Source organism: Serratia myotis, assembly GCF_027474885.1.
In the GTDB taxonomy this organism is placed as follows: domain Bacteria; phylum Pseudomonadota; class Gammaproteobacteria; order Enterobacterales; family Enterobacteriaceae; genus Serratia; species Serratia proteamaculans.
In genome coordinates this window covers 1-115,343 of sequence record NZ_CP099707.1, presented here as the reverse complement: position 1 = coordinate 115,343, position 115,343 = coordinate 1, and the positions used below count along the sequence as shown (strand labels likewise).

Below are 115,343 nucleotides of genomic sequence, written 5' to 3'. Positions count from 1 at the left end.
TTATCTTCTCGTACGACGAGATCCATTTTGACTTCGTGGTCGGCAAGGCTGCCTGAATTGCAGACGAAAAAAAACCTGCTTTAAAAAAGCAGGTTTTTCGAATGTGGTCGGCGAGAGAGGATTACTGCATCTGCGATGCTGCCCCGCGGGCCGTTGCTAAAGCAACGTTGTCTCGCTGCGCTCGGTTCAAACCTCCTTCGGAGGTGCTCATCCTATAAACTACGGACGAAAAAAAACCTGCTTTAAAAAAGCAGGTTTTTCGAATGTGGTCGGCGAGAGAGGATTCGAACCTCCGACCCACTGGTCCCAAACCAGTTGCGCTACCAAGCTGCGCTACTCGCCGATGCGGGCGCATGTTACTGCTGACGATAATACGCGTCAATCACTTTCTCGTCCCGACACATCAAGTGGTGATAAAATCGGCATAAAGCGCGCTGTAGCAGCCTGCAGCGCGCTTTTTCATTATGCCTTAGCCGTTTTCAGCGCCGGAGATTGGGCGCGTAAGAACGGCAACAGGAACAGCGCAGACAAACAGGCGGCGATGGAAATCACCACGAAGAAACCGTTCCAGTGCCAAATTTCCATAATCCGCGCAATTGGGTAGCCGGACAACGCGGCACCCAGGTAAGCAAACAGGCCGACAAAGCCGGTCGCCGCCCCGGCAGCATCCTTGTGCGAACATTCCGCCGCCGCCATGCCGATCAGCATCTGCGGACCAAAGATAAAGAAGCCGATAGCAAAGAAGCAGGCGGCCTGCAGCAGGAAGGTGACGCCCGGCATGATCCACAGCGCCGCAACCGACAGGAAGATACCGATGGCGAAGATCAGGTTCATTGGCCCACGGTTACCGCGGAACAGCTTGTCAGAGCCCCAACCGGCCACCAGCGAGCCGATAAAACCACCCACTTCGAACAGGGAAATCGCCGAGTTGGCGGTCATCAGCGAATAGCCTTTCTCCTGGGTCAGGTACAGGTTGCCCCAGTCATTGATGGCCGTACGCACGATGTACACCAGCACATAGGACACCGCCAGCAACCAGATATACTTGTTGGTCAACACGTAACGCTTGATGATTTCGCGGTTGGTCAGCCCCTGACCTTCCGATTCCTGCACCAGTTCCATGGCGTCGTTACGCCATTTTCCCACGCTAGGCAGCCCCATGGTGGACGGCTTGTCACGCAGGCGCCAGCACATCAGCAGGCCCATCACCACGCCGATAATGCCCGGAATAATCATGCCGTAGCGCCAGCTGAAGTGCAGTGAGATAAAGCCGACCAGCAGGGGGATCAGCGCACCGCCAAAGTTATGCGAGGTGTTCCAGATCGCCCACCAGCCGCCGCGCTCGGAGCGCGAATACCAGCTGGTGAGGATTTTTGAACAAGGTGGCCAGCCCCAGCCCTGGAAGAAGGCGTTGAGGATCCACAGCGTCCCCAGCATCAACAGCGAAGAGCTGAGGCCGAAGAAGATATTGAGTATGCCGGTCATGATCAGGCCCAACCCCATAAAATAGCGCGGGTTGGAACGATCGCTGATCATGCCTGAGATAAACTTCGAGCAGCCGTAAGTGATATAGAACAGCGTGCCGAGGATGCCAACGTCGGACATCGTCAGGCCAAGGTCGCTCAGCATCGCCGGCATAATGAAGTTGAAGCTTTTGCGCGTGAAGTAAAACGCGGCATAGCCGATGTACATCGTCCACATCAGCTGGATGCGCCAGTATTTATAGCTGGCATCGATCTGTTTTTGATCGGTAACCGGCGGCACATCGTCGCGGCTTTTAAGGAAAGACCACATGTGAAACCTCAGAGAATATGAAAAGTGCCGCTATCATGCTGCGCGCGCGCGAAAATGACTTACGCCGGATTCCCGACGCGGCTAGGAGTATTTCCTAGTTTGGCCCTTCCGCCGGTGAAACTGTGGGTAAGATCACATTCAAACAGGTACCATTCTCCGACGTCAGCCGCAGGCGGCCGCCCAGTGCGCTGATGCGTTCCTGCATGCCGCGCAGACCATAACCCGGCTCATGATTGGCCAGATCGATACCGACGCCGTTATCGCGAATGGTCAGCAGCACTTGCGGCAGCCGTCCTTTACGCTGGCGAAGACGCGCATCCAGCTCAATCCGGCTGGCAGCAGCGTGACGACAAACATTGGTCACCCCTTCCTGACACACCCGATACAGGGTGATTTTCAGCGTCTCATCCAGCAGTTCATCCGGCACCTGCCACTGCATCACGCTCACCAGCGACGCATCCTGTGGCAAGGATTCACGCAGCATCGCTGCCACCGCCGCCGAAAGTGGCAAATTATTGAGCGCGGCCGGCCACAGTTGGGTCAGCACATCGTGCACGCCGTCATATACTCGCAGCGCCAGCGTATCTATCGCCTCTGCGCAGCCCATCACCTGCGGCTGCGGTGCCAACCGCTTGATAATACTGGCCTGGGTACGGATCACGGTGATGGTTTGACCGACCTCGTCGTGCAGCTCCCGCGCCACTTCCCGCCGGGTCTGCTCTTCTGCCGTGACCAGCGCGCGCGCCAGTTGGCGATTTTCCGTCAACCGCAGCCGCAGTTGCTGGTTCAGTTCGCGCTGGCGTTGAATACCCGCGCCGAGCAGCAGGCCGGTCAGGCTCTGGGCCAGCAACGACAACAGCAAATCGCGGTGTGATTCGGGCTGTGGCGGTTCGTTGGCCACCAGCACCACGCCATTGAGCAACGTCGCCAGCAGCGCACCCTGCCAGCCGTAGCGATAAGACATAAAGACGATCGGGATGGCCAGACAGAAGGGCGCAAAGCGGCGCAGCTCGGCAGCATTAACCTGCTGTTGCAGCCAGATACTGAGAGCAAACAGCAGCAAATAGCTGGCCAGATGGCGCAACCGCAGCGTCACCGGCTTATGGATCAGACCCGGTTCGAGCGGGACCCAGATCTGCCGCGCCAGGTAGTGCCACAGCAGCAGACAGGTCGGGGCAATGGTAAAGCCGCCCGCCAGCCCGAGCAGCAGCGCTCGGGCCCCCTCACCGTTCACCAGTTGCCACACCAGCGCTTGCAGCAACGCGGCCACTGCCACCACCGCGCCCTGCATCAAGGGCCATTGCCATTCGCTGTCGCTTTCCTGATGCCGCAGCAACCAGGGGGAAGCCACCAGGCTGAGCAATACCGTCAACACCAGCACCACCACCGAAGCCCACAGCGCTGGGCCGTAACCGAACTGATCTGCCAGCACCACCATCAGCAGCAGATCGGCCAGCAGGATACCCGGCCAGAAGCGATAAGGGCTTTGCAGCAGAATCCCCATACGCAGGCCAAACGGGAACAGCAACAGCGCCTGCCACGGCGGGTCGATCAGCGCGGTGCCAATGCCCCACAGGCAAAATGCGCTGGTCGCATAGATAAAAAACAGCGCCAGTTGGGTGATCAGGCGTTGCATCACAGGTTCAGCATCCGCTTCGCCAGTTCAACGTTGTTATTGATACCCAGCTTGGCAAACAGATTGGCACGATGCACGTGTACCGTTTTGGGTGACAGTCCCAGCGCAGCGGCAATCTCCCGCACCTCCTGCCCTTGCGCCAGCAACAGCGCGATTTCGCGTTCGCGACGAGTCAGGGGGTCCACCTTCACCCGCGCCAACTGCTGGGCGATTTCAGGCATCAGGTACACGCCACCGCTGGCGACGGTACGTACCGCGGTGATCAAATCTTCCGGCTTGCAGCGTTTGGATAAAAACCCGCAGGCACCGCGTTCCAGTGCCAGCTCCACCAGCGCCGGGTTGTCATGCATCGACAGCATCACCACCCGAATACCGGAGGGAATATCCGCCAGTAAATCCAGCCCGCTGCCGTCCGGCATCGAAATATCACAGATGCAGATTTCCGCCTCCAGACCGGGCAGGCCGGCGCGAGCCTGAGCTGCGCTGCTGAACTCGCCGACCACCTGAATATCCGGCTCCAGCGACAGCAGTTGCACAAAGCCCGATCGCACAATGTCATGATCGTCAATAAACGCCACGCGCAAGGTCATGGAAATCTCCGGTCCGAGGGGGAAAGTGCGCAAGTATACCGCAAGCCTGAGCCGGATTAGTTGATGAAGGGAAGGTATTAACGGATTTTACCGGGCGCAGCGCGCCCGGTATGGGAGGGTTACAGCTCGCTGGGTGACGCTTTTTCCTGCGGAATATTACACCAGTTGTTTTTGGCCTCGATGCCGCCGTTCGGCGAGGTATAGCCGAGGCAACCGAGAATAGTATCGAACAACTCAACATGACGGTGGGTTTTGCCAACCCGCTGTTGCGCCTGCAATTGCTCAAACGCACCGCGATGCTGTGGGTCTTCCAGGAACTTGTCGGACGCCCATACCATCATTGGCACGCGGAACTGCTCCACTGGCGCCATTTCACGCGGCGTGCCATGCAGGTGTGAATTCTCGCCTATCGATTCACCGTGATCGGAAGAATAGAACACAATCGCCTTCTTCTCGCGCACCTGGTCAATCACATTGGCAATAAAGCTGTCGGTATACAGCACCGAGTTATCGAAGGCGTTAACCAACTGATCCTTGGAGCAGAAATCATCAACACCGATACACTCCGGCTGATAGCGTGCGTAGCTGCGCGGATAACGCTGTGAGTAAAGGTAATGCGAGCCTTTGGTGTGCAGGATCACCAGATGCTTGCCCTTGGGATAGCGGGCCAGCGACTCCTTCATTTCATCCACCAACAGCATATCGTCAACCGGTTTGCCGTCGTTGCGTTTCTCGGAAGCGATCATCTCGCGGAACGAATAGTTGTTCACTTCGGTATTGTTATAGAACCAGACCTCACTCTGCATGGCGAACAGCTCGGAGGTGAAGCCCAAATCTTTCATCACCGCAAACACGTTTTGCTCTTTCAGCGTACGTTGCGGATTGTCTGCCGTGCCGCCTTCCCGCACGAACATACAACGCAGCGAGAGTTTGGTGGCGGTATCACAAGACGTGCCGCGGAACGCCACCAGGTTCTTCTCTTTGGACAAACGTGGCGTGGTGTCACGGTCGTAGCCGAGAATACCCATGTGATCCCAGCGTGTGGTTTCACCAATGATAAACACCACGTAGGTGTCATCAATATCGGCCGGTGCCACATAGGTAAAGTTCTTGGCCGGGTCGAACAAATTGGCCTGATCCTGACTTTCGTCGTAACGGGTATAGGCAAACAGCCCCAGCGCCGACAGCCAGTTGGATGGCAAATAGGAATGCGCCACTACGCCGCCGTAGCTTGGCAAGTCCACATTGGTGATTTTCTCCTGCGCGCTTTGCTCGTTATCCAGCATACGCAGCGGCAACCAGACCAACGCAACCACCGCCACCAGCACCACCAGGGGTTTGATCCGGTGTCCGGGCGTTTTCAGCTGTTCGATCAGGGTATAACGCAGGTTGTTTTTCCAGATGCACAGCAGCGGCAATGCGCTGAGCACCACCATCCACAGCACAAAGTGCATGCCGACCACTTCTTTCGACAGGTCAACATCGGTGGTCATCACCGACACCACGATGCCGTAGCCGATCACCACGTTGAAAAACGTCATGTAATAGCTGGCAGCCACGGAAATCAGCACCAATAGCGAGGCAATGATGCGGTAGAACAGCCGGCCGCCGAGCGATACCAGCCGCATAATAAAGAAGGTGAACAGAACGATAGCGACAACCTCAGTTACCGCTGCAATAACCTTAATCCCCTGAATGCCGTGCGAAAATGAATCAAAGCGACGATAGAAAACGGAAAGGTTCAAAAAGATGCCGATATAGATCGCTAACAATAACGATAAATTCTGCTGTGATAGCGATTTAACTTTGTTCATGTAACGCGGTGGCTCCGGGGGCTTTAACAGTTCTGAAGTCAGTCAGACATTTATTGCGGCCGCAGGTTCAGCCGATCGGCAATAAGCGCTATTTTGGGGGTAATAATCAAGAGAATTCTCAAAAAATAAGCATTTTTGTCATTTTTTGTGCAAAAAGCAGGGACGGGGCAGGATGAGAAATGGAGGGGTAACCCTCCATTTTTTCCGTGGCGTTAGCGAAAACCTTACTTAACGTTAAGCGTTACATCAATATTGCCGCGGGTGGCGTTGGAATAAGGGCAGACCACGTGGGCTTTTTTCACCAGATCTTCCGCCACACTGCGCTCTATGCCCGGCAAGGTGATATCCAACTGCACTTCGATACCGAAGCCGTTGGGGATTTCGCCAATACCCACGGTGCCGTCAATTTTGGCTTCGGCCGGGATCTTCACCTTTTCTTTCGCGGCGACAAACTTCAGTGCGCCGAGGAAGCAGGCCGAATAACCGGCAGCAAACAACTGTTCCGGGTTGGTGACTTCACCGCCCGCGCCGCCCATTTCTTTCGGCACGCCCAGTTTGACATCCAACACACCGTCAGATGAGGTCGCACGGCCATCGCGGCCACCGGTTGCGGTGGCATGAGCACAGTAAACAACTTTTTCAATCGACATACATCATTCCTTCTTTCTGGTTGGAGGCTAGACGGCGGTTCTTGCAGGCAAAACGCCGTCATTGGTATATCTTTCGCGATTAAATCGCACACTATATATTTGATACTTACTTCCAGTGTAGTCCATCAAGGCCGATCCTGCGTCTGGCACCGGCCGTCAGAGCTGGTTGATCAGCTTGCCGCGCAGCTTTTCCAGTTGCTGCTTGATATTGACGATTTCATCGAGGCTGCAATCGGTAGCGCACATGACGGCTTCCGGTACCGACTGGGCTTTTTCACGCAGCGCGCGACCGGCGTCGGTTAACGCAATAATCACCTGCCGCTCATCGGTGGTGGCACGGTAACGCACCAGCAGCCCGGCGATTTCCAGCCGTTTCAGCAGCGGTGTCAGGGTGGCGGAATCAAGAAACAGCCGCTCGCCAATATCTGTAACCCTGATTTCATCCCGTTCCCACAGCACCAGCATCACCAGGTATTGCGGATAGGTGAGTTCAAGCCGGCTCAGCAATTTACGGTACACCTTGTTCAGCGCCAGGTTGGCGGAGTACAGGGCAAAACACAGTTGCTGGTCGAGCAGCAGCAGGTTTTTCGTCTCGGGTTGTTCGGTGTTTTCGGTTTTCATGTTCTGAATATAGATAGTGCACGATGTAATCGCAAACTATTTTTTAGCATTTGCCCCGTAAACCCTCGCCCCCTCGGGCGGGGATATAAGGGGAGCTAATCAGGTATTTTCTGCGATGGTACATAGGTTTTCAGTGTTTCGATTGTTGCGCTGCGGTGAGATAAAAACTCGTCCAGAATGGACAACTCATTTGCTGACCCAATGGTGACGGCGAAGATAACCGGTCAACTTATAGTGATGCACATTTTCTGGTCAAAGGCTTCCTAAGGTCATACAGTACAAGCTGATTATCGGTGAGCGTCCATGATGAAAAGAGCCACTAAAGTACGCCTGTACCCGACGACCGAACAGGAAGCATTCTTGAATGCTCAGTTCGGCGCGGTGCGTTTTGCGTACAACAAAGCTCTGCATATCAGCCGCCACAGGTACCAGCGGCATGGTGTATCGGTCAGTGTTAAGCGAGACCTGAAACCATTACTGGCGGTAGGAAAAAGATCCCGTCGTTACCATTGGCTGAAAGACTATGATTCACTGGCGTTACAGCAGGCGGTGATTAATCTTGATACCGCTTTTGGACACTTTTTCAGGCAACGTGCTCGCTTCCCCACCTTTAAGCGCAAGCATGGCAAACAATCCAGCTATCACCCCAACGGCAAAGTATTAACCGACGCGATCCAGTTGCCAAAAATGACACCGATGAAAGCGGTCATTCATCGCGATATTATCGGGAGGGTATCCAGTATCACCGTCAGTCGTGGCGCGACAGGAAAATATTATGCTTCAATACTCTGTGACGATGGACTGGCTGCGCCAGCCAAACCCACACTGATAACTCGTGTAACCGGTTGTGATTTGGGTCTGACCCATTACCTCATTCAGTCTAATGGCGAAAAAACAGCCAATCCACGGCCTCTGGTACGCGCCAGCCGTAATCTGCGGCGCAAACAAAAATCGCTATCCCGGAAAATAAAAGGCAGTGCAAACCGGGCAAAAGCGCGTTTACGGGTGGCTAAATGTCACGAGCATGTGGCGAATTCCCGTGCTGACTTCCAGCATAAATTGTCTCGTACACTGGTTGACGAAAACCAAGCGGTCATTGTTGAGACACTGAAAGCAGCAAACATGATGAAAAATCACCGGCTGGCGCGGCACATTGCGGATGCGTCGTGGACTGGGTTCGTGATGAAACTGGAATACAAAGCGGAGCAGGCCGGCAAACATCTGGTGAAAAGTGATCAATGGTTTGCCAGCTCTAAAACCTGCCATTGTTGCGGTTATAAAATGGCAGAAATGCCGCTGAATAAACGTATCTGGCCATGCCCGGCCTGTGGTGTTGAACATGACCGCGATATTAACGCGGCCATCAACATCCAGCGCAAGGGCATAACGGATTTACAGGCGGCGGGACTCGTCGTTTCTGCCCATGGAGGCCAGCGTAAATCTGTCATATCGACAGTAGCGGCCTGAGAAGTGGGAAGCCTCACCGTTTACGGCGGGGAGCAGTCACCCAATATGCTACCTTGTGTAAAGCAGGGGATGCCGCAGCGAGGTGCTGTGTGGAGGGAAAGGATATGACAGACACACTGACAGAACGCGCGCGCCGCTACGCCACCAAGGCGCATGCGGCCATCGATCAGCGCCGCAAATACACCAATGATCCCTACATTGTTCACCCGCAGGCGGTGATGGAAATCGTCAGCAGCGTGCCGCACAGCGAAGAAATGCTGGCCGCCGCCTGGTTGCACGACACGGTAGAGGATACGCCTACCACCCTTGGCGATATCGAAAGCCACTTTGGGCCACAGGTCGCAGCCCTGGTAGCAATGCTGACCAACGTCAGCGGCAGCGGCGACGGCAACCGCTTCGAGCGTAAAAATCGCGATCGACACCACAGCGCCCAGGCTTCACCGCAAGCCAAGACCATTAAACTGGCGGACCTGATCGACAACACCCGCTCACTGCTGGACTATGACAGTCATTTCGCCCGAACCTATCTGATCGAAAAACAGCGGCTGCTGGAAGTGTTGACCGAAGGTGACCCGACGCTGTGGCAACAGGCGCATCACATCGTCGAAAAAGGCCTGGAAAGGCTGCAGTTGCCGCCGCATAACGTCCCGGCAAGCTGGTTCGAACATGCGCGCCAGCGTTACCGGGAAAGCGATGCGGCGTAGTCATCAGAAAGTCACCACCGTTTTCAGCGCCGTCACCCAGGCGTCCTGAGTTTCGTTGACGCCCGCCGGATGGTGCCAATATTGTATGCCCGGCTGCAGTTGCAGCCACGGGGTGACGTTGAAGCGGTAATAGAGTTCTGCCGTCACCGAATGCCCCGGCACCGGGTGATAGTTGGGATCGTTATACCCGGTAGCGTTGTTGACTTGATTCAGGTAGCGCTGATTATCCCGGTAATGGTTGCTCAGCTTGACCATGGACACCCCCAGACCCAGCCAGTCGTCTGGCCGTGCGTCAAACAGCCCGCGATAGCGGATACCGGTCGAAGTGGAGTAATGCATATAGTTGGAGCGCTGATCTGCCAGCCCCAGGCTGTAGAACAGGCTCAGACCGCGATTGGCGTCATCCGGGTGGCGCGTGACCTGTTGGTTAAAACCGCTATACAGGAACCAGGTGCGATCGTGGCTGCGGTAGCCGTTCGGATCGCTCGCCCCCGGGCCACCGGAAACCCCCTCATACAAATCCTGCTGGTCGGCATTGGTAAACAGCACGCCAATATTGTAAACCCCCGGCAACTGATTGACCGCGTTGGTCTTCAGTTCCAACTCCATCGGTAACAGCATGCCTTTACTGCCCTTGGTCGACCCACTCCAGGCATGACTGCGGCTTGGTGCCTGCGGGTTTTGCTCCATCACGCCGGTCTTGAAGGTCAGCCCGTCAGTCAGTTTATATTGCAGGGTGGTGCCCCAGTAGTGGACGTTCCAGTTATACCAGGTCAATGAGTTGGCAGACTTGCCGCCGCACAGCGTCAGCGTCTGGAAATCGCAGGGAATAATCTGGTCGAAGTCCTGCACCTTGTTCATCATGCCGATACGCCATTGCAGCCGACGATCAAGGAAGCTGCGGCTAAAGGTCAGCCAGCCCAGTCGGGTGATCGACTGGCCACCATAGCTTTCCTGCGACAGGTCGGTCGGATTAACACGCGGGTCCTGCAAGCGATCGCGCGTCAGGTTGTTATCATGATTACGGTTAACGATATTGCCTTCAAGCGCCGCATCCGGGATACCGGTCAGCGCCTGCAAGTCCTGGCTGAAGGTCAGCGAGAACTGATCGATATAGGACAGCTGCTTATCGTGGTTATAGCCACCGCCAGCGTTATAGGAAATCTGGCTGAGATAACCCAGATTATAGTGAAAGCCATGATCTTCCAGGATCGGTCTGATCCCCAGCATATCGCCCAACAGCCCTGGCTGCGGCGGTTCAAACCCGAGCGCGACGCCTTGCCATTTGGCGGTGGGTGCTTCCACGTCCTTGGCGCTTTGCAAAGTTTCCGCCTGCGCGCCGCTGCAGGTCAGCAAGAGCGCGGCGAGTGTCATAGAGTGAGGTAATGGATATTTCATTATTATATTTCTCCGCCTGTTACGCTGACTGCGGGCAACAGCATTCCCTGGGCGAGAATTTCCCATAATTGGCAGCAGTAGATAAAGGTAATAACCCGGCGGTTGCCACCGGGTGGGCTGATATAGCTTAAGCTTTGTTTTTCAGACTGTTACCGTTGCTCTGGATCACATCGCGATACCAGTAGAAACTCTTTTTACGGCGGCGCTCCAGGCTCCCGTTGCCGGCATCGTCGCGGTCGACATAAATAAAGCCGTAACGCTTGGACATCTCGGCCTTAGAGGCGCTGACCAGGTCTATCGGGCCCCAACTGGTGTAACCCATCACCTCCACGCCATCGTCAATCGCCTCCGCCACCTGCACCAGATGGTCGTTGAGATAATTGATGCGGTAGTCGTCATTGATGCTGCCGTCGGCCTCGACACGGTCCTTGGCTCCCAGGCCGTTTTCCACAATAAACAGCGGCTTCTGGTAGCGGTCGTACAGCACATTGAGCAGATAACGCAGGCCAACCGGGTCGATCTGCCAACCCCACTCCGAACTGGCCAAATGCGGGTTCGGCACCATATTGAGAATGTTGGTCCGGGCAGTGTTGTTCTGGGCCTCGTCGGTGGTGACACAGCCGCTCATGTAATAGCTGAAGGAGATAAAATCGATGGTCTCGCGCAATGCCTGTTGATCTTCGGCGGTGATCTCGACCTGAATGCCGTTTTCACGGAAGTAACGTCGCATATACGCCGGGTAGCCGCCGCGCGCCTGTACGTCGCCAAAGAACAACCAGTCGCGGTTCTGGCGCTGGGTTTCCAGCACGTCTTCCGGCTTGCAGCTCAGCGGATAGAGAATACCGCCCAGCAGCATATTGCCGATTTTGCCGCCCGGCACAATCTCATGACAGGCTTTTACCGCCCTGGCGCTGGCCACCAGCTGATGGTGGATCGCCTGATAAATCTCGCTTTTGCTGCTGTCTTCCGCCAGACCGACGCCGGTAAAGGGTGCATGCAGCGACATATTGATCTCGTTAAAGGTCAGCCAGTGCTGCACCTTGTGCTTATAGCGTTCGAACACCGTGCGCGCGTAGTGCTCGAAAAAGCCGATGGTCTTGCGGTTGCCCCAGCCGCCGTATTGCTTCACCAGCCCGTAGGGCATTTCATAATGCGACAAAGTGACCAACGGCTGAATGCCGTACCTGGCCATTTCGTCGAACAGCCGATCATAGAACGCCAGCCCGGCTTCGTTCGGAGCCTCCTCATCGCCCTGCGGGAAAATACGCGTCCAGGCGATGGAGGTACGCAGGCACTTGAAGCCCATTTCAGCGAACAACGCGATGTCCTGCGGATAACGATGATAAAAGTCGATCGCCACATCCTTGATGCCGCTGTCGCCGTCAACCCGTGGCGTAATCGCGCCGAAGATGCCCTGCGGCTGCAAATCAGAGGTCGACAGCCCTTTGCCATCGGTCTGATAAGCCCCTTCCACCTGATTGGCCGCCACTGCGCCGCCCCACAGAAAATGGTCTGGAAATTTGCTGCTCATCGCTTTCTCCTCGGTTAACCTAATAAAGTCAGCAGCGGTGCCTGTTCCTGCACCCTGCCCTGGCCGCTGGTCAGCACGTCGACGTAGTCATCGCTGTTGCTGATGATGATCGGCGTGGTGGTATCAAAGCCGGCGGCGCGGATCGCCACCTGGTCAAACTCAATCAGCAGATCGCCCGGGTTAACCCGATCGCCCTCTTGCACATGGGCAGTAAAATGCAGCCCATCAAGCTTGACGGTATCTATGCCGACGTGAATTAAAATCTCTGCGCCCTCATCCGACTCAATACCGATGGCGTGTTTGGTTTTAAACAGCGAGGCCACACGCCCGGCAACCGGCGCGACCACCCGCCCTTGCAGCGGCACTATCGCCACTCCCTTGCCCAGCAACCCGCTGGCGAAGGTGGCGTCGTTAACCTGCTCCAGCGACATCACTTCGCCGGCAATCGGGCTGACGACAAACTGTTTACGGTTAAGCGGTGCGACAGGTGCCGGTTCCACGGCGGCCTCAACGGGCGCCACACCGAACAGGTAACTGGCCACCGCCGCGAAACAAAATGACAGCAAGGTGCCGACAATCGCGCCCCACACCGTGGCATCGAAGCCGCTGGCAGGAATAATCTGCGCAAAGGTAAAGATGTTCACCAGACCAAAGGAATAGGTGGCGGTATGGAAATAGCCGATCACCGCGCCTCCCAGCGCACCACCGATGCAGCCGAAAATAAACGGCCGTTTATTCGGTAGGGTCACGCCGTAAACCGCCGGTTCGGTGATACCAAACACCCCGGCACCGATGGCGGACCCGGCCAGAGCCCGCAGTTTGGCATCGCGGGTACGCAGCATGACGCCCAACGTGGCGCCCACCTGCCCCATCACCGCCGGCAGCAGCAACGGCACCATGGTGTCGCGGCCGAGCACGCTCAGGTTATTGATCATCAAGGGCACCAGTCCCCAATGCAGACCGAAGATCACACACACCTGCCACATCGCCCCCATAAAGGCACCGGCAATAATCGGGTTAAATCCGTAGATGGTCTGAAAACCGTTGGCCAGTAAATGGCTGAGCCAGGTGGCTGCCGGGCCGATCAACAGGAAGGTCAAGGGCACGGTGACCACCAGGCACAGCAGCGGCGTAATAAAATTGCGCAGCGCGCTGTGGATCACCCGATTAAACAGCGGCTCCAGCCGGCACGAGATCCAGGCGGCAAAAATAATCGGGATCACCGACGAGCTGTAATTGATAAAGGTCAGCGGAATGCCGAAGAAATACTCGCGCACCGCGTCTGGCTGCTGTGCCGCTTCAAATGCCGCCATCATCAGCGGGTGGGTCAGAGCCCCACCAATCGCCATGGTAATGAACGGATTACCGCCAAACTTTTTCCCGGCGGTGTAGCCAAGCATGATCGGCAGGAAATAGAACAGCGCGTCACTGGTAGCAAACAGCATTTTAAAGCTGCCGGCACTCTCCAGCAGCCAGCCGCAGGCCAGGCTCAACGCCAGAAAACCTTTCAGGATCCCCGAAGCGGCCATCACCCCCAGCAGCGGCGTAAAAATGCCGGACACCACGTCAATAAAGCGACTGAACAGGTTTTCCTTTTTGCCGTCATCCTCCGCCACCGCGCCATCGCCCAGCCCACCAACCTGATTGACCGCGTTGTAGACCTCCGCCACGTGGTTACCCACTACCACCTGAAACTGCCCGCCGCTTTCCACTACCATGATCACACCGGGATTTTTTTTCAGTGCCGCGGCATCGGCACGCTGGCTGTCACATAGCTTGAAACGCAGGCGGGTGGCGCAGTGCACCAGACTTCTCACATTGTCGCGGCCACCGACGCCGGCCAAGATCTCACTGGCTAATTGTTCATATTTCATAGTGTTACCCTTAGAATCTACGTTCTGCCAACCTCAGTGCCGCGATGGCCAATCGTCGTCACGAAATTCAGCGCAAAAAAAAACCTAAACCTCATGGCCTCTGCTCCCACCAGGGGGACAGAAGCACGAGGTTTAGGTTTTGCCTGCCGGAGCAGTGACAACCCTAAATCGGCTGAGCTAAGACGTTAACACTGTGCTTTTCAGTGGGGCAAGGCTTTGCCCCGGCAAATTACCGAACTGTGATCCGGCGGGCAAAACGGCATCAGTGAGCGAAATAATGCATGCCGCCGTCTACCGGGATCACCGCTCCGGTGATATAGCGCGCCTGCGGGGAACAAAGAAACGCGGCCAGATAGGCCATATCCTCCGGCTCACCAAAGTAGCCAATCGGGATATTCTGTTTGATAAACGCCTGGCGCGCGGCCTCGGTCGGGTGCAGTTTTTCACGCACCTGTTCGCTATTAATCCGCCCGGGTTGCAGCGTATTGACGGTAATCCCTTGCGCCGCCACTTCGCCTGCCAACCCCTTGGCCCACAGATGCAATGCCCCTTTGGCGGCAGTGGCCGCGTTCAGGCTACGCGGCTCCATCGAGCCGCTGATGTTAATCACGCGCCCCCAGCCCTGCGCCTGCATGCGGGGCAGCAATGCATGGGTTATCCGACGCGCCGGGGTAAAGTTCAGGGCAAACGCCTCTTCCCAACCCGCGTCGCCTTCGCTGAGTGAAGTCGGGCGGGCACCCCCAACCGCATTAATCACAATATCAATGGTCCCGAACTGCTGTATCGCCAGCGCCAGCATGCTGTCGAGCGCCTGTGTCTGGGTGATATCTGCCGCGATGACATAGGGCCGTATGCCACCGGCTTGCTCAACCTCATCCGCCAGGGTCTGCAAACGGTCTTCGCGGCGCGCCGTCGCCACCACAATCACCCCCTGTGCCGCCAATACCCGAACCATGCCTGCGCCAATCCCTTCGCTGGCACCCGTCACCAACGCGATACGCCCCTGCAGATGCAAATTCATAAGATATCCTAATTGAATAATTCAACCTGGTTACAAAGATAACGTCATTGAATCACGTCCCAGTCTGTGTGAATATTCCATAAATTCGCGGAAAGACTGTGCAGGAATTCACTGATGTTCGATTGGCAGGATTTAAAACACTTCGTGGTGCTGGCACGCACCGGTTCATTGTCGGCAGCGGCGCGGGAGCTGGGCTGCGATCACGCCACGGTAGGCCGACGGGTGGCGGCGCTGGAGAAGGCGCTCGGCCTGGGACTGATCCTGCGTCTGCCACGCAGTACACCGCTGACGCAGGACGGCAGAATGATTGCCGGGCTGGCGGCCGACATCGAAAATCAAAGCCACGCCATTACCCGCCATGCGCGCAGCGCCGGTGAGACGCCGCAAACTCAGGTGCGTATCAGCGCGCCGCCGTCGATTGCCGCACGGGTTATCGCCCCACAAATTGCGCAATTTCATCATATTTTTCCGCACATTACGCTGATACTCTCCGGCGAATCGGCGATCGCCGAGCTGGATCGCGGTGAGGCCGAAGTCGCGGTGCGTATGGTGCGCCCGCAACAACCGGATCTGCTGGTGCAACGTATCGGCATGATGCGCTACGGGCTGTACGCCACGCCGCAGCACGCCGCCCTGCCGGAGTCGGCGCGGGCCTTTATCGGCTACGACCACCACTACCAAAACCAACCGCATCAGCAGTGGCTACAACAGCTGTTGCAGGGCCGTCCGGTGGTATTTCAGGCCAGCGATCTGTTCTCGCTCCAGGAAGCGGCACGATCGGGACTAGGAGCAGTGGTATTACCGACGTTTGTCGCCGATAGCGACCCAGATATGGTGACACTGCCGACTTCAATCGCTGCACCGACCCGCGAACTGTGGCTGGTCACTTACCCGGATTTGGCACGCTCAACGGCCGTGCGCGCGGTGATGACTTTTCTGACTGATCTCATCGGAGAAAAATGCCCACTGACGCGCTGAAACATAAGTCATGCTAATTTGATACTGGACAAATCTTACGCGGCGGATTATTACTGGTCACGACATAATGGACTTTAGGGACTGGCTAAGATCATGACTTTGCGTACTGAATTTGGACGAATTCTGATTACCGGCGCGGGTGGCCGGGTGGCGACGGCATTCCGTCAATCGGTGGGAAATCGCTATCAGCTACGGTTGGCGGAAAAAAACCTCGATCTGCTGACCGATCTGCTGCCTGGTGATGAGGTGATCAGCTTTGATATCGCCGATATTGAAGCCTGCCGTGCGGCCTGCGCCAATATTGACACCGTGCTGCATCTGGCGGCCGATCCCTCGCCCGATGCGGACTTTTGCCATTCGTTGATGGATAACAACATCCTCGGTACCTTCAATATTTTCCGGGCGGCAAAAGACGCCGGCTGCAAACGGGTAGTCTTCGCCAGCAGTGCGCAGGCAGTGGAAGGCTATGCGCTGGATTACCAGATTCGGCCACAGGACGCGCCCAAACCGAAAAATATGTACGGCGTCAGCAAGGCCTTTGGCGAAGGTATCGCCGCCTATTTCGCCCATCAGGAAGGGCTTTCCGCCCTGTCGGTACGCATCGCCAACTTCACCACGCTGGAACCCGGCGAGCAGCTCAGCGCCCGTGACATGAGCGCTTTTCTCAGCCACCGTGACGCCGCCGATCTGTTGGAACGTTGCCTGCGCATTGAAGGCGTGCACCATGCAGTGGTGCACGGCGTGTCCAATAACCGCTATAAGCGACTGTCGCTGGAGGAAACCAGTCGCCTGCTTGGTTACTACCCGCAGGACGACGCGTTTAGCATCCTGGGTTTCGCTTAAAGTTTGCTATCTATGCGCTGCAACAGGTAGGGGAAAAACGGGTTGGAGGCAATGCGCATCAGCGAATCGAGATCGACCACCAGCACGGAACGTTCGCCGCGCGCAGCAAGGGTGCCCAGGCTAATACCGAACTCATCACGCTGCGCCGGAAACCGACCATACAGCGAATCACTCACCGGGAACGGCAGCGCCACGTGCGAAAGCGAATAAATATCCGCCGGGTAAGTCATGCCCAGCGGTTGCTCGCTTGGCGTGGTAGCCCCGGCCGGTGTCACACTGGCGATCGCCTCGCTGCTTTCCGGTGAGGCGTTGGCGATCACCGTGGTCTGATAACGACGCGGAGGCGCAGGCAACAGTTGGCTGACCGCCGCCGCCGCGTTTGGCCGCAACAGCGGACCGAAGTTCACCGTACGATTGACGTCAAACAGCACCAGTTCGCTGCCGTTCGCCGGCAGTTCGTTATATAACGCGCGGATCACCGCCCGGGTACTGACGGTGGAATCCATTACCGACTGGAAAGTCAGCACCGGCGCTAATTTATCCAGCTTGCCGTCACGCGCCGCGCGGGCGATTTGCTGTTGCAGACCATTGCTGAGCAGATAGGACTGGCGTGCCCCATTTACCGGGAACGAATTGTATTTAAAAGGATTAAACTCCGGCAGCACCCCAAGCCAGGCAGCTTTGGCAAACGCCGGGAACACCGCCGGCCAACCGGCAATACCGGCGAAGCGGGCAAAGCTGGTGACGCCGATCATCGGTGAGATCAGGATCAATCGCTGCGGCGCCGCCAATTGTGGATCATCCAATGCATCCAGCGCGTACTTCATCGCCAGCGCTCCGCCGTTGGAAAAGCCCACAATATGCAGCGGCTTGTCGCCCCCGGCCTGGCTGCGCGCCTCACGTATTGCTAACCGCGTCGCCGCCAACCAGTCTTGCCATTCAATATCGGTCAGGGCGCCCGGTACCGTACCGTGTGCCGGCAGGCGAATGCCGACCGCCACATAACCCTGCTGCCGGTAATTCTCGGCAATGTGCCGCAGGCTGTAAGGGGAGTCGGTCAGGCCGTGCAACAGCACCACGGCACCGCGCGGCTCCCCCTGCGGCAGCAGTTCGTAGGAACGGTTCCAGTCGCGGGCAAAGTGCTCCGGATACACCGGACTGCCATCGAAGTAGCGGTTAAGTGGGATGCGTTCGCTGGCGGAAAGTTTGTCCGTGACGTTGGTCTTCACCTCATCAAACACCCGGCTCTCTGCGGCCAGATAGCCCTGCCAGTCGGTCTTGTCCATTTCGGCAGCCGACAGTTCGTGTGGCACAAAGGTATGCCACGGCTCCAGTGCCGGACCGCTCTGAGTATCATAAATGCGCACCGCAAACAGCGTGAGCAACACGGTGACAGCCACAATCGTCAGCCGTTTGGTCCATTTAATTATCGCCCTGGAAGGCATGCCCACTCCTGAATTCACGGTGATCCCAGCTGCGATTATAGAAGTTAAATGCCCGCAGGGCAGCCCGACGATCGCCGGCCGTAACCCACCGATTTTTAGAACCTGCTCACAGAACCCGCATTTCCCAGCCATTTTTGCGGATAAAAATTGATCTGCCGACGGAATGTTTGTAGGTTTTCTGTAACGATACACTAAAACGTTACAGTGAAAGACCAGAGACAAAGTATCGTACCCGTTCCCCCTGTCCCTACAGCTTTGCCACGCAGGGGAAATCATCTTCACCACCAGCATCGCAGGCTGTCTGCGATCGGGAGCCAGGCTGATGAAATCACTGACATGCCGCTTAACGCCGCGCCTGTTTATCACGCTGTTATTTATGCTGTTTATCTTGCCACTGCGCGCCAATGCGGCCGAAGTTAACCTGCGGGTCTATTCATCGCTGCCCGATGATGAATATTCCGCGCACGCCATCTGGTTTAACCGCTTCAAACAGAATCTGGACCAGCGCCTGCCGGGCAAAATCGCCCTCAACTATTTCCCCAACGGCATGCTGGGCAAAGAGGCCGATGCCGTCCAGCAGGTGCGTATTGGCGCGATCGACATGATGATCTCCGGCACCTCCATCTGGGGCACGCTAGTACCGGAAATCGGCGTGCTGGATCTGGGTTATCTGTTTAACGATAACCCGCAATTGGGTCGGGCGCTGGATGGCCAGGCGGGCCAACTGCTGAGCGCCATGCTGGCCAAACAAAGCAATATCAAGGTACTGGGCTACGGCTTCAGCCTGGGCGCGCGCAACATTTACAGTAAAAAGCCGCTGCAGTCGCCGCACGACCTCAACCGAATGAAAGTACGCGTGCTGCCGGCACCCAATTTTATCGCCACGCTGAAAAGCATGGGTGCCACGGCGATCCCGATGCCCGGCGGTGAAGTCTATTCCGCGCTGCAAATGGGGGTGATCGACGGCGTGGAACATGACGCTGCCACGGTCTACACCAGCAAGTATTACGAGATCGCCAAATACGCCACGCTGACCCGCCATATCTATAACCCGATTGTCGCCACCATCAGCCAGGCGGCGTTCCAACGCATCCCGCAGCCACTGCAAGCCGAGGTGTTGGCGGCAGCCAGCGAAGCCACGGTTTATGAACGCAAAATCGCGGCGGAAAAAGAAACTCAGGCGATGGAAAAACTGAAAGCCGCCGGCGTGACCTTTACCGAAACCGACCGCGACTATTTCCGTCAGCAAACGTTGCCACTTCAGGCGGCGTTTAGCGGGAAATATCCACAGGCCAAAGCGGTGCTGGATGCCATTCATGCCACAGCGCAGCCGTAACGCCCCTCTGGCGGAGGATTTGCTATGACCCTTCCTGTAACCCTTGAAATGAGTGTGAAAAAAGTGGCCATCCTGACGCAGTTAAGCCGCGCCCTGACCCGTTTTACCGCCTGGGGTGGCGCACTGGCGCTGCTGATCAACGTGGTGGTGGTGTTCGCCTCGGTGATTTGGCGCTACGCGCTGCACAGCCCGATCGAATGGGCGGAAGAAGTGGCGCGAGCGCTGATGGTGACGCTGGTGTTCTTCGGCGTCGCCACCTCCACCGGGCGCGGTCGGCACATCGGCGTCGATCTGTTCCTGCGCTGGGTGCCCGCGGTAGCTCGGCCCTACGTAGTGCATGCCAGCCGTTGGGTGCTGGTCCTGGTGGCTTTGGGGCTGACGATCTCCAGCTTCAGCCTGGTGGGTATTTCACTGCCGCAGACCACCGAACACGGCCTGCCGCAGGCGATCTTTGTGGTGCCGGTGTTTATCGGCGCGGCGGTGATGCTGGTCAGCGCGCTCGATCACGCCTGCCAGGCACCGTTGAAAGTGGTGTTAATCAGCGCCGCCGCCGTCGCTCTTCTGGGCGGAGCGGGCTACCTCAGCCTGCATATCCCGCTGGGATTCAGCTCACTGCCCGCCGTGCTGATGCTGGCCTGCTTTATTCTGGGCATCATCTCCGGCGTGCCGATCGCCTTTACCCTCGGCATGTCGGCGATGGTGTTCTTCCTCAGCGATCCGTCGCTGCCGTTCGTATTCTTTGCCCAGCAGATCACTGCCGGCGTCGACCATTTCGTGCTGCTGGCTATCCCGTTCTTTCTGCTGGCCGGTGCGGTAATGGAGGTCAACGGCATGTCATCGCGGTTGGTTGAGCTGATCGTCCGTGGCATGGGGCGTTATCGCGGTGGCCTGCACATGACCACCATTGTATCGATGGCGTTTTTCTCCGGAATTTCCGGTTCCAAGCTGGCGGACGTCGCCACAGTCGGCGGCGTGCTGATGCCTGCAGTAAGGCGAGCGCGCCAACCGGCGGCAGAGTCGGCTGGGGTGTTCGCCGCCTCGGCCATCATGGCGGAAACCATTCCTCCCTGCGTCAACCTGATCGTGATGGGCTTTATCGCCAACATATCCATTGGCGCACTGTTCATCGCCGGACTGATCCCAGCGCTGTGCCTGCTGATATTGCTGCTGATTGCCGCCGTGATTTTCGGCAAACGCATCAACGTCGATGACGCCTACCCGGTGCGCATGCCGACCCGCCAACTGCTGATCGGGGCTGCCGTCGGGCTGGTGATGATTTTGATGATCGGCAAGGGCGTGGTGGCCGGGATCGCCACCTCCACCGAGATTTCCGCCTTCGCAGTGGTTTACGCCATCGTAGTCGGTCGGCTGGCCTTTGGGGAACTGACCCTGAAAGCCACCCTGAAGCTGTTTGTCGATACTGCCGCGCTGTCCGGCATGCTGCTGTTTATCGTTGCCTGCGCCACCAGTTTGTCCTTCGCCCTGACCATCGAGATGATCCCCCAGCAATGCGCACAGCTGCTGGTCGCCATCGGCGCGGACTACGGCCCGTGGCTGTTCCTGCTGCTGTCGATTGTCATCCTGATTATCTTCGGTGCGGTGCTGGAGGGCGCTCCGGCGCTGATTATATTTGCCCCGATCCTGGTGCCCATCGCTACCCAACTTGGCTTTAACCCGCTGCACTACGCCATTGTGATGATTCTGGCGATGGGTTTCGGACTGTTTTCCCCACCCATCGGCCTGGGTCTGTACACCACCTGCGCCATTTGCGGTGTGCCGATGCAGGACGTGATTAAGCCGATGGCCAAATACCTGCTGATCATACTGCTCGGCATCATCGTTATCGCGCTGTTCCCGGCGCTCACTACCTGGCTGCCCACGCAGCTGGGTTACTGATTTTCTCAAGCAAGGAGTCACACCATGTTCTCTGATTTAACCAACAAACGCGTGTTGATCACCGGTTCCACCGCCGGTATTGGTCTGGCGACCGCTGCCCTGTTCGCCCAACACGGCGCCAAAGTGGGAATAAACGGCATGCGCAGCGAACCACCGGCAGAAATTGCCACCTTTCCCGGTGAATGCGCGTTCTTCTCGGCCGACTTATCGCGCTCTGCTGGCTGCGAAGCGCTGGTCGATAACTTTGTCGCCCGCTTCGGTGGCATCGACATTCTGATCAATAACGCCGGTGGGCTAGGCGGACGTAACGGCCTGGAAGCGATAGACGACGAATTCTTTGACCGGGTGATGGATCTGAACTGCCGCTCGGCGCTGATGGTCACCAAATTCGCCATCCCGCACCTGCGCGCTTCGGCACGCGAGAGCGGCGCTACCGCCAGTGTGATCAGCACCGGTTCCATCGCCGCACGTGAAGGCGGCGGTATCGGTGCCGGTCTGTATGCCAGCGCCAAGGCCTGGCTGCACAACATTCACCGCAACTGGGTGAAGGAGTTCACCCAGGACAATATCCGTTTCAATATCGTCTCACCGGGCAGTATCGACACCGCCTTCCATCATGGCAAAAGCGAAGAAGTGCTGGGCAAGATGTGCGCCTCGATCCCGATGGGCCGCTTTGGCCGCAGCGAAGAAGTGGCGCCCACTTACCTGTTCCTGGCATCGCATAACTGCAGCGGCTATATCACCGGACAGATAATCGACGTCAACGGCGGACAGATCGCGCCCTAAGGGCCTGTGACTCACTTTCGAGCGCGTGATAAAGTCGCGGTAATGGGTTAATGCAAAACGGGAATGTGATGGCGAATATACGTGATGTGGCACGTCATGCCGGGGTTTCGGTCAGTACGGTTTCCAACGTGCTGAACGGCCGGGTCGATCAGATGCGCAAGGATACGCTGGCCCGTATTGAGCAGGCGATGGCGGCGTTGCAGTACCAACCGAACCGGGCGGCGCAGCAGCTCAAAACCGGACAGGTCAAAATGCTCGGCCTGCTGGTGCCCTCGATCGTCAACCCCAGCTTCGCTGCACTGGTGCGCGAAATTGAGCTGGCGGCCAAGCAAAACTACGGCTATCAGGTGCTGCTGGGTGATACCCATCGCCAGCAGGAAGAAGAGATCCGTTTTCTCGACGATCTGCTGGCATTAGGCATCCGTGGCGTGGTGGTCGCCTCCACCTTTTACGATCGCCCCCATTTCCGTGACGCCCTGAAACGCGGCCTGGTAATGATTAACTACGATGAACGTACCCTGACGGCACCGGGTGAGACGGCACTGCCGATCGACAGCGTGTCGATGGACAATAGCGCCGCCGGCAGCATGGCGGCCCAGCATCTGATCGCCCAGGGCTGCCGCCGTATCGCTTTCGCCACCGCCTCCGGCATGACCAGCAGCCGCGCCAACAAGATTGCCGGTTACCGGCAGGCACTGGAGGCTGCCGGGCTGCCGGTCAGGGTGATCGAAGGTAAAGCGCAGTTCGCCTACGGCGATGCCGAAATGGCCGAACTGGGGAAAACGCTGGCCGAACAAGTCTGCCAGAGTGAACCACGGCCGGACGGTGTGGTAGCGCTGAACGATATGCTGGCCATCGGCATGATTTCTGCCTTGCAGCGATTGGGGGTGCGGGTACCGGAGGATATTTCGGTGGTCGGCATCGATAACATGTTTCTGTCCGAACTGTTCAACCCGGCGCTCAGCTCTGTGGCACCCCCGCTGCGCGAGATGGCAGTGAAAATTGTCGATCGGTTGATCGGCCGGTTGGAAAACCCGGAACTGCCAGTTGAGGAGTTTTTATTTGCCCCCAGCCTGGTACGCCGCCAGTCGGTGATTAACTCGTAGCCCCGGCGGGGCCGCCGGTCCCGCTCTCTTTCACACTGAATACCTGGCTGTGCTAACGCGCGGCGGGGTTTCGCTGCGCCCAAAACCGCAGCAGGAGAATAAAATGAATCATGAATCTTGTGTTTACTGCCATCCGACCGATGAGATCGTGCTGTGGCAAAACTCACAGTGCCGGGCAATTTTTATCGCCGACAGCCCATTCCCCGGCTGGTGTCGTGTGGTGTGGCATGAACACATCGCCGAGTTAAGCGACCTGCGTGACGACCAACGCAACAGCATCATGGCGGTGGTGGCACAGGTTGAGGCGCAGTTGCGCCAACTACTGACGCCGGCGAAGATCAACATCGCCAGCCTGGGCACCGCGCTGCCACATTTGCATTGGCATATCGTCCCGCGTTACCTCGACGACTCGCACTTCCCTGAGCCGGTCTGGAGCCAGGCGTTGCGGGCGCCAACGGCGAAAACATTGCCGGATAATTTTATCGAGCTGATGCGGGAACGGTTGGCGTTAACTTTGGGGGAATAACAGGATGCCGGGCGATGCCCGGCATTTTTATTGCATTACGGCTTTTCGGAGATTTTGCGCAGATATTCGTTATTTTTAAACGCAATAATGATCATTTCAAAGCAAACGCGGGTGAACACGCCGCCAATAATGATCGCGAACAGGCCACGGAAAAACTCACCGTAGAACATCGCCCCAATCCCGCCAACAACAATGCTCAGCAGGCAAAGCCAGTAGACACCGGTGATGATTTTCGGTGTCAGCATCGCATCAAAAAAGAAAATGTTTTTCATTGTAAATCCTTCCTTAGGCCAGTATTTAATTATCCCAGAGGCCCCGCATCGGTGCGGTAGGCCTTTTGTCACGCCGGTTATGATAGCGAGTAACGCGGCGAAAAGCGCACAGAAATCAGCAAGCCATTACATAAGGGTTGAGGATGTTTAACAACGTAGCTCACAAAACACTCGGCGGTTTGGCAGCGTTGCTGCTGTTCAGCCAAAGTGCACTGGCTCAGGAAACGCTGATCTTTGTGCGACACGGGGAAAAACCAGCCAACAGCAGCGGGCAGCTGACCTGCAAAGGGTTGAACCGCGCGCTGGCGCTGCCAGACGTACTGCTGAGCCGCTACGGCAAGCCGGACTTTATCTTTGCCGCGGGGCCGAAAGAAAACAAAGCCGGCAGTTCACTGCGGGCGCTGTCGACCATTATGCCCACCGCCGTGCGTGTCGGGCTACCGATCGGCATTCAGTTCCACGCCGATGACATCGCCGGGTTGCAACAGGAGTTGCTCAGCGATAAATACCAAAACTCACGCATTTTCATCGCCTGGGAACACAAGAATCTCGATAAGGCGGTGAAGAACATCGTGGCCGCACGCGGAGGCGACGCCAATTCAGTACCCAGCTGGCCGGGTAGCGATTTCGACAGCGTCTTCGTGGTCACGCTGGATCAAGGCAAGGTGTCATTCAGGCAGGAAAGCGAAGGGTTAACCGCGTTGGCGGAGACCTGTCCTTCTGCCAGATAAAGCCAAACTGCCTTCGGCTGGTTCGGTGAGATGACATAAAGGAGTCTCACCGGGCCTGACTCATTTTATCTGGCTGCTGACGACGTCATAAGCCCCAACTCAACACCCAACCGAATAGCCTGCCGGGCGTTACTGACGCCAAGTTTAACCACAATATTTCTCATATGAAACTTCACCGTACTCGGGGAAATACTGGCGATGGCGGCAATCTCGCCATAGGTTTTCCCCATACTGGCCCAATACAGCACTTCACTCTCCCGTGGGGTAAAAATGGGTTTTTCCGTATCCGTATGATGCTTCCGCCGGCTGGAAGAGACGGAGCCTGCGAGACGATACATTTGTTCATTGATATCGATCAGCAACATTTGCATGGCTCCGCGATCGGATGAGATCCGCTTTTCCAGATCCTCTTCTCCACTGCCGCCGAGGATGACCGATAACAACGCCAAGCTATTCATAGAGTCGTGCAACACAAAGGTGAAGCCGTTAACAATGTTGTAGCGCCTGGAAAGGCAAAAAATCTTATCTGACATCAGGGTGATATTTTCGTCCCAGACAAAGGGCGAGCTGCGCTTGAACGCGGTCAGCACCACCGGGTCAGTGAGCTGGAAATTGTTGGTGCGGTAGAGATCTACCCATTCTTCAGGATAGCTGGAAATAATAAGTACATCTGACGGATCTTTTTTTCTAATCACCGTGTAGGCGAATTCAGGGCTACCGAGTGAGGACAACTTTCGGTCGATATGTCCCCTGAGCGTTTCCGTTATTGTTTGATTTTCACTGAAGGAAGAAAACATACGGGCTCCGTGGCAGTCTGACTTGGTCCATTTAGTGAGAAAACCTGCACTTATGTAGAGGTACGAGCTGCACTTAAGTTCAGGTTATGAATCAGGCACTCTGTCTTATAATGAACCGCGTTAGGCGAAGAGTAAAAAACTGCTCTGCAAGATCAGGTAGGTCACTCAGCCAACACCAGGGAAACTTTCCGGTCAGACAGAATAGACAAAAAGTCACTGCTGGCCGGGATCCTCACCTTAACCCTGCTAATTTACTCTTTCAAACTCATCTTTTCCAGGGCCGCAGGCCGTCTACCCGACCTTATTGGGTTGCTTTCTATGCCAGACAACCGACGTCTATTGTCACCGATAACTTCGTTGTTCAGGGGTTAGGGAATGACTGTACGTTGGGCCTGTTTTGTATTTTCCATTTCAATGTTCTATTAATAGAACAACTCTCCACTTAATAATAAAGAATTTAAATTATTCAAAAAATGATATAAAAATATAATACCATCACACTGACAATATAAATTTATTATATATTGAAGTAATCCACGGCGAAGAACATGTAAACTTAAATAATAGACACCTGAATTTACTAATAACAAACTAATGCTTTGTATTTGGCTTGTGGGATTGCATATATACGAGAACCTGTAAATATCTTTCTTAGCGGGGCTAAGGGTAGCACCGCACTGATTAAGGAAAGATCATCATGGCTAAATCCCCTATCGGTACTACAGCCTCTACCGGGCATAAGTGCCCTGAAAGCGGCGTCTGGACAGTTGTAGGTACACCATCAACCACCGCTCCTATTGCTAAAGGCAATACCATGCCCCCCTATAATAACCAGGCTGTCACCTGGCGATTAACGCAATATGCCTAAGTTGTAAGTCACTAAGCCGCCTCCTCAGGAAGCGGCTTTTTTATACTGAGTTAGTGATCCAAATACAGATAGTGCATCCAACTGGTCATTCGTAACAGTACCTTGCGCATTACCGCCACATGGGTAAAGTGATCGGAGTAAACTGCCACCTGAGAAAAAATGCCGTCAGGCAATTCGTCAACTTCACTGTTAGGCGCCAGCTCAATCACGGCCAGAACACCATCGCTGCCAGGCGTCATGCTCAGCGATTGCAGCGTTCCCTGCGCCTGATATGAACCACCGGGCACCACCGGAAGAATTCTTATCAATTTGCCTGGGAAGACCTGGCCGGGAAACGCATTAAACACCACTTCGGCCTCATCACCGGCTTTCAAGCGCAGCAACGAGTTTTGTCGGAACTGCGCGATAATCTGGCGTTTTTGCTCAGGAATAAACACCATGACCGGGCGCAATGGCAACGCCGCGGCATAGGTACCTGGGCGGATCAGCACCTGGGTGATGTAACCGTTGCTTGGGGCACGGATCACCGTTTGATCAAGATTATATTTGGCCTCGGCTAACTGCGCCCTGAGGCTCACGATTTGAGATTGCTCCCCGTTAATCACGCTGTCTAACTGACTTTTTATCTGTGCTTGTTCAGCCACCGAGCCTTTTACCAGCGCATCCTGTGCCAAATAGTTCTGTCGTGCATTATCAATATCACTTTCCGAAAATGGATTGACCTTGGCCTGACTGCCCCTGACATAACGTTGGTAGTCTTTATATAACCGATCGCGTTCCGCGCTAACCCGAGAAGTGTTGGCAATAGCTTCATCGAGCTGCCCTTTGAGCACCTGAGTATTATTAATCGCGGTGACCAGGTCGGCCTGAAGTCTATTAACTCTTGCCTGGTAGCGCACAGGGTCTAATTTAAACAGCACTTCACCTTTTTTAATTAATACGTTTTGTTTATCGGTTACTTCGCTAACGATACCTGTCACCTGCGGAGTAATAGGGATAGAGATCACCGCTTTCTGCGCCAGGTAAGTATAGGGGTGGTTGTAATTCATTAGCAGAATTAACGCCCCGATTAAAAAAACTCCGCCCAGTGCAGCGGTAGGCACGGTCCATTTATTGACCGGGATTTTGAAAATTTTAAAAATAGACCAGGCAAAAGCGACATACGTCAGGATAATGAGCAGATCCATGGTGGCTACTCCGAAGGCGGCATTTTATTATCACCCAGTTTCAACTCCAGCTCCGCCACACGTTGTTGCAACTGTGCGAACGATGCCTCCTGACCTTGCATACCCCAACCACGCTCGGGGCGGTATAACGTAGCCCATATCCATAAAAACGGCCAGATAACATGCAGAGTAAATAAACTCACCCAGCCCGCGACATGGATAGCATCGGCATGCGGATGGTTACGTGCCTTTGCAATGAGATAGGGGATATCATGAAGAATAATAATCCCATAGAAAATAATAAGGAAAACCAGAATAAGGACACCCAGCGCAAAGTAATTAAGAAACATAACCGCCTCTAATTTACGGATCCAGTGTTCAATGGTAAAGATAGACGCGTTTTTAGCTCTTTGTGCTAAAACTGGTGAAGTTTATTTTCACCAAAAATTTATTATCTGCCATTAGTTAGAATGAAAGCAGTTCTGCACTGATTTGGGGGGATTTATGGAATTTACAGAAACTGTCAGGATGAAATTTGGCGGAAGATCACAGGAGTCGAACCTGCCCAGGACCGCTGGCGGCCCCAACCGGATTTGAAGTCCGGCCGCCCCACCGGGGACGAGGATCTTCCTTCGGGAATCGGAAGCAAGGGGCTGATTATAGCGCAGTTTACCCTCAGTGCTAAGAGGGAAATAGCACTAGCCCCCGGCAATGCGCCGGAGGCTGGCAGGGTTTAAGGCTTCAGCAAGTCCTTCACGTCCAGCAGGATAAACTCGTTGTCATCCGCCACGTTCGGCTGACGACTGGAGGAGAACGGGAAGTTATTATCATTGCCGACAATGATATGGCTACCGTCCACCACATCCACGTTTTCAATGGTAAAGAACGGGAAGGTCAGCACGCCGTTGTTCAGCGGTTTGTGCGCCAGTTTGTTCGGATCCTGAATGTTCATCAGGTCAATATAGGCCAACTTGTCGACCGGTTTACCGACGTTATTGTCGGAGAAGGCAATTTTATATACCCGTTTGAACTTCGCCACCTGGTTGAAGCAGTTGTCGGTCGGTGCGCCCGCCGCACAGGCTTTGTCCTGCGTGCCTTCGCCGTTATCACGCTCAATCACCAGCCCGTGGGTGGCGTCGATCATATTGAAATCACCGATGGCGTTCTGATTGTCTTCCAGCACATATTGCCAACTGCGACCGGTCCAGGCCTGCTGCTTCACGTCGAATTCCAGCACCCGCAGGTAGCGTTTGCCGTCGAGGTTCTCAAACTTTTCACCGTCCCACAGTGCGCCCTCCAGCAACGGGTACAGTTTGCTGCCGTCCGGTGACGCCGCCATGCCCTCAAAGCCCTTGGAACGTGCCACCTGGAAGTTCTGTTTGCCGTCCGGCGCACCCGGCAGGGTCAGCGTTGGGTTATCCGGCGACTTCACTACCTTGCCGTCCACCTTAGTGTCAAACACCGCCAGCACCTTGCCGTTCAGATCGGCCTTGATCAGATAAGGCCCGAACTCGTCGCCAATCCACAGGGCATTGTCGGCGAACTGGAAGCTTTCCGGGTCAAAATCACTGCCGGTCAGGTAACGTTTATCGGTGCTCTCATTGATGATATGGAAGGGCACATTTTTGTCGGGATCGTGCAGGAATACCGTTTTCAGTGGCGTCACCGTGCCGTTGCCGAAGTCGATTTTGTAGTGATTGAGGTACAGCATGGCGTCCGGCGAATTGGCCTTGCTGCCGAAGCCGTTGTCGGTCAGCACCCAGTAGGTGCCGTCGGGCATATGCTTGATGCCGGAATGGCCCTGAAGCGGCTGGCCGTTGATCGGCAGGCCGATACCGGTCATGCGATCGGCGGATTTGCCCGCCACGCTGCCCAGTTCGGTCACGCGTTTGCCGCTGGTGTATTTACCGCTTTGCTGCAAATCGGCGGGAGCATCCTGTGGGGCTGCAACGTTGGATTTCACCGCCAGTAACGCGTGTCCGGCCAAGGTCGCTGGCACCGGTTGAGCTTCTGCCCACAGGTTACTGCTCAGCGCCATACAGCCGGCCAACAGCGCCAGGCGGGTTTTGGTGATGTGCATGTCTTGGTTCCCTTTTTGTTGTTATCGCCCAGAAGTAAAAGCAACGTCACTATAGGGAGCCGCAATGACAGAAATATTATTCGGCGAAGACCTGCTGGTAGCTGTGCGGGTGGAAGCGCCAGGTGATGGCGATCAGCACCACCACCAGCAGCGCATGGATTTGCCAATCCAGCACAAAACTGCCGCTGTAATCACGCAGCAGACCGGAAATGTACGGCGTGGTACCCGCCAGCAGGAAACCGATACCCTGCATAAAGGCCACCAGCCGCCCCGCCGCCGCCGGGTGTGGGATATGATCGAGCGCCAGCACCAGACACAACGGGAAGGCACCGCCCAGCCCCAAACCCGAGAGCAACACCCACAGCCAGGGTAGCGTCTGCGGCAGATAGATCAGGCCAATGAAACCAACCAACTGCATGGCCAGTGCCAGCAATAACAGCGGGCGACGATCCGCCGATCGGGCCAGCGCCGGCAACAGCAACGCCCCTACCACCTGGCCGAAGGTCATCAGCGCCAACAGCGATCCGCTGGCCTGCGGCTGCCAGCCGAGCTGCATATAATAGGGTGGCAGCCAGGCGATCAGGCTGGTGTAGCCACCGTTGATCAAACCAAAATAGGCACCGAGCAACCAGGCACGACGGCTGAACCACAGGCTCGGCCCGCTGGAAGTCCCCGTCGGCGTCAGGCGAGCCAGGCCACGGCTGACCGGCCACCAGGCGATTAACGCCACCAGCGCCGGTACCGCCCACCAGGCCAGGGCACTATGCCAGTCATGCCCGACACTCATCAGCCAGGGGGTAATCGCCGCCCCCAGGCCGCCACCGCCCATCAGTGCCGCCGACCACAGCCCGGCCACCAGCGCCATCTGCTTGAGAAAGTGATGTTTGATAATGCCGGGCATCACCGCCTGGATCACCCCAATCCCCAGCCCACCCAGTACCGCACTCAGCATTAATTGCGTGCTGCCCGGTGCCAGCTCACGCCAGGCGGCACCCACACCAATCGCCAGCAGGCTCAACACCACGCCAGTGCGTTCGCTGAACAGGCGGTTAATCGCCCCACCCGCCAGCGCCATCAGCCCCATCATCAGTACCGGCAAGGTAGTCAGTAGGGCTGCGCCGCCAAAACTCAGTCCGGTAGCCTGCCGCAGCGTCGGTAACAACGGGCCGATCGAGGTCAGCAATGGCCGCATATTCAGGCCAATCAGCACCAGCGCCCACAGCAGGGGGTTGAACCAGCGGCGTAACAAGGAGGGAACAACAAAATGATTTAACACGGTCTATTCCTGAACTTCCGGGATGAAGAGTGCGGAGTCACAGAGTGGCCGCCGCAGCGTTGCCTTACTCTAGGCATCCCCGCTAGTATTGGGAAATTAAATAATAAAATAGCCAACAGTGGGAAAATGAATCGTTATCCGATGTTCAATCCGCAGTTACTGCTCAGCTTCGTCGCGGTGTGTGACAGCAACAGCTTCACCCGCGCCGCAGAACGGGTGTTTCTGTCACAATCTACCGTCAGCCAACAGGTACGCCGGTTGGAGGAGATGCTGGGCAAACCGCTGTTTGAACGGTCTTCCCATCAGGTGTTGCTGACCGAGGAAGGCGTCAAGCTGTTGAGCTATGCGCGACGCATCATCGCGCTGAATGAAGAGGCGCACGATGCCTTGACCGGCATCTGGCGAGACGGTGTACTGCGGCTGGGGATGCCGGAGGATTTCGCCGCGCCCACCACCGAACTGCTGGCGGAGTTCAGCCGCGCAAACCCGCATCTGCGGTTGGATGTCACCAGCGGCCTGAGTGCCGATCTGCACAGCGCCTATGCCCGCGAAGAGCTGGATCTGATCCTGGTTAAGCAACGTCGCAGCCAGCCACCGCGTGCCGCCAGGCCGGAGCCTCTGCTGTGGCTGGACAGTCTGGCCTTCCCGGCTATCGAACAATCGCCGGTGCCGCTGGCAGTGTTCCCACTCAATGGGTTATACCGCGACTCCCTGTGTCAGGCGCTGGATAACCTCGGCAAACGCTGGCGCATCGGTTACAGCAGCGCCAGTCTGGCCGCGCTTACCGCCGCGTCCGCCGCTGGGCTGGGTGTCACCCTGTTGCCAGCCGGCTGCCGTTTGCCCTGCCACCGGGTACTGGGCATCGCCGAAGGATTACCGCCGATCGACAACATTGAACTGGCGCTGTATTACCGCGATGGTGCCCCCGCCGCTACCCCGGCGCTGGCCGAACGGCTAAAGGCGTTTTGTGGGTTGGTGTGAGAAGGTTATTCCAAAAACTGCGGATGTTTGAGCTGCAGCCAATCGTTAGCCGCCAGCCAAAGTATTTCTGCCTGTTCCAGGCAGGCATGCACCGCCGCATCCGTCACCAAATCACCTGAATAATCAGCGATATTGCGTTGTTTTCGTAAAGCATCCAAACAGATCATTGCTTCACGCGAAATACCCAGGGTCAGCGGCAATGATTGGATCATGAGTTGATGATGACCGGGTTTATGGGTCGAGGTCCGAAAACCCTCTGCCTGCAGGGCTGCATTCGCGATTTGCATGACCGCTTTATACGCCGTGTCAAAACGCGTTTCATTGCTGAGCAGAGTGATACTGGCGTCATGCCGATTACGCGCAGCAGCGGAGAGTAATTTTCTGATTGCGCCTGCGTCAGGTCGTATCGCCTCCAGGCCAAGGCCTATCAAATTGTCTAACGTCATCCTTGTCTCCCAAAATCCCTAGCTGGGGCTTACTCATAATGTCCTGAATAAAGGCGGAGTTTTCCGCCAAAGCCGCCCGCCACTCTGCCGGCGAGTACAGTTTGGGGTTAATTTCCCTGCCCAATTCCTGCTGCAACGGGTAAAACGCGTTAATCACCTCAGAGAAAGACAAGTTGCCGACGATCAGGACGTCTATATCACTGTCAGCCTTGGCCTTACCACTGGCAATCGAACCAAAAATAAAGGCCAGTTCAAGCTCGGCGTTAAGTTCGACCAACGCCTGGCGCAAACGCTCGGCCACCCCGGAGGTTTTGCGGAAAATAGCCGCCAGTTCAGGAAAAATCAGGCAATCGGGGTTAGCCCGATAACAGATTTGGTTTCCCTGTTGCTGCCTGAGCAAGATGCCGCTCTGCGCCAGCTTGTTCAACTCTTTATGTAGGGTACCGGCCTGAGTTGCGGTACGGCGCGCAATTTCGCGGACATGAAATGCTTGTTCTGGTTGTGTTAACAACAGGCTTAGCACTTTTCGCCGATATTCACTGAATAAGAGATCAAGCAGGGAACCGCACATGATGTTTCTCTTTGTAGCCATATTGGCTACAAATGTAGCCATATTGGCTACATTAAACAAGCAGCCTAATAGCTCACCTCACCATAACGCTGGCGATAGTCTTTGGGCGTCATGTCATAGCCTTTCTTGAACACCGAATAAAAATACTGCAGCGACGGGTAGCCACACATCTGTGAGATCTCGTTGATGGTCAGTGAGGTAGCCGTCAGCAGGTTACGGGCGCGATCCAACTTTTCCTGATGGATCACATGGTGGATAGTTTCGCCGGTTTCATCCCTGAAGCGTTTTTCCAGATTGGAGCGCGACATGCCGATCGCGTCCAGCACCTGCTCGACCTTGATGCCCTTGCAGGCGTGATGGCGAATGTAATGCATCGCCTGGATCACCGCCGGGTCGCGCAGCGAGCGGAAATCGGTAGAGCGACGTTCAATCACCTTCACCGGCGGCACCAGAATGCGCTGCAGCGGCAGTTCACGACGATCAAGCAGTTGGTGCAGTAACTTGGCGGCGCGATAACCCATTTGACGGGTGCCCTGCGCCACCGAAGACAGTGCCACCCGCGACAGGTAGCGCGTCAGTTCTTCATTGTCGATGCCGATCACGCACAGCTTCTCTGGCACCGCGATATCCAGATGTTCACACACCTGCAGCAAATGGCGCGCTCGCGCATCGGTCACGGCGATAATGCCGGTCTGCTGCGGCAGGGTCTGCACCCAGTCTGCCAGCCGGTTCTGCGCGTATTGCCAGTTCTCCGGCGCGGTGGCCATTCCCTGATACACCACGCCCTGATACTGCTCCAGCGCCACCCGCTGACGGAAGGCATGCTCACGTTCCTGTGCCCAGCGTTTACCGCCTTCGCTGGGCAAGCCGTAGAAGGCAAAACGGTTAATGCCTTTTTCTTTCAGATGAGTAAATGCCGCCTCCACCAGTGCCTGATTGTCGGTGGCAATGTAGTGCACCGGCGGGTAGTCCTCATCGCGATGATAAGAACCACCCACCCCGACGATCGGCACCCTGACGTTGTGCAGCAACCGTTCGATTTCACCGTCGTCGAAATCGGCGATCACCCCATCGCCCAGCCAGTCCTTGATGTTGTCGATACGGCAGCGGAAATCCTCTTCGATAAAGATGTCCCAGTCACATTGTGAAGCCTGTAAATACTCGCCAACGCCTTCTACCACCTGGCGGTCGTACACTTTATTGGCATTGAACAGCAAGGTAATGCGAAAGCGCTTCTCGAACATGGGCATCCCCGGTAACCCCCAGTGACTGTAAGGGGCGAATAAATTCGCCCCGATTAAGGCGGGCGCAGCATGCAGCGCCCCTACAATGTCTGGGGATAGGCGAGTGAGTCGCCTGGCTGCAACCTGAAAGCTACAGGGTATTATCTGCGAGAGCAGCAGGCATCACCTCATAACTGTGAGCTCAGACGCTATTCTTATGCCCGGCGCTTGGTGGCGGAGTCCATCCATACCGCCAGCAGCAAAATGGCGCCCTTAACGATGTACTGCCAGAAGGTCGGCACGTCCAGCATGCTCATGCCGTTATCCAGCGATGCCATGATGAACGCGCCCATCACCGCGCCGGCCACGCTGCCGATGCCCCCGGCCAGGCTGGTGCCGCCAATTACACAGGCGGCGATGGCGTCCAGCTCGGCGATATTGCCCGCCGAAGGTGAACCGGCACCGAGGCGTGAACTGAGGATCAGACCGGCAATGGCCACCATCAGGCCGTTGATGGCAAACACCGCCAGCTTGGTGCGTTCGACGTTGACACCCGACAGCCGCGCCGCGTCAATATTGCCGCCGATGGCGTAGATCCGACGGCCAAAGGCGGTGCGGGTGGCCATAAATATCCCCGCCAGCATCAGTGCGGTGAGGATCAACACCGGCGTCGGCACCCCACGGTAATCGTTGAGTAAATAGATGGCGCCGAGTACCAGCAGTGCCAAAATACTTTGCCGGGTGACATCACCGGTCGGTGTGGCCACGGGCAAACCGAGCTGGGCACGCCGACTGCGCCGCCGCCACTGCCAGGCAACAAACAGCATCAGCCCAACCGCACCGATGCCAAAACCCAGACCGTTCGGCAAATAGCTCTGGCCAATTTGCGACATCGCGCCGCTGGTCGGTGCCACGGTAGTACCATTGGTAATGCCGATCAGAATGCCGCGAAAGGCCAACATCCCCGCCAGGGTAACGATAAACGACGGAACCTTGCGATAAGCCACCCACCAACCGTTCCAGGCCCCCAACAGCAGACCGGCCAGCAACGTCACCACGATGGTCAGCGGCAATGGCCAGCCAAGCCAAACGTCGAAAATCGCCGCCGCCCCACCTAACAACCCCATCATTGAACCGACCGACAGGTCGATTTCTGCCGACACAATCACGAACACCATACCGACCGCCAGAATGCCGGTGATCGCCGTCTGGCGCAGCAGGTTGGAAATATTACGCGCGCTGAGATAAGCCCCCTCGGTGGTAAAGGTAAAGAACAGCATAATGACGACTATCGCCGCCAACATCACAAACACCTGCAAATTGATGGACTTCAGTTTCACTATGGGTCTTTTCTCCACCATTGCCGGCACGATCGCTTCAGACTGCGTGTTTTTCGACATCTGTTTCACTCCTCAATGCGGCTTCCATCACCTGTTCCTGGGTCAGACCCTGGTTGATCAACGACGCCTTGATGCGTCCCTGGTGCATCACCAGGACGCGATCGCTTAATCCCAGCACTTCCGGCAGTTCCGAAGACACCACGATCACCGAAATGCCCTGCTGTACCAGTTGATTGATTAACTTATAGATTTCATGTTTGGCACCGATGTCGATACCGCGCGTCGGCTCATCCAATATCAGAATTTTCGGCTTCAGCAGCAGGCACTTGGCGAGAATAGCCTTCTGTTGATTACCGCCGCTCAGCCGGGCAATCGCCAGTTCAGGCGAGGAGGTTTTTACCTTAAGCTGTGCCAGCGACTGGCGAATGGTCGCCTGTTCCAAAGCATCATCGATCACCGTCAGCGCACCGCTAAAATCACTCAATGCCGCCAACGTCATATTGGCCCCCACGCCCATCACCGGTACGATGCCATCACGCTTGCGGTCTTCCGGCACCATGGCGATGCCATACCGCATTGCCTGGCGGCAATTGTTAATAGCGGCCGGCTGGCCATTGAGGGTAATGCTTCCCTGCCACCGGCCAGCGTAGACGCCGAACAGGCACTGCATGGTTTCGGTCCGCCCGGAGCCAACCAACCCGGCCACACCGAGTATTTCGCCGCGTCGCAGACTGAAAGAAACATCGTCCACCCGCCGAACATGGCGATTCACCGGGTGCCAGGCGGTCAGGTTATCCACCTGCAGGATCACCTCACCGATATCATGCTGTTGCTGCGGATACAGCTCGGTTAACTCACGCCCGACCATCATGGCGATAATATCGTCCTCGCTCATTTCCGCCGCCGGGTGGGTGCCGATGTGCTTGCCGTCGCGGATCACGCAGATCAGATCCGAGATCGCCTTCACCTCATTCAGCTTGTGCGAAATGTAAATACAGGCGATGCCGTGATCGCGCAGATCCCCAATGATCGCCAGCAGCGTAGCGGTTTCACTTTCGGTCAACGACGCCGTCGGCTCATCCAGCACCAGCAGCCGCACCTGCTTGTTCAGCGCCTTGGCAATCTCCACCAACTGCTGCTGGCCCAACCCCAGTTCGCCGATAGGGGTGTTGGGATCCACCTCCAGCTTGACCTGCGCCAGCATCCGTCGGCAGCGCAGGTACATGGCGTCGTAATCCATTACGCCGTATCGACACCATTCATTGCCGAGAAACATGTTTTCCAGCACCGTCATCTGCTTCACCAGCGCCAGCTCCTGATGGATGATGGCGATGCCTTTCTGCTCGGTGTCGCGAATGTTTTTTGCCGCTAATAAATCATCAGAGAAATAAATATCGCCCTGATAATTGCCGTGCGGATATATTCCGCACAGCACTTTCATCAGGGTGGATTTTCCCGAACCATTTTCACCACACAGCGATAATACCTGTCCGGCCTCTAATTTCAGGCTGACATTATCCACCGCCTTGACCACCCCGAATTGCATGGTGATATTTTTCATTTCTAATAGGCTGGGCATTATTCCCTCCGCATTACCGGCTGTCGGAATTAATTAATGTCGGCTTTTTTGTGGAAGCCGTCGGCAACAATGGTGCTGTCGATATTCGATTTATCCACCGGAATAGGGGTTAATAACCAGGATGGCACATCTTTGCTGCCGTTATTTAACGTGGCGTTGGCCTTCGGCTGTTCACCCTTGCCCAGTTGCACCGCGATGCCCGCCGCCTCGTCGGCCAGCTTGCTGATCGGCTTATACACCGTCATGGTCTGAGTACCGGCGACAATACGCTTCACCGCCGCCAAATCGGCATCCTGACCGGAGATGGCTACCTTGCCCGCCAGGCCCTGAGCGGCCAGCGCCTGGATCGCACCACCGGCGGTGGCATCGTTGGAAGCCACTACCGCATCAATCTTGTTATTGTTGGCAGTCAGCGCATTTTCCATGATTTTTAATGCGTTTTCCGGCAACCATCCGTCGACCCACTGATCGCCCACTACCTTGATTTTCCCGCCGTCGATCAGCGGTTGCAGCACCTTCATCTGCCCCTGGCGGAACAGCTTGGCGTTGTTATCCACCGGCGAGCCGCCCATCAGGAAATAATTGCCCTGCGGCACCCGTTGCACCAGGCTTTGCGCCTGCAACTCACCGACCTTTTCATTATCAAAGGAGATGTAAAAATCGATATCAGCGTTATTAATCATGCGATCGTAAGCCAGCACTTTAATGCCTTCCCGCTTGGCTTCGCTGATCACGTTGCTCAACACCTTGCCGTTGTAGGGAATAATCACCAGCACGTCGACGCCGCGGTTGATCATGTTTTCAATCTGCGCCATCTGGGTTTCTTCATTGCCGTTGGCCGACTGAACAAACACGTCTGCCCCCAGTGACTTGGCTTTACTGACAAAGATATCGCGATCTTTTTGCCAGCGCTCCAGGCGCAGGTCGTCGATCGCCATGCCAATTTTGACTTCTTTGCTGAACGCCGGTTGGCTGGCCAGCGCCAGCAGTGCGCAGACCGAAAGGAACACAGGTTTGAATTTCATCTTATATACCTTTTTTATTTAACGGGTAGGGGCAATAATTGAAACAGACTGGCGATACAACTTAGAGCGGATTGTTATCGGTTATTTAATATTCAGCAATTGCTGATTTTTACCGGCCAATTATGATTTTTGGTTTAATGTTGTTTTTATGATGGCGGTCATGCTTTCAGGCTGAAAAGCAGCAGGTCGACAAATAAAAATGAATTAAGCCTTAAATAAACTACGGTTAATAACCGATTATGAGATCTGTCGCACATTTAATAATTCTGTGAATTTAAGTGTGAAATAACGTAATTGAGCAACCTGTCGCAAACTCCGAAGATAAAGGCATCCCGTAAACCGGGCATTGCTACCCAGGAGTCGATAATGCAATCTTATTTTGATCAGCTTGAGCAAGTGCGCTACGAAGGCCCCACCAGTAATAACCCGCTGGCCTTTCATCATTACAATCCGGATGAACTGGTGCTCGGCAAGCGTATGGCGGAGCACCTGCGTTTTGCCGCCTGCTACTGGCATACTTTCTGCTGGAACGGCGCGGACATGTTCGGCGTCGGATCTTTCGATCGTCCCTGGCAGCAACCGGGCGATGCGCTGGCGCTGGCCAAACGCAAAGCCGACGTGGCGTTCGAGTTCTTCCACAAGCTGAACGTCCCCTACTACTGCTTCCATGACGTCGACGTTTCGCCGGAAGGCGCTTCGCTGAAAGAGTATCTGCACAACTTTGCGGTCATGACCGACGTACTGGAGGAAAAACAGCACGGCAGCGGCGTAAAACTGCTGTGGGGCACCGCCAACTGCTTTACCCACCCGCGTTACGGCGCCGGTGCCGCCACCAACCCGGATCCGGAAGTGTTCAGTTGGGCTGCCACTCAGGTGTTTACCGCCATGAATGCCACTCAACGCCTGGGGGGTGAGAACTACGTGCTGTGGGGCGGGCGCGAAGGCTATGAAACCTTGCTGAACACCGACCTGCGCCAGGAGCGTGAGCAAATTGGCCGCTTTATGCAGATGGTGGTGGAGCACAAACATAAAACCGGTTTCCAGGGCACCTTGCTGATTGAGCCCAAACCCCAGGAGCCGACCAAGCATCAATACGACTACGATGTCGCCACCGTTTACGGCTTCCTCAAGCAGTTCGGCCTGGAGAAAGAGATCAAGGTGAATATCGAAGCCAACCACGCCACGCTGGCGGGTCACTCGTTCCACCATGAGATCGCCACCGCCATTGCGCTCGGCATCTTTGGTTCCGTCGATGCCAACCGGGGCGACCCGCAGTTGGGTTGGGACACCGACCAGTTCCCGATCAGCGTAGAAGAGAACGCGCTGGTGATGTTCGAAATTCTCAAGGCCGGGGGCTTTACCACCGGCGGGCTGAACTTTGATGCCAAGGTGCGCCGTCAAAGCACCGACAAATACGACCTGTTCTATGGCCATATTGGTGCCATGGACACCATGGCGCTGGCGCTGAAGGTCGCAGCGAAAATGGTGACTGACGGTCAGTTACACCAGCAGGTATCCAAACGCTATGCCGGCTGGAATGGTGAATTGGGCCAGCAAATTTTGCAGGGCAAACTGTCGCTCGAAGCCCTGGCGCAGTACGCTGAAGGACATGCACTGGCGCCACAGCACGTCAGCGGCCGCCAGGAGCAGCTTGAAAACCTGATGAACCGCTACCTGTTCGGCTAACTGACCCCGCGCGGCGCTCCGCCGCGCATTTAAGGATCCTTAACCATGTATATCGGCATCGACCTCGGCACCTCCGGCGTAAAAGTCATTTTGCTCAGTGAGCAGGGCCAACTGCTTGCCAGCCACGGTGAGTCGCTGCCCATTTCCCGCCCTCACCCCCTGTGGTCAGAGCAAGCGCCGCAGGACTGGTGGCACGCCACCGATCGCGCGATGCTGGCGCTGGGCAAGCAGCACAGCCTGCAGCAGGTAAAAGCCATCGGTCTCAGCGGCCAGATGCACGGCGCCACGCTGTTGGACGCACGGCAACAGGTGCTACGCCCGGCGATCCTGTGGAACGACGGCAGAAGTGCCGCGCAATGTCTGGCGCTGGAACAGGCGGTACCGCAATCACGGCAAATCACCGGCAACCTGATGATGCCGGGCTTCACCGCCCCTAAGCTGCTGTGGGTACAACAGCATGAGCCCCAGGTGTTTCAGCACATCGATAAAGTGCTGTTGCCTAAAGATTATTTGCGCTGGTGCATCACCGGCGACTTCGCCAGCGACATGTCGGACGCCGCCGGTACCGGCTGGCTGAACGTAGCGCAACGCGACTGGAGCGACGAGATGCTGGCCGCCTGCGGCCTGACCCGCCGCCAGATGCCGCAACTGTTCGAGGGCAATCAGGTAACCGGCCAGACCCATACCGAACTGGCCCGCCGCTGGGGCATGTCGCCGGTACCGGTGGTGGCCGGCGGCGGCGATAACGCGGCCGGGGCGATCGGCGTGGGGCTGTATCAGGCCGGGCAGGCGATGCTGTCGCTCGGTACTTCGGGGGTGTATTTCGCGGTCAGCGACGGCTTTCTCAGCAACCCGGCCAGCGCGGTACACAGCTTCTGCCATGCGCTGCCTGACACCTGGCACCTGATGTCGGTGACGCTCAGCGCCGCCTCCTGTCTGGACTGGGTTTGCAAACTGACTAATGTCGAAGACGTCGCCACCCTGCTGCGTAACGTTGAACAGGCCTCCCCGGCGGCGGCTCCGCTGTGGTTTTTGCCCTATCTGTCCGGAGAGCGAACTCCGCATAATAATCCGAACGCCAAGGGGGCATTCTGGGGGCTCACCCATCAGCATGGTCCGAACGATCTGGCGCGGGCGGTACTGGAAGGCGTCGGTTTCGCCCTGGCCGACGGGATGGACGTGCTGCACGCCAGCGGCCTGCAGCCCTCCAGCATCACCCTGATTGGCGGCGGCGCACGCAGTCCATTCTGGCGGCAAATGCTGGCGGACATCAGTGGCCAGCGGCTGGAATACCGCACCGGCGGCGACGTCGGTCCGGCGCTGGGGGCCGCGCGGCTGGCGCAGATCGCACTGAACCCGCAGCGCCCACTCGGCGAACTGCTGCCTGAATTACCGCTGGAGCAGGTACATACCCCAGATGCCGAGCGCCACCAACAGTACGCTGTGCTACGCAGCACCTTCCGCGAACTCTATACCCGTCTGTTGCCGCTGATGTAAAAACAGGGGTGGGGTAATACCCGCCCCCCTTATTATTGCCAAATCGAATAGTCGCCAGTGGCAAATGTCACTGCCAACCCGTCGGCTCCTCTCCTAAATTGGTGGCTGTCTTTTGACACACCTCACCTCTGGATTAAGGAACTGAACGTGGAAAAAAATCAACAACAAAGCCGCAGAGCTTTCCTCAGCCAAACCGGCAAAATTACCACTGCCTGTGCGGTGATCGGCCTGACCGGCGGCGTGGCGCAGGCCGCCGTGCCGACGGGCAGCCCCTGTACACCGGAGACCCAACCCATGACCCTGACCGACAGCCACTACTGGCTGAGCGATGTGCGGCTGGAAGACGGTTTTGAGTACGATGGCAACACGGTGATCGGCACCCGCACCGCGCTCTATCAGCTTGAAATCAAAGACGGAAAAATTGCCGCCATCCACCCAAAAGAGGCAGCGGTTCCCACTGGTGTGCCACGCTATCAGGCACAGGGCCAGTTGCTGTTGCCGGCATTTCGCGACATGCATATCCACCTGGATAAAACCTTTTACAGCGGCCCATGGCAGGCACCGCGTCCGCGTCAGGGCAAAACCATTATGGACATGATTGCGCTGGAACAGACGCTGATCCCCAAGCTGTTGCCTACCTCACAACAACGTGCAGAAAACCTGATCGCCCTGCTGCAATCCAAAGGCAGTACCGTGGCGCGTAGCCACTGCAATATCGATCCGGTCAGCGGGCTGAAAAGCCTGGAACACCTGCAGCGCGCGCTGGAAATTCACCAGGCCGATTTCAGCTGTGAAATCGTCGCCTTCCCACAGCACGGCCTGCTGCACTCTAAAGTTGACGGCTTAATGCGTGAAGCCATGCAAATGGGGGTGCAATACGTTGGCGGGCTGGATCCGACCAACGTCGACGGTGCGATGGAACAGTCACTGGACGCCATGTTCCAGATTGCGCTCGACACCGGCAAAGGCGTCGATATCCACCTGCATGAAACCAGCCCGGCCGGGGTGGCCGCCATCAACTACATGATTACCACCGTAGAAAAGAACCCTTCGCTGCGCGGTAAAGTCACCATCAGCCACGCATTTGCCCTGACCTCGCTGAACCCGAATGAGCTGAAGGAAACCGCTACCCGTCTGGCCGCGCAGCAAATCACCATCGCCTCCACGGTGCCGATTGGCGGGCTGATGATGCCGCTGCCACAGCTCAGTGAGAAAGGGGTATTTGTGATGACCGGAACCGACAGCGTGATCGACCACTGGTCCCCGTTCGGCACTGGCGACATTCTGGAAAAAGCCAACCTTTACGCCCAACTTTACCGGGGTTCTGACGAGTTTCATCTGTCACGCGCCATGGCCATTTCCACCGGCGGCGTGCTGCCGCTGAATGACAAGGGTCAACGAGTGTGGCCCAAAGCCGGTGACAGCGCAGAGTTCGTGCTGATCAACGCCAGTTGCTCCGCCGAAGCGGTAGCCCGCCTGCCAACTCGCCGCGCCACCTTCCATCAAGGGCGGCTGGTCGCCGGCCAGATCGGCAAAGCCTGATGCTGGTCCGCTGATGCCACCATGATGGCCGTTTTTGGCCTTCTTCCCTACTGGGTAACGGCGCAGTATGGCGTTATACCTAATTGGCGGAGGGCCGAAAATGTCACAGAGCGCGTTATTGATCATCGATGTTCAGCAATCATTCCAGCATCGTCCATTCTGGCAAGAAGAGGATCTGCCGGCTTTCCAGCAGGCGCTGACGCGGTTGATCGCAGGCTGTCACCAGCAAGGCGTGCCGCTGGTTGACGTGTTCCACGTGTCGCCAGAGGGGCCCTTTTCGTTGGCGTCCGGCTGGGTAAAGCGCCTGCCCTTCCTCGACCATCAGGCCGATGTCACGGTACACAAACAGGTGCACAACGCACTGACCGAGTCCGGCCTGGATGCCTGGTTGCTTGAGCGACATATCAAGCATTTGATTATCTGCGGCATCCGTACCGAGCAGTGCTGTGAAACCACCACCCGGGTAGCGGCCGATCTCGGCTATCAGGTCACCTTTGTCACCGAAGCCACGTTGACCTTCCCGATGCAACACCCCGACGGACAAGTCTTTACCACCGAACAGCTCAAGCGGCATACTGAGACGGTGCTGGTCGATCGCTTCGCCCGCATCGCCAGCGTGGATGAGGCACTGGCGCAACTCTCACAGGAGTAATCATGCCGCAGGCCGTCTACTTTCTGATGCTGCCCCAGGTGCTGTCGCTGGACGTCAGCGGCCCGGCGGAAACTCTGCGCCTGGCCGGGCAGTTCAGCCTGCGCTACATCAGCCCACTGCCGCAGGTCACCTGCTCGATCGGCATGACGTTGAGTCAGCTACAGCCGCTGCCTGACCGGCTGGAAAACGGCGCTATTCTGGTGGTTCCGGGCGTCAGTGATTCGCAGCATTTCTTCGCCACTGCGCCAGCCGAACAGGCCCGCCGCTGGCTGGCTGCGCTGAAGCCCGACCTGCAACAGCAACGTATCACATTGGTCTGCGTCTGTTCCGGCGCCCTGTTGGCGGCGCAGGCCGGTTTGCTCGACGGCTACCAATGCACCACCCATCACGACGTGCTCGATCGCCTGCGCCAGCAGGCCCCGGCAGCGCAGGTGAAAGAAAATCGCATCTTTGTTGAAGACCGCGGCGTTTACACCAGCGCGGGGATCACCGCCGGTATCGATCTGGCTCTGCACCTGATTAACCGCCAGTGTGGCGCTACCCGGGCAATGGAAATCGCCCGTGAGATGGTGGTGTATTTTCGCCGTTCCGGCGACGACCCGCAGCTTTCACCCTGGCTACGCTACCGTAACCACCTGCACCCGGCGGTGCACCGTGCGCAAGACGTGATGGCCGCCGAACCGGAAGCGGAATGGTCGGTGCCGCAGGTGGCGGAAAAGGCCCACGTCAGTAGCCGTCATCTGGCACGATTGTTCCGTAGCCATATCGGTATCAGCGTGCGCGAGTATCATGAGCAGCTACGGCTGGCAGTAGCGCAGCAGCGCCTGCAGCAAGGCTATGGGCTGGAGAAAGCGGCCTTGGCGGCGGGGTTTTCCTCCGGCCGCCAACTGAGACGCGCCCAACAGCGCGGTTCAACCGGGCTATGACACCAGCCGTCGAGGGTCTATTTTCTGCAGCCCTATCGACAACAGCAAGCTGAGTGCCAACGCCACCCCGAACACCCAGAAGATATCCAGCCATGGATGGGCCGTCAGCTCCAGATGCCGGTTACGCATAAAGTTAACGATAATGGCGTGAAAACCGTAGATCGCCAGCGAATGGCGGGAAAAAACGCCCAACCAGCCAATCGGCTCCGGCAGACAGTTTTTAAACCAGATCAGCAGTGATACCGCCGCGATAAACACCAGCGGGCCGCAGTAGATGTAGTAGGTATCGGCGAAATTACCGTTAATAAACATCTGGCTTTTGGTGCCGTGAATAATCAACGCCACGCTAAACACAAAACCTGACGCCGCCAGCCAACTGATGCCACGTCCCTGGGTGTCCATCATGCCAATCGCCCGGCCGGCCAACGCATACAGCAGGTAATAGAAGGTGTCGCCATAGATATACAGATTCACCGGCAGCAGGTGCACATTGCCCAGGGTCAGCGGACGGGTATTGGGGTTGGCGATCACCGCCAGGATCACCAGTACAGCGGCCAGATAGCGGCGCGATACCGGTTTGACGTTGATCAACGGCGACAGCAAATAAATGACCGCGATCGCATAGAAGAACCACAGGTGATAGAACACCGGTTTCAGCAATATGCCGCGCAGCGACGGCCAGAAGCCAATCTTGGTGAACGTCGCAATATAGATCAGCGCGATGGCGCTGTAGAACAAGATACAGCAGCCAATGCGGATGAAATGTTTCTTACCGGCGCTTTTCTCACCGAAAAACAGATAACCGGAAATCATGAAAAATAACGGCACCGAGACGCGCGACATCGAATTCAACAGGTTGGAGATATCCCAGTTGTGTTCGCCCACCGCCACCCCGCTGGTGACGTAATAGGTGGTCGCGTGGATCATCACCACCATCATGCACGCCACCGCGCGCAAGTTATCTATCCAGCCAATTTTATTACTCAAAAGGTCGCCCGCAATATTGTCATCTTCGTCTGTTAAAAGGAGGTTAACCAGCGAAAGTGTGGGTGGCAACCCTGACGGGCAATATCAGAATGTGCTGAAACAACACCTTATTATTGCCAAGGTGAACAATTGGCGGCAAAATAGCCGCCACAACTCGCTCAGATAGCGCTTCCCGCCCTGACAGTTCCTTATTTCTTCTTTACTTTCAGTACGATAAATATGAAAACAACATTACCACCTGCGGCTCGCTTGGGTCGACAGGCGCTTTTATTCCCTCTGTGTCTGGTGCTGTTCGAATTCGCCACCTATATCGCCAACGATATGATCCAGCCTGGCATGCTGGCGGTGGTGGCAGATTTCAACGCCGGTGAAGAGTGGGTGCCCACCTCCATGACCGCCTATCTGGCCGGCGGTATTTTCCTGCAATGGCTGCTGGGGCCGTTGTCGGATCGCCGTGGCCGTCGCCCGGTGATGCTGGCCGGCGTGGCGTTCTTTATCGTCGCCTGCCTGGCGATTTTGCTGGTGACCAGCATTGAGCAGTTTATCTTTATGCGTTTCCTGCAGGGGATTGGCCTGTGCTTTATCGGTGCGGTGGGCTACGCCACGATACAGGAATCCTTTGAGGAATCGGTGTGTATAAAAATCACCGCGCTGATGGCCAACGTGGCACTGATCGCCCCGCTGCTCGGGCCGCTGGCCGGTGCAGCGCTGATCCACGTCGCGCCATGGCAAAGCATGTTTGTGCTGTTTGCGGCACTGGCAGCGTTTGCCTTCTACGGCCTGTGGAAAGCGATGCCGGAAACCGCGTCGCTGCAGGGTGAGAAACTCTCGGCTGCCAACCTGTGGCGTGACTATCGCCAGGTGCTGTCCAACCGTCGTTTTGTCTGTGGTGCATTGGCCATTGGCTTCGCCAGCCTGCCATTGCTGGCCTGGATTGCCCAATCACCGGTGATCCTGATCAGTGGCGAGTCGCTGTCGACGCTGGATTACGGCCTGCTGCAAATTCCGGTGTTCGGCGCGCTGATCCTCGGCAACCTGACGCTGGCGCGGATGACCGGCAAGAACAGCGTCCAACGGCTGATCAAACTGGGCGCAGGGCCAATGATGCTGGGGCTGCTGATCGCGGCGCTGGCCACGCTGTTCTCAACTCACGCCTATCTGTGGATGACTGCGGGCCTGAGCCTGTACGCTTACGGTATCGGGCTGGCCAACGCCGGGCTGTACCGCCTGACGCTGTTCTCAAGCAATGTGAGCAAGGGCACGGTTTCCGCCACCATGGGCATGCTGAGCATGATGGTGTTCACCGTCGGAATTGAGCTGGCGAAAGTGGCCTACGTCTGGGGCGGCAGCGGGTTGTTCAATTTGTTCAACCTGGTCAGCGGCCTGTGCTGGCTGGCTCTGGTGGCGCTGTTCCTCAGCAAACGCCGCAGCGGCGACGCAACCCCGACGCCTAACGCCGCGTTGTAATCAAATGCGGGGCAAATGCCCCGCTAGCCGTTAAACAACCCGCCGTCGCGCAGCAGGTGCTGGTTACCTTTGCGGCGGGTGAAACCGCTGCGGTCGAAGAACTCCAATACCTGGATCGCCAGCTTGCGGCCGACGCCGAGCCGATCGCGAAAATCGGCGGCGTTGGCACTGCCTTGCTCCACATCCAGCTCGCGGATCAGTGCAGCGAACTGTTCTATGCGTCGGCTTAGGTAGTAACGATCCACCACCACCGCCGTGACATGCCCCAACTGCGCCGCTTTACGCAACGTCGCCCGCACCTGGGCCTCATCCTCGCCCAATTCGGTCGCCAGATCGCGCACCCACCAGGCCTCGTCGCCGAACAATGGCTCGATACGCACCCACAGAGCCAGCTCTTCTGCACTGAAGGCCAGACCGTGCTCCGGCAGGTGCAACCAGCCCCGCGTATTGTGTATAACCCCCTCGGCCAGCAGCCGATCGATCATCATAAATACCAGCGGTTCAGCCAACTGAGGCAAGGCCATGCGCCGCAGGCGTGCCCGCCCCAGACCGAGCTGATCGGCATGCTGCAGGTGATACTCGGCCAATACCTGTAATAGACGCTGTTGGCCCTGCTGGGCATTCTCCTGCGCCAGCGCCATATTGCCGCTAATCAGCAACTCACGGCCCGCCAACAGCGACGCCAGCTCGCCTTCGGTCAGTTGCCGTGCCCAGGAAAAAGTGGCCAGATCCAGTGCGCCGTTAGGCAGATGCAACGCCAGCGCCTGTCGGTCGTCGTCAGCCTGTGCCAGCGCTGCCAGCCAGGCCAGATACTCAGGTTGGCGCTTGCCACGCTTCGGCGTCGTCAAACTCAGCACCCTGGCTCCCCCTAGCGTTTGGCGTGCGCCAATATCTCGCAGCACCAGCCGATCGTTTTCCGCCAGCCACAACGGGCGATCGAGGAGCAGCTCTGCCAAGCCTTCATTCAGCAGCGAAATTCGCCCGGTGATATGGCTGGCAGCATGATGCAGATGCAGTGGCTGCCAGTGCCGTATCGGCCGATCGGCATCCAGTGCGACCAGAATACGCTCGGCGGCCAGCAGCGGCTTTTGCGCCAGCAGCCAGTCACCGCGTGCCACCTGTTCTTTGCTGACGTCACCGCTGATATTCAGGGCGATACGCTGCCCGGCTTGCGCTTGCTCAACCGGCTGATTTTGAGCGTGTAAACCTCGTACCCGCACCGGGGCATCGACACCGGTCAGCCACAGTAGGTCACCCACCGCGACCTTTCCACCCAATGCAGTGCCGGTCACCACCAAACCCGCCCCCTTCACGCTGAATGCGCGATCCACCGCCAGGCGGAAACGGCGCGTCAACGCATGTTCGTCAGGCTGCAATGCCAACAGGTGCGCACGCAGTGCATCAATGCCCCGCGCCTGTAGCGCAGCAGTGACGAACATTGGCACCTGATGCCAACCCTGGCGGGCCAGTTCTTCGCCAAGCTGCTGCCGTACCTCATCAATACGCGCCTCATCCACCCGATCGGCCTTGGTCAGCGCCACCGTCAATGCCGGGCGGCCGCTCAACCGCAAGATCGCCAGGTGCTCACGAGTTTGTGCCATCACACCGTCGTCGCAGGCCACCACCAGCAGCGCATGGTCAATGCCGCCAACGCCCGCCAGCATATTGGCGAGGAATTTTTCATGGCCAGGCACGTCGATAAAGCCCAGCACCCGACCATCGGGCTGCGGCCAGTAGGCATAGCCCAGATCTATGGTCATGCCCCGGCGTTTTTCTTCCGGCAGGCGATCGGCGTTGATCCCGGAGATCGCCTGCAGCAAGGTGGTCTTGCCATGGTCGACATGGCCTGCGGTAGCAATAATCATGCGCTCAATGCCTCAATCAACGCCTCTTCCTGCTCCAGGCAGCGCAGATCGAGCCACAGCCTGCCGTCGTTAATTCGGCCAATCACCGGCTGCGGTAGACGGCGCCAGCGTTCCGCCAGTGCCTCCAACGTCGCGCCGCGGCCGTCCTGCGGCGTAAAGGTCAATGCATAGCTCGGCAACCGATCCACCGGCAACGAGCCGCTACCAATCTGCGACCAGCAGGGCTCGGCACGCAGTTGGAAATGCCCGGCAAATTGTGGCGTCAGCACCTGTAACAGATGTTCGGCAGCCTGCTGCATCGCCTGCTGTGGGCGAGTCAGCAATCGTAGCGTCGGCAGCTGTTGTGCCAGCAGCTCGGGTTGCTGATAGAGCCGCAAGGTAGCCTCCAGCGCTGCCAACGTCAGCTTGCCAACGCGCAGCGCACGCTTCAAAGGATGCTGCTGCAGTCGGGCAATCAGCGCCTTTTTACCGACGATGATACCGGCCTGTGGGCCGCCCAACAGTTTGTCACCGGAGAAGGTCACCAGATCAACCCCGGCGGCCAGCAACCGCTGCGGCATAGGCTCGGCCGGCAGACCATACTGCGCCATATCAATCAGTGAGCCGCTGCCCAGATCGGTGGCGGTCGGCAGGCCGTGCTCTGCACCGAGCTGCGCCAGTTCGGCTTCGTCCACCGCGGCGGTAAAGCCCTGAATGCTGTAGTTGCTGGTATGCACCTTCATCAGCAACCCGGTCTGGTCGTTAATGGCGTTACGGTAGTCTTTAAGATGAGTGCGGTTGGTGGTACCCACCTCCACCAACTGGCAGCCCGCCTGACGCATCACGTCAGGTATGCGAAATGCACCGCCGATCTCCACCAGCTCACCGCGCGACACCACCACTTGCTTGCCGGGTGCGATTGCCGCCAGCATCAGCAGCACCGCTGCCGCATTGTTATTGACGATACAGGCGTCTTCCGCGCCGGTCAGCTGACACAATAAATCCGCGATCGCGCGATCGCGATGCCCACGCCCGGCGCCATCCAGATCGTATTCCAGCGTCACCGGCTCTCCCATCGAACGCGTCACCGCCTCAATCGCCGGCTGCGCCAGCAGGGCACGGCCCAGATTGGTGTGCAGCACGGTACCGCTCAGGTTGAATACCGGTGCCAACGCCGTGCGCTGCCATTGTGCCAGCGCTGCGCCAAGCGCCTGCGGCCAATCGGCGCACCAGTCGGGCAGCCGTTGATGTTGTTTAATAGTTTCACGCGCCTGCAGTTGCAGTTGGCGCAGCAGGTCGCTAATCAGCGTCTGGCCATGTTGTTCCACCAGCGGTTCAATAGCGGGATCGCGCAGCAGGCGGTCAATGGCGGGTAACTGGCTGTAAAGATACTGGGATTCAGGCTCATGGTCGCTCGGTTTTAATGTGGTGGTCTCGGCATAAAGCAAAACCCCGCCGCAGCGGGGTGAGGGAGATCAGGGGGGCGAGGTGCGGGCAAAGCTTTCGCGGGCAAACAGCCGTTCGGCCAGCTTGATCAACGCCGGTCGCTCAACACACCAGTTAGGCATGATGCGGCGGAAATTAAGGTAGCCCAGCGCACAGCCGGTGGCGATATCGGCCAGCGTCAGCGTGTCGGTGTTCAGCAGCGTTTTTTCCTGCGCCAGTTTTTCCAGCGCGTCCAGTCCGTGCGTCAGCTTGGCGCGCTGACGCAGGATCCAGTTTTCGTCCTGTTTTTCCGACGCCCGTTTGCTCTCGCGAAACAGCGTGGCGGCAGCCTCGGTTACGCCATCCGCCAGGGCTTCCACCTGACGGATGCGCAGCGCTGCCGCGCGATCGGCGGGCAAAAACGCCGGGGCCACCGACAGCAGTTCGAGGTATTCGGCGATCACCCGCGAGTCGTAAAAGACGGCACCGTCTTCGGCCACCAGCACCGGGACCTTGGCGAGCGGATTCAGCTCCACCACCCGACTGCCCGGCTCATACGGCGGATCGTTAACGAATTCGAACGCGATCCCCTTTTCTAACAACATCACGGAAATCTTGCGGACAAAAGGGCTGGTGTAACTGCCAATAAGCTTCATCAGTCTTCCCCTCGGTTTGCAAACCACAGCGGTGTTATTTCACCGCCAGCGTGTCGATAACCTGCTGAACCAGCGCCTGATGCGCCTCCGGCGTTTTGGCCGGCGACAACATTTGCAGCGTCACCACCCGCTTATTGAATACCGTCAGCATAATGGTGGACATCACCTTCTGCCCGTTGACGCTCTGCTCGGTATCCAGACGATGGAATTTCTGTTTACCAACGGTGAAACTCTCTTCTTTGGTGGTCTGGATGTTCTGATAGCGGTCGCCCAGTTCGGTGATAATGCTCTGGGTCAGCTCTTTCAGCATTTTATCGCTGCTGTTGAGCTTCATGTCGTCCGGCGGGATCACTTCGGAAGAGACGGTGCTCTGACGCGACTTGCCGTCAAGGAAGCGCTGAATGGTGGATTTGCTGTCGTTGATGATGCCGCTGTTCTCGGTCTGATCGCTAAAGCCCGACGGTAATTCAAAGGTAATCTTGCCCTTTTGCATCGAGACTTTCAGGCCCGGAGGGGGCGCGGGGGGCGTCTCCACCACCGGCGGTGGCGGTGCAGGTTGAGTGACGGTCGGTTTGGTATCCGGCTTCGGCACTTCCGGCTTGGTATCGTCCTTGTTGTCACAGGCCGCCAGCCCAAGGGTCAAAACAGCAACCGCCGTCAATTTCGCAATGGTCTTCAACATCGTCAATCCCTTTCCTTTCGCTTCGCGCGTCATTGCGTAAACGTAGCAACTCGCCCGGGTGAAAGCCAGAAGCCCAATCCGAAATTAATCATCCGGTAAATGCTAAGGGCCGAATACATTCAGCCCAATATGCCAGAGATTACGACCCCGGGAACAGGAACGGGTTGATGCTGCTGCGGGCAAAGCCTTCATCTTCCATTTTGGCGTCGAGCACCAGCGTGGCCAAATCGTCGGCAACCGCTTCAACCTGCGGGTCTTTTTCCTGATACAAAATCTTCAGGTAAGTGCCGCAGTCACCGCAGCTTTCCGCCTTCACCGCCGCCAGTTCGCTGTCCAGCGACCAATAGTTGAGATCGCGCGTTTGCTCACAGTTACTGCACTTGATCCGCACCACGTGCCATTCGCTTTCGCACAGGTTGCAGTGCAAATAACGCAGGCCGCTGACGGTACCGATATGCACCACGCTGGACACCGGAATGCTACCGCACACTGGGCAGAACTGGCGGTGTTCGCCATATTCCGCACGCGCTTTGCCAGGGATTTGCCCGGCCATCTGCGCCCAGTAGAGCGACAGCGCGGCCCAGATAAACGGCGCTTTCTCGCTGCCAATTTTGCCGAAGTCCTGGTTAAGCAAGGCGTCGGCCAGCAGTTCCAGTTCGTGCGACGAGGCCTTTTCCAGGTTATCCAGCACCGCCAGAATGTGTTCCGGCGCCTGCGGGCGCAACTCGGCAATCAGCGAGGCCAGCAGCTTGTGCCAGTGTTCACTGCGCGGGTAGACGCTCAGATCCAGCGGCGGTTTGCCGCTGGCGGCACTCTGCTGTAACGCGTCGGTCAAATCCAGCGTCAGCGGGTTGTCGTGCAGCGCATGATGTTGCGCCTCGGCCAGTTGGGCGGCGAAGTTCAGGTAGTCGCCCAGCGGGTTGTCGGTCGCCAGCTTGCGCAGGCGTTCAGCACGGCGGTTGTAAAGGCTTTTCAGATTCGCGAAAAGTAACGGCGGGATGGTTTCCGCCGTTGTGGACTTCTCACGCTGTGCCCCTAGTTGCTCTTTAGGAACAATGCGGATGCTCATCAGGGTTTGTCTTCCTGTTGTTTCTCGCGGACCTCTCGGTACCAACGCGGATGATGTTTTTTAGCCCAGGCCGCCGGCACCCAGCCTTCCACCATGGCGGTAATGGTGCCTTTTACCCACAGCGCGGCGTAAATGTGCACCATAATCACGATGATCAACCCCACCGCAGCCAGCGAATGCACCAGCAGCGCGATGCGGATCAGCGGTATCGGGAAGGACGGCGCAAAGTACGGCCGCCAGATCACCACACCGCTGGCCAGCAGCAGCACCAGGCTAATGATTGCCGCCCAGAATACGCACTTCTGACCGAAATTATAACGCCCGGTGTCACCCACTTCCTCGTTCATGACGATTTTTTGGATGTTTTTGGCCCAGACGATGTCTTCGCGGTTAATCAGATTATGCTTCCAGTAGCGCAGGAACATCAGCAGGAAGGCCGCAAACATGATCACCCCAACGAAGGGGTGCAGAATGCGCGCCAACTGCGGCGTACCGAAAATGTTCATCAGCCAGTTGAAGGAGGGGAAAAAGAACCCCAGCCCGCTGATGGCGGCGAACACAAAGCAGAACGCCACAATCCAGTGGTTAATCCGCTCCGGCGCGCTGTAGCGCTGAATACGCTTTTCCTTCCTCATTTGCGCGTCTCCTCATCGTGCAGCTCGTCGTTGTCTTCCTCTTCGACGCGGTTTGGACCGACACCGACATAGTGGAACACACTCGCTGCAAAGGTGGCGGCAAAGCCGATGGCCGCCAGGGGTTTCCACACGCCTTTCCAGAACGTGATCGCCGGGCTGATGGTCGGGTTATCCGGCAAACCGTGATACAGCTGCGGTTTGTCGGCATGGTGCAGCACATACATCACATGGGTGCCACCCACGCCCGCCGGATCGTACAGACCGGCGTTCTGATAACCACGGGTGTTCAGCTCGCTGACGCGCTCGGCGGCAATCTCCTTCATGGCGTCCTTGGTGCCAAAATGGATAGCGCCGGTCGGGCAGGTCTTCACACAGGCCGGTTCCTGGCCGACATCAACGCGATCGACACACAGGGTGCACTTGTACACCCGGTTGTCGTCCTTGTTCATGCGCGGCACATCGAACGGGCAACCGGCGATGCAGTAACCGCAACCGATGCAGTGCTCGGACTGGAAGTCGACGATGCCGTTGGCGTACTGGATGATTGCCCCTTCCGACGGGCAGGCCTTCAGGCAGCCCGGATCGGCGCAGTGCATGCAGCCGTCCTTGCGGATCAGCCACTCCAGCTTGCCGTTTTCCTCCACTTCGGAGAAACGCATCACCGTCCACGACTTGGCGGTCAGATCGGCGGGGTTATCGTACACCCCGACGTTATGCCCGATTTCATCGCGGATGTCGTTCCACTCGGAACAGGCCACCTGACAGGCCTTGCAGCCGATACAGGTGGTGACATCGATCAGTTTGGCCACTTCTTCCTGGTGGTCACGGGCGCGAGGCGCCGGCGTGAAGCCATTGGTGGCGGATTTACGAATGATGTCCTGAGATTGCATTGCCATAATTCGTCTCCGTTACACCTTTTCCACGTTGACCAGGAACGCCTTGAACTCTGGCGTTTGCGTATTGGCATCACCGACAAACGGCGTCAGCGTGTTGGCAATAAAGCCTTTCTTCGCCACCCCTTCGTAACCCCAGTGGATCGGGATACCGATGGTGTCGACGTCTTGCCCATTCACCTGCAGGGTGCGGATACGCTTGGTCACCACCGCCTTGGCCTTGATAAAGCCGCGGTTGGAGCTGACCTTCACCGTATCCCCGTGCTGAATGCCTTTTTTCTCCGCCAGCTTCTCGCCAATCTCCACAAACTGTTCCGGCTGCGCGATGGCGTTGAGTACCGCGTGCTTGGTCCAGTAGTGGAAGTGCTCGGTCAGACGATAAGTGGTCCCGACGTACGGGAACTTGTCGGACGTGCCCATTGCCGCCAGATCGTCCTTGAATACCCGCGCTGCCGGGTTGGAAACCACGTTCGGGTGCAGCGGGTTGGTGCCGAGCGGCGTTTCAAACGGCTCGTAGTGTTCCGGGAACGGCCCTTCGGCCATTTTATCGGTGGCGAACAGGCGGCCCATGCCTTCCGGCTGCATGATGAATGGCCCAACATCGCTGCCCGGTGCGGCGGCGCTGTAGTCCGGGATATCCACCCCGCCCCACTTGGTGCCGTCCCACTCCAGCAACTGACGTTTGGGATCCCAAGGCTTGCCCTGCGGATCGGCCGACGCACGGTTGTACAGAATGCGGCGGTTGAGCGGCCAGGCCCAGGCCCAACCCAGCGTATTGCCGAGACCGGACGGATCGGCGTTATCGCGCCGCGCCATCTGGTTACCGGCTGGCGTCCAGCTACCGGCGAAGATCCAACAGCCGCTGGCCGTCGTGCCGTCGTCACGCAGATGGGCAAAGGTGCTGAGCTGCTCACCTTTTTTCGCCAACACTTTGCCGTCGGCGTCGAGCACATCCGCCAGCGCTTTACCGTTGCTTTCCATCGCCACTTCTTCCGAAGCAGGATTTTCCGGCGTCAGGTAATCCCAGGTCATGTTCAGTACCTGTTCCGGTACCGCACCGCCGTCACGCGCGTACATCTCACGCAGACGAATAAAGATGCCCGCCAGGATTTCCCCGTCGTTCATCGCTTCACCCGGGGCATCAGCGCCCTTCCAGTGCCACTGCAACCAGCGCCCGGAGTTGACGATTGAACCGTTTTCCTCGGCAAAGCAGGTGGACGGCAGGCGGAACACTTCGGTCTGAATCTTCGACGGATCAACGTCGTTGAACTCGCCGTGGTTCTGCCAGAAGTTGGAGGTCTCGGTATTGAGCGGATCAATGGTCACCAGGAACTTCAGTTTTGACAGCGAGGCCACCACCTTGTTCTTGTTCGGGAACGACGCCACCGGGTTGAAGCCCTGGCAGAAGTAACCGTTGACCTTGCCTTGTGACATCAGCTCGAAGTACTGCAACACGTCGTAGCCTTTGTCCCACTTCGGCAACCAGTCAAAGCCCCAACCGTTGTCCTTCTGCGCCTTGTCGCCGTAGAAGCTCTTCATCATGCTGACGAAGAATTTCGGGTAGTTGCTCCAGTAGTTCACCTGGCCCGGCAGCAGCGCCTTCGGCGTATTGGCTTTCAGGTAGGTGTCGAGATCGGTCTGTTTCTCCGACGGCAGCGTCATATAGCCCGGCAGGCTCTGCGACAGCAGACCCAGATCGGTCAGACCCTGAATGTTGGAGTGGCCGCGCAGCGCGTTGACGCCGCCGCCCGCCATACCCATGTTGCCGAGCAACAGCTGGATCATCGCCATGGTGCGGATGTTCTGCGAGCCGACCGAGTGCTGAGTCCAGCCCAGGGCGTACAGGAACGACGCGGTTTTATCCGCCACGCAGGTTTCGGCGATGTATTCACAGACCTTGATGAAATCTTCGGTCGGCGTACCGCAGATATTGTTCACCACCTCCGGCGTATAACGGCTGACGTGCTGTTTCAGCAGGTTCCACACGCAACGCGGATCCTGCAGTGTCAGATCGCGCTTGGCGAAGCCGTTTTCGTCGAACTGGTAGTTCCAGGTGGTTTTATCGTACTTGCGGTTTTCCGCGTCATAACCGCTGAACAGGCCGTCTTCGAAGGTAAAGTCTTCCCGCACCAGCAGGCTGGCGTTGGTGTAGGCGTGGACGTATTCGCGGTTAATCTTGTCGTTGGTCATCAGGTACAGCAACACGCCCGACAGGAAGGCAATGTCGGTCCCGGAACGGATCGGCGTGTAGAAATCCGCCACCGACGCGGTACGGGTAAAGCGCGGATCGATGACGATCAGCTTGGCTTTATTGTGTATTTTGGCTTCCATCGCCCAGCGGAATCCCACCGGATGCGCTTCCGCCGCATTACCGCCCATGACGATAATCAGATTCGCGTTCTTGATATCAACCCAGTGGTTGGTCATCGCACCGCGACCAAATGTTGGAGCAAGACTTGCTACCGTTGGTCCGTGTCAGACACGTGCTTGGTTGTCTACGGCAAGCATGCCGAGAGCGCGACTAAATTTTTGCGTTAAATAACCGGTTTCGTTACTGGAAGCCGAGGCACACAGCATGCCGGTACTCAGCCAGCGGTTGACGGTCACGCCCTGTTCGTTGGTTTTAACGAAGTTGGCGTCACGGTCTTCCTTCATCAGCTTGGCGATGCGGGTGAAGGCGTCGTCCCAACTGAGGCGCTGCCATTTATCAGAGCCTGGCGCACGGTACTCCGGGTATTGGAGACGGCTGGCGCTGTGGATGAAGTCGACCAAACCTGCGCCTTTCGGGCAAAGCGCGCCGCGGTTGACCGGGTGATCCGGGTCGCCTTCAATGTGGAAAATGCTTTCTTTGGCGTTTTTGGCGCCATCACCAAGGCTGTACATCAACAGCCCACAGCCGACGGAACAATACGTACAGGTATTACGGGTTTCACGGGCGCGCAGCAGTTTGTACTGCCGGGTTTCCGCTAACGCCACTTCCGGGGCAAAGCCCAGAGCAGCCACCGTCGTCCCTGCCATACCGCCAGCGCAGATCTTAAAGAACTGCCTTCTGCTGACCTGCATGGGGGTCTCCTTTCACTTGCGATTGTCACATTGTTTCAAATGGCGCTTTCCCCCTGGAAGCGGGAAGCGCTAAAATTACTGTTGTTTTTACGCGGCAATATTACCACAGCGTGTATGTGGTTGTTACAGACAGGTGCCACTTAAGTGAACAATATAAAGCCAGACCAACATATCAATGACATCAATGAGACCTTGCTCACCGGGGTAACCCAGTCTCAGGTTTATCAACGTGGGCAACTCACTACCGCACAACAGGATTGGCTGGCGGAAGAGGTTCCGGTCGCACTGGTCTACAACGGCATCTCTCACGTGGTGATGATGTGTACCCCCAAGGATCTGGAGGCCTTCGCCCTGGGTTTTTCTCTGTCCGAAGGCATCATTGAGTCACCGCGCGATATCTACAGTATAGAGATTAACCAAACTTGTAATGGACTGGAGGTGCAAATCGAGCTCTCCAGCCGTCGCTTTGCCGGTTTAAAAGAGCGTCGTCGCGCTATGGCAGGCCGCACCGGCTGCGGGGTGTGTGGCATCGAACAGTTGGCGGATATTTTTCGCCCGCTGCCTGCTTTGCCGTTCACCCAGACCTTTTCCCTCGCCAACCTCGACGGTGCTCTGGGGCAACTCAAGCAGGTGCAGACCGTCGGCCAACTCACCGGTTGTACCCACGCCGCCAGCTGGATTTCGCCACAGGGTGAACTGTTGGGTGGCTGTGAAGACGTCGGCCGGCATGTCGCGCTCGACAAGCTGCTCGGAGTGCGCTCGAAACAAGACTGGCAGCAGGGAGCTGTCCTGGTCTCCAGCCGCGCCAGCTATGAAATGGTGCAAAAATCGGCCATGTGCGGCGTCGAGATCCTGTTCGTGGTTTCTGCAGCCACTTCACTGGCGGTGGAAATCGCCGAGCGCAGCAACCTGACGCTGGTCGGCTTCAGCAAACCCGGCCGCGCCACGGTGTTTACCCACCCGCAGCGTATTGTGGACTAACCTAAAACCACACATTAAGTAGGGCATTGATAATCATTTTCAATATCATTTAAATAACTATAATGATCCGACTGCTTACGCGGTGCTCACATATTGCGCCGCCCCTATACCATTGGAGATGATGATCATGAGTTATTCACTGCCATCCCTGCCGTACGCCTACGACGCACTGGAACCGCATTTCGACAAGCAGACGATGGAAATCCATCACACCAAACATCACCAGACTTACGTTAACAACGCCAACACCGTGCTGGAAGCCTACCCAGAGCTGGCTCAATACAGCGTTGAAGAACTGATCCAGGATCTGGATAAAGTGCCTGCTGACAAGCGCACCTTCATGCGTAACAACGCCGGCGGCCACGCTAACCACAGCCTGTTCTGGAAAGGTCTGAAAATCGGCACCACCCTGGGTGGCGATCTGAAAGCCGCTATCGAACGTGATTTCGGCAGCGTTGAGAAATTCCAGGAAGAATTCGAGAAAGCCGCAGCGACCCGCTTCGGTTCAGGTTGGGCCTGGCTGGTGCTGAAAGGCGACAAACTGGCTGTGGTCTCTACCGCTAACCAGGACAGCCCGCTGATGGGCGAAGCCGTTGCCGGCGCTTCAGGCTTCCCAATCGTGGGCCTGGACGTGTGGGAACACGCTTACTACCTGAAATATCAGAACAAACGTCCAGACTACATCAAGGCCTTCTGGAACGTGGTTAACTGGGACGAAGCAGCAGCACGCTTCGCGGCGAAGAAGTAATTCGTCCCCGGCTATGAAGATGCCCGCTTAATGCGGGCATTTTTTTGCCCAAAATTCGCTAAAGTTTGACCTTCCTTTGCCGATAGTTTGTTCAATTGACGTTCGCCCGGAAAGGAAAATCACTATGGCGGCATTGCAAACATTGGCAGGAAAATTCGTTCATCTCACCGTGGGTAAAAAGCTCGGCCTTGGATTTGGTCTGATGCTGTTGCTGACGGCAATCATCGCCGGAACCGGCGCACAGTATCTGCGTATCATCGAATCCCGCGCCGATCGCATCGACTTCAGCAACCGGCTGAACGACGAGATCAATCAGGCCAAATACAACCGTGCACTGTTCGGCCAAACCTACAAACCGGAATACCTGAAAAACAACCGCACCAATATCGAAAACGCGGTGAAGCTGATCAACCAGGGCCAGGAACTGAACTGGGATCCCCAGAGCCGGAAAGACCTGCAGCGTTTGGTTGGGCTGATCGGCCAATACCAGCAGCAGCAAAACGCCTTCGAGCAAGCGGTGGCGGCGAAAGACGCGGTACGTCAAAGCTGGAACATGTCGGAAGTGCAGGACAGCCTGAACCAGGTGGAGCGCCAAATCACCAACGCTGATCTGCAACTGGCCTTTATTCAGTTGAACCAGAAGCTGACTCTGGTGCGCTACGGGGCCCGTGGCCTGTTACTGAGCCTGAGCGCGGAATCTGAAGCCCCGCTGGTGGCAGCGATTGACGATGCACGCAGCGCGGCCAACGCGCTCAGTCGGCGACTCAACGACGCCCAGCGCCCTCTGTTGCAGCCCTTGCTGACCGCGCTCGACGACTACAAAAACCGCATTGAAGCCTACCTGCCGGCCTATCAGCAGGAACAAGCGATCAGCCAACGGCTGGGCAACAGCGCACAGGAAGTGGGCACGCTGGTTAACGCCTTTATGCAGGACGAACTGACGCAAACCCATAACGACATCAATTCTGCGCAGTTGCAGATGGGCATCACCACACTGATCGCCATTATTGCCGGGTTGCTGGTGGCCTGGCGCATCACGCTGCAGATCACCCGGCCGCTGCAAAGTACGCTGGCGCTGGCGGAACGCATCGCCAGCGGCGATCTGCGTCAGGCGCAGACCAGCACCCGTCGCGACGAACTGGGTCAGTTGTTAAACGCCGTGGCAGCGATGAGCCAGAACCTGCGCGATATGATTGAAAAAATCCAGATGGGGGTCAGCCAGGTGTCCACCGCCGCCGCAGAGATTGCCGCCGGTAACACCGATTTGTCCTCACGCACCGAACAGCAGGCCGCCGCGGTAGAAGAAACCGCCGCCAGTATGGAACAACTGACCGCCACGGTGAAGCAGAACGCCGAAAACGCCCACCATGCCAATCAGCTGGCCACCGATGCTTCTCAGACGGCCCAGCAGGGCGGCAAGCTGGTGGCGAGCGTGGTCAACACCATGCGCGACATTTCCAGCAGTTCGCAGCGGATTGCCGAAATTACTACCCTGATCAACGGCATTGCCTTCCAAACCAATATTCTGGCGCTCAATGCGGCCGTAGAAGCCGCGCGCGCCGGAGAGCAAGGGCGCGGCTTCTCAGTGGTGGCCAGCGAGGTGCGTAACCTGGCACAACGCAGCGCCCAGGCAGCCAAAGAGATCGAAGGGTTGATTACCGAATCGGTCAGCCGGGTGCAGACCGGCACCAGCCTGGTGGAAAACACCGGTAATACCATGGAGCAAATCGTTCTGTCGGTCACCCATGTGCGAGACATCATGGCGGAGATTGCTGCCGCCTCCGACGAACAGACACGCGGCATCGCCCAAATTGGTCAGGCGATTGTCGAAATGGATCACACCACCCAGCAGAACGCCGCGCTGGTGGAACAATCCGCCGCCGCCGCCGACTCGCTGGAAGAACAGGCGGAAATGCTGTTGCAGAGCGTCTCGGTGTTCCGACTGGCAGAGCATCAGGCCCCTGCCACAGTGAAAAGCGCCGCCATCAAAACACCGGTCGGCAAACCCCAGGCCACCCATGCCGCCGCGCAAGACAACTGGACCACCTTCTGATGCTTCCCCCGCCCGAAACCTCTCGGGCGGGTTATTGTTCCTCCCTGCCAACTCAGGCTATGCTGGACCTTCGACGCGAGACATGGAGGCGCATATGCATCACCCAGAGGTTTACATCGGCACTATCCAACCCTACGAAGGCGGGCGGCCCAGCGGCATTGCCAAACGTCTGGTGGACGGAGCCGTCAAGCTGACCCCACTCGGCCTGGAAGGCGACGAACAGGCGGAAAAAAGTTATCACGGCGGGCCAGACCGCGCGCTGTGTCACTATCCCCGAGAACATTACCACCACTGGCGCGAGCAATTTCCGGCGCAGGCAGAACAGTTCTGCGCACCGGCCTTCGGCGAGAATATCTCTACCCTGGGGCTGACCGAACACAACGTGTTTATGGGTGATATCTTCCGCTGGGGCGAAGCGCTGATCCAGGTCACCCAGCCCCGCTCTCCGTGCTTTAAGCTCAACTACCATTTTGATATCGATGACATCTCGGTGCTGATGCAGCAAAGCGGCCGCTGTGGTTGGCTGTACCGCGTAGTGTCTGCCGGTAAAGTCAGCGGCGATCATCCGCTGGAGCTGGTGACACGCAACAGCGATGTCTCGGTTGCCGAAGCCATCGGTATCGCCTGGCATATGCCGTTTGATGAAGAACAGTATCGCCGCCTGCTGGCGGTGGCCGGGCTGTCCGCCAGCTGGAGCAAAACCATGCTGATGCGCATCAGCGAAGGCCATCTTGAAGACTTTAATCGCCGTTTGCTCGGCCGCTAAAATAGACCGGTTGAAAATAAAACCTGGCGCAGCCTACAGCGCTAAACATTTTCACCGGCCTATACTGTTCAGCGTCGGTCGTTCCGGCAACCTTATTCAGGCAGGAGCAAAGTTATGAACACCCCGTCTCATTCGATTCACCATGCCGCAGCCGAAGGCTACCAGGCTAATGCCGATCGTTACGTTAAAGGGCGTCCGGATTATCCGCCGGAGATAGCTACCTGGCTGCGCGACACCATCGGCCTGCACGCCGGTATGACGGTGATCGATCTCGGTGCCGGTACCGGCAAGTTCACCCCGCGCCTGCTGGAAACCGGTGCGCAGGTGATCGCCGTTGAACCGGTGGCACAGATGCTGGAAAAGCTGTCGGCCGCACTGCCGCAGGTAAAAACCCTGGCCGGTACCGCGGAGTCGATCCCGCTGCCGGATGAGTCGGTCGACGCGGTGGTTTGCGCGCAGTCCTTCCATTGGTTTGCCACGCCACAGGCTTTGGCCGAAATCCAGCGCATCCTTAAGCCCGGCGGCAAGCTTGGCCTGGTTTGGAACATGCGCGATGCGCGTGTGAGTTGGGTGCGTAAGCTCAATCAGATTGTCGACCGCCACGAAGGCGACGCGCCGCGTTTTTACACCGGTGAATGGCGTAAACTTTTTCCGTCCAAAGGATTAGAACCGCTGCAGGAACAGGTGTTTATGCTCGGCCATCAGGGTGCGGTTGAGGATGTGATTTTTAACCGGGTGCGCTCCACCAGCTTTATCGCCGCCTTACCGCCACAGCAGCAGGAACAGGTGATCGAACAGATTCGGCAGTTGGTGGCAGAGGAAGGGGAATTGCAGGGCAAGGACAGCGTGACCGTGCCCTATCAAACCAAGGCGTATTTCACCACCAAGCTATAAAAACCGGGCGCCACAGAGGGCGCCCCGGCAATCAGAAGGCTTTCTTGGCGTAACCGGTGACCACTTTCAGGCCCATTTCACGACCCAGTGCGGTCATCGGGTGCACCACGATCAGGCCGCGCACGTTTTTCTTCAACGTGCCCATGTCCGCCTGTTCTTTCTTGGTGATTTCACGGCTAAACGGCAGTTGGCTCAGCTTTTGCGCTTCGGCGCTCAGCTTCTCAACGCGCACACCTTTCAGGCGCTCGATTTCTGCTGCCATCTTCTCTTTTTCTTTGGTGTGCTGAGCGATCAGGTCAAGATTGCCCTGTTGGATTACCAGGGTATCTTTGTGCTTCAGTGCGTCCAGCAGGTCGCTAAGGCGCTTGATCTCTGCCTTTTCTATCTCTTTCATGGTTTCTGGCCTGTTGTGCCTGTACGGCACGCTAATCAATGATGACCACATTGTAGCAAAATGCGCGCGTGGTTACTCGTCTTGCGCAATGCCCGGCGGCAAGCCACTCATCTCGCAGGCTTTGGCACCGACACGCGCCAGCGCCTGGCTGTAACGCGCATTAAACGGATAACAGCAGGAGAGCCGCAATGCGTTGCGATAGCGGCCGCTGGGGGAATACAGCGTGCCCGGCGTCAGGCATATTTGTTCCTCCAGCATCTGGTGGAACAGCGCCACGCTGTCGACCCCGGCCGGGAACTCCACCCAAAACACAAAACCGCCCGCCGGCTGAGTCGCCCGGGTACCGCGTGGAAAATGGCGTGCAATCAGCGCCCGTGCTTCATCCACCTGGGCAGCATAGCGTTTTCGCAGGTTGCGCAGATGATGATCGTAGCCGCCGGTTTCCAGGAACATCGCCAGCGTTTCCGACAGCAACTGCGATTCCGACATCGACGATACCGCCTTCAGCTTGCGCAATGCCTCGTTAAAGCGGCCGCCGCTGATCCAACCGATGCGAAAGTCCGGCGCCAGCGTCTTGGTAAAGCTGGAGCAGAACAGCACCCAGCCGTCGCGATCGAAAGCTTTCACCGCCGGGGTCAGCGCACCGCCGAACTGCAGCTCTGCGTACAGCCCGTCTTCAATCAATGGCACCTGATGATCGTTCATCAGCCGCGCCAGACGTTTTTTGGCCGCCAACGGCATGGTGCAGCCCAACGGGTTTTGCACCGTCGGCATGGCGATCACCGCATTCAGCCGCTTCTCGTTCAGCAACAGCTCCAGCGCATCCAGCGACAACCCGTGCTGCGGATCGGTAGGGATTTCCAGCGCCTTCAACCCCAGGCTGGCCAGCAGCGGCAGCAGATAAAAATAGGTCGGTGACTCCAGTCCGACGCAGTCGCCCGGCCTGGTGGTTACACGCAGCGCCAGTTGCAGCGCCTCCATGCAGCCGTGAGTCAGTGTGATATCGCCGGGCTCCAGCAGCATGCCCAACGTCATCGAACGCCGGGTGATCTGCTGGCGCAGCCGCAGGCTGCCGGGCGGCAACGCGTACTGGCCAATCAGATTCGGCTGACGGCGTAACTGCGAGGAAAGCATTCGCCCCAACTTGCCGCCGGGATAGAAATCAGAGGTCTGCGGGCAGGCCAGCGAAAGGTTGGTGAACGCCGAATTCTGCTGGGCGGCGAACACCGTGTCGATCAACGCCAGTACGTCATCCGCCGGTGGCTCTATCCGGCTGCTGGTCGGTGAGGCGGCTTTCAGCGCCGGTAAGGTATTGCACACATAGAAGCCAGACTGTGGCCGTGCTTCTATCAACCCGCGATCTTCCAGCGTGCGGTAAGCCGCCACCACGGTATTGATACTGACGCTATGGGTCTGCGCGCAGCGGCGCACCGAAGGTAAACGGCTGCCGGGCAGCAGCGTGCCGCGGCGTATGGCTTCCGCCAGCGTATCCGCCAGTTGCTGATAACGCGTTTCCGGCATTTCATCGAGCAGGGTCACAGTTTGTCTCCAGGCAATGGGTACAGTTCGAATTTGATACAACTGTATCCATGACAATAGCGGGTTTTTGGTTCTGTCACCATCTGCCCGTAGGTTTTATGCTGGTTCCCTTGCTCCTCGGCCTTTTAAGGAACCCTTATGCTGGACTCCGCCTTTATCAGTTATGTCACCGTCATGTCGATTACCCCTGGTCCCAACAACCTGCTGCTGGCATCGTCCGGGGTTAATTTTGGTCTGCGTCGCACCCTGCCAATGGTGTTTGGCATTAGCGTCGGCTGTGCGGTACAACTGGCTCTGACCACCACCCTGCTGGCCCTGATCCTGAGTTCAGTCGGTATGATTCGCTTTCCGCTGGCGGTGATCGGCTGTACCTACCTGCTGTGGCTGTCATGGAAATTGTTCAGGGCGGCATCGCCGGACGGTAAACAACAGGCACAGCCGATGCGCTTAATCCACGGCGCTTTGTTTCAGGCGGTGAATCCCAAAGCCTGGCTGATGGCAATTAACGTGGCCATTCTGTTCACCCCACGCGAAGGGGCCAGCCTCAGCCATACGCTGATGATCATTGCCGGTTTCACCGCCCTGAACATTCCTTGCGTACTGGTATGGGCGATATTGGGCGATCGCCTGCGTGATGCGCTGCGCGTGACCTGGAAACTGCGGGTGTTTAATGGCGTCATGGCGGGGTTGATGGCAGCCACGGCTCTGTGGCTGTTATTCGACGAGTGGCGCGCGGCCTTTGCTTAATTGCGGCCGAGCGGGGAAAGCCGGGACGGTTGCTTGGCACCGATGCCGGCAATCAGATCGGTGACCGACAGCACCATAGTCGAACGCAATACCTGCTGATATCGCTGACGCTGCATGGCGATCAGCGATTCGTCCGCCTCTCCAGGTTGCAGGAAGGTGGGCACCGGTGGCAGTGCGGCCACGCAATGCAGTTCGCCAAACGGCCCGAGAATTTCATCATCGACAAAGCGGTATTCCTCCCCATCGTGGTTCAGTTCTTCGCGCATCGCCATCAGCAGTTCGGCATCTTCGTACTCGTGACGCGAAATCACCCCCAGCCCATACATCAGCTTCAGGCGCACCGACAGTTCACCCAATGGCCCGGCACCGGACAATAGGGGTTCGACGGCATACTTCACCGCATAGTCGTCCTTGCGGAACACCTGCACCACCAATACGTTGAGCGCTTCCGCCAGCAGCTCTACTGCCGCGATCAGAAAACTGCGCACCGTCTTGCCTGCGTTCAGTCGTTCCAGAACCTGATTTTCAAATGCCTGTGCTTCTTCCATCGTCGCTTTTCGAATGGCCTGGGTGGCGCCGTCAATGCCGAAGTCGGGGTGTAGGGGCGCAACGGGCTGCGCCCGAAGATTCATCATGCCGAATCTACTTTTGCATGGCGTTATACACAGCAACAGCCTGTTCTACAACCTCACTTTCCGCCGGCAGGCCGGAAATTTGCGCCAGCGCCGCTTTTGGCCCCAGTTTGGCCAGCAGCTCCACCAGCTCTTTGGCCTGCGGATCCTGCTCGCTGCGGTAACTCATGGCAGCAGCAATCCCCTGGATCAGGTTGGCATGCGGCAGACCGTATTCCAGCGTGCCGAGCAACGGTTTGATCAGACGATCGCCGGCGCTCAGCTTACGCAGCGGCTGACGGCCCACACGCTCAACGTCGTCATGCAGATACGGGTTCTCAAAGCGGCTGAGGATTTTGTCGATATAAGCGGCGTGCCTGGCGGCATCAAAACCGTAGCGTTTGATCAGCACCGCACCGCTTTCTTCCATCGCACCTTTCACCACGCGGCGGATCGCCGGGTCGAGAATGGCATCGCGAATGGTCAGTAGCCCGGCCTGTTGGCCCAAATAGGCGGTAATCGCATGGCCGGTATTGAGCGTGAACAGCTTGCGCTCAACAAACGCCATCAGGTTATCGGTCAGCTCCATGCCGGCGATCGCCGGTGGCTGGCCCTTGAACTGGGTCTGATCGACAATCCACTCGCTGAAGGTTTCTACCGTCACTTCCAGTGGATCGCTGCTGCCTGCTTCGGCCGGCGGCACAATACGGTCAACCGCCGAGTCGACAAAGCCGACATGCTGTTCGACCCATGCCTGCTCATCCTGCGGCAAGACATCGAACACGTGCTGTTTTAACTGGCTGGTGCCACGCACCATGTTCTCGCAGGCGATGATGTTTAGCGGTTGGCTGTTGCCCTGCTGATGACGTTTGATCAGCCCTTTGGCGATAGTCCCGGCAATTTTAGCCAGGATCTGCGGGCCCACGGCGGTGGTCACGATATCCGCTTCGGCGATCAGAGCGACAGCCTCTTCACTGCCGCTGTTCACCGCGCTGACGTTGTTAACCTGCTCGACCCGGGCCTGCTCGCCGACCACGTGGACCTGATAGCTTTTACGGCTGTTCAGCAGGTCCAGCACCGTCTGGTTAACATCGGCAAAGGTCAGTTCGGCCTGCGCGTCTGCCAGCAGCTTGCCGATAAAACCACGCCCAATATTTCCCGCACCAAAATGTAATGCTTTCATATTCCTACCTTTCTAATGTCGAAGGGTGCAGCAAGCTGCACCCCTTAAAATGATTCTGTTATCCGACTTTTTTGCCACCCAGCAGATCCAACACTTCCTGCACACTGGTGGTATTCGCCAGCCGCTCGATGACACCATCGTCATCCAACGCGTTGGTCAGGCTGGTGATCACCTGGATATGTTCGTTATTGCGAGCCGCGATGCCGATGACCAACCGAGCCACCTCATCCTCTTCATCACCAAAACGCACGCCCTGCGGGTATTGGCAGAACACCACGCCGGTGCGCAACACCCGATCTTTGGCTTCGATGGTGCCGTGCGGCACGGCGATCGACTCGCCCAGATAGGTGGAGGTAAGTTTTTCGCGCTCCAGCATCGCCGGGACGTATTCCGGTTCAACGTAGCCACCTTTGACCAGTTGCTCACCGGCGAAGCGGATCGCCTGCTCTTTGTCGCTGGCCTGCAGGTTAAGGAACACGTTACTTTCGCTCAGTCGGAACAGGTTTTGCTCGCTCGCTTCAAAGCTGTCGTCCAGCGTGCTAATGACTTTCTGTTGGTTATCGGTGGTTTTGTTGGCTGCCACCAGGCGCTCGGTCAGATCGTTATACAGCTTGCTGTCGAGGAAGTTGGTCAGCGAGATATGCTGAGCCTGTGGCGCATGGCGCATCGCGCGCTCGGTCAGGTCACGGTGAGTGATCACCAGATCCACATCGTCCGGCAGGCTGTTGATCGCGCTGTTGGTCACCGAGATGTTTTTCAGCCCGGCATCTGCCACTTTCTTGCGCAGCACACCGGCCCCCATCGCACTGGAGCCCATACCGGCATCGCAGGCAACGATGATTTTACGTACCGTGGTCAGGTCACCATCCACGGCGGCATGAGCCGCTGCACCGCCTTTAGACTGCGATTTCATTTCTTGCATGCGGCGAGTCGCCTCTTCCAGGTCGTCCTCTTCTTTCACTTTTGAGGTTTTCAGCAAGAAACTGGCGACCACAAATGACACCACAAATGCCGCACCGATGGCCGCCAGGTTGGCAAAATAAGCGCCCTTCGGCGTCATCGCCAACACCGCCAGAATCGAGCCAGGAGAAGCCGGAGAAACCAGACCGCCATTCAACAGGGTCAGGGTGAATACGCCGGTCATACCGCCCAGGATCACCGCCAGCAGCAGGCGTGGGTTCATCAGTACGTACGGGAAGTAGATTTCGTGGATACCACCGAAGAAGTGGATGATCGCCGCACCGCCCGCAGACTGCTTGGCACTGCCGCGACCAAAGAACATGTAGGCCATCAGCACGCCCATACCCGGACCTGGGTTGGCTTCAATCAGGAAGAAGATGGACTTACCGGTTTCTGTCGCCTGCTGGATGCCCAGCGGTGAGAAGATGCCGTGGTTAATGGCGTTGTTCAGGAACAGGATTTTCGCCGGCTCCACGAAGATCGACGCCAGTGGCAACAGGTTGTTGGTCACCATGATATTTACACCGGTAGCCAGGATATGCGACAACCCTTCTACCAGCGGCCCAATGGCCATAAACGACAGAATGGCCAGCAACATACCGATAATGCCGGCGGAGAAGTTGTTCACCAACATCTCAAAACCGCTTTTGATCTTGCCGTCTACCCAGCGGTCAAAATGCTTGATCGCCCAGCCGCCCAACGGACCGGCAATCATCGCGCCGAGGAACATCGGCATGTCCGCACCGACAATCACACCCATGGTAGTGATGGCACCGACCACGCCACCGCGATCGCCACCCACCAACCGGCCACCGGTAAAGCCGATCAGCAACGGCAGCAGGTAGGTAATCATTGGGCCAACCAGTTTGGCTAAGGTTTCGTTCGGCAGCCAGCCGGTAGGAATGAATAACGCGGTGATGATACCCCAGGCGATAAATGCGCCAATGTTGGGCATCACCATGTTGCTTAAGAAGCGGCCAAAGTTTTGAACTTTGACTTTGATGTCTGGTGAAAACATAAAACACACCCCTATTGTTACGCGCTGACAATAGAGCGCGTGATTATTGTTGTAACGGTCCAGCTGTGTTGGTGCTGTCTACTAAATGGACTCTATCACGCTGTTTTTTGCCCGGCGAACCTTCCGAACATTTGTGACGCAGATCACCAACAACACCCCATTGGCAGGGTGGTTATAGTGATATGCGTCACACTTACTCGGTGTAAAAAAAAGACAATGGTCTGAATTCGCCCTGAAAACCGATAAAAATGAGATATACATCACATTTTGATATTGCGTGTTTGTTTTTAAATTGTGATGTTGGTCACAATTTATTTATCGGTGGCTACCGAATCCTGGTTTGGGGGACGTTCTTCCCTGTGAGCATTCATCCCGTCGGGAAATAGCGGTGCGATGAATGAAAGAAAACTACATATTGGAAAACGATGATTAATTGAAGTGTAGTACAGAAGCGTCGGTCAGGAAGTGAGCAAGTTGCTGGAAAGACTGGAAGGGAAAGCAATGGCAGGAGGAAAATGGCAGAAGCCGTTATGCCGGCTTCTGCGTTTACACTATTACTGGGTGACGCTTGAAACGGTTTTCTGTGCGTTCAGTAAATCCTGCTGCTTGGCCACCAGATTCGACATCATGGTGTTGTACTGCGTTGCCTGCTGGGAGGTACGGAACTGCACGCCGTTATTGTTAAAACTCACCTGATTACCCTGAGTACGCAGGAAATCCCCAACCTGCACCAGATCCTGAACGAAACTGGCGGTAGTAGGAATAACCGGCATCAGCGCATTGGCCGGCCCGGTGACAATCTTGTCATAGGCCTGGTTATACACCGCTTTCAGGTCGTCAGGTTGCTTCAGTGCGGCCCGGGCGGTATCCGCCTGTGACTTGGCTGACTGGATCTGCTGCCCCAGCAGGTTCAGCGCCCCCACGGACTGTTGCAGCATATCACGCTTGCTCATGTAGTCCTGCGCGGTGCGGATCTGGTTAATTTGATCCAACGCCGGCGTCAGGCTGGCATCCAGTGATTTGGACAACTGCTGTGAAAAACCGACCAAAATGGCGTAATCACCGGCATAGTTGCCGAACTTCTGTTTCTGATCTTCGCTCAGCGTCGGGATTTTCGCGCCGCTGCGCATCACCGTATTCTGTATGTAATCAATGAACGCCTTGCGTTGTTCCGGCTCTTTATCGCCGCAAGCAGTCAATTGCATGACCACCAACAATGCCAATACCGGGGCCAACCAACGCGCGAAATTTCTGCTCTGGATCCCTACCGCCATGTGACATAACTCCTGTTATAAACCTGCTTTTTCATCGGACTCCGTCCCTTTTTCTGCACTCCCTGCGCCTATAAGAATAGATCAACTGAGTGCGATACGATACGCGATTCACCTTTCGGGGCTTATTCTTCGGTGAAAGGCCCACATGCAAGGCGTTATGCTCCCTGGCAAGGGGCTACTGTACCGGCTCAGGGGCATGATACACTTTTGTATCATTTATCACCGGGCCAAGCTGCGCATGCCATCCTATCAGCCACCGTTGACCATAAGCTCACGCATTCTGCATCTGGTAACCGATGTCGGTGCCCGGCTTGCGCACTTAAAAATGCAGGCCGAGCAAGAGCATGCCCTACGGCTGCGCCGCATCAACCGCATCCGCACTATTCAGGGCTCTCTGGCTATCGAGGGCAATACCTTGAGTGAAGAGCAGATCACCGCCATCATCGAGGGCAAACGTATCATTGCCCCGCCTCGCGATATTCAGGAAGCGCTTAACGCCATTCGTTGCTATGGCAATCTGAGCAACTGGCGTCCCGTGCAGGAGGAGGATTTACTCGCTGCACACCGTATGTTGATGGAAGGTCTGCTGCCTGATGCCGGGCATTATCGCCATGGTGGGGTCGGGGTCATGAATGGCAAAACTGTCATTCATATGGCGCCGCCGGCAGAACGGGTCTCGCTGTTAGTTCGCCAACTGCTGGCCTGGCTAGAAGAGACCGATCTGCCACCGTTGATCGGCAGTTGCGTATTCCATTACGAGTTCGAGTTTATTCACCCTTTCGCCGACGGTAACGGACGAATGGGCAGACTGTGGCAAACGCTAATCCTGTCACGTTGGGACCCCTTGTTTGCCAACGTCCCGGTTGAAAGCCTGGTACATGACAATCAGCCCGGTTATTACCAGGCGCTGAATACCAGTAACCAACGGAGCGACTGCGCTCCCTTTGTCGAGTTTATGCTGGACATGATCTTGCGAGCGCTGGAAAAAAGTCTCACCCCCCAAGTCACCCCCCAAGTCACCCCCCAAGTCGCCGAGCTACTGGTGATATTGAAGCGGGAGATGTCACGCGAAGAAATTCAATACGCACTTCAGTTACAGGATAGAAAATCTTTTCGGGAGCGCTATTTGCGCCCGGCGTTGAACGCACAGCTGATTGAAATGACACTGCCGGAGAAACCCAACAGCCGTCTGCAGAAATATCGGCTAACCCTCAAGGGCGACGCGCTGCGGAAACAGCAATAAAAAAGGCACCCTAAGGCGCCTTTTCACAGCAGAACCGCTTATTGCAGCACGGAGATATCCGCTACCTGCAGGAACAGCTCACGCAGCTTGCTCAGCAGCGTCAGACGGTTCACACGCACCGCTTCGTCTTCTGCCATCACCATGACGTTGTCGAAGAACGCATCAACCGGCTCACGCAGGTCAGCCAGTTCCACCAGCGCATCCTGATAGTTGCCTGCCGCAAAATACGGCTCCAGCTTATCGCGCAACACCACCAGGTGGGTCGCCAATTGGATCTCAGCCGCTTCTTTCAATACCGAGGCATGCACTCGGTCATTCAGCGTATCGGTAGATTTGGCCAGGATATTGGAAACGCGTTTGTTGGCCGCAGCCAGCGCTGCTGCCGCTTCCAACGTACGGAAGTGGGTCACGGCTTTAACGCGAGCGTCAAAGTCTGCCGGTTTGGTCGGACGACGTGCCAACACCGCCTGAATGGTGTCAACGGCATGGCCTTCTTCCTGATACCAGGCGCGGAAGCGACCCAGCATAAACTCGACCACCTCGTCGACCACCTTGGCGTTGGTCAGCTTGCTGCCGTACAGGCGCACGGCCTCTTCGGTCAGGGTCTGCAGATCCAGCGACAGGTTTTTCTCAACGATAATACGCAGCACGCCCAGTGCAGCACGGCGCAGTGCGAACGGGTCCTTGTCGCCTTTCGGATGTTGCCCAATGCCGAAAATACCGGCCAGGGTGTCCATCTTGTCGGCGATCGCCAGCGAACAGGCCACCAGCGACTCTGGCAGCGCATCACCGGCAAAGCGCGGCTGGTACTGCTCATTCAGTGCAACGGCAACGTCTTCCGCTTCGCCGTCGTGACGCGCATAGTGCATGCCCATCACGCCCTGGGTGTCGGTGAATTCGAAGACCATGTTGGTCATCAGATCACACTTCGACAGCAGGCCCGCACGGGTGGCGTGGTTAACATCGGCGCCAATCTGGCCGGCAACCCAGCCCGCCAGCGTCTGAATACGATCGGTCTTGTCGCGCAGGGTACCCAGTTGCTGTTGGAACAGCACGGTTTCCAGACGCGGCAGGTTATCTTCCAGACGTTTTTTGCGGTCGGTGTTGAAGAAGAACTCGGCATCGGCCAGACGCGGGCGCACCACCTTCTCGTTACCGGAGATAATTTGCTGCGGATCTTTGGATTCGATATTGGCCACAAAGATAAAGTTCGGCATCAGTTTGCCCGCGGCGTCATACACCGGGAAATACTTCTGATCGCCCTTCATGGTGTACACCAGCGCTTCCGCCGGCACCGCCAGGAATTTTTCTTCGAATTTGGCGGTCAACACCACCGGCCACTCGACCAGCGAGGCCACTTCTTCCAGCAGGCTTTCGCTCAGATCGGCCTTGCCACCAAGGGTCGAAGCAGCCAGCTCGGCGTCACGCTTGATCATCGCCTTACGGGTTTCGTAATCGGCGATCACCTTGCCGCGCTCCAGCAGGATCTGCGGATATTGGTCGGCATTGTCGATAGTGAACTCGGCTTCACCCATGAAACGGTGGCCGCGAACAGTGCGGGCAGAATCGATGCCCAGCACGGTGCCCGGGATCAGTTCTGCACCCAGCAGCATCGTCACGGTGTGCACCGGACGCACGAACTGCACCTCGGAATCGCCCCAGCGCATCAGTTTCGGGATCGGCAGCTTGGCCAGTGAATTGCTGACCATGCCCGCCAGCAGCGCTTGCGCGGACTGGCCTTTAACGTGGGCGCGATACAGCAGCCATTCACCTTTGTCGGTCGCCAGACGTTCGGCCTGATCGACGGTAATACCACAACCGCGTGCCCAACCTTCGGCCGCTTTGCTTGGCTTGCCTTCGGCGTCAAACGCCTGGGCAATGGCCGGACCGCGTTTTTCGACTTCGCGATCGGCCTGTGCAGCGCTCAGATTAGCCACTTTCAGCGCCAGACGGCGTGGAGCGGCAAACCAGCTCACTTCGCCGTGCTCTAGGTTGGCGCTATCCAGCTCGGCGGTAAAATTCGCGGCAAAAGCTTCTGCCAGTGAACGAAGAGCCTTCGGCGGCAGCTCTTCCGTGCCGATTTCCACCAGGAAAGTCTGTTGAGTCATGGCTGCCTCTTAGCTCTTGTTCTTTTTGCACATTGGGAAGCCCAGCGCTTCGCGAGAAGCGTAGTAGGCCTCGGCAACGGCTTTGGTCAGCGTGCGGATACGCAGAATATAACGCTGACGCTCGGTCACCGAGATCGCCTTGCGCGCATCCAACAGGTTGAAGGTGTGGCCGGCCTTCAGAATACGTTCGTAAGCCGGCAGCGGCAGTGGTTTTTCCAGCGCCAGCAGCGACTGGGCTTCTTTCTCGTACTGCTCAAAGCAGGAGAACAGGAAGTCCACATCGGCGTATTCGAAGTTGTAAGTAGACTGCTCCACTTCGTTCTGGTGGAACACGTCACCATAGGTGGTCACACCCAGCGGGCCGTCGCTCCACACCAGATCGTAGACGCTGTCCACGCCCTGGATATACATCGCCAGACGTTCCAGACCGTAGGTGATCTCGCCGGTTACCGGTTTGCACTCCATGCCGCCAACCTGCTGGAAGTAAGTGAACTGCGTCACTTCCATGCCGTTCAGCCACACTTCCCAGCCCAGGCCCCAGGCGCCAAGCGTCGGGTTTTCCCAGTTATCTTCTACGAAACGGATGTCGTGAATGGTCGGATCCAGACCCAGCTCTTTCAACGAGCCCAGGTACAGTTCCTGAATGTTGTCCGGTGACGGCTTAATCACCACCTGGAACTGATAGTAATGTTGCAGGCGGTTCGGGTTTTCACCGTAGCGGCCGTCGGTCGGACGGCGGGATGGCTGCACGTAGGCGGTAGCCATAGGCTCCGGGCCCAGTGCGCGCAGGCACGTCATCGGGTGTGAGGTTCCCGCGCCGACTTCCATGTCCAATGGTTGAACGATGGTGCAGCCCTGGCGCGCCCAATAGTCCTGCAGTGTCAGGATCAGGCCCTGAAAGGTCTTGGTATCAAACTTTTGCATGTTGAATTCGCACGCGATACAAGTGGATTTAAATGGGATGCGCCAGTATACCCGTTGACCGTAAGATATACAGCCCGAATCCGGCAACAAGTGCGAATCATCAAAGAAGCGCGGGGTTTTACGCACTGAAATGGGGCAAATGCGCCCGCATGGCACGGTTTCACGCTGCGGATACATAACGAACCCCTGCCCTCCCTGGCCGCCGAGAGTGGCACTAACCTTGCTAGCGTCCTGATAATCAACATTTCAGGAGGTTCGCTGATGACTACCGCCTTAACCGACAGCCGCTATCGCTACCGTATTTTCGCCATGGTGTTCTTTATTGCGTTGATCAACTACGTCGATCGCGGTGCGCTTTCCTTCGCCGCCAACGATATCTCCCGTGAATTCAACTTCAACAAGGCCCAGTTGGGTGCCGTACTCGGTTACTTCGGCTTTGGCTATTTGTTTGGTTCGCTGTGCGGAGGCTTTCTGGCCGACCGCGTCGGCACTAAAAAGGTCTGGCTGATCGCCGGGGCACTGTGGTCGCTACTGGAGATCGCCACCGCCTGGGCGGGTGAACTGGGGGTAGCGCTGTTCGGGGGTTCGGCAATCATGGGTTTCGCCGCACTGCGTATCATGTTCGGTTTTGCCGAAGGGCCGGCCTATGCGCTGATGAACAAAACCATCGCTAACTGGGCACCGCGTAAAGAGCGTGGGTTTTCATTGGGTATCGGGCTGCTTAGCACCCAGGTGGGATCGCTGCTGACCGCACCGCTGGCGGTGGGGTTGCTACTGCTGACCGATGACTGGCGCAGCATGTTTATTTTGCTGGGTTTGTTCTCGCTGCTCGCCATTCTGCTGTTTGCCCGCTTCTTCACCGACACGCCGCAAGAGCATCCGGAGGTCAATGCAGCTGAACTGGCAGCCATCAGCGCCGATCAGGATGCAGACAGCCAGCAACCACGTCTGCCGTGGTGGGCTTTCTTCACCAACCGTACGCTGGTGTTTAACGCCCTGGGTTACTTCTCTTTCCTCTATGTCACCTTTGTGCTGGTCACCTGGGGGCCCAAATACCTGCAAGACACCTTTAATTACGATCTGCACTCGCTGTGGTATGTGGCGATGATCCCGTGGAGTGGTGCCTGTTTCACCGTTCTGCTCGGCGGTCGCATCGCCGACTCGCTGCTGAGACGCTTCGGCAACCTGCGGCTGGCCCGTAATCTGTTTGCGGCAGTCACGCTGCTGCTGACCGGCACCTGCTTCCTGCTGATCCCCTTTATGAGCACGCCGACCGAAATCATTCTGCTGATGACACTGGGTAATGCGCTGAATGCGCTGGTGAATAATGTGTATTGGTCGGTGGTGATCGACGTCACACCGAAGGCTTCAGTAGGCGCCTACAGCGGTATGACGCTGGCGATTGCCAATATTGCCTCGATCACCGCACCGATGCTGAGCGGCTGGCTGGCACAACACCACGGCTATGGCGCCATGTTCTTAGCCACCGCCGTGGTGTCTTTCTGCAGCATGCTGTGCATGACCTTGCTGCAGCCGGAAAGAAAGATCGGGGCCGACAGCTCGCTGGTGAACCATAGTGGTATTCAGCACGCAGCGCAGCGATAACAACAAAACCATGAGGCAAGGATGCCGTCAGATTAACGCATGTCGAGTTAAGTTAATTTTGCTACCCGCCGACAATAGCGAATCTATTATCTACGCGATTGATAACATACCGGCAATAATAGTGCTTATAAAAACATCCTCAGGTGAAACATTGCAGGGATAATTAGTAAACAAACGATGCAAAGATTAAAATAATCATTATCAACAGGAAAGAAACTCTCGATTATAACAAGCATCTATCAATCATTTATCTCTAAGGCTAAAAATTTACTTGCCGACTTGACTCTGGTAGGATTACCTATCGCACATTAACAATGTTGCAAGACGTAATTAAATTTAAAATTCGATTATGGAAGATGTAGAAATGATAGAAGTTTTTGATGTAGATTACAATCTACTGTCGGATAACCGATCGAAAGAATTATTCTCTTTAAGAAAGAGAACATTTAAGGATCGTCTCGACTGGATTGTGAATTGTGAAAACAACATGGAGTTTGACGAGTATGATAACAATCATACTACCTATCTGTTTGGCATGTATGACAACATGGTAGTCTGCAGCCTGCGTTTTATAGAAACAAAATATAATAATATGATTACCGGCACGTTTAAATCCTATTTTAACAAAATAGAAATTCCGGAAGGTAATTACATAGAAGCCAGCAGACTCTTTATCGATAAAGAACGTGTGCAGACGTTGAAACTGCAAAAGAAACCCATCAGTTCAATACTATTTTTATCAATGATAAATTATGCAAGAAATTACGGTTACCAGGGGATCTATGCCATTATTAGCCACCCCATGCTAATTATCTTCCAAAGATCCGGTTGGGAAATATCTGTGGTCGAGCAAGGACAGTCAGAGAAAAACCAGCGTATCTATCTTATTTATATGCCGGTTGACGATCGTAACCAGCAGATATTGATCGATCGCATCAACTTGGCCCATCCTGGCTTAACTCCGGATCGCGACGCCTGGCCATTAGCCTTCCGCGTCAGGCAGCACGGGTCTTATGAGCTGTAGCTCAACGCCTAGCCTGATAGCATGCTTGGCGTTTGTAACCCCCAGTTTTTTGACAGCATTACCAATATGATATTTTATTGTGGTGAGTTTGATCCCCAGGATTAATGCAATCTCCTGATAGGATTTCCCCATGCTTGCCCAGTAAATTATCTCATTCTCTCGCTTCGAGAATATTTCTTTATTATTCATTTTGTCAAAATAGGTGGGGCTATTGATTTCCTTGTAAAACGTAGTGAGTTTATCATGCATAGTAATTAACAGCATTTGGAGTTTGTCTTGGTTAGCCGTTATTCTCTCTTCTATATTATCGTCACAATGCTTATCAATCATGATAGATAGCACCACCAAATTATGATTATGATCGTGCAGCACAAATGTATAGCCATTAACTACATTATAATTTTTCGCCATGTCAAAAATTTTTGGCAGCTTTAACCCTGGGTCAATCATTATATTTTCATCCCAGGAGAAAGGTGTAATGCGACGTGAGGCAGTAATCAGAACAGGATCAATAAACTGATAGTTATTATCTGTATAAAACTCAAACCATTCCGTTCTGTTCGAAATTATCGCAAAATTCGCCGGATTTCTTTTATTCATTATGGCATAGGCGTACTTCACATTACTATATTCGCTAAGTTTAGCTTCCAAATCGTTTTTTATGGAGGTGTTAATAATTTCATTATTGAAGAATGAATTTGACACTCAATCGTCTCCTTGAAAAATGAAAGTCCATCATAAATAAAAAGTATAACATAAAAACTACTTATGGCATAACTGAGAAAGCCGCCAAATAATATGATCCAAAAAGATAATTTAAAACGACACTCAACTTTATTTACACAATAAAGTTAATCACGGTGCGTTAATTTAATTAGATTAAAAGCCTGGCTATCATCACCAGAACACTTGGCAAATCTGGGTAAACAAGGAGAAATTCCGATAATTAACTGCCAAAGCATTCAGATGATTGAAATGTTAATTTTAATAACAAAATAAACAAGGGAGCTACATATCCAGGCAGGCATTACGAGTAAATACGAAGAGAAGCAAACCATTCGCTATCAAGGGCAAAAAACCAATAACTTCCTCACCCCATCAAATGACAGGGTGAAAGAAAGAAATTGACAATCAAAATATAGAAAACAATAATATTTAAATATTATTTCCCTGGTGTTGGCCAAATTGGCTATCTGATCCTGATTCAGGATCAGTTTTTTTTTGTAATGTGTGTCTTGTTTTTCTGGGGTAACAATAAAGTCTTTCAAACTCGAATGATAGTTGTACTAAAGTACAGTCACACGCTGTATTTTCTCATATGGAGAGCGGTGATTACCGCATTATAGCGTTGGTTTCAACCCACCCAGTACCACCAATAAGCCGTAGCAAATCGGTTAATCCCTCATAAATAAACTCGCACTTTTCAGCCATCCATTATCAATATGCTGTCATGCAGATGTCAGGTACGTCATCGCTATAACTGCGATTCATTGCACCAATCTGTATCGGTTACGGGCCCGATCTCAGGGCCCTGAGATAGATATCAACCCATCAGAACCGAGCGCTGACGCCGACGTTATACATAAACTGTTCGCCGCTGCTCAGGCCACCGGTCTGTGAAACGGTGGCGAACGCCGCCACCTGATCGGTCAGCGGCATGTTCGCCCCCAGCGTCACATCCACCCAGTTTTTATCCTGATTGGCGCTGTCGCGGGTGAAAGAGGTTTGTGTGGATTTCAACCCGCCGCCGGCCCGATAAACATCATCACCAAATTGATGCTGATAGCTCACCTCGGCATACGGATTAAACAGGCCAAAGTTGCTGTCTAACCGCCAGCCCAGCGCACCAATCTGCGAATGGTAGGTCTGGTCGTTAAACCGCATGGCGGTGCTGTCGTTGCCGTCCTCGCTGTAACCGGAGACATTGCTGTAATCCCAGGCGAACTGCGCCATCGGTCCGGTGGTCAGGTAAGAGGTCACCGGGAAGTCATAGCCGGCGGTGACCCGTGCGCCCCACTGTTTACCGTCGGTGCTGCCGGTTTCGGTGCGATTTAACGCCCCAAGCTGCATGCTGCGGCGAATATCATCGTAATCCATCGTCGCGTAATGCAAATCGGCATTCACCCAGCCGTGCTCAAACACATCCAGAGCGGTAAAGGCCGAAAACAGCAGGCCACGCGCCTTATAGTCGTAGCGGCTGGAGGGCTGCTGATCGTCATTGGAGCCGGAAATCAGCGCCCCAATTAACCAACCATCGGTCAACTGGTAATCCACCCCGACCGTCAGATTGTGGGTGGTGGCGTTGCCGTCACCGGCTGCCAGATTGGAAGAATAGTCATAGTGTTGCCCGGCATAACCGCCGAACACGCCCAGCGCGCCTTGCGGATTATCACCGTTACGTAACTGTTGAAAACGGCTGTCGAGGGTGGCACGGCTGTCGCGCGCCATGGCCGCCGTCGCCTGATTCAGCGCCACCACCTGCGCTGGGCCGTCCAGTACCGCCTGAATGTAATCGGCAATCAGTTGATGCGCCTGCGGGCTGGGGTGGAAATGGTCGGCAAACAGATAGGATTGGCTACTGTCAAAACCCGGCGTGGCAGAACTGCACACGGCGGAAGAGATGCCCGGCGGACAGGCCATACCGGCGGTATTGGTAAAACCAAACTGCGCCGGGTTGGCAATCGCCTCGCTAAACAGCTTGTTTACGTCGACCCGGACGATATTACCGCTGCCCTGTGCCAGCAGGCGGTCTTCGCTCTGGTTGTAAAAATCGGTCAGTTGCCCGGCCTGAGCACTCAGGTTGTCAAAGGCGGCAATCAACTGTGCCGCAATCGCCTGCTGCACCTGCGGGATGGCACTGCCCTGCGCTGCTGCAGCCGTCAGCGCCTGGTGGATGGCCTGGGTACGCGAATTATTATCCGGCGTAGCCAGTGAGTTAAGGGTCGCGTAGGCCGCCTGTACCGCCGCGTTTTGCACCGGGGTCAGCGCCTGCTGGATAATCAGCTCCATCAGTTGCGGAGTAGAGCCAATATTCGGCACCGTCGGGACGATCACCGTACCGGCACCGGCATTCAGCAAAGAGTGAACCTGCGCTGCGGCGGCCGCGGCACTGTTGTAGGCCACACCCGGCGCGGTTGTCGGGTTTAACGCCGCTGCCGCCAGATCGTTGCCGCCAATCCAGTGGATATACAGTCCGTCACCGTCAGCCCGACCATTGACCCGATTGAGATAGCCCTGTACCTGATCCTGAGTGTTATCCGCCGGGTTGAGCGCCGGGACGGCCACGCCACCGCCAGCGGCATAGTTGTCGCCCCCGTTGTCCGAGGCCACCAGCGCTGCACCGATGCGTTGCGCCAAAACTTCGTCATACAACAGGTGCTTATTGCTGTCGTAGGTAAAGCGGCCATTGTTGCCGGTGTCACTCAGACTGTCGCCAAAGACGTAGAGTTGGTCGTAGGCCAGCACCGGGGTGGTCATACTGCATAATATCGCCACTGCAAGCACCGCCGGGCGGGGCATACTCGTTATTTTTAGAGGCATGAATAGACTCCTGAGAGCCAGCAAATGAAGGAAAACCACTTTTATCATTGGCCTTTTTTTAGTGCCGGCCATCTAGTAAATATTGCTGGCTTTTTCGCCACGTCAAGCCGGCTGATGATAAAACAATCAGGGGCTTGCCAAGTTCACCACTTCGGGCGATGCTTACTGTAAATAAACACAGCACAAGGACAGTCATTATGGTCAATGAACGTTGCGGTTGGGTGACGGCAGATCCGTTATACCTCGAATATCACGACAAGGAATGGGGAGCGCCGACCACCGATGCGCGTGAACTGTTTGAAATGCTCTGTCTGGAAGGACAACAGGCCGGGCTTTCGTGGATCACCGTGCTGAAAAAGCGTGAGAACTACCGTCGCGCCTTCCACAATTTCGATCCTCAGCGGGTGGCAACGATCGATGAGCAAGAGGTGGAAACGCTGCTGCAGGACAGCGGCATTATCCGCCACCGGGGCAAAATCGAAGCCATCATTGCCAACGCCAGGGCCTATCTGGCGATGGAGGCCGCCGGTGAAGATTTCGTCAGCTTTATCTGGACCTTTGTCGACGGCGAACCGCTGCTCAACCGTTGGCAACAACTGAGCGAGGTACCGGCGAAAACCGAACGCTCGGACGCCATGTCCAAGGCGCTGAAGAAACGCGGCTTCAAATTTATCGGATCTACCACCTGTTATGCCTTTATGCAGGCCAGCGGGCTGGTGAACGATCATCTGACAGGCTGCCTCTGCTACCCAAAGCCATAGCGATCCGCCCTTGCCAGCCGGTCGATTTGCCGCGGCTAATGGCCCTGTGGCTGCCCAGCACCATCGCTGCCCATCCGTTCGTTAAGGAAAGCTACTGGCTGGAAAGCGCAATGCTGGTACGGGAGAACTACCTGCCGCGAGCACACAGTTGGGCGTATTGGCATCAAGGGGAGATCGTCGGCTTTATCAGCGTGTTGGATCAACGCTTTATTGGCGCGCTGTTTGTTGACCAGGCGTTTCACGGCCGTGGCGTCGGTCAGGCACTGATGGCGCATGTCCAACAGCGCTACCCCCGGCTGAGCCTGGAGGTCTATCAGCAAAATCTGCGCGCCTGTGCGTTCTACCACAAGCAGGGTTTCCAGGTGACCCAGCGCCTGTTAAATGAAGAAACTCAAGCCTATACGTTGATCATGAACTGGTCCGCCACCGTTTGATTTTTGTCACTTCTGGCTAAAAACAACGCATCCCGCACCGGGGTGCGTTCAATTCAGAATCCGCTGCATGGTATTCCCCTCCGTTTTGCCGGATAACAGGCGCAGCCCGTGAGCCGCTTATAATTTGTCACGTTTTTTTCCGGAACTGCCGGAGAGGATACGCGTCATAGTAGCGCCGCAATCTGGCATGCCAGGCGGCCACGGTTTTTTTAGCGTCCCCCAGCTTGGACTGACGCACACAGATTTTGATGCCACAAAGGATAAAACATGAAAAAACGCATTGCGATTATTGCCGGCGCGGTGAGCCTGGCGCTCACGCTGTCAGCCTGTACCACCAACCCGTACAGCGGGGAATCTGAAGCCGGTAAATCCGGCATTGGCGCAGGGATCGGCGCGGCATTGGGCGCAGGCGTCGGCATGTTGTCCTCGTCGAAAAAAGACCGCGGCAAAGGCGCACTGATCGGCGCAGCGGCCGGTGCAGCCCTGGGCGGCGGTGCCGGTTATTACATGGACGTGCAGGAAGCCAAACTGCGCGACAAAATGAAAGGCACCGGCGTTAGCGTGACCCGTCAGGGCGACAATATCGTGCTGAACATGCCAAACAACGTCACCTTCGACAGCAGCAGCGCTACCCTGAAACCGGCGGGTGCCAACACCCTGACCGGCGTGGCCATGGTGTTGAAGGAATACCCGAAAACCGCGGTTAACGTGATCGGCTACACCGACAGCTCCGGCTCCCGTGCGCTGAACATGACCCTGTCGCAGCAACGTGCCGACGGCGTTGGCAGCGCGTTGATCACCCAGGGCGTAGCGGCCAACCGCGTTCGCACCTCAGGTGCCGGTCCGGATAACCCGATCGCCTCCAACAGCACCGCTGAAGGCAAGGCACAAAACCGCCGCGTTGAGATCACCCTCAGCCCGCTGCAGTAATCCCGTGCGGGGCGCTATGCCCCGCCGTTTCTGATTCCCCCGGCACTCTGCCATTCAACATTCCGGCTCCGCGTCGGGTGTGTTAGTCTCCTTGGCAATTAACCACAGGGGAGATCGGCTGTGAGCAGTGTTAAGGCAATCCGCGCCTCGGGGCGAGCCACCATCAGCGATGTGGCGAAAACCGCCAAGACCGGTAAAACCAGCGTATCGCGCTATTTGAATGGTGAGCAGCACCTGCTTTCTGACGATCTCAAACAGCGTATTGAACAGGCGATCCTCCAGCTCGACTACCGGCCAAGCCAGATGGCACGCAGCCTGAAGGGCGGACAGACGCGCCTGATTGGCCTGATCATCGCCGATATCACCAATCCCTACTCGGTGGACGTGATGCGCGGCATCGAAGCGGCCTGCCGCCAACACGGCTTTACCCTGCTGGTGTGTAATACCAATAACGAGGTCAATCAGGAGCAGCACTACCTGCAACTGCTCAGCAGCTACCGGGTAGAGGGCATCGTGGTCAACGCAGTTGGCATGCGCGAAGAGGCGCTGTCGACGCTGCAACAATCGATGCTACCGATGGTGCTGATCGACCGCAAAATTCATGATTTCGCCTGCGACGTGGTCGGCCTCGACAATCACGAAGCGGCGACGATTGCCACGGAACACCTGCTGCAACAGGGTTTCGAAGCCATTCTGTTTCTCAGCGAGCCGATCGGCACGGTCAATACCCGGCTGGAACGGCTGCATGCCTTCAACCAAACCATGGCGCAACATGCCGGGCTATTGGCCGAACAGGCCGAAACACCGCTTAACGACGTTAAGCAACTAGAAGCCGTGATCGGTGACTTCAACACCCGTCATCGCGGTATGCGCAAGGCAGTGATTTCCGCCAACGGAGCCCTGACCTTGCAGGTGGCGCGCGCCATGCGCCGTCTGGGTATTCAGTGGGGCAGCGATATCGGCCTGTTGGGGTTTGACGAGCTGGAATGGGCCGAACTGGCCGGGGTGGGCATCACCACCCTGAAACAGCCCACCTATCAAATGGGCCATGCGGCACTTGAGCAACTGGTGCAACGCATTCAGGGCCTGGGTACACCAATCAGCGAACAGATGTTCCCCGGCGAACTGATCGTGCGCGGCTCTACCACCCGATAATTCCCTTCTCTCCGGCAGGAGCGCGGCTTACGGCGCTTCTGCAACGCCCTATTCAGACTATTTTTTGCTCAGGTTCGTGATTGCGATCATATTTTTACATTCTGTCGCTTTCGTCTGGAACCGGTACCATTTAACTTGTGCTTAACAGCAGCGGTGGGAATAACGCCACCTCAGGAGCAAAAAAATGACCAGAGAAATTATCGTGGTGACCGGCGCCTACGGCACCGATACTGTCCAACAGCTCGGCGGCCAGGCCGCTTTACTGCCGATCATCGCCGGTGCAGGCGCCGACGGCGTAGAAATCCGCCGCGAACTGTTTTCTGCCCAGGAGCTACAGAGCCTGCCAGCGTTGGCTCAGGCCATCGAACAACAGCACCTGTTCGTCGTTTACTCCGCACCCGAAGCCCTGTTTACCCCACAGCATACGTTGAACCCCAACCTGCCGGCGCTGCTGGCGGAAGCCCAGACGCTGAATGCGCGCCAGTTAAAATTATCCCTGGGCCACTACCAGCCGGGCTTCGATTTTACCGAACTGAAAGTGGCACTGGAGCAGCATCCGGTCAGCCTGGTGGTTGAAAATGACCAGACCCCTGACTGTGGCATTTTGTCGCTGCTCAATGCCTTTTTCCACGCGGCGGAGGATAACCGTTTGCCGGTCAGCATGACTTTCGATATGGCCAACTGGCACTGGGTGGGGCAAGACGCCTTCGCCGCTGCCGAACGTTTGGCTCGCCACGTCAGCTATGTCCACGTTAAGGCCGCCACCCATGGTCTGCGCGGCTGGCGCGCCGTGGCGCTGGATGACAGTGACGGTAAATGGCGTGAGTTGTTGACCCGCCTGCCACTGGATGCGCCACGCGGCATTGAATTCCCGTTGCAGGGCGACAGTCTGGAAGAAGTGACCCGCTACTACGTTAACCTGCTGCGCGCGGAGTAAAACATCATGAAAATGCTGACAACCGCACATAGCACGCCATTGGACGTCGTCACTCTGGGTGAGGCCATGGCCATGTTTGTGGCAACCCAAACCGGCGACCTGGCGGAAGTGGAAACCTTCACCAAGCGCATTGCCGGTGCCGAGCTGAACGTGGCGATCGGTCTGGCACGTCTGGGCCTGAACGTCGGCTGGGTCAGCCGCGTCGGCAACGACACTTTCGGCCGTTTCACCCTGCAACAATTGAAAAAAGAAGGCATTAACGCCCAGCAGGTGACGGTAGACGGCAATTACCCGACCGGTTTTCAGATCAAATCTAAAACCACCGATGGTACCGATCCCAGTGTGGAGTATTTCCGCAAAGGCTCGGCGGCCAGTCATCTTTCGGCGGACGATTTCAACCGCGATTATTTCGGTTCCGCCCGCCATCTGCACCTGAGTGGCGTGGCCGCGGCCCTGTCCGGCCAGTCGCTGGCGCTGTGTCACCACGCCGCACGTGAAATGCGTGCGATGGGCAAAACCATTTCGTTTGATCCCAATTTGCGTCCGGTGCTGTGGTCCAGCCAACAGGTGATGATCGAGCAGCTGAACAAGCTGGCGTTTGCCGCCGACTGGGTGCTGCCGGGGCTGAAAGAAGGACAAATCCTCACCGGCCAATCAACGCCGGAAGGCATTGCCGATTTTTACCTGGAACGCGGCGTGCAGGCGGTGATCATCAAAACCGGCCCGGACGGCGCCTGGTTTAAAACCGCAGCCGGCGATCAGGCGGCCGTCGCGGCCGTCAAAGTCAGCAACGTGGTGGATACCGTGGGGGCAGGAGACGGTTTTGCCGTCGGGACCATTAGCGCCCTGCTGGAAGGCAAAACGCTGAAACAGGCGGTGCAACGCGGCAACAAAATCGGCTCGCTGGCGATCCAGGCTATCGGCGACAGTGAAGGCTTGCCGACCCGCGCGGCACTGGCTGAATAAATATAACAAGCATAATCGGTTAACCGACTTCTCTGCATGACGTATACCTCTGGCCCTACAACCAGGACGCGTTGAGAGAACACTGAGGAATCTGAACATGAACAAAGCGACTCTCGCGGCTAAACGCTGGTGGTACATCATGCCCATCGTGTTTATCACCTACAGCCTGGCCTATCTCGACCGAGCCAACTTCAGCTTTGCCTCGGCCGCCGGCATCAATGACGATCTGGGCATCACCAAAGGCATGTCATCGCTGCTGGGTGCGCTGTTTTTCCTCGGCTATTTCTTTTTCCAAATCCCCGGCGCGATCTATGCCGAACGCCGCAGCGTTAAAAAACTGATTTTCTGGTGCCTGATCCTGTGGGGTGCCTGCGCCTCACTGACCGGCATGGTCAGTAATATCCCCATGCTGGCCGCTATCCGCTTTATCCTCGGCGTGGTGGAAGCCGCAGTCATGCCGGCGATGTTGATTTACATCAGCAACTGGTTCACCAAATCAGAACGCTCACGCGCCAATACCTTCCTGATCCTCGGTAACCCGGTAACGGTGCTGTGGATGTCGGTGGTTTCCGGCTACCTGATCCACGCCTATGGCTGGCGTGAAATGTTTATCTTTGAAGGTATTCCGGCGGTGATCTGGGCCTTCTGCTGGTGGGTGCTGGCCAAAGACAAACCGGCGCAGGCCAAATGGCTGAACGATGATGAAAAGCTGGCGTTGCAGCAACAGCTGGAAGAAGAACAGAAAGGCATTAAAGCGGTGCGTAACTACGGTGAAGCCTTCCGCTCACGCAACGTGATTTTGCTGTGCGCGCAGTATTTTGCCTGGAGTATCGGTGTGTACGGCTTCGTGCTGTGGTTGCCTTCGATCCTGCGCAGCGGCATGCAGATGGGTATGGTGGAAGCCGGCTGGCTGTCGGCGGTGCCTTACCTGGCGGCTACTATCGCCATGATCCTGGTATCCTGGGCTTCGGACAAAATGCAAAACCGCAAGCTGTTCGTCTGGCCATTGTTGCTGATTGGCGCGCTGGCATTCTTCGGCTCTTACGCCGTCGGTGCCAACCATTTTTGGGTCTCTTACACCCTGTTGGTGATTGCCGGTGCCGCCATGTACGCCCCTTATGGACCTTTCTTCGCCATCATTCCTGAAATGCTGCCGAAAAACGTCGCCGGTGGCGCCATGGCGCTGATCAACAGTATGGGTGCGCTGGGCTCCTTCTTCGGCTCGTGGTTTGTCGGTTACCTGAACGGCGCTACCGGCAGCCCGGCAGCTTCTTATATGTTTATGGCCATTGCCCTGCTGGTGGCGGTGGTGCTGACGCTAATCGTCAAGCCCGCTCGCAACGAGGCCCAACCACAACTGGCTTAGTCTCGTTATAATTTATTTTCTGTTGAATATACCCAATGGATTTCAGGCTGCGGTCTGAAAGACGAAGGGTATTGCTGGAGTTCGTGATGAAGCCTTCTATCGTTTTATACAAAAGCATTCCCGCCGACCTGCGTGAACGGCTGGAACAGCACTTCACCGTGCACGCCTTCGACGGCCTGAACCCGGAAAACCGCGATGAGCTGCGCCAGGCACTGCAACAGGCGGAAGGGATCATCGGTTCCGGCGGCAAAATTGATGAGGCTTTCCTGCAGCAGGCGCCCAAACTGCGTGCAGCCTCAACCATCTCCGTCGGTTACGACAATTTCGACGTTGACGCGCTTAACGCCCATAACGTGCTGCTGATGCATACCCCGACCGTGCTGACCGAAACCGTCGCCGATACCATCATGAGTCTGGTACTGGCAACGGCACGCCGGGTAGTGGAAGTGGCCGCGCGGGTGAAAGCCGGCGAATGGCAGGGCAGTATCGGGGCGGACTGGTTTGGCGTCGACGTGCACCATAAAACCATCGGCATCCTCGGTATGGGGCGGATCGGGCTGGCACTGGCACAACGTGCGCACTTCGGTTTCGGCATGCCGGTGCTGTACAACGCGCGCCGCACTCATGAAGAAGCGGAACAACGTTTTAACGCCCGCCGTTGCGATCTGGATACCCTGCTGGCCGAATCCGATTTCATCTGCATTACGCTGCCGCTGACCGATGAAACCTTCCATATGATCAGCCGTGATCAACTGGCGAAGATGAAAAAGAGCGGCATTCTGATCAACGCCGGTCGTGGCCCGGTGGTGGACGAAGCGGCACTGATCGAAGCGCTGCAGAACGGCACTATCCACGCAGCCGGGCTGGACGTGTTCGAAAAAGAACCGTTGGATGTGTCTTCACCGCTGCTGACGCTGCCAAACGTAGTCGCGCTGCCGCATATCGGTTCTGCGACCCATGAGACCCGCTACGGTATGGCCGAATGCGCCGTCGACAACCTGATTGCCGCATTGACCGGCACAGTCAAAGAAAACTGCGTTAACCCGCAACTACTGAAAAAGTAACTGTCATGGATGCCAGTGGAGTAATAACTGGCATCCATTCAAAATTACCACGCTCTTTTCGGCGGGCGTCTCCGCATATGGAATACCCTGAGAATATGTATTTCATTGTTTTTAATTCTGTACGGGATCAGATAGGGAAAGGTTTTCATCACAATTTCCCGGGTTCCCATTACCCTTCCAGCCCTGCCCAGGGCCGGATTGGCTACCAGCAAGTTCACTAAACGAAAAACCTCCCTGGCGAATTGGGTCGCAACCTGAGGACTCTCTTGGTAAAACCAATCGTACTCATCATCAAAATTGCTTGCGGCTTTCCTTAGCCATTTAATTTTCATTGTTATTCATCACCCCCATCCGCTTGAAGCGAGCCTGCATTTCATCGTCAGAAACAAAATCCTCCTTTTCTGCTTCAAGGATTGCCTGTTGAGTTTCAGCAATCTGCCAGGCTTCACGGCTGATGAAATCCCGAATAGCCTGCCCAGCCAGAAAGGATTTTGTTCTGCCGGTCGCCTTAGCCAAGGCTTCAAGCTGTTCACTGAGATCTTCCGGTAGTCGAACAGACATCACGCTCATAGGTCACCTCACACTACAATGTATACATTGTAATATAGATTAAAAAACCACCGAGTGACAGCCCAGGATCTCCCCCTTCCTTCTCCTCCCCCCGAAATTCCCCGCCGGGATGAGGCTATTTTTTCATCATTAGTCACACTGGACATTACCCTACAATAAAAACGCTTCCTGCCACGCGTAAGGAGAGCCATGAAACGCCTGACCCTTCCCCTGCTGATGCTGCTGTCACCGGCGGCAATGGCGAGCTGGACGCTGCAAAGCTTCCCGGCCTTTGACGAATCCGCCAGCGGCCTGTTCACCAGCCACGCCACCTTACCCAAGGGCGAACTGCCGCTGAAGATTTACCAGGACCAACAGTGCTGGCAGCCAACGGCCACGGCCAAACTGAATCAAACCCTGTCGCTGCAGCCCTGCGGCGATAATCCGCCGGTTAACTGGCGGCTGTTCCGCGCCGGTGAATACCAGGTGCGTATCGATACCCGCAGCGGAACGCCGACGTTGCAGCTCAGCCTGAAAACAGCGCCGGAAACCGCCACCGCTTCGGTGGCACACACCTGCCAACGCTGGGACGGCAAGCCGCTCACGCTTGACGTTTCGGGCACCTTTGCCGAAGGCGAAACGCTGCGTGATTTCTATTCTGGCCAAACGGCGAAGGTCAGCCAGGGCAAAGTCACCCTGCAACCCGCCGCAGGCAGCGGAGGATTACTGTTGCTGGAGTCGGCAAGCAGCGAGAAAGCCGCCCCGTTCAACTGGCACAACGCCACCGTCTACTTCGCCCTGACCGACCGCTTTGAGAACGGTAACCAGGCCAATGACCACAGCTACGGCCGCCGCAGTGACGGCATGCAGGAAATAGGCACCTTCCACGGCGGCGATCTGGCCGGCCTGACGCAAAAGCTCGATTACCTGCAACAGCTCGGCGTCAATGCGCTGTGGATCAGTTCACCGCTGGAGCAAATCCACGGCTGGGTCGGTGGCGGCACCAAGGGCGACTTCCCGCATTACGCCTATCACGGGTACTACGCGCTGGACTGGACCCGACTCGATGCCAACATGGGCAGCGAGCAGGATCTGCGTACACTGGTTGAGCAGGCGCACCAGCGCGGGATCCGCATTCTGTTTGACGTGGTAGTCAATCATGTCGGTTACGCCACGCTGGCGGATATGCAGACCTTCCAGTTCGGCTCGCTGTATCTGAAAGGCGCGGAGATCGAAAAAACGCTGGGTAAAAACTGGGGGGACTGGCGACCGGCCGCAGGCCAAAACTGGCATAGCTTCAATGATTACATCAACTTCAGCGATAAGGCCGGTTGGGACGCCTGGTGGGGCAAAAACTGGATCCGCACCGATATCGGCGACTACGACTCGCCGGGCTATGACGACCTCACCATGTCGCTGGCCTTCCTCCCGGACATCAAAACTGAAGCGCCCGGTGCCAGCGGTCTGCCGCTGTTTTATCACCACAAACCCGATACTGCCGCACGGGATATTCCCGGTGCCACTACCCGCGACTACCTGACCACCTGGCTCAGTCAATGGGTGCGCGACTACGGCATTGACGGCTTCCGCGTCGATACCGCCAAGCACGTTGAGAAACCGACCCTGGCGCTGCTGAAACAGCGTGCCACGGCGGCGTTGGCCGAGTGGAAAGCCGCCCATCCGCAGCAGGCGCTGGATAACGCCCCGTTCTGGATGACCGGCGAAGCCTGGGGACATGGCGTGATGAAAAGCGACTATTACCAGAACGGTTTCGACGCGATGATCAATTTTGATTTCCAGGATCAGGCGTCGCAGGCTCTGGGCTGCTTCTCCAGCATCGATGCCACCTATCAACAGATGGCCGACAAGCTACAGGATTTCAACGTGTTGAGTTATATCTCCTCGCACGATACCCGGCTGTTCTTCGCCAGTGACGCCAAAGGGTCGCTGCCGCTGCAACAGCGCGCCGCCGATCTGCTGCTGCTGGCCCCCGGCGCGGTACAGATTTACTACGGTGATGAAAGTGGCCGTCAGCTTGGCCCGACCGGTTCGGATCCGCTGCAGGGTACCCGTTCCGACATGAACTGGCGCGAACTGCAGGGCGACAAAGCCCCCCTGCTGACGCACTGGCAGCGACTGGGACAATTCCGCGCCCGCCATCCGGCGATCGGTGCCGGCACACAGCAGTCGCAGCAAACGGCGCACTACTACGCTTTCAGCCGCCGGCTCGGCGACGATAAGGTGATGGTGGTGTGGGTCGGCGATCGGTCAGATTAATTCAGCGGAATATGCTGCGAAACAACCATCGGGTGAAATTTACTCCCGGTGGTTGTTTTGTGAACTGCATTGCACCGAAAATTGTCTGGCGGTATGGTGGGCGATTACCTGCTAAAAACAATACAGCTGCACCTATGACTTTTTCACTTTTCGGCGACAAATTTACCCGTTACGCGGGCATTACCCGTTTGATGGATGACCTGAACGAAGGCCTGCGCACCCCCGGTGCCATCATGCTTGGCGGCGGTAATCCGGCGCAAATTCCAGAGATGGAAAGCTACTTCAAACAGCTGTGTCAGGAGATGCTCGACCAGGGCAAACTGACCGAGGCGCTGTGTAACTATGACGGCCCGCAGGGCAAAGACGCCCTGCTGAAAGCGCTGGCCAAACTGCTGCGCGACGAACTGGGCTGGCAGATCTCACCACAGAATATTGCACTGACAAATGGCAGTCAGAGCGCGTTTTTCTACTTGTTTAACCTGTTTGCCGGTCGCTATGCCGACGGCAGCCGCCGCCGCGTGTTGTTCCCGCTGGCACCGGAATATATTGGCTATGCCGATGCCGGGTTGGACGAAGGGCTGTTTGTCTCGGCCAAGCCCAACATCGAGCTGCTGCCTGAAGGCCAGTTTAAGTATCACGTTGATTTCGAACACCTGAACATCGGCGATGATATCGGCATGATCTGCGTATCACGCCCGACTAACCCTACCGGCAACGTGATCACCGACGAAGAGCTGATGAAGCTCGACCGGTTGGCACAGCAGCGCAATATTCCGCTGGTAATCGATAACGCCTATGGCGTGCCCTTCCCTGGCATTATCTTCAGCGATGCGACGCCGCTGTGGAACCCTAACATCATTCTATGCATGAGCCTGTCGAAACTCGGCCTGCCCGGCTCACGCTGCGGCATTGTGATCGCCGATGAGAAGACCATCAGCGCCCTGACCAACATGAACGGTATCATCAGCCTGTCACCGGGCAGCATCGGACCGGCAATGGCCACGGAAATGATTGAACGCGGCGACCTGCTGCGGTTGTCAAACGAGGTGATCCGCCCGTTTTACCAACAGCGTGTCGAGCACACTATCGAGATTATTCGCCGTTACCTGTCACCGGAGCGCTGCCTGATCCATAAACCGGAAGGGGCGATTTTCCTCTGGCTGTGGTTCAAGGATCTGCCGATCACCACCGAACTGCTGTATCAGCGCCTGAAAAAACGCGGCGTGCTGATGGTGCCGGGTCACTACTTCTTCCCGGGGCTGGAGCACGAATGGCCGCATACCCATCAGTGCATGCGGATGAACTACGTGCCGGATCCGGAGAAGATTGAGCGTGGCGTGGCAATTCTGGCGGAAGAGATCGAACGCGCGCACCAGGACGCAGGCTGATCGTTGAGATGGGGCGCACGCGTGGCGCCCCGTCGTTTTACATGGCCCAGTTTTTTACATTGCCCAAAAAAGTACCGCCAGCAACTGCGGCGACATAATGCGCAGGAACATCGCCAACGGATAAACCGTGGCATAGGACAGCGCGGCAGCGCCGCTGGTCGGGTGCAGGCCGTTAGCGAAGGCCAGTGCCGGTGGATCGGTCATCGACCCTGCCAGCATGCCGGACAGCGTCAGGTAGTTCATCTTGCCCACCATTCGCGCCAGTACACCCACGCTGAGCAACGGGATAGCGGTAATCAGCGCACCATAGCCAATCCAGGCCAACCCTTCACCGTTAATCAGCGTATCCACAAAGTTGCCCCCCGACTTCAGGCCCACCACCGCCAGAAACAGCACGATCCCCAGTTCACGCAATGCCAGATTGGCACTGGGTGGCATAAACCAGTACAGCTTGCCGATGCTGCCGATACGCCCGAGGATCAGCGCCGCCACCAGCGGGCCACCGGCCAGCCCCAGACGCAAGGCCGCCGGGAAACCCGGAATAAACAGCGGTACCGACCCCAGCAGCACGCCCAGACCGATACCGATAAACACCGGCAGCATTTGCACCTGTTGCAGCTTCTGTTGGGCGTTGCCGACAATCGCCGCCACCGCTTCGATCGATTCAGGTCGGCCCACCAGATTGAGAATGTCACCAAATTGCAGCGTCACATTGCTGCCGGCCACCAGCTCGACGCCGGAACGGTTGAGGCGCGAGATCACCACGTCGTATTTTTGCTTCAGGTTCAGATCGCGGATTTTACTGCCCAACACCTTCTCATTGGTCACCACCGCCCTCACCACCTGCAGTTCTGTACCGCGCGTTGACAGCGAAACGTCGACCTCCTCGCCAATCACCAGCCGGGCATTTTCCAGGCTTTCGCGCTTGCCCACCAGATGCAGATAGTCGCCCAGTTCCAGCTTCTCAAGTGGGGCCGGCACCATCAGCAAATCGCCGCGTTTCAGCCGCGAACAGATGATGTCCTCACCGTTCAGCAACGGCACATTTTTGATCGCCATTCCCTGCAGATTGGGGTTGCACACTGCCACGTTTATGGTGTGCAGCAGTTCGCGCTGGTTGCCCAGGCTGCTTTCAAACGCCTGCGCCTCCCGCTCGATATTAATGCGGAAAAACAGGCGTATCAGCCACATCACCAGCAGAATGCCACAGATGCCAAACGGATAAGCCATGGCGTAGCCCATGCCCATGCGATCGACCAGGGCCGGGTCAGACCCCAAATCGGTAAGAATTTGCTGCCCGGCGCCGAGCGCGGGGGTATTGGTGACCGCCCCGGAGAACACACCCAGGATGATCGGTAGCGGCACGGCAAACAGCTTATGAACCACTGCAGCAACGACCCCGCCAACCAACACCAGTAAAATGGCGAAACCGTTGAGCCTTAGTCCGGAGACCCGCAAGGAAGAGAAGAAACCCGGGCCGACCTGAATACCAATGGTGTACACGAACAGGATCAGGCCGAACTCCTGGATGAAGTGCAACATGTCGCCGTTAAGATTGAGCTGCCAACTCTGGGCGAAATGCCCAACGATAATGCCACCGAACAGCACCCCACCGATGCCCAGCCCCACCCCATAGATCTTCCAGTTACCCATCCACAGCCCGAGAACGGCCACCAACGCCAACATGCTGACGGTCAGGGCGATTTCGCTCATAGGTCACATCCTTGCCAGAAGTTTAACAACCGGTTTGCGGTTAAAGACGCACAGTTAACAGGGATTTTGGCATAAGCGGGAAAGGGTGACTGTGGCTTACGCCACAGAAAGCAAAGGGGGAAGCCCGTTAGAACTTCCCCCTAATGCCCGTCGTCTTTCAAGTTGCAGCGTTGTTACTTGCTTACAAGGCCCATCCATGGCCCTTGCCCTTTCAGGGCCGCTGCAAGCAGCGTTCAAATCTGTTCCCGACAGATTTGTCGCTCACCTCAGTTACTTACTCAAGTAAGCACCTTAGGATGAGCGAGTTGGTCGCCTAGCTACAACTCGAAATTCATAGGGCATTGTTGTAATTTCTCAGTCGATTATTTGGCTTCCAGCCCTGGCGTGGTGCCGATGGCAATCCGCTGTGGCTGCAGGGCTTCCGGTACCTGACGCACCAGATCAATATGCAGCAGGCCGTTTTCAAACTGAGCCTCGGACACCTGCAGATGTTCAGCCAGCGTAAAGGTCAGGGTGAACTCTTTGCACACCAGCCCCTGGTGCAGATATTCCACCTGTTTTTCCGTTGGCGTCGGCTTGCCGCGCACGGTCAGGCGCGGACCTTCAACTTCAATATCCAGCTCGCTTTGCTTGAACCCGGCCAGCGCCAGAGAAATGCGGTAGTGGTTATCGTCGCTTTTCTCGATGTTGTAAGGCGGGAACCCTTGCGGCTCCTGGCCGCCCATTGAACTGGCCAGCTTGTCAAAACCGATCCACTGACGCAGCAGCGGGGATAAGTCATAATTACGCATAGTATAAACTCCTTCTATGAAGCGAGACTTTACCCGTCGCCTTTCAAGCTACAGTGTTGTTACCTGCACTCATTCATCCCAGTCACTTACTAAAGTAAGCTCCGTGGGCTAAATGAGCTGGTCGCCTAACTGTAACTTGAAATTCATAGGGTAAATTAAGCTGTGCCCCCTGACGGCAGGCAAATTAACTCACATTGCACCGGCGGTTCGTTCCGCCGATGAAATAGGCATTATTTAATTTCGATCCGGCGCGGTTTTAATGTTTCCGGCACGATACGTTCCATATCGATATACAACAAACCGTTTTCCAATTTGGCGCCTTTAATTTGGATATGCTCGGCCAGCTGGAATTTACGTTCAAAGTTGCGCTCGGCAATACCTTGATATAAGTAGGTTCTTTCCGCCGGTTCGTTATTATGGGCACCCCGTACTATCAGCAGGTTATCCTGAGCGGTAATTTCCAGCTCTTGCTCGGCGAAACCGGCCACCGCGATGGTGATGCGGTAATGATTTTCATCCACCAGCTCAACATTATAAGGGGGATAACCGCCATTCCCCTGACTCTGGCCCGCCTCCAATGCATTAAATAAACGGTCAAAGCCAATCGCGGAACGGTAGAGCGGAGAGAGATCAAAATTACGCATAAAACAGCCTCCTAAGGCACTTCAGCGAGGTTTAATAATTAAGCCTTCCCGTTGGGACAGGCTAAATAATCAGAATTCCCTTACGGCGAATTCTTAATTTACTTCTGATAAGAAAATGGGGGTTGCTTTCACCATTTCAAGCGCGGACGATCAAAAAAATGATAATCAGTGCGGCGAAAGTTTTTTTATCCCTTACAATAAACTGAGACGGCCGCCACAGAGCGGGCTCTTGCTCCTTTTAAAACATCCACAAGATGTTATAGATCAGCAGATTTTGGGGAACAGCACCCTGCAGGATGGAAAATGAAAACGATAAGAGTGATTGCAACCAGTTGCATGCTGTTAGCGACTAACGGCTGCTCCAGCGTGATGAGTCACACCGGCCCGAATCAGGGCTACTATCCCGGCACCCGTGCCAGCATGGATGTTCTGAAGGACGACAACACCAGTTGGGCAATGATGCCGCTGGTGGCGTTGGACCTGCCATTATCGGCGGTGATGGACACCGTATTGCTGCCTTACGACTACCTGCGCTCCGGCAGTGACGGCACCGCAGACTCACCGAAAGCACGCATCTTGCGCGGTGAAGAGCAGAACCTGGCCGCCAGCGGCGACCCTGCTCATGCCGCCGCGGCCACACCGCAGTAAAATAGTTTGATGCGGGCCATGTACCCGCATTAGCTCACACCTCGGCCACAAAAATCTGGCTGAATCCGTCGATTTCACGCATAAACGCCACTTTGCTGCCGTCCGGCGAGAACACGATCGCATCCCCCGATGGCGGCAGTGCAGTACGTTGCGTCAAACGCTGCATCCGTCCGCTGGCCACCTCACACAACATCAGGCTGTTATCACACACCAGTGCAATCCGGCCCCCCTGCGGATGCCAACTGAATGCCGACTGGATCCCTTGCTCACCGCGGGTGACCTGGTGCGGTTCACCGCCATTGGGTGAAAGCGTCCACAGTTGCACCACTCCCGAGTCATCCTTCATCAGGCAGGCGATCATACTGCCGTCGGGTGAACTGCGCAGCCAGTGACGAGGAGTGGTCACCACGCCGGGATAACGCCGCCGGCCGGTAAAGGTCAGCCGACGTTGACGTACCCCCAACGGAGGCGCAGGTAAATGGGTGGCGGTGCCTTGCAACGGACGGGCACCGGCTTTGGCGTAATCGGCGTCATCCTGCGGCAAATCAGCAATGAAAACCTCGGGTAACGTTTCACCGCTGCTGGAAATCGTATCGCCGATAAACGCCAGCGCCCAGCGCTGCTGCCGTCCGTCTGGCCGAATATAGCCGTGTTGGCCGACCCAGCCCTCTTCGTAGGCTCGATTAATTTGGTCACTGCCCGGTTGCGGTTGCGGCGTAGTCTCGCTGACCAGCACGCAGTAATGGCTGCCATCATACTCACGCGGATGCTGCTTGGGGGGATTCACACCCTGTAACGGTACGGCCACCCCAACGTTTCGCAGATCCTGCGCCAGGTCCAGCTCATGCATCACGTGGTCATTGTAGGTAAAGCTCAGGCGACTGCCGTCCGGACTAAACACGTGAACGTGAGTGCCGCCGCGCAGGGCGCCTGGGGTATAAGGTGCGGTGATATCCATCGCATCGAGGGTAATGGCCAGTTCGCGATCCGGTTCGCTGACGATCACCCCGCGACGATGGTGAAAATCGTAATGCCAAACGCTATCAGGATGCTCCGGGCCGTGAATAAAGGCATAGCGCGCCGGTGCATCGGGGCTGACGGTCACCATGCCCACGTGGGCACCGTGCTGAGCGCGATACACCACTTCCACTATCCCGCTGTCAACGTTCACCCGTTCGATGCTCAGGCCGGTGAAAGAAGCGCCGCTCGGGCGTACGTCATAAGCCAGCCACTGGCTGTCCGGCGTCCAGACGTTAATATTGGTTAACTGATGTCCACGTGGATCAAAAGTCAGCTGTTTTTCCCGATGGCTCATGGCGGCTCCCCTGCTCATGCTGGCACTGAGCCGCCATCTTACCGGATCAGCCGACGCGTTTCACATCACCCACCAACAGCAGATACGACAACGCGCCGAGCAACGCCACTACGGCGATGTAAATCAGCGACGGTGCAAAACCGTAATCTTGCGCCAGATAACCCACCACCAGCGGAACCGTGATCCCCCCCAGCCCGCCGACAAAGTTAAACACCCCGCCGGTCAAACCGATCAACCGGGTCGGTGCCAGCGATGACACCAGCGACCAGGTGATGGAGGCAAAACCGTTACCAAAGAACGCCAGAGCCATCAGCACCATAATCCACAGCGGATCGTTGGTGTAATTGGCTCCCATAATGCAGGTGGATAACAACAATCCGCAGATGATCGGCGTTTTACGTGCAAACCCTATCGAACGGCCGCTGCGCAGCAAGCGATCGGCGACAAAACCGGATAACAAGACACCGCAGAACGCCGCCAGGAAGGGTACCGTGGTCATAAAGCCGGCGGTCAGCGCCGCAATGTGTTTTTCCTGCGTCAGATAGTTCGGGAACCAGGTGAGAAAGAACCACAGCGTCGAAGTAATGGCGAACTGGCCCAGATACACCCCGACCAGCTTGCGGTGAAACACCAGCTTCCAGTCAGCCGCGGTGAGCGGGACACGATTTTTCTTTTCCGACGCGACGTCGCCGTCCACCATGCCGCCACCGGCCTGGATATATTTCAGCTCGGCGTCATTCACCCCTTTGCTGTTGCGCGGCGACTGGTACACACGCTGCCACACCAGCGCCCAAACAATGCCAACCGCGCCGGTAATGATGAACACCCAGTGCCAGCTCAACAACTCCTGCACCCAGATCAACAGCGGTGTCAGAAAGGCCAGCCCGACAAACTGGCCGGAGGTATAGAACCCCACTGCCGAAGCGCGCTCCTGCTCGGGGAACCAACTGGTGACGATGCGATTGTTGGTGGGGAATGCCGGCGCTTCAAACAGCCCGGTCACTGCACGCAGGCCAATCAGCGATACCAGGCCACTGGCGAACCCCTGCAGCAAGGTGGCGATCGACCAGCCCATGATGGCAATAAAATAGGTCAGCTTTGAGCCAACGCGATCCAGGAACCAACCCCCCGGGATCTGACACAGGGTATAGGTCCAGGCAAAAGCCGAGAAGATATAACCCATCTGCGCCTTGCTGATGCCAAACTCTTGTTGAATATGCGCCGAAGCCACCGCCAGATTGGCGCGGTCAACATAGCAAATCACCACGGTGACAAATATCATTAATAACGTTAGATAGCGGCGTTTACTTCTTGGTGTTGAGGTCAATGTTGTATCCATTATCTTTATTCCGTTATTTTTCGGATTTTAATAATAGCGGTGCGATATTGTAGGGTAGCGCCGCCGAGTCGAGTTACTGATAATGATTTAACTATTTTTCAAATGACGTGGAGCAGCCATGCGGTCTGACAAAGCACCAGCCGCGACATCCGCCATGAGAAATCGGAGCGGTTAATATAATGGGAAATAATAAAGTTAATTTCCCGGCCGCTTATTTAATAACTAACTGGCAAGCACAATAAGTTATTCATCTGGCCCACTTCCAATCTCTATTTTCAGCCAGATACCTCGCCTGACGGCGACGTCAAGCGAGACACAGTGAGGTGCCTGTTAAAGATGAATTTAATTATTATTTAATACGCGATTACCACTCAGCCACTGCACCGTCTGGGTAACGCCACACCGGATTACGCCAATCCGTCGCTTGTTTACTGCGCTCGATCACCAGCTCTTCGTTGATCTCTACCCCAAGCCCCGGTTTGGTCAGCGGGTAGAAATGGCCGTCGGTCATTTTGAAATCGTCTTTATTCACCACATAGTCCAGCAGTTCGGCCCCCTGATTGTAGTGAATGCCCATACTCTGCTCCTGGAACACCGCATTACGCGCCACAAAATCCACATGCAGACAGGCAGCCAGCGCAATCGGCCCCAGTGGGCAATGTGGTGCCAGTGCTACATCGTAAGTCTCCGCCATCGCGGCAATCTTAAAGCATTCGGTGATACCACCGGCGTGAGACAAGTCCGGCTGAATAATCGCCAGGCCACCGTCCGCCAGCACCCGTTTGAAATCAAAGCGTGAATACATGCGTTCACCGGCGGCAATCGGGATATGCGTTTGCGCTGCCAGACGTGGATAGTACTCTGCCTGCTCCGCCAGCACCGGCTCCTCAATAAACAACGGACGGTAGGGTTCCAGTTCTTTGATCAGGATTTTCGCCATCGGCGCATCGACGCGGCCATGGAAATCCAGACCAAACTCGATACGGTTGCCAAAGGCTTCGCGGATCTGCGCCACCACCGCCACCGCTGCATCCACCTTACGCGCACTGTCGATGATGCCCATCTCTTCACAGCCGTTGAGTTTAAAGGTGTCGAAGCCGATTTCCGTCAGCTTGTTGATGCCGGCGATCACGTCGGAAGGACGATCTCCGCCCACCCAGCTATAAGCCTTGATTTTGTCGCGTACCAGGCCGCCCAGCAGCTGATAAACCGGTACGCCCAGCGCCTTGCCTTTGATATCCCACAAAGCCTGATCAATGCCGGCGATCGCGCTCATCAGGATTGGGCCTCCGCGATAGAAACCGCCACGGTAGAGCGTCTGCCAGATATCGTTAATGCGTGCGGGATCCTGGCCAACCACATATTCTGACAGCTCGTGCACCGCCGCCTCCACGCTGCGCGCCCGTCCTTCAATCACCGGCTCGCCCCAGCCGACGATACCTTCATCGGTTTCAATTTTCAGGAACATCCAGCGCGGCGGTAGCCGATAGGTGGTCATTTTGGTTATTTTCATTGGGTGGCTTCCTTATAGGCTAAAACGAAAGCGGCAGCCTGCTGAGCGGTGCGCTCCACCGATTGGCCGGCGCGATAGAGATCGCCTCCCAACCCCGCCCCCACACAGCCTGCGGCCAGATACAAAGGCAAGTTTTCCGGCGTGATCCCGCCGACGGCAAAAACGGGGATCTGCGGCGGCAATACCGCTTTCAGCGCCTTGATGTAATCTGGGCCGAAAGAAACCGACGGGAAAATTTTCAGCGCCTGAGCACCGGCCTCCAGAGCGTTGAATGCTTCTGAAGCGGTAGCGCAACCGGCGCAAACCGTCATGCCCAGTTCCACTGCCCGACGGATCACCGTCGGCTGAGTATTGGGCGTTACTACCAGCTTTCCGCCCACCGCCGCCAGTTCATCCACCTGCATCGGTTGCAGCACGGTGCCTGCGCCAATCAGGGCCCGGTCGCCGAATTTTTTCACCGTATCGCCGATACTTTGTTGCCAGCCCGGCGAGTTCATCGGAATTTCGATCGCATCGAACCCCGCGTCCAGCAACGTTTGTACATGCTCACCCGCTTCCTGTGGCGTAATACCGCGCAGAATGGCAATCAGCGGCAGTTCAGTGTTCCAGCTCATGCACAATGCTCCTTATTCCCGATTGGAAAGCCCGATCGCCGTCCAGTAGCTGGTAGCGTATTCCGGCCAGATTCAATGCCTGGGCATAGCGCTCGCCCAACTGCGGATTCCCGATCACCGTTAACGAGGCACTCGACGGCAGCGGGTATTCACGCTGCATCTGCGCGACTTCGTTGCCAATCAGCAACCCGGAAAGCCAGTCACTGACCGAACTTTTCTCCAGTTTGCCGAGCACGTGAGCAGCGCGGGTTTCAAATAAACGGCGCACGATGTGGCTTTCATTCATGCCGGTTTCCAGCCCGCGCGAAAATGCCTGCGGTGACGGTTGCTGCTCGTTCAGCCCCACGCCGATCAACGAATGGCGGAGCAACAGATGATGCAGTTCGCCGGTCATCACCGTGCGGAAATCTGCCAGAATGTCACCCTCCATTCGCACCCATTTACTGTGAGTGCCGGGCATGACATAGAGCGCCGACGGCTGTTCCGCATAGGCACCTATCAACTGGGTTTCTTCACCGCGCATAACGTTGCAATTGTCTTCACGTTCGACACAGATACCCGGAATAATCCAGGCCCGGTAAGGTAAAGCCGGCTCTACCGCCGTTAACTGGTGGGCAACCTCGGTCAGGCGGGTTGGACAAGACAGATAGGGAACCTGCTGCCAGCCGGCATTGCTACCGATCATTCCCGCCATCACCACCGGCAACGGTGCCTCCCAGCGCGCCATCAGCTCGCTGAAAACCTGCTGCGGCGTGCGGTCGCCAAGGCGGGTAACACCGGCCTCTGACTGCAGGCTGTCGACACAGACGCCCTGTTCGTAACGCCAGGCGCGCAGGTTGGTGGAACCCCAGTCAATCGCGATAAAGCTGTCACTCATCAAATAGCCCTCTGAAGACCTCGCCCAGTACGGGGAGCAGTCAAGTAATGTCCTTTAAGCGTTTGGTCGAGCTGGCGATCATCGCCATTGCCGCCTGCTCTGCGGCATCCGCATCCTGATGACGGATAGCGTCATACAATTCCTGATGTTCACGCAGGGTACGCGGCATATTGTCCTCATCCGACATGTAGGTACGCTCAAACACCGCGCGTTGCAGAGAACTGATCGCCACGCTGAGCTGTTGCAGTACCGGGTTATGCACCGCCGCCAGCACCGCTTCGTGGTAGCGAATGTCGGCTTCATTGAAGCGTTCACGCTCCTGATGGTGGGCTATCATGTCGTTCAGCGCCGCCTCTATCACCGCCAGTTCGCTGGAAGTCGCCCGCTCTGCCGCCCAGCGGGCGATGGTAGGCTCCACCAGGTTGCGAACCTCACTCATCGATGCGATCAGACGTGGGTCGTAATCCTGTGCCAGCACCCAGTTAAGGACGTCGGTATCCAGGTAATTCCACTGGTTACGCAGCGTCACAAATGCGCCGCGATAGCGCTTCACTTCCACCAGTCGCTTGGCCATCAGCGCACGTAAGACTTCGCGGATGATATTGCGTGAAGTTTCAAATTCTTCGCACAGCTCAGCCTCTGACGGTAACGCCGCGCCCGGGACATACTTGCCGCCGACGATCTGCTGGCCCATCTCGATGATGATGCGATCGGTTTTACCGATCTGCTGCTTGTTCATGGTTTCTCCGTGGCATTCGCCATCCTGTGATAACGGATTTACTTTACCCGTGTCTCCCACTGGCGTCCTGCGGTTGCAGCACAATCTTTATGACTTACCTAAGTAACCTTGCCCACATTGTAGTACCAACAAATAATGTTGTACTACAATCAAGATCACAAAACAGACAATTCATATGAAGGGGGCCAATAACCTACAGCGGTCGTTGAGTGATCATCAGGCAGGAATAAAGAAAGGGTGATGCTAAGCATTGGGGCTTTCCACAACCGGCGTTGGCAAGGGGCGACCGGCAAAATGGGCCGCTATGTTGTCGAACACCAGATCGACCATCAGCCGTCGCGTGCAGTGGGTCGCACTGGCCATATGTGGCGTCAGTACCACATTGTCCCGCCCCATCAACGCGGCAGGCACCTGCGGCTCACATTCAAAGACATCCAGACCGGCACCGGCGATGGTTCCCCGATCAATCGCCGTCACCAATGCCGCTTCATCCACCACCGAACCACGCGCAATATTGATTAAAATGCCGTCGCAACCCAGCGCTGCCAGGACCCTGGCATCCACCAGCGCACGCGTCTGGGCCCCGCCGTTAGTGCAAACCAACAGAAAATCGCAGTGATCTGCCAATGCCAGCGGAGTCGCAAAAAAACGCCCGGTGAAATCGGCAGCTTGTTGGCGGGAATGATAACTGACGGCCATATTGAAGGCCGCCGCCCGCTGAGCTATCGCCCGCCCGATCCGCCCCAGTCCAAGAATGCCCAGGCGTGCGCCGCTGACCTTGCGCGTCCATGGATAGCTGCCTTGCAGCCAACCTCCACGCTCGATAAAACGTTGTGCGCCGCCAATCTGTCGGGCCGTCGCCAGCAGCAGTCCAATCGCCAGATCGGCAACGTCATCGGTCAGCACCCCGGGCGTATGGGTTACCCGAACCCCCTTCGCCCTTGCAGCCAGCACATCCACCCGCTCATAACCCACACCAAATACCGCGATCAGTTTTAACTGCGGCAAGGCGGTAATTTGCGCCGCACTGACCGCCGTTTCTCCATCAACCAGCAGTACGGTGAATTCGTCAGCCAGTGATGCCAATGCCAAGGGCGCCAGCTCGCGCATATCCACCAACGGAAAATGTTGACGCAGCCGCACCACCAGACTTTGCGGCAAGGGTGAGGCCTGCAAAATGTTCTCAGCCATTATTGTTCTCCCGCAAAGCCGCCACGCCAGCGCCAGCCAACACAGGCTTGCCGAGCCGCAGGCCTATAATGCCCCCCGCCACTAACGCCGCAGCAATGGCCATCAACGCGATATCATAGCTGCCGGTAACATCTTTAATTCGTCCCATGACCGGCGGAAACACCAGGCCGGCAATATTGGCAACGGCGTTAATCAAGGCAATTGACGCCGCCCCCGCCACACCGGCGATCGATTCGGTAGTTACCGCCCAGAAAATAGGGGTGATCGCCCAGTTCAACGCGACAGTAAGCACCAACATGCCGTAGGCCAACACCAGATTTTGGCAATAAATCGCTGCCAGCAGCAGCAGACCGGCGGCAATCAGCGGCCCGCCCAAATGCAGCGAACGCTCACCGGTCAAATCTGAGTGTCGACCATTGAAATACATGAAAATGCAAGCAAAGAAAAACGGGATGGCGGAAAGGACACTGACGACAAAGGAACTTTGCTGCGTGACGACCCCTTTGACGATCAAAGGCAAAAATAGCGTGATACCTATGGTGCCGAACGCCTGTAACAACCACATAAAGCTCAGCGCCCAAACCCGCCGGTTGGTCAGTGCCTGGCTCCAGCGATGTGATTGTCCCCCCGCAGTCTCCGCCATTTCGCCGGCCATTTTTTTGACCAGCCATTGGCGTTGCGAAGGTGCCAGCCATTTTGCTTGTTGCGGCGCATCATCGAGATAAAAATAGGTCAGGATACCCAATAACACCGCCGGGATACCTTCCAGCAAAAACAGCCAGCGCCATCCGGCTATTTCAAATAAGCCGTGCATATTCAGGATACTGCCGGAAAGCGGCAGGCCAATAACCGAAGCCAAGGCTGCGCCGATGTAAAACATCGACATGGCACGCGCACGGTCGCTGCGCGGATACCAGCAGGAAAGATAATAAATAATTCCTGGGGTAAACCCGGCCTCTGCCACGCCAAGTAAAAAACGCATCACATAGAGCTGCGTCGGCGTTTGTACCAGGCTCATACCGGCAGCGATAATGCCCCAGGTGACCATGATGCGCGCAATCCATATCTTCGCACCGATACGGCTCAATAATATGTTGCTGGGGACTTCAAAAATAATGTAGGAAATATAGAAAATCCCGGCGGCAATACCATACATTTCGGCGCTGAGCGCCAAATCGGCATTCATCTGCAATGCAGCAATGGAAATATTAGATCTGTCTATATATGCAATAAGATAAAGCAGCATAATAAATGGAATAATACGTCGGTTCATCTTTTTGATTGTCGTGGAATAAGTACTGGCATCCATAATCTATCCCCCAGAGCAATACGTTCTTTTTGCGCGATCTGTTTCTGATAAACCACGCATCCAATGGTGTTTCCATCTCGTCAGCCGAACAAACCTGCCAATGAAGATTAAAACCCGGTTGATTACTTAATAGGCTTCCGCGCATTGTAAGCACGAAAAACCATCTTGTAATACAAGATTGATCACAAAAAAACACCGAATCGGGAAGCTTAGTGATTTACAAACTAGAAAATAAATTCTAAATTGGATTTTTAAATCTAAAAAAAGATCACCATGCTGAACCGCTACCACGCCATCGCCGATGCCATTACGTTGTTGTTTGCCCCTTACGCCGAAGTGGCACTTCACGATCTTGCCAGCCAGAAGCTGGTTTACATCAGCAATAACCGATCGCGGCGTGAGCTGGGCGAAGACTCCAACCTGAGCGAACTACAGGACGATCGTGGTTTGCAGGTGATCGGTCCCTATCTGAAACGCAATTGGGACGGCAGCCAACTACGTTCTATCAGCGCAGTATTGCGCGATGATAATGGCGACCCTATTGGTCTGATGTGCATCAATCTTGATATCACCGTGCTGGAAAGCGCCAAAGCCGCGCTGGAAGTCTTTCTTGGCGGCAATGCCCTGCAACCGCAGCCGGACGTGCTGTTCCAGGACGACTGGCAGGAGCGCATCAACACCTTTATTCACCAATGGTTGCAACAACGCCAGCAAACGCTCAGCTCGCTTAACGGCGCTGGCCGGCGGGCCATGGTGGAGGCGCTGTATCACCAGGGGGCCTTCAAAGGAAAAAATGCCGCCGGCTACGTCGCCAAAATCCTCGGCATCGGCCGCGCTACCGTCTACAACTATCTGAAAAATATCAAGGAGTCTGTATGAGTCAGCTATTTGACACGATTGTTACCGCCCATCAGCAATTGCGCCCGCAGGTTCGCGTGACCCCGCTGGAACGCAGCGTGCTGCTGTCACAGCAGTTGGGCTGCGAGCTATATCTGAAATGCGACCATCTGCAACATACCGGCTCTTTCAAGTTTCGCGGCGCCAGCAACAAACTGCGGCTGCTGAGTGAGTCACAGCGCAGTCGCGGAGTGATCGCTGCCTCGACCGGCAATCACGGCCAGGCCGTCGCGCTGGCAGGAAAATTGATGGGCGTCAGCGTGACGGTGTATGCCCCGGAGACAGCAGCAGCGATCAAACTCGAGACCATCCGTGCGCTGGGTGGCAAGGTCGAGCTGGTACCGGGCGACGCGCTGAATGCCGAACAGGCGGGAGAAAAGGCCGCCGCTGAACAGGGCAAGGTCTATATTTCCCCCTATAACGACCCACAGGTGATTGCCGGCCAGGGTACCTGCGGCATGGAGTTGGTGGAGCAACAAGCGGATTTGGATGCGGTATTCGTCGCCGTGGGCGGCGGGGGTTATATCTCAGGAATTGGCACCGTTTTGCAGCAATTGTCGCCGAAAACCCAGCTTATTGCCTGCTGGCCGGAAAATGCCACCAGCATGTATAGCGCGCTACAGGCCGGTCATATTTACCCGGTAGAAGAGCAGGACACCCTGTCCGATGGTACCGCGGGCGGTGTCGAACCAGGTGCCATCACCTTCCCGCTGTGCCAGCAGGTGATCGATCGCAAAATATTGGTCAGTGAAGCGGAAATCAAACAGGCCATGCGTCAGATAGCCGCCAGCGATCGCTGGATCATCGAAGGCGCCGCCGGGGTGGCCTTAGCCGCCGCCATCAAACTGGCAGCGGAATTCCAGGGCAAAAAAGTGGCGGTGGTACTGTGCGGGAAAAACATCGTACTGGAGAAATACCTCAAGGCCATTGCCGATGAAAATCATTAACAAACGGCAGATCTTTGACGCTTTCGATGCAGATGTCGTCACTTTGTTGCTAAAACAGGGTTTTATTGCCTATTCACAGCAACAAGTGCAACAGCCGCCGGTACAGCATTTTCTGTTTGAACAGGCGCCTGGTGACAGCTGCATTAAATCGGCCTGGCTGGAAGGCGACGAGCAATTTGTCGTCAAGGTCTCTTCCGGCTTTTACCGTAATCCGGCGCAGGGGCTGGCCAGTAATCAGGGGCTGATGATGGCCTTCTCGGCGCAAACCGGTGAGCCGCAGGCACTGTTGCTGGACGAAGGTTGGCTAACCGCATTACGCACCGCGCTGGCCGGGCGAATTGCCGCCGAACTCTGCGCTCCGGCGGAGATCCCGGCGATTGGCATCGTCGGCTGCGGCATGCAGGCCCGGTTGCAGTTGCAACAGTTAAAACCCCAGACCGCCTGCCGCGAGGTTTGGGTATGGGGTCGCAACGAAGTCGCTTTGCAAGCCTACCGGCGCGATGCCGAAGCCGAAGGTTTCCGGGTGCAGATCACCCAGGATGCGGCGGAACTGGCAGCGCACTGCCGCTTGATTGTCACCACCACTCCGAGTCGCGAACCCATTCTGCAGGCGGCGGATATCCAGCCCGGTACCCACATCACCGCGGTCGGCGCGGACAGTCACGGCAAGCAAGAGCTGGCAGCCGATCTGGTGGCCAGGGCGGATGTGCTGTTGGTGGATTCTTTGGCACAATGTACCGAGTTTGGTGAGATCGCTACTGCTTACCGGCAGGGTTTGCTTAAATCGACGCCGATCGTCGAACTGGGTACCGCATTGGCTCAGGGGATAAAAGTGCGCAGCGACCCTCAGCAAATCACCCTGGCCGATCTGACCGGGTTGGCGATTCAGGACGTGCAGATTGTGAAGGGCATTTTAGCGCGGTTATAAGCGGCTTAAAGGGGCGCGGCTGCGCCCCTTGGAGGCAAAATACTATCAGGCATTCAGTACAAATTTCTCGATGGCGCGTGCTACACCGTCTTCAGTGTTGGTAGTGGTAACGTACTGTGCTACCGCTTTCAGCTCCGGGATAGCATTGCCCATTGCCACGCCCAACCCGGCGTACTCGATCATCGCCGTGTCGTTGGCTTGATCGCCCAACGTCATCACATTTTCACGCGCAATACCGAGATGATCGGCCAGCATTTTCACCCCAGCCCCCTTATCCACTTTCTGGTGCAAGATTTCCAGGTAATAAGGCGCGCTTTTCAGGATGGTGTAACGTTCCCGCGTTTCTGCCGGGATGCGAGCGATAGCGCGATCCAACAGCTCCGGTTCGTCGATCATCATCACTTTCGGGAAACGAATCGAAGGATCCATCTCTTCCACGCTGCGGTATTTCAGCGGAATACCGGTCATCTCAGACTCATGTACGGTGTATTTGCCGATATCCTTGTTCGGGGTATACAGGGTATCGAAATCAAACGCCTGGAAATGGACGCCAAACTCGCGAGCCATCTTCTCGAAGTGCAGGTAATCCTCAAAACCCAGCGTTTCCTGCAGGATGCAGGCGCCGTCTGCCGCCTGTAAAACCAGTGCGCCGTTATAGGTAATACAGAAATCACCGGGGCCCTGAATATCCAACTGACGCAGATAATCCTGCACGCCGACGTAAGGCCGCCCGGTGGCCAGCACCACATGCACCCCTTTGCGGCGTGCCTCGGCGATCGCCTGCTTTACCGCCGGCGTAATCTGGTGCTGCGGGTTGAGCAGCGTGCCGTCCATATCAATCGCAATCAATTCAATAGCCATTAGAGCCTCTCCCAGTGGTTTTTCCCATGCTAACGCGTTTCAGCCCGTGATGTCAGCGCCAAAAACGGCGTAAAAAAATCCGCGCAAGTTTCCCGGCGCGGATTTTCACAGCCATCAATGCGTTAGATATCGATGTTTGCCGCTTTCAGGGCATTTTCTTCGATAAAGGCACGACGAGGTTCAACCGCATCACCCATCAGGGTGGTGAACAGTTGGTCAGCAGCAATGGCGTCCTTCACCGTCACGCGCAGCATGCGGCGGCTTTCCGGATCCATGGTGGTTTCCCACAGCTGCTCTGGGTTCATTTCGCCCAGACCTTTATAACGCTGTACTGCCAGACCACGGCGTGACTCTTTCACCAGCCACTCCAACGCCTGCTCGAAGCTTTCAATCGGCTGACGACGCTCACCACGTTCGATGTAGGCATCTTCTTCGATCAGGCCGCGCAGTTTCTCACCCAGCACGCAGATTTTGCGGTATTCACCGCCGTGGATGAATTCGAAGTCCAGCGCGTAGTCGGTGTCCACACCGTGGGTACGAATGCGCAGGATCGGCTCAAACATCTGGCGCTCACGGTTCTCAAAGATCACCGAGTCATAGCTGCTGCCGTGCTGTTCTTTATCGTTCAGCAATTTCACCAGCGAATCAATCCAGGTCTTAACCTTGGCTTGATCGCTCAAATCGCCTTCCAACAACGTCGGCTGGTAGATCAGGTTGTTCAGCAGTGCACGCGGGTAGCGGCGCTCCATGCGACCGATCAGCTTCTGCACGCTGTAGTGCTCGGCAACCAGTTTCTCCAATGGCTCACCGGCAAGCGCAGGGGCGCTGGCGTTGGTGTGCAGGGTGGCACCGTCCATCGCGATGGCGATTTGGTACTGATCCATCGCCTCGTCATCTTTGATGTACTGCTCTTGCTTGCCTTTTTTCACCTTGTACAGCGGCGGCTGGGCAATGAACACGTGACCGCGCTCAATGATTTCCGGCATCTGACGGTAGAAGAAGGTCAACAGCAGCGTACGGATGTGCGAGCCATCGACGTCGGCATCGGTCATGATAATGATGCTGTGATAGCGCAGCTTGTCCGGGTTGTACTCATCGCGGCCAATGCCGCAACCCAGTGCAGTGATCAGTGTCGCGACTTCCTGTGAAGACAGCATCTTGTCGAAGCGCGCCTTCTCAACGTTGAGGATTTTACCTTTCAACGGCAGGATCGCCTGGTTCTTACGGTTACGCCCCTGCTTGGCAGAGCCGCCCGCTGAGTCCCCTTCCACCAGGTACAGTTCAGACAGCGCCGGGTCACGTTCCTGGCAGTCCGCCAGTTTGCCCGGCAGGCCGGCCAGATCCAATGCGCCTTTACGACGGGTCATTTCACGCGCTTTACGCGCTGCTTCACGAGCACGTGCCGCATCGATGATTTTGCCGACGACGATTTTCGCATCGCTCGGGTTTTCCATCAGATAATCGACCAGCTTCTCGTTCATCAGCGTTTCAACCGCCGTTTTCACCTCAGAAGAAACCAGCTTGTCTTTGGTCTGAGAAGAGAACTTCGGATCCGGCACTTTCACCGAAACCACAGCAATCAGGCCTTCACGCGCATCGTCACCGGTGGCGCTGATTTTGGCTTTTTTGCTGTAGCCTTCTTTATCCATGTAGCTGTTCAGGGTACGGGTCATCGCGGTACGGAAACCGACCAGGTGGGTGCCCCCATCACGCTGTGGGATGTTGTTGGTGAAGCAGTAGATATTTTCCTGGAAACCGTCGTTCCACTGCAGCGCCACTTCCACACCGATGTCATCTTTCATGGTCGAGAAATAAAACACGTTTGGATGGATCGGGGTTTTGTTTTTGTTCAGGTACTCAACAAACGCCTTGATACCGCCTTCATAGTGGAAGTGGTCTTCTTTGTCCGTGCGTTTGTCTTTCAGGCGGATAGACACGCCAGAGTTCAGGAATGAGAGTTCGCGCAGGCGCTTGGCCAGAATATCGTACTCAAATTCGACATTATTGGTGAAGGTTTCATAGCTCGGCCAGAAACGCACCGTGGTGCCGGTCTGATCGGTTTCACCGACCACTTTCAGCGGCGCCTGTGGTTCGCCCATGGCGTAGGTTTGCTCGTGCACCTTGCCTTCGCGACGGATCACCAGTTCCAGTTTTTCAGACAGGGCGTTAACAACCGAAACACCCACGCCGTGCAGACCGCCAGAAACCTTGTAGGAGTTGTCATCAAATTTGCCGCCGGCATGCAGCACGGTCATGATCACCTGTGCCGCAGAAACCCCTTCCTCTTCGTGAATACCGGTCGGGATACCACGGCCGTCATCCTGTACCGAAACGGAGTTATCGGCATGGATGGTCACCTGGATGTCACTACAGTGGCCAGCGAGTGCTTCGTCGATAGCGTTGTCCACAACCTCGAATACCATGTGGTGCAGACCGGTGCCATCATCGGTGTCGCCGATATACATGCCCGGGCGCTTACGCACCGCGTCCAGCCCTTTTAATACCTTGATACTTGAGGAGTCATAAGAATTCGACATCAACGTTTCTCGCTCATTTTAGTCCTGTGGTTGAACCTCTATTTTACCTTGTTCCACGCGGAACATCTTGCCCTTTTCACCGGCCATATCGGTCACTTGTTCAGCGCTCACGGCACTGACAAAGACCTGGGCCTGGGTGGCTTTCAGGCGATCGGCCAGTAACCGGCGACGGCCGGTGTCCAGCTCGGAGGCAAAATCATCAATCAGATACAGGCAACGCCGCCCGCTCTGCCGGGTGAGAAACTCACCCTGCGCTAAGCGCAACGCGCACATCAGCAGTTTAAGCTGACCGCGCGATAACAAATCCTCTACCGGCGTGCCGTCGGCACGGATGCGGAAGTCCGCCTTATGCGGCCCCACCGCGGTATAGGTTAACGCCCTGTCACGCTCAAACTGGCGCTCCAGCAGCTCTCCGTAGTCGCTCTCTTTGTCCCAGCCACGCTGGAAAGAGAAACTCAGGGCAAATTCGGGCAAAAACTGCGCGCATGTCGCGGTAATATCCGCGGCAATCGCGTCGCTGTAAGCTGCCCGCCACTCGCTGATACGCTCGGCCAAGGGGATCAGTTCCTGATCCCAGGCGCGGATCTGCGCATAGCGACTGACCTGGCGCAGCGCGGCATTGCGCTGCTTCAGTAACCGTTTCAGGTTGCTCCAGGCGGTGAAAAAACCGGGTTCGTTATGAAAACAGCCCCAGTCCAGGAAGGCGCGCCGGAATTTCGGCCCACCGTTTAGCAGGGTAAAACCTTCGGGGGTAATCAGTTGCATCGGCAATAGCTGCGCCAGTTCAGCCACTTTGTGGCCGTCGCTGCCATCGATGCGTACCTTGCTGTCCCCTTGACGGCTCTTGCTTAATCCTACGGATATTTCACGTTCTGCACCGTCAATACGGCCGTGCAAAATAAACTCCGGCTGGTCGTGGCGGATCACCCGACCGGCCTGCAGGCTGCGAAAAGCCCGCCCGTGCCCGAGGGTGTAAACCGCCTCAAGCACGCTGGTTTTTCCGCTGCCATTGGGCCCCACCAGGAAGTTGAATCCCGGTGCCAGCGCCAAATCTGCATCTTCTATATTGCGAAAATCTTTAATCAGTAAACGCGTCAGAGCCATGCAATCTCTTTACCGATGACGGTGCTGTAATTCAAGGTAATGAGACTACAACCGCATCGGCATGACGACGTAGGCCGCCGCCTGGCTGGCACCGTCTTCGATCTGCACGCTGGAAACCGAGTCGGTCAGCAGCAGGCGCACATCTTCACACTTGAGCGCGTTCAATACATCCAGCACGTAACTGACGTTAAAACCAATCTCCATCTCGGTGCCGTCGTAGCTGACATCGAGGATCTCTTCCGCTTCTTCCTGTTCAGGGTTGTTGGCGGTGATCTTGAGCTGGTTTTGGCTGACATACAGCCGCACGCCACGGAACTTTTCGTTCGACAAAATGGCCGCGCGAGCAAATGCCTGCTTGAGCAGATCGCAACCGGCTTCCAGCGTTTTGTCCGGATTCTTCGGCAATACGCGACGATAATCAGGGAAACGACCGTCAACCAGCTTGGAAGTGAAGATAAAGTCACCGACGTGGGCGCGGATGTTGTTACTGCCGATCTGCAGTTGCAGCAGCGTATCGCCGCCGTCCAGCAGACGCACCAGTTCCATCACCCCTTTACGCGGCACGATCACCGAATGCGACGGCAATTGCTGACCGATCGGCATCGAACACACCGCCAGACGGTGACCATCGGTCGCCACGGTACGCAGCTCTTCACCTTCGGTTTCAAACAGCATGCCGTTTAAGTAGTAACGCACATCCTGGTGAGCCATCGAGAACTGCGTGGCTTCGATCAGGCGCTTCAACGTCGCCTGCGGCAAAGAAAATTCAACTTCACTCTGCCAGTCGTCCAGGTTCGGGAAATCTACCGCGGGCAACGTAGAGAGAGAGAAGCGACTGCGGCCGGAACGCACCAGCATACGCTCGCCTTCCAACGTTACAGTGATCTCGGCCCCTTCAGGCAAGCCACGGCAGATATCAAAGAGTTTACGCGCGGGGACGGTAGTCGCGCCCGCTTCATGGGGTTGGGACAGGGCAACGCGCGCCACCATCTCCATCTCCAGATCGGTACCGGTCAACAGCAGGGAGCCTTCCGTCACCTGCAGTAGCAGGTTACCCAGAATTGGCAATGTTGGGCGGCTGCCCAGCGGGCTGCTCACCTGTTGCAGCGGTTTTAGCAGATGCTCACGTTCAACGATAAATTTCATAGCGCTAGGAAGATAATGTTCTGATTAAATTGGAGAAATCTTCTTTGATGTCGTGACTTTCTTCACGTAACTGCTCAATCTTCCGGCAGGCGTGCAACACCGTGGTATGGTCGCGGCCACCAAACGCATCGCCGATTTCTGGCAGGCTGTGGTTGGTGAGTTCTTTTGCCAGCGCCATCGCCATTTGGCGCGGACGAGCAACGGAACGCGAACGCCGCTTGGACAACAAATCAGCGATTTTAATTTTATAGTATTCCGCCACCGTCTTTTGAATATTATCGATGGTGACCAGCTTTTCCTGCAGCGCCAGTAGATCACGCAGCGCTTCACGCACGAAATCAATGGTAATGGCACGGCCGGTAAAGTTTGCGTTGGCGATCACGCGGTTCAGCGCCCCTTCGAGCTCACGCACGTTGGAACGCAGGCGTTTGGCGATAAAGAACGCCACTTCGCCCGGCAGACGGATATTGTTCTCGTCGGCCTTTTTCATCAGGATCGCTACGCGCGTTTCCAGCTCCGGCGGTTCGATCGCTACCGTCAGCCCCCAACCGAAGCGGGATTTCAGACGATCTTCCACCCCGTTTATCTCTTTCGGATAACGGTCGGAGGTCAGGATAATCTGCTGATTGCCTTCCAACAGGGCGTTAAAGGTATGGAAGAACTCTTCCTGCGAACGCTCTTTATTGGCAAAAAATTGTATGTCATCGATCAGCAGCGCATCGACCGAACGGTAGTAACGCTTAAATTCTTCAATGGCATTGTTCTGCAGGGCTTTGACCATGTCCTGCACAAAGCGTTCCGAGTGCATATAGACCACTTTGGCGTTGGCCTTGCGTGCCATGATGCCGTTGCCCACCGCATGTAACAGGTGAGTTTTACCCAAACCGGTACCGCCATAAAGGAACAACGGGTTATAGGCTCCGCCCGGGTTATCCGCCACCTGGCGGGCCGCCGCGCGCGCCAATTGGTTGGATTTACCCTCTACAAAGTTATCAAAGGTATGCTTTGGGTTAACGTTGGAGCGGTAAGAAAGTTCAGGCTGCGGTGCCGCGTTGTCCCAGCTTGGGCGCGAAGGTGCCGCGACGCGTACTATTGGCGCGCTGGGTGCGCTAACGCTGGCAGTAACGGTCTGGCTGATGATTTGGGAGAGCGGTTTGCTACCCACTTCAAAACGCAGTAATGGGGCATCCGTACCGCAGAAATCATTCAGCAGGCCATTGATATTGTTTAAGTATTTATCGCGAACCCAATCCAGCACAAAACGATTGGGCGCATAAAGCGCCAGGGTATTGTCACTCAGTTCCGCCTGCAATGGGCGTATCCACATACTAAATTCTGTGGCAGGTAACTCATCCTGCAATCGGGCAAGACACTGCTGCCAAAGCGAAAGTGACAC

Annotated in this window: 101 protein-coding genes, 2 tRNA genes and 1 other RNA gene (1 of these 104 running past the window's edge); 41 read left to right on the top strand and 63 right to left on the bottom strand. The window is 56.4% G+C overall.

The annotated features are described in order from the left end of the window. Positions 1 to 56, top strand: partial view of an HVO_A0114 family putative DNA-binding protein gene (locus tag NHG65_RS00520; protein WP_207978621.1) — the 3' end only. 301 nt of this gene lie to the left of the window's left edge; 56 of the gene's 357 nt are visible here — the last part of the coding sequence; its start codon lies beyond the left edge, outside the window; the stop codon is at positions 54 to 56. 48 nt (positions 57 to 104) lie between these two features. Here the strand turns inward: NHG65_RS00520 and NHG65_RS00515 are convergent. From NHG65_RS00515 to NHG65_RS00480, 8 genes are all read right to left on the bottom strand, one after another. Next, positions 105 to 232, bottom strand: a non-coding RNA gene (locus NHG65_RS00515) — RtT sRNA. Between the two features lie 34 nt (positions 233 to 266). Beyond that, positions 267 to 343: transfer RNA gene (locus NHG65_RS00510), tRNA-Pro, on the bottom strand. Positions 344 to 462: 119 nt separating this feature from the next. Beyond that, entirely contained in the window at positions 463 to 1,794 is a 1,332-nt protein-coding gene (locus NHG65_RS00505; protein WP_099062214.1) for an MFS transporter, read from the bottom strand. Positions 1,795 to 1,888: 94 nt separating this feature from the next. Beyond that, positions 1,889 to 3,430 carry a signal transduction histidine-protein kinase/phosphatase UhpB gene (uhpB, locus tag NHG65_RS00500; protein WP_261417825.1) on the bottom strand — a complete coding sequence of 514 codons (1,542 nt, stop codon included), beginning with the start codon at positions 3,428 to 3,430 and terminating at the stop codon, positions 1,889 to 1,891. Continuing rightward, positions 3,430 to 4,020 carry a response regulator transcription factor UhpA gene (gene uhpA, locus NHG65_RS00495; RefSeq protein ID WP_017891232.1) on the bottom strand — a complete coding sequence of 197 codons (591 nt, stop codon included), beginning with the start codon at positions 4,018 to 4,020 and terminating at the stop codon, positions 3,430 to 3,432. The genes uhpB and uhpA overlap by 1 nt, the downstream gene beginning before the upstream one ends. A 119-nt stretch (positions 4,021 to 4,139) precedes the next feature. Continuing rightward, complete coding sequence (eptB, locus tag NHG65_RS00490; protein ID WP_207978624.1) at positions 4,140 to 5,834, bottom strand: kdo(2)-lipid A phosphoethanolamine 7''-transferase; 1,695 nt, start codon at positions 5,832 to 5,834, stop codon at positions 4,140 to 4,142. A gap of 224 nt (positions 5,835 to 6,058) precedes the next feature. Beyond that, positions 6,059 to 6,484 (bottom strand): organic hydroperoxide resistance protein, encoded by a 426-nt coding sequence (locus NHG65_RS00485; RefSeq protein WP_499182831.1) that lies wholly within the window; start codon positions 6,482 to 6,484, stop codon positions 6,059 to 6,061. 156 nt (positions 6,485 to 6,640) lie between these two features. After that, positions 6,641 to 7,105: a MarR family winged helix-turn-helix transcriptional regulator gene (locus NHG65_RS00480; protein WP_099062217.1), complete on the bottom strand. Its 465-nt coding sequence runs from the start codon at positions 7,103 to 7,105 to the stop codon at positions 6,641 to 6,643. 306 nt (positions 7,106 to 7,411) lie between these two features. Here NHG65_RS00480 and NHG65_RS00475 point away from each other — a divergent pair, with 306 nt between their 5' ends. Beyond that, the gene (locus NHG65_RS00475; RefSeq protein WP_207978765.1) at positions 7,412 to 8,572 is read left to right on the top strand and encodes an RNA-guided endonuclease TnpB family protein; all 1,161 of its coding nucleotides are present in this window, start codon (positions 7,412 to 7,414) and stop codon (positions 8,570 to 8,572) included. A gap of 104 nt (positions 8,573 to 8,676) precedes the next feature. After that, the gene (locus NHG65_RS00470; protein ID WP_099062218.1) at positions 8,677 to 9,276 is read left to right on the top strand and encodes an HD domain-containing protein; all 600 of its coding nucleotides are present in this window, start codon (positions 8,677 to 8,679) and stop codon (positions 9,274 to 9,276) included. Positions 9,277 to 9,279: 3 nt separating this feature from the next. Here NHG65_RS00470 and NHG65_RS00465 read toward each other — a convergent pair whose 3' ends face one another. From NHG65_RS00465 to NHG65_RS00450, 4 genes are all read right to left on the bottom strand, one after another. Continuing rightward, a complete protein-coding gene (locus tag NHG65_RS00465; RefSeq protein WP_099062219.1) occupies positions 9,280 to 10,674 on the bottom strand; it encodes a carbohydrate porin in 1,395 nt (464 codons plus the stop codon). Between the two features lie 127 nt (positions 10,675 to 10,801). Then, on the bottom strand, positions 10,802 to 12,205 hold the full coding sequence (locus NHG65_RS00460; protein ID WP_207978629.1) for a glycoside hydrolase family 1 protein: 1,404 nt from the start codon (positions 12,203 to 12,205) through the stop codon (positions 10,802 to 10,804). A gap of 14 nt (positions 12,206 to 12,219) precedes the next feature. Then, a complete protein-coding gene (bglF, locus tag NHG65_RS00455) occupies positions 12,220 to 14,079 on the bottom strand; it encodes a PTS beta-glucoside transporter subunit IIABC (RefSeq protein ID WP_499182830.1) in 1,860 nt (619 codons plus the stop codon). A gap of 262 nt (positions 14,080 to 14,341) precedes the next feature. Beyond that, positions 14,342 to 15,100, bottom strand: a complete 759-nt coding sequence (locus NHG65_RS00450; protein WP_219015079.1) for an SDR family NAD(P)-dependent oxidoreductase — start codon at positions 15,098 to 15,100, stop codon at positions 14,342 to 14,344. A gap of 114 nt (positions 15,101 to 15,214) precedes the next feature. On the opposite strand from NHG65_RS00450, the gene NHG65_RS00445 reads away from it, so the two are divergent. After that, entirely contained in the window at positions 15,215 to 16,078 is an 864-nt protein-coding gene (locus tag NHG65_RS00445) for a LysR family transcriptional regulator (RefSeq protein WP_499182829.1), read from the top strand. A gap of 93 nt (positions 16,079 to 16,171) precedes the next feature. Further along, a complete protein-coding gene (locus NHG65_RS00440) occupies positions 16,172 to 16,921 on the top strand; it encodes an NAD-dependent epimerase/dehydratase family protein (RefSeq protein WP_413514861.1) in 750 nt (249 codons plus the stop codon). Here NHG65_RS00440 and NHG65_RS00435 read toward each other — a convergent pair. Next, positions 16,918 to 18,366, bottom strand: coding sequence for an alpha/beta hydrolase (locus NHG65_RS00435; protein ID WP_099062225.1), 1,449 nt, complete (start codon positions 18,364 to 18,366; stop codon positions 16,918 to 16,920). The genes NHG65_RS00440 and NHG65_RS00435 overlap by 4 nt on opposite strands. Before the next feature lie 322 nt (positions 18,367 to 18,688). On the opposite strand from NHG65_RS00435, the gene NHG65_RS00430 reads away from it, so the two are divergent. From NHG65_RS00430 to NHG65_RS00410, 5 genes are all read left to right on the top strand, one after another. Next, on the top strand, positions 18,689 to 19,702 hold the full coding sequence (locus tag NHG65_RS00430) for a TRAP transporter substrate-binding protein (protein ID WP_207978638.1): 1,014 nt from the start codon (positions 18,689 to 18,691) through the stop codon (positions 19,700 to 19,702). Positions 19,703 to 19,726: 24 nt separating this feature from the next. Beyond that, positions 19,727 to 21,598, top strand: a complete 1,872-nt coding sequence (locus NHG65_RS00425) for a TRAP transporter large permease (RefSeq protein ID WP_499182828.1) — start codon at positions 19,727 to 19,729, stop codon at positions 21,596 to 21,598. Positions 21,599 to 21,622: 24 nt separating this feature from the next. Next, positions 21,623 to 22,384, top strand: a complete 762-nt coding sequence (locus NHG65_RS00420) for an SDR family NAD(P)-dependent oxidoreductase (protein ID WP_499182827.1) — start codon at positions 21,623 to 21,625, stop codon at positions 22,382 to 22,384. A 68-nt stretch (positions 22,385 to 22,452) separates the two neighbouring features. Next, on the top strand, positions 22,453 to 23,490 hold the full coding sequence (locus NHG65_RS00415; RefSeq protein WP_207978645.1) for a LacI family DNA-binding transcriptional regulator: 1,038 nt from the start codon (positions 22,453 to 22,455) through the stop codon (positions 23,488 to 23,490). 103 nt (positions 23,491 to 23,593) lie between these two features. After that, complete coding sequence (locus NHG65_RS00410) at positions 23,594 to 24,016, top strand: HIT family protein (RefSeq protein ID WP_099062230.1); 423 nt, start codon at positions 23,594 to 23,596, stop codon at positions 24,014 to 24,016. 35 nt (positions 24,017 to 24,051) lie between these two features. Here NHG65_RS00410 and NHG65_RS00405 read toward each other — a convergent pair whose 3' ends face one another. Further along, on the bottom strand, positions 24,052 to 24,288 hold the full coding sequence (locus NHG65_RS00405; protein WP_099062231.1) for a DUF4282 domain-containing protein: 237 nt from the start codon (positions 24,286 to 24,288) through the stop codon (positions 24,052 to 24,054). Positions 24,289 to 24,431: 143 nt separating this feature from the next. Here NHG65_RS00405 and NHG65_RS00400 point away from each other — a divergent pair, with 143 nt between their 5' ends. Then, a complete protein-coding gene (locus NHG65_RS00400) occupies positions 24,432 to 25,019 on the top strand; it encodes a histidine phosphatase family protein (protein WP_499182826.1) in 588 nt (195 codons plus the stop codon). A gap of 65 nt (positions 25,020 to 25,084) precedes the next feature. Here NHG65_RS00400 and NHG65_RS00395 read toward each other — a convergent pair whose 3' ends face one another. The 6 genes from NHG65_RS00395 to NHG65_RS00370 form a co-directional block, all read right to left on the bottom strand. Then, positions 25,085 to 25,816 (bottom strand): helix-turn-helix transcriptional regulator, encoded by a 732-nt coding sequence (locus NHG65_RS00395; protein WP_099062233.1) that lies wholly within the window; start codon positions 25,814 to 25,816, stop codon positions 25,085 to 25,087. Positions 25,817 to 26,734: 918 nt separating this feature from the next. Continuing rightward, positions 26,735 to 27,871 carry an HlyD family secretion protein gene (locus NHG65_RS00390; protein ID WP_099062234.1) on the bottom strand — a complete coding sequence of 379 codons (1,137 nt, stop codon included), beginning with the start codon at positions 27,869 to 27,871 and terminating at the stop codon, positions 26,735 to 26,737. Positions 27,872 to 27,876: 5 nt separating this feature from the next. Continuing rightward, complete coding sequence (locus NHG65_RS00385; protein ID WP_099062235.1) at positions 27,877 to 28,200, bottom strand: DUF3302 domain-containing protein; 324 nt, start codon at positions 28,198 to 28,200, stop codon at positions 27,877 to 27,879. Between the two features lie 186 nt (positions 28,201 to 28,386). Beyond that, positions 28,387 to 28,481 (bottom strand) — tRNA-Sec (locus NHG65_RS00380). Between the two features lie 102 nt (positions 28,482 to 28,583). Then, a complete protein-coding gene (locus NHG65_RS00375; protein ID WP_261428215.1) occupies positions 28,584 to 29,930 on the bottom strand; it encodes an esterase-like activity of phytase family protein in 1,347 nt (448 codons plus the stop codon). 76 nt (positions 29,931 to 30,006) lie between these two features. Next, complete coding sequence (locus tag NHG65_RS00370; RefSeq protein ID WP_499182825.1) at positions 30,007 to 31,206, bottom strand: CynX/NimT family MFS transporter; 1,200 nt, start codon at positions 31,204 to 31,206, stop codon at positions 30,007 to 30,009. A gap of 126 nt (positions 31,207 to 31,332) precedes the next feature. Here NHG65_RS00370 and NHG65_RS00365 point away from each other — a divergent pair, with 126 nt between their 5' ends. Beyond that, the gene (locus tag NHG65_RS00365) at positions 31,333 to 32,187 is read left to right on the top strand and encodes a LysR family transcriptional regulator (protein ID WP_099062238.1); all 855 of its coding nucleotides are present in this window, start codon (positions 31,333 to 31,335) and stop codon (positions 32,185 to 32,187) included. 5 nt (positions 32,188 to 32,192) lie between these two features. Here NHG65_RS00365 and NHG65_RS00360 read toward each other — a convergent pair whose 3' ends face one another. The 6 genes from NHG65_RS00360 to xylF all read right to left on the bottom strand — a co-directional run bounded on the left by NHG65_RS00360 (position 32,193) and on the right by xylF (position 38,371). After that, positions 32,193 to 32,633 (bottom strand): DNA-binding protein, encoded by a 441-nt coding sequence (locus tag NHG65_RS00360; protein WP_099062239.1) that lies wholly within the window; start codon positions 32,631 to 32,633, stop codon positions 32,193 to 32,195. Continuing rightward, positions 32,584 to 33,264 (bottom strand): nucleotidyltransferase domain-containing protein, encoded by a 681-nt coding sequence (locus tag NHG65_RS00355; RefSeq protein ID WP_275881012.1) that lies wholly within the window; start codon positions 33,262 to 33,264, stop codon positions 32,584 to 32,586. Before NHG65_RS00355 ends, NHG65_RS00360 begins: the two co-directional genes overlap by 50 nt. 5 nt (positions 33,265 to 33,269) lie before the next feature. Continuing rightward, positions 33,270 to 34,448, bottom strand: coding sequence for a D-xylose utilization transcriptional activator XylR (gene xylR, locus NHG65_RS00350; protein ID WP_112349423.1), 1,179 nt, complete (start codon positions 34,446 to 34,448; stop codon positions 33,270 to 33,272). Positions 34,449 to 34,642: 194 nt separating this feature from the next. Beyond that, the gene (xylH, locus tag NHG65_RS00345) at positions 34,643 to 35,827 is read right to left on the bottom strand and encodes a xylose ABC transporter permease XylH (protein ID WP_129936232.1); all 1,185 of its coding nucleotides are present in this window, start codon (positions 35,825 to 35,827) and stop codon (positions 34,643 to 34,645) included. Next, entirely contained in the window at positions 35,805 to 37,346 is a 1,542-nt protein-coding gene (locus tag NHG65_RS00340; protein ID WP_499182824.1) for a xylose ABC transporter ATP-binding protein, read from the bottom strand. The genes xylH and NHG65_RS00340 overlap by 23 nt, the downstream gene beginning before the upstream one ends. 29 nt (positions 37,347 to 37,375) lie before the next feature. Then, positions 37,376 to 38,371: a D-xylose ABC transporter substrate-binding protein gene (gene xylF / locus NHG65_RS00335; RefSeq protein ID WP_099062243.1), complete on the bottom strand. Its 996-nt coding sequence runs from the start codon at positions 38,369 to 38,371 to the stop codon at positions 37,376 to 37,378. Positions 38,372 to 38,737: 366 nt separating this feature from the next. On the opposite strand from xylF, the gene xylA reads away from it, so the two are divergent. The 5 genes from xylA to NHG65_RS00310 all read left to right on the top strand — a co-directional run bounded on the left by xylA (position 38,738) and on the right by NHG65_RS00310 (position 44,674). Further along, positions 38,738 to 40,057 (top strand): xylose isomerase, encoded by a 1,320-nt coding sequence (gene xylA / locus NHG65_RS00330; RefSeq protein ID WP_099062244.1) that lies wholly within the window; start codon positions 38,738 to 38,740, stop codon positions 40,055 to 40,057. A 45-nt stretch (positions 40,058 to 40,102) separates the two neighbouring features. Beyond that, complete coding sequence (xylB, locus tag NHG65_RS00325; RefSeq protein ID WP_499182823.1) at positions 40,103 to 41,554, top strand: xylulokinase; 1,452 nt, start codon at positions 40,103 to 40,105, stop codon at positions 41,552 to 41,554. Positions 41,555 to 41,701: 147 nt separating this feature from the next. Beyond that, complete coding sequence (locus tag NHG65_RS00320) at positions 41,702 to 43,096, top strand: amidohydrolase family protein (protein WP_219015066.1); 1,395 nt, start codon at positions 41,702 to 41,704, stop codon at positions 43,094 to 43,096. Between the two features lie 100 nt (positions 43,097 to 43,196). Continuing rightward, positions 43,197 to 43,748 carry a cysteine hydrolase family protein gene (locus tag NHG65_RS00315; RefSeq protein WP_219015065.1) on the top strand — a complete coding sequence of 184 codons (552 nt, stop codon included), beginning with the start codon at positions 43,197 to 43,199 and terminating at the stop codon, positions 43,746 to 43,748. Positions 43,749 to 43,750: 2 nt separating this feature from the next. Beyond that, positions 43,751 to 44,674, top strand: a complete 924-nt coding sequence (locus tag NHG65_RS00310) for a GlxA family transcriptional regulator (protein WP_099062247.1) — start codon at positions 43,751 to 43,753, stop codon at positions 44,672 to 44,674. Here NHG65_RS00310 and NHG65_RS00305 read toward each other — a convergent pair. Beyond that, positions 44,669 to 45,661: an acyltransferase gene (locus NHG65_RS00305; protein WP_219015064.1), complete on the bottom strand. Its 993-nt coding sequence runs from the start codon at positions 45,659 to 45,661 to the stop codon at positions 44,669 to 44,671. The genes NHG65_RS00310 and NHG65_RS00305 overlap by 6 nt on opposite strands. A gap of 219 nt (positions 45,662 to 45,880) precedes the next feature. Here NHG65_RS00305 and NHG65_RS00300 point away from each other — a divergent pair, with 219 nt between their 5' ends. Continuing rightward, the gene (locus tag NHG65_RS00300) at positions 45,881 to 47,128 is read left to right on the top strand and encodes an MFS transporter (protein ID WP_261259906.1); all 1,248 of its coding nucleotides are present in this window, start codon (positions 45,881 to 45,883) and stop codon (positions 47,126 to 47,128) included. A gap of 23 nt (positions 47,129 to 47,151) precedes the next feature. On the opposite strand, the gene selB is transcribed toward NHG65_RS00300, so the two are convergent. The 8 genes from selB to fdnG form a co-directional block, all read right to left on the bottom strand. Next, positions 47,152 to 48,993 (bottom strand): selenocysteine-specific translation elongation factor, encoded by a 1,842-nt coding sequence (gene selB, locus NHG65_RS00295; protein ID WP_499182822.1) that lies wholly within the window; start codon positions 48,991 to 48,993, stop codon positions 47,152 to 47,154. Next, positions 48,990 to 50,420 (bottom strand): L-seryl-tRNA(Sec) selenium transferase, encoded by a 1,431-nt coding sequence (gene selA / locus NHG65_RS00290; protein ID WP_499182821.1) that lies wholly within the window; start codon positions 50,418 to 50,420, stop codon positions 48,990 to 48,992. The genes selB and selA overlap by 4 nt, the downstream gene beginning before the upstream one ends. A 27-nt stretch (positions 50,421 to 50,447) precedes the next feature. After that, positions 50,448 to 51,053 carry a glutathione S-transferase gene (locus NHG65_RS00285; RefSeq protein WP_085115218.1) on the bottom strand — a complete coding sequence of 202 codons (606 nt, stop codon included), beginning with the start codon at positions 51,051 to 51,053 and terminating at the stop codon, positions 50,448 to 50,450. A gap of 34 nt (positions 51,054 to 51,087) precedes the next feature. Next, complete coding sequence (locus NHG65_RS00280) at positions 51,088 to 51,735, bottom strand: DcrB-related protein (RefSeq protein ID WP_261285696.1); 648 nt, start codon at positions 51,733 to 51,735, stop codon at positions 51,088 to 51,090. Positions 51,736 to 51,874: 139 nt separating this feature from the next. Then, on the bottom strand, positions 51,875 to 52,804 hold the full coding sequence (fdhE, locus tag NHG65_RS00275) for a formate dehydrogenase accessory protein FdhE (protein ID WP_099062256.1): 930 nt from the start codon (positions 52,802 to 52,804) through the stop codon (positions 51,875 to 51,877). Continuing rightward, on the bottom strand, positions 52,804 to 53,439 hold the full coding sequence (fdoI, locus tag NHG65_RS00270; RefSeq protein ID WP_085115214.1) for a formate dehydrogenase cytochrome b556 subunit: 636 nt from the start codon (positions 53,437 to 53,439) through the stop codon (positions 52,804 to 52,806). The genes fdhE and fdoI overlap by 1 nt, the downstream gene beginning before the upstream one ends. Then, entirely contained in the window at positions 53,436 to 54,335 is a 900-nt protein-coding gene (gene fdxH / locus NHG65_RS00265) for a formate dehydrogenase subunit beta (protein WP_085115213.1), read from the bottom strand. Before fdxH ends, fdoI begins: the two co-directional genes overlap by 4 nt. Before the next feature lie 12 nt (positions 54,336 to 54,347). Continuing rightward, positions 54,348 to 57,395: a formate dehydrogenase-N subunit alpha gene (fdnG, locus tag NHG65_RS00260; protein WP_112349434.1), complete on the bottom strand. Its 3,048-nt coding sequence runs from the start codon at positions 57,393 to 57,395 to the stop codon at positions 54,348 to 54,350. 144 nt (positions 57,396 to 57,539) lie between these two features. Between fdnG and fdhD the strand changes: the two genes are divergently transcribed. The 5 genes from fdhD to NHG65_RS00235 all read left to right on the top strand — a co-directional run bounded on the left by fdhD (position 57,540) and on the right by NHG65_RS00235 (position 62,837). Further along, the gene (gene fdhD / locus NHG65_RS00255) at positions 57,540 to 58,376 is read left to right on the top strand and encodes a formate dehydrogenase accessory sulfurtransferase FdhD (protein ID WP_315292612.1); all 837 of its coding nucleotides are present in this window, start codon (positions 57,540 to 57,542) and stop codon (positions 58,374 to 58,376) included. A gap of 127 nt (positions 58,377 to 58,503) precedes the next feature. Then, a complete protein-coding gene (gene sodA, locus NHG65_RS00250) occupies positions 58,504 to 59,124 on the top strand; it encodes a superoxide dismutase [Mn] (protein ID WP_037421110.1) in 621 nt (206 codons plus the stop codon). Between the two features lie 124 nt (positions 59,125 to 59,248). Beyond that, positions 59,249 to 61,177, top strand: coding sequence for a methyl-accepting chemotaxis protein (locus NHG65_RS00245; protein WP_499182820.1), 1,929 nt, complete (start codon positions 59,249 to 59,251; stop codon positions 61,175 to 61,177). A gap of 94 nt (positions 61,178 to 61,271) precedes the next feature. Then, a complete protein-coding gene (yiiM, locus tag NHG65_RS00240; protein ID WP_499182819.1) occupies positions 61,272 to 61,943 on the top strand; it encodes a 6-hydroxyaminopurine reductase in 672 nt (223 codons plus the stop codon). A 114-nt stretch (positions 61,944 to 62,057) separates the two neighbouring features. Continuing rightward, positions 62,058 to 62,837 (top strand): class I SAM-dependent methyltransferase, encoded by a 780-nt coding sequence (locus NHG65_RS00235; RefSeq protein WP_499182818.1) that lies wholly within the window; start codon positions 62,058 to 62,060, stop codon positions 62,835 to 62,837. A 31-nt stretch (positions 62,838 to 62,868) separates the two neighbouring features. Here the strand turns inward: NHG65_RS00235 and NHG65_RS00230 are convergent, their stop codons facing one another. Together NHG65_RS00230 and NHG65_RS00225 are read right to left on the bottom strand one after the other, a co-directional pair. Next, entirely contained in the window at positions 62,869 to 63,231 is a 363-nt protein-coding gene (locus NHG65_RS00230; protein ID WP_099062263.1) for a YibL family ribosome-associated protein, read from the bottom strand. 72 nt (positions 63,232 to 63,303) lie between these two features. Further along, positions 63,304 to 64,770, bottom strand: a complete 1,467-nt coding sequence (locus NHG65_RS00225) for an aminotransferase-like domain-containing protein (protein ID WP_085115204.1) — start codon at positions 64,768 to 64,770, stop codon at positions 63,304 to 63,306. 138 nt (positions 64,771 to 64,908) lie between these two features. On the opposite strand from NHG65_RS00225, the gene NHG65_RS00220 reads away from it, so the two are divergent. Then, complete coding sequence (locus NHG65_RS00220) at positions 64,909 to 65,517, top strand: LysE family translocator (RefSeq protein WP_219015054.1); 609 nt, start codon at positions 64,909 to 64,911, stop codon at positions 65,515 to 65,517. On the opposite strand, the gene NHG65_RS00215 is transcribed toward NHG65_RS00220, so the two are convergent. The 4 genes from NHG65_RS00215 to NHG65_RS00200 form a co-directional block, all read right to left on the bottom strand. Next, positions 65,514 to 66,065 (bottom strand): MltR family transcriptional regulator, encoded by a 552-nt coding sequence (locus NHG65_RS00215; protein ID WP_221344842.1) that lies wholly within the window; start codon positions 66,063 to 66,065, stop codon positions 65,514 to 65,516. The genes NHG65_RS00220 and NHG65_RS00215 overlap by 4 nt on opposite strands. Positions 66,066 to 66,159: 94 nt before the next feature. Further along, complete coding sequence (locus tag NHG65_RS00210) at positions 66,160 to 67,311, bottom strand: mannitol-1-phosphate 5-dehydrogenase (RefSeq protein ID WP_099062266.1); 1,152 nt, start codon at positions 67,309 to 67,311, stop codon at positions 66,160 to 66,162. A 58-nt stretch (positions 67,312 to 67,369) separates the two neighbouring features. Next, complete coding sequence (locus tag NHG65_RS00205; RefSeq protein WP_099062267.1) at positions 67,370 to 69,289, bottom strand: PTS mannitol transporter subunit IICBA; 1,920 nt, start codon at positions 69,287 to 69,289, stop codon at positions 67,370 to 67,372. Between the two features lie 554 nt (positions 69,290 to 69,843). After that, on the bottom strand, positions 69,844 to 70,563 hold the full coding sequence (locus tag NHG65_RS00200) for a DUF3053 domain-containing protein (protein WP_099062268.1): 720 nt from the start codon (positions 70,561 to 70,563) through the stop codon (positions 69,844 to 69,846). Positions 70,564 to 70,759: 196 nt separating this feature from the next. Between NHG65_RS00200 and NHG65_RS00195 the strand changes: the two genes are divergently transcribed. After that, positions 70,760 to 71,806, top strand: coding sequence for a Fic family protein (locus NHG65_RS00195; protein ID WP_260329072.1), 1,047 nt, complete (start codon positions 70,760 to 70,762; stop codon positions 71,804 to 71,806). A 38-nt stretch (positions 71,807 to 71,844) separates the two neighbouring features. Here NHG65_RS00195 and glyS read toward each other — a convergent pair whose 3' ends face one another. Then, positions 71,845 to 73,914, bottom strand: coding sequence for a glycine--tRNA ligase subunit beta (glyS, locus tag NHG65_RS00190; RefSeq protein WP_207978704.1), 2,070 nt, complete (start codon positions 73,912 to 73,914; stop codon positions 71,845 to 71,847). 9 nt (positions 73,915 to 73,923) lie between these two features. After that, entirely contained in the window at positions 73,924 to 74,838 is a 915-nt protein-coding gene (glyQ, locus tag NHG65_RS00185) for a glycine--tRNA ligase subunit alpha (protein ID WP_012004542.1), read from the bottom strand. Between the two features lie 261 nt (positions 74,839 to 75,099). Here glyQ and NHG65_RS00180 point away from each other — a divergent pair, with 261 nt between their 5' ends. Together NHG65_RS00180 and NHG65_RS00175 are read left to right on the top strand one after the other, a co-directional pair. Further along, complete coding sequence (locus NHG65_RS00180; protein ID WP_499182817.1) at positions 75,100 to 76,443, top strand: MFS transporter; 1,344 nt, start codon at positions 75,100 to 75,102, stop codon at positions 76,441 to 76,443. Positions 76,444 to 76,807: 364 nt separating this feature from the next. Then, positions 76,808 to 77,467, top strand: a complete 660-nt coding sequence (locus NHG65_RS00175; RefSeq protein ID WP_219015071.1) for an acyl-homoserine-lactone synthase — start codon at positions 76,808 to 76,810, stop codon at positions 77,465 to 77,467. Here the strand turns inward: NHG65_RS00175 and NHG65_RS00170 are convergent. Both NHG65_RS00170 and NHG65_RS00165 read right to left on the bottom strand, forming a co-directional pair. Beyond that, positions 77,426 to 78,172: a helix-turn-helix transcriptional regulator gene (locus NHG65_RS00170; protein ID WP_219015051.1), complete on the bottom strand. Its 747-nt coding sequence runs from the start codon at positions 78,170 to 78,172 to the stop codon at positions 77,426 to 77,428. The genes NHG65_RS00175 and NHG65_RS00170 overlap by 42 nt on opposite strands. Positions 78,173 to 79,018: 846 nt before the next feature. Further along, the gene (locus tag NHG65_RS00165) at positions 79,019 to 81,007 is read right to left on the bottom strand and encodes an autotransporter outer membrane beta-barrel domain-containing protein (RefSeq protein WP_219015050.1); all 1,989 of its coding nucleotides are present in this window, start codon (positions 81,005 to 81,007) and stop codon (positions 79,019 to 79,021) included. Between the two features lie 197 nt (positions 81,008 to 81,204). On the opposite strand from NHG65_RS00165, the gene NHG65_RS00160 reads away from it, so the two are divergent. From NHG65_RS00160 to ghrB, 8 genes are all read left to right on the top strand, one after another. Then, complete coding sequence (locus NHG65_RS00160) at positions 81,205 to 81,768, top strand: DNA-3-methyladenine glycosylase I (RefSeq protein WP_207978710.1); 564 nt, start codon at positions 81,205 to 81,207, stop codon at positions 81,766 to 81,768. 38 nt (positions 81,769 to 81,806) lie between these two features. Next, entirely contained in the window at positions 81,807 to 82,202 is a 396-nt protein-coding gene (locus tag NHG65_RS00155) for an N-acetyltransferase (protein WP_499182816.1), read from the top strand. A gap of 267 nt (positions 82,203 to 82,469) precedes the next feature. Further along, positions 82,470 to 83,132, top strand: a complete 663-nt coding sequence (locus NHG65_RS00150; protein WP_099065701.1) for an OmpA family lipoprotein — start codon at positions 82,470 to 82,472, stop codon at positions 83,130 to 83,132. Between the two features lie 138 nt (positions 83,133 to 83,270). Further along, positions 83,271 to 84,287, top strand: coding sequence for a LacI family DNA-binding transcriptional regulator (locus NHG65_RS00145; protein WP_129937809.1), 1,017 nt, complete (start codon positions 83,271 to 83,273; stop codon positions 84,285 to 84,287). A gap of 184 nt (positions 84,288 to 84,471) precedes the next feature. Beyond that, positions 84,472 to 85,224 (top strand): sugar phosphate isomerase/epimerase family protein, encoded by a 753-nt coding sequence (locus NHG65_RS00140; RefSeq protein ID WP_099065699.1) that lies wholly within the window; start codon positions 84,472 to 84,474, stop codon positions 85,222 to 85,224. A gap of 6 nt (positions 85,225 to 85,230) precedes the next feature. Beyond that, on the top strand, positions 85,231 to 86,190 hold the full coding sequence (locus NHG65_RS00135; RefSeq protein WP_099065698.1) for a sugar kinase: 960 nt from the start codon (positions 85,231 to 85,233) through the stop codon (positions 86,188 to 86,190). Positions 86,191 to 86,287: 97 nt separating this feature from the next. After that, positions 86,288 to 87,556 carry an MFS transporter gene (locus tag NHG65_RS00130; protein WP_112349451.1) on the top strand — a complete coding sequence of 423 codons (1,269 nt, stop codon included), beginning with the start codon at positions 86,288 to 86,290 and terminating at the stop codon, positions 87,554 to 87,556. An 86-nt stretch (positions 87,557 to 87,642) separates the two neighbouring features. Further along, complete coding sequence (ghrB, locus tag NHG65_RS00125) at positions 87,643 to 88,620, top strand: glyoxylate/hydroxypyruvate reductase GhrB (RefSeq protein ID WP_499182815.1); 978 nt, start codon at positions 87,643 to 87,645, stop codon at positions 88,618 to 88,620. A gap of 44 nt (positions 88,621 to 88,664) precedes the next feature. Here the strand turns inward: ghrB and NHG65_RS00120 are convergent, their stop codons facing one another. Both NHG65_RS00120 and NHG65_RS00115 read right to left on the bottom strand, forming a co-directional pair. After that, positions 88,665 to 88,952 (bottom strand): type II toxin-antitoxin system RelE/ParE family toxin, encoded by a 288-nt coding sequence (locus NHG65_RS00120; protein WP_207978714.1) that lies wholly within the window; start codon positions 88,950 to 88,952, stop codon positions 88,665 to 88,667. Continuing rightward, the gene (locus tag NHG65_RS00115; protein WP_499182814.1) at positions 88,942 to 89,190 is read right to left on the bottom strand and encodes a CopG family ribbon-helix-helix protein; all 249 of its coding nucleotides are present in this window, start codon (positions 89,188 to 89,190) and stop codon (positions 88,942 to 88,944) included. The genes NHG65_RS00120 and NHG65_RS00115 overlap by 11 nt, the downstream gene beginning before the upstream one ends. A gap of 189 nt (positions 89,191 to 89,379) precedes the next feature. On the opposite strand from NHG65_RS00115, the gene NHG65_RS00110 reads away from it, so the two are divergent. Together NHG65_RS00110 and NHG65_RS00105 are read left to right on the top strand one after the other, a co-directional pair. After that, positions 89,380 to 91,446: an alpha-amylase gene (locus NHG65_RS00110; RefSeq protein WP_499182813.1), complete on the top strand. Its 2,067-nt coding sequence runs from the start codon at positions 89,380 to 89,382 to the stop codon at positions 91,444 to 91,446. A gap of 134 nt (positions 91,447 to 91,580) precedes the next feature. Beyond that, the gene (locus tag NHG65_RS00105) at positions 91,581 to 92,834 is read left to right on the top strand and encodes a valine--pyruvate transaminase (protein ID WP_207978718.1); all 1,254 of its coding nucleotides are present in this window, start codon (positions 91,581 to 91,583) and stop codon (positions 92,832 to 92,834) included. 54 nt (positions 92,835 to 92,888) lie between these two features. Here NHG65_RS00105 and NHG65_RS00100 read toward each other — a convergent pair whose 3' ends face one another. The 3 genes from NHG65_RS00100 to ibpA form a co-directional block, all read right to left on the bottom strand. Then, positions 92,889 to 94,547, bottom strand: a complete 1,659-nt coding sequence (locus tag NHG65_RS00100; RefSeq protein WP_499182812.1) for a putative transporter — start codon at positions 94,545 to 94,547, stop codon at positions 92,889 to 92,891. A gap of 362 nt (positions 94,548 to 94,909) precedes the next feature. After that, on the bottom strand, positions 94,910 to 95,338 hold the full coding sequence (ibpB, locus tag NHG65_RS00095) for a small heat shock chaperone IbpB (protein WP_099064447.1): 429 nt from the start codon (positions 95,336 to 95,338) through the stop codon (positions 94,910 to 94,912). Between the two features lie 230 nt (positions 95,339 to 95,568). Continuing rightward, on the bottom strand, positions 95,569 to 95,982 hold the full coding sequence (gene ibpA / locus NHG65_RS00090) for a small heat shock chaperone IbpA (protein ID WP_099064446.1): 414 nt from the start codon (positions 95,980 to 95,982) through the stop codon (positions 95,569 to 95,571). 303 nt (positions 95,983 to 96,285) lie between these two features. Here ibpA and NHG65_RS00085 point away from each other — a divergent pair, with 303 nt between their 5' ends. After that, a complete protein-coding gene (locus NHG65_RS00085) occupies positions 96,286 to 96,630 on the top strand; it encodes a YceK/YidQ family lipoprotein (RefSeq protein WP_499182811.1) in 345 nt (114 codons plus the stop codon). Positions 96,631 to 96,664: 34 nt separating this feature from the next. Here the strand turns inward: NHG65_RS00085 and NHG65_RS00080 are convergent, their stop codons facing one another. From NHG65_RS00080 to NHG65_RS00045, 8 genes are all read right to left on the bottom strand, one after another. Further along, on the bottom strand, positions 96,665 to 97,945 hold the full coding sequence (locus NHG65_RS00080) for a YidR family protein (protein WP_499182810.1): 1,281 nt from the start codon (positions 97,943 to 97,945) through the stop codon (positions 96,665 to 96,667). A 46-nt stretch (positions 97,946 to 97,991) separates the two neighbouring features. Continuing rightward, positions 97,992 to 99,284, bottom strand: a complete 1,293-nt coding sequence (locus NHG65_RS00075) for an MFS transporter (protein ID WP_207978722.1) — start codon at positions 99,282 to 99,284, stop codon at positions 97,992 to 97,994. 364 nt (positions 99,285 to 99,648) lie between these two features. After that, on the bottom strand, positions 99,649 to 100,797 hold the full coding sequence (gene dgoD, locus NHG65_RS00070; RefSeq protein WP_012004518.1) for a galactonate dehydratase: 1,149 nt from the start codon (positions 100,795 to 100,797) through the stop codon (positions 99,649 to 99,651). Then, positions 100,794 to 101,411 (bottom strand): 2-dehydro-3-deoxy-6-phosphogalactonate aldolase, encoded by a 618-nt coding sequence (locus NHG65_RS00065; RefSeq protein ID WP_219015045.1) that lies wholly within the window; start codon positions 101,409 to 101,411, stop codon positions 100,794 to 100,796. The genes dgoD and NHG65_RS00065 overlap by 4 nt, the downstream gene beginning before the upstream one ends. Beyond that, positions 101,395 to 102,288 (bottom strand): 2-dehydro-3-deoxygalactonokinase, encoded by an 894-nt coding sequence (locus NHG65_RS00060; protein ID WP_099064440.1) that lies wholly within the window; start codon positions 102,286 to 102,288, stop codon positions 101,395 to 101,397. The genes NHG65_RS00065 and NHG65_RS00060 overlap by 17 nt, the downstream gene beginning before the upstream one ends. A gap of 40 nt (positions 102,289 to 102,328) precedes the next feature. Continuing rightward, positions 102,329 to 103,027: a FadR/GntR family transcriptional regulator gene (locus tag NHG65_RS00055; protein WP_099064439.1), complete on the bottom strand. Its 699-nt coding sequence runs from the start codon at positions 103,025 to 103,027 to the stop codon at positions 102,329 to 102,331. 243 nt (positions 103,028 to 103,270) lie between these two features. Further along, positions 103,271 to 104,218, bottom strand: coding sequence for a 2-hydroxyacid dehydrogenase (locus NHG65_RS00050; RefSeq protein ID WP_099064438.1), 948 nt, complete (start codon positions 104,216 to 104,218; stop codon positions 103,271 to 103,273). Then, complete coding sequence (locus NHG65_RS00045) at positions 104,211 to 105,527, bottom strand: MFS transporter (RefSeq protein WP_099064437.1); 1,317 nt, start codon at positions 105,525 to 105,527, stop codon at positions 104,211 to 104,213. The genes NHG65_RS00050 and NHG65_RS00045 overlap by 8 nt, the downstream gene beginning before the upstream one ends. 273 nt (positions 105,528 to 105,800) lie before the next feature. Here NHG65_RS00045 and NHG65_RS00040 point away from each other — a divergent pair, with 273 nt between their 5' ends. From NHG65_RS00040 to NHG65_RS00030, 3 genes are read left to right on the top strand one after another with little or no spacing between them, the layout of a single operon-like run. Continuing rightward, complete coding sequence (locus NHG65_RS00040; RefSeq protein WP_499182809.1) at positions 105,801 to 106,406, top strand: helix-turn-helix transcriptional regulator; 606 nt, start codon at positions 105,801 to 105,803, stop codon at positions 106,404 to 106,406. Continuing rightward, positions 106,403 to 107,371: a threonine/serine dehydratase gene (locus NHG65_RS00035; protein WP_499182808.1), complete on the top strand. Its 969-nt coding sequence runs from the start codon at positions 106,403 to 106,405 to the stop codon at positions 107,369 to 107,371. The genes NHG65_RS00040 and NHG65_RS00035 overlap by 4 nt, the downstream gene beginning before the upstream one ends. After that, the gene (locus tag NHG65_RS00030) at positions 107,358 to 108,299 is read left to right on the top strand and encodes an ornithine cyclodeaminase family protein (protein ID WP_499182807.1); all 942 of its coding nucleotides are present in this window, start codon (positions 107,358 to 107,360) and stop codon (positions 108,297 to 108,299) included. The genes NHG65_RS00035 and NHG65_RS00030 overlap by 14 nt, the downstream gene beginning before the upstream one ends. Before the next feature lie 45 nt (positions 108,300 to 108,344). Here NHG65_RS00030 and yidA read toward each other — a convergent pair whose 3' ends face one another. The 5 genes from yidA to dnaA form a co-directional block, all read right to left on the bottom strand. Further along, on the bottom strand, positions 108,345 to 109,160 hold the full coding sequence (gene yidA, locus NHG65_RS00025; protein ID WP_099064433.1) for a sugar-phosphatase: 816 nt from the start codon (positions 109,158 to 109,160) through the stop codon (positions 108,345 to 108,347). A 122-nt stretch (positions 109,161 to 109,282) separates the two neighbouring features. After that, entirely contained in the window at positions 109,283 to 111,697 is a 2,415-nt protein-coding gene (gene gyrB / locus NHG65_RS00020; RefSeq protein ID WP_099064432.1) for a DNA topoisomerase (ATP-hydrolyzing) subunit B, read from the bottom strand. 18 nt (positions 111,698 to 111,715) lie between these two features. Beyond that, a complete protein-coding gene (gene recF, locus NHG65_RS00015) occupies positions 111,716 to 112,801 on the bottom strand; it encodes a DNA replication/repair protein RecF (protein ID WP_099064431.1) in 1,086 nt (361 codons plus the stop codon). Between the two features lie 45 nt (positions 112,802 to 112,846). Then, entirely contained in the window at positions 112,847 to 113,947 is a 1,101-nt protein-coding gene (gene dnaN, locus NHG65_RS00010) for a DNA polymerase III subunit beta (RefSeq protein WP_499182806.1), read from the bottom strand. A 4-nt stretch (positions 113,948 to 113,951) separates the two neighbouring features. Next, positions 113,952 to 115,343: a chromosomal replication initiator protein DnaA gene (gene dnaA / locus NHG65_RS00005; protein WP_012004506.1), complete on the bottom strand. Its 1,392-nt coding sequence runs from the start codon at positions 115,341 to 115,343 to the stop codon at positions 113,952 to 113,954.

Excerpts from the sequence above, each read along its gene's own strand:
- NHG65_RS00205 (WP_099062267.1), bottom strand. The coding sequence starts at position 69,289 with ATGTTTTCACCAGACATCAAAGTCAAAGTTCAAAACTTTGGCCGCTTC.
- NHG65_RS00445 (WP_499182829.1), top strand. The coding sequence starts at position 15,215 with ATGTTCGATTGGCAGGATTTAAAACACTTCGTGGTGCTGGCACGCACC.
- NHG65_RS00055 (WP_099064439.1), bottom strand. The coding sequence starts at position 103,027 with ATGAACAAGCAGCAGATCGGTAAAACCGATCGCATCATCATCGAGATG.
- NHG65_RS00300 (WP_261259906.1), top strand. The coding sequence starts at position 45,881 with ATGAAAACAACATTACCACCTGCGGCTCGCTTGGGTCGACAGGCGCTT.
- NHG65_RS00390 (WP_099062234.1), bottom strand. The coding sequence starts at position 27,871 with ATGGATCTGCTCATTATCCTGACGTATGTCGCTTTTGCCTGGTCTATT.
- dnaN (WP_499182806.1), bottom strand. The coding sequence starts at position 113,947 with ATGAAATTTATCGTTGAACGTGAGCATCTGCTAAAACCGCTGCAACAG.
- NHG65_RS00165 (WP_219015050.1), bottom strand. The coding sequence starts at position 81,007 with ATGCCTCTAAAAATAACGAGTATGCCCCGCCCGGCGGTGCTTGCAGTG.
- NHG65_RS00175 (WP_219015071.1), top strand. The coding sequence starts at position 76,808 with ATGATAGAAGTTTTTGATGTAGATTACAATCTACTGTCGGATAACCGA.
- NHG65_RS00030 (WP_499182807.1), top strand. The coding sequence starts at position 107,358 with ATGAAAATCATTAACAAACGGCAGATCTTTGACGCTTTCGATGCAGAT.
- NHG65_RS00180 (WP_499182817.1), top strand. The coding sequence starts at position 75,100 with ATGACTACCGCCTTAACCGACAGCCGCTATCGCTACCGTATTTTCGCC.
- gyrB (WP_099064432.1), bottom strand. The coding sequence starts at position 111,697 with ATGTCGAATTCTTATGACTCCTCAAGTATCAAGGTATTAAAAGGGCTG.
- recF (WP_099064431.1), bottom strand. The coding sequence starts at position 112,801 with ATGGCTCTGACGCGTTTACTGATTAAAGATTTTCGCAATATAGAAGAT.
- eptB (WP_207978624.1), bottom strand. The coding sequence starts at position 5,834 with ATGAACAAAGTTAAATCGCTATCACAGCAGAATTTATCGTTATTGTTA.
- NHG65_RS00195 (WP_260329072.1), top strand. The coding sequence starts at position 70,760 with ATGATACACTTTTGTATCATTTATCACCGGGCCAAGCTGCGCATGCCA.
- NHG65_RS00040 (WP_499182809.1), top strand. The coding sequence starts at position 105,801 with ATGCTGAACCGCTACCACGCCATCGCCGATGCCATTACGTTGTTGTTT.
- NHG65_RS00210 (WP_099062266.1), bottom strand. The coding sequence starts at position 67,311 with ATGAAAGCATTACATTTTGGTGCGGGAAATATTGGGCGTGGTTTTATC.
- NHG65_RS00375 (WP_261428215.1), bottom strand. The coding sequence starts at position 29,930 with ATGCACATCACCAAAACCCGCCTGGCGCTGTTGGCCGGCTGTATGGCG.
- uhpA (WP_017891232.1), bottom strand. The coding sequence starts at position 4,020 with ATGACCTTGCGCGTGGCGTTTATTGACGATCATGACATTGTGCGATCG.
- yidA (WP_099064433.1), bottom strand. The coding sequence starts at position 109,160 with ATGGCTATTGAATTGATTGCGATTGATATGGACGGCACGCTGCTCAAC.
- NHG65_RS00385 (WP_099062235.1), bottom strand. The coding sequence starts at position 28,200 with ATGTTTCTTAATTACTTTGCGCTGGGTGTCCTTATTCTGGTTTTCCTT.
- NHG65_RS00130 (WP_112349451.1), top strand. The coding sequence starts at position 86,288 with ATGAACAAAGCGACTCTCGCGGCTAAACGCTGGTGGTACATCATGCCC.
- NHG65_RS00280 (WP_261285696.1), bottom strand. The coding sequence starts at position 51,735 with ATGTTGAAGACCATTGCGAAATTGACGGCGGTTGCTGTTTTGACCCTT.
- NHG65_RS00475 (WP_207978765.1), top strand. The coding sequence starts at position 7,412 with ATGAAAAGAGCCACTAAAGTACGCCTGTACCCGACGACCGAACAGGAA.
- NHG65_RS00430 (WP_207978638.1), top strand. The coding sequence starts at position 18,689 with ATGAAATCACTGACATGCCGCTTAACGCCGCGCCTGTTTATCACGCTG.
- NHG65_RS00410 (WP_099062230.1), top strand. The coding sequence starts at position 23,594 with ATGAATCATGAATCTTGTGTTTACTGCCATCCGACCGATGAGATCGTG.
- yiiM (WP_499182819.1), top strand. The coding sequence starts at position 61,272 with ATGCATCACCCAGAGGTTTACATCGGCACTATCCAACCCTACGAAGGC.
- NHG65_RS00135 (WP_099065698.1), top strand. The coding sequence starts at position 85,231 with ATGAAAATGCTGACAACCGCACATAGCACGCCATTGGACGTCGTCACT.
- NHG65_RS00435 (WP_099062225.1), bottom strand. The coding sequence starts at position 18,366 with ATGCCTTCCAGGGCGATAATTAAATGGACCAAACGGCTGACGATTGTG.
- fdxH (WP_085115213.1), bottom strand. The coding sequence starts at position 54,335 with ATGGCAATGCAATCTCAGGACATCATTCGTAAATCCGCCACCAATGGC.
- NHG65_RS00220 (WP_219015054.1), top strand. The coding sequence starts at position 64,909 with ATGCTGGACTCCGCCTTTATCAGTTATGTCACCGTCATGTCGATTACC.
- NHG65_RS00045 (WP_099064437.1), bottom strand. The coding sequence starts at position 105,527 with ATGGATGCCAGTACTTATTCCACGACAATCAAAAAGATGAACCGACGT.
- fdhE (WP_099062256.1), bottom strand. The coding sequence starts at position 52,804 with ATGAGCATCCGCATTGTTCCTAAAGAGCAACTAGGGGCACAGCGTGAG.
- sodA (WP_037421110.1), top strand. The coding sequence starts at position 58,504 with ATGAGTTATTCACTGCCATCCCTGCCGTACGCCTACGACGCACTGGAA.
- NHG65_RS00245 (WP_499182820.1), top strand. The coding sequence starts at position 59,249 with ATGGCGGCATTGCAAACATTGGCAGGAAAATTCGTTCATCTCACCGTG.
- NHG65_RS00075 (WP_207978722.1), bottom strand. The coding sequence starts at position 99,284 with ATGGATACAACATTGACCTCAACACCAAGAAGTAAACGCCGCTATCTA.
- NHG65_RS00060 (WP_099064440.1), bottom strand. The coding sequence starts at position 102,288 with ATGAGTGACAGCTTTATCGCGATTGACTGGGGTTCCACCAACCTGCGC.
- xylB (WP_499182823.1), top strand. The coding sequence starts at position 40,103 with ATGTATATCGGCATCGACCTCGGCACCTCCGGCGTAAAAGTCATTTTG.
- NHG65_RS00140 (WP_099065699.1), top strand. The coding sequence starts at position 84,472 with ATGACCAGAGAAATTATCGTGGTGACCGGCGCCTACGGCACCGATACT.
- NHG65_RS00365 (WP_099062238.1), top strand. The coding sequence starts at position 31,333 with ATGAATCGTTATCCGATGTTCAATCCGCAGTTACTGCTCAGCTTCGTC.
- NHG65_RS00340 (WP_499182824.1), bottom strand. The coding sequence starts at position 37,346 with ATGCCCAGCCTATTAGAAATGAAAAATATCACCATGCAATTCGGGGTG.
- NHG65_RS00505 (WP_099062214.1), bottom strand. The coding sequence starts at position 1,794 with ATGTGGTCTTTCCTTAAAAGCCGCGACGATGTGCCGCCGGTTACCGAT.
- NHG65_RS00230 (WP_099062263.1), bottom strand. The coding sequence starts at position 63,231 with ATGAAAGAGATAGAAAAGGCAGAGATCAAGCGCCTTAGCGACCTGCTG.
- NHG65_RS00465 (WP_099062219.1), bottom strand. The coding sequence starts at position 10,674 with ATGAAATATCCATTACCTCACTCTATGACACTCGCCGCGCTCTTGCTG.
- NHG65_RS00470 (WP_099062218.1), top strand. The coding sequence starts at position 8,677 with ATGACAGACACACTGACAGAACGCGCGCGCCGCTACGCCACCAAGGCG.
- NHG65_RS00050 (WP_099064438.1), bottom strand. The coding sequence starts at position 104,218 with ATGGCTGAGAACATTTTGCAGGCCTCACCCTTGCCGCAAAGTCTGGTG.
- NHG65_RS00160 (WP_207978710.1), top strand. The coding sequence starts at position 81,205 with ATGGTCAATGAACGTTGCGGTTGGGTGACGGCAGATCCGTTATACCTC.
- xylH (WP_129936232.1), bottom strand. The coding sequence starts at position 35,827 with ATGTCGAAAAACACGCAGTCTGAAGCGATCGTGCCGGCAATGGTGGAG.
- NHG65_RS00080 (WP_499182810.1), bottom strand. The coding sequence starts at position 97,945 with ATGAGCCATCGGGAAAAACAGCTGACTTTTGATCCACGTGGACATCAG.
- NHG65_RS00150 (WP_099065701.1), top strand. The coding sequence starts at position 82,470 with ATGAAAAAACGCATTGCGATTATTGCCGGCGCGGTGAGCCTGGCGCTC.
- NHG65_RS00440 (WP_413514861.1), top strand. The coding sequence starts at position 16,172 with ATGACTTTGCGTACTGAATTTGGACGAATTCTGATTACCGGCGCGGGT.
- NHG65_RS00115 (WP_499182814.1), bottom strand. The coding sequence starts at position 89,190 with ATGAGCGTGATGTCTGTTCGACTACCGGAAGATCTCAGTGAACAGCTT.
- ghrB (WP_499182815.1), top strand. The coding sequence starts at position 87,643 with ATGAAGCCTTCTATCGTTTTATACAAAAGCATTCCCGCCGACCTGCGT.
- xylF (WP_099062243.1), bottom strand. The coding sequence starts at position 38,371 with ATGAAATTCAAACCTGTGTTCCTTTCGGTCTGCGCACTGCTGGCGCTG.
- ibpB (WP_099064447.1), bottom strand. The coding sequence starts at position 95,338 with ATGCGTAATTATGACTTATCCCCGCTGCTGCGTCAGTGGATCGGTTTT.
- fdoI (WP_085115214.1), bottom strand. The coding sequence starts at position 53,439 with ATGAGGAAGGAAAAGCGTATTCAGCGCTACAGCGCGCCGGAGCGGATT.
- dgoD (WP_012004518.1), bottom strand. The coding sequence starts at position 100,797 with ATGAAAATAACCAAAATGACCACCTATCGGCTACCGCCGCGCTGGATG.
- NHG65_RS00415 (WP_207978645.1), top strand. The coding sequence starts at position 22,453 with ATGGCGAATATACGTGATGTGGCACGTCATGCCGGGGTTTCGGTCAGT.
- NHG65_RS00310 (WP_099062247.1), top strand. The coding sequence starts at position 43,751 with ATGCCGCAGGCCGTCTACTTTCTGATGCTGCCCCAGGTGCTGTCGCTG.
- NHG65_RS00400 (WP_499182826.1), top strand. The coding sequence starts at position 24,432 with ATGTTTAACAACGTAGCTCACAAAACACTCGGCGGTTTGGCAGCGTTG.
- NHG65_RS00110 (WP_499182813.1), top strand. The coding sequence starts at position 89,380 with ATGAAACGCCTGACCCTTCCCCTGCTGATGCTGCTGTCACCGGCGGCA.
- NHG65_RS00425 (WP_499182828.1), top strand. The coding sequence starts at position 19,727 with ATGACCCTTCCTGTAACCCTTGAAATGAGTGTGAAAAAAGTGGCCATC.
- NHG65_RS00235 (WP_499182818.1), top strand. The coding sequence starts at position 62,058 with ATGAACACCCCGTCTCATTCGATTCACCATGCCGCAGCCGAAGGCTAC.
- uhpB (WP_261417825.1), bottom strand. The coding sequence starts at position 3,430 with ATGCAACGCCTGATCACCCAACTGGCGCTGTTTTTTATCTATGCGACC.
- NHG65_RS00100 (WP_499182812.1), bottom strand. The coding sequence starts at position 94,547 with ATGAGCGAAATCGCCCTGACCGTCAGCATGTTGGCGTTGGTGGCCGTT.
- ibpA (WP_099064446.1), bottom strand. The coding sequence starts at position 95,982 with ATGCGTAATTTTGATCTCTCTCCGCTCTACCGTTCCGCGATTGGCTTT.
- NHG65_RS00460 (WP_207978629.1), bottom strand. The coding sequence starts at position 12,205 with ATGAGCAGCAAATTTCCAGACCATTTTCTGTGGGGCGGCGCAGTGGCG.
- NHG65_RS00480 (WP_099062217.1), bottom strand. The coding sequence starts at position 7,105 with ATGAAAACCGAAAACACCGAACAACCCGAGACGAAAAACCTGCTGCTG.
- NHG65_RS00120 (WP_207978714.1), bottom strand. The coding sequence starts at position 88,952 with ATGAAAATTAAATGGCTAAGGAAAGCCGCAAGCAATTTTGATGATGAG.
- selB (WP_499182822.1), bottom strand. The coding sequence starts at position 48,993 with ATGATTATTGCTACCGCAGGCCATGTCGACCATGGCAAGACCACCTTG.
- NHG65_RS00285 (WP_085115218.1), bottom strand. The coding sequence starts at position 51,053 with ATGAAGCTTATTGGCAGTTACACCAGCCCTTTTGTCCGCAAGATTTCC.
- NHG65_RS00450 (WP_219015079.1), bottom strand. The coding sequence starts at position 15,100 with ATGAATTTGCATCTGCAGGGGCGTATCGCGTTGGTGACGGGTGCCAGC.
- xylR (WP_112349423.1), bottom strand. The coding sequence starts at position 34,448 with ATGTTCGAGAAGCGCTTTCGCATTACCTTGCTGTTCAATGCCAATAAA.
- NHG65_RS00315 (WP_219015065.1), top strand. The coding sequence starts at position 43,197 with ATGTCACAGAGCGCGTTATTGATCATCGATGTTCAGCAATCATTCCAG.
- NHG65_RS00085 (WP_499182811.1), top strand. The coding sequence starts at position 96,286 with ATGAAAACGATAAGAGTGATTGCAACCAGTTGCATGCTGTTAGCGACT.
- xylA (WP_099062244.1), top strand. The coding sequence starts at position 38,738 with ATGCAATCTTATTTTGATCAGCTTGAGCAAGTGCGCTACGAAGGCCCC.
- bglF (WP_499182830.1), bottom strand. The coding sequence starts at position 14,079 with ATGAAATATGAACAATTAGCCAGTGAGATCTTGGCCGGCGTCGGTGGC.
- NHG65_RS00155 (WP_499182816.1), top strand. The coding sequence starts at position 81,807 with ATGGCCCTGTGGCTGCCCAGCACCATCGCTGCCCATCCGTTCGTTAAG.
- NHG65_RS00200 (WP_099062268.1), bottom strand. The coding sequence starts at position 70,563 with ATGGCGGTAGGGATCCAGAGCAGAAATTTCGCGCGTTGGTTGGCCCCG.
- NHG65_RS00215 (WP_221344842.1), bottom strand. The coding sequence starts at position 66,065 with ATGGAAGAAGCACAGGCATTTGAAAATCAGGTTCTGGAACGACTGAAC.
- NHG65_RS00485 (WP_499182831.1), bottom strand. The coding sequence starts at position 6,484 with ATGTCGATTGAAAAAGTTGTTTACTGTGCTCATGCCACCGCAACCGGT.
- NHG65_RS00405 (WP_099062231.1), bottom strand. The coding sequence starts at position 24,288 with ATGAAAAACATTTTCTTTTTTGATGCGATGCTGACACCGAAAATCATC.
- glyS (WP_207978704.1), bottom strand. The coding sequence starts at position 73,914 with ATGACTCAACAGACTTTCCTGGTGGAAATCGGCACGGAAGAGCTGCCG.
- NHG65_RS00105 (WP_207978718.1), top strand. The coding sequence starts at position 91,581 with ATGACTTTTTCACTTTTCGGCGACAAATTTACCCGTTACGCGGGCATT.
- NHG65_RS00420 (WP_499182827.1), top strand. The coding sequence starts at position 21,623 with ATGTTCTCTGATTTAACCAACAAACGCGTGTTGATCACCGGTTCCACC.
- NHG65_RS00065 (WP_219015045.1), bottom strand. The coding sequence starts at position 101,411 with ATGAGCTGGAACACTGAACTGCCGCTGATTGCCATTCTGCGCGGTATT.
- NHG65_RS00035 (WP_499182808.1), top strand. The coding sequence starts at position 106,403 with ATGAGTCAGCTATTTGACACGATTGTTACCGCCCATCAGCAATTGCGC.
- NHG65_RS00360 (WP_099062239.1), bottom strand. The coding sequence starts at position 32,633 with ATGACGTTAGACAATTTGATAGGCCTTGGCCTGGAGGCGATACGACCT.
- glyQ (WP_012004542.1), bottom strand. The coding sequence starts at position 74,838 with ATGCAAAAGTTTGATACCAAGACCTTTCAGGGCCTGATCCTGACACTG.
- NHG65_RS00395 (WP_099062233.1), bottom strand. The coding sequence starts at position 25,816 with ATGTTTTCTTCCTTCAGTGAAAATCAAACAATAACGGAAACGCTCAGG.